The sequence below is a fragment of the Ralstonia flatus genome, assembly GCF_958439105.1.
GTDB lineage: Bacteria > Pseudomonadota > Gammaproteobacteria > Burkholderiales > Burkholderiaceae > Ralstonia > Ralstonia flatus.
Window position 1 is genome coordinate 114778 of sequence record NZ_CAUDLI010000010.1, and the last position, 115343, is coordinate 230120.

Annotated in this window: 100 protein-coding genes and 5 tRNA genes (2 of these 105 only partly in view); 71 read left to right on the forward strand and 34 right to left on the reverse strand. The window is 63.3% G+C overall.

What is annotated here, in order from left to right:
* The 5 genes in view from hpaE to hpaI are tightly spaced (at most 42 nt apart) and all read left to right on the forward strand, a layout consistent with a single transcriptional unit that may run on beyond the window.
* A protein-coding gene (gene hpaE, locus R2676_RS20770) for a 5-carboxymethyl-2-hydroxymuconate semialdehyde dehydrogenase (protein WP_206273738.1) crosses the window boundary here: on the forward strand, positions 1-60 show its 3' portion. 1422 nt of this gene lie to the left of the window's left edge; 60 of the gene's 1482 nt are visible here — the last part of the coding sequence; its start codon lies off the left edge, out of view; the stop codon is at positions 58-60.
* A gap of 42 nt (positions 61-102) precedes the next feature.
* Positions 103-972 (forward strand): 3,4-dihydroxyphenylacetate 2,3-dioxygenase, encoded by an 870-nt coding sequence (gene hpaD / locus R2676_RS20775; RefSeq protein ID WP_206273737.1) that lies wholly within the window; start codon positions 103-105, stop codon positions 970-972.
* Positions 973-982: 10 nt separating this feature from the next.
* The gene (locus tag R2676_RS20780; RefSeq protein ID WP_206273736.1) at positions 983-1372 is read left to right on the forward strand and encodes a 5-carboxymethyl-2-hydroxymuconate Delta-isomerase; all 390 of its coding nucleotides are present in this window, start codon (positions 983-985) and stop codon (positions 1370-1372) included.
* A 3-nt stretch (positions 1373-1375) separates the two neighbouring features.
* A complete protein-coding gene (hpaH, locus tag R2676_RS20785; RefSeq protein ID WP_206273735.1) occupies positions 1376-2179 on the forward strand; it encodes a 2-oxo-hept-4-ene-1,7-dioate hydratase in 804 nt (267 codons plus the stop codon).
* Positions 2180-2217: 38 nt separating this feature from the next.
* Positions 2218-3024, forward strand: a complete 807-nt coding sequence (gene hpaI / locus R2676_RS20790) for a 4-hydroxy-2-oxoheptanedioate aldolase (protein WP_206273734.1) — start codon at positions 2218-2220, stop codon at positions 3022-3024.
* Positions 3025-3030: 6 nt separating this feature from the next.
* Here hpaI and hpaR read toward each other — a convergent pair whose 3' ends face one another.
* The 6 genes from hpaR to R2676_RS20820 all read right to left on the reverse strand — a co-directional run bounded on the left by hpaR (position 3031) and on the right by R2676_RS20820 (position 10894).
* Positions 3031-3495 (reverse strand): homoprotocatechuate degradation operon regulator HpaR, encoded by a 465-nt coding sequence (gene hpaR, locus R2676_RS20795; RefSeq protein WP_027681265.1) that lies wholly within the window; start codon positions 3493-3495, stop codon positions 3031-3033.
* Between the two features lie 11 nt (positions 3496-3506).
* Positions 3507-4316, reverse strand: a complete 810-nt coding sequence (xth, locus tag R2676_RS20800) for an exodeoxyribonuclease III (RefSeq protein ID WP_027681266.1) — start codon at positions 4314-4316, stop codon at positions 3507-3509.
* Between the two features lie 151 nt (positions 4317-4467).
* On the reverse strand, positions 4468-6582 hold the full coding sequence (locus R2676_RS20805) for a M3 family metallopeptidase (protein ID WP_206273733.1): 2115 nt from the start codon (positions 6580-6582) through the stop codon (positions 4468-4470).
* 94 nt (positions 6583-6676) lie between these two features.
* Positions 6677-7546 carry a bifunctional methylenetetrahydrofolate dehydrogenase/methenyltetrahydrofolate cyclohydrolase FolD gene (gene folD, locus R2676_RS20810; protein ID WP_009240794.1) on the reverse strand — a complete coding sequence of 290 codons (870 nt, stop codon included), beginning with the start codon at positions 7544-7546 and terminating at the stop codon, positions 6677-6679.
* Positions 7547-7641: 95 nt separating this feature from the next.
* On the reverse strand, positions 7642-8277 hold the full coding sequence (locus tag R2676_RS20815; RefSeq protein ID WP_024975528.1) for a response regulator transcription factor: 636 nt from the start codon (positions 8275-8277) through the stop codon (positions 7642-7644).
* A 40-nt stretch (positions 8278-8317) separates the two neighbouring features.
* The gene (locus tag R2676_RS20820; RefSeq protein WP_410482523.1) at positions 8318-10894 is read right to left on the reverse strand and encodes a PAS domain S-box protein; all 2577 of its coding nucleotides are present in this window, start codon (positions 10892-10894) and stop codon (positions 8318-8320) included.
* A 312-nt stretch (positions 10895-11206) separates the two neighbouring features.
* Between R2676_RS20820 and aceE the strand changes: the two genes are divergently transcribed.
* From aceE to lpdA, 4 genes are all read left to right on the forward strand, one after another.
* Positions 11207-13897: a pyruvate dehydrogenase (acetyl-transferring), homodimeric type gene (gene aceE, locus R2676_RS20825; RefSeq protein ID WP_206273732.1), complete on the forward strand. Its 2691-nt coding sequence runs from the start codon at positions 11207-11209 to the stop codon at positions 13895-13897.
* 153 nt (positions 13898-14050) lie between these two features.
* Positions 14051-15724 carry a dihydrolipoyllysine-residue acetyltransferase gene (gene aceF / locus R2676_RS20830; protein ID WP_316857616.1) on the forward strand — a complete coding sequence of 558 codons (1674 nt, stop codon included), beginning with the start codon at positions 14051-14053 and terminating at the stop codon, positions 15722-15724.
* Between the two features lie 105 nt (positions 15725-15829).
* Complete coding sequence (locus R2676_RS20835; protein ID WP_206273730.1) at positions 15830-16402, forward strand: Ntn hydrolase family protein; 573 nt, start codon at positions 15830-15832, stop codon at positions 16400-16402.
* Positions 16403-16460: 58 nt separating this feature from the next.
* Entirely contained in the window at positions 16461-18242 is a 1782-nt protein-coding gene (lpdA, locus tag R2676_RS20840) for a dihydrolipoyl dehydrogenase (RefSeq protein WP_206273729.1), read from the forward strand.
* Between the two features lie 114 nt (positions 18243-18356).
* Here lpdA and R2676_RS20845 read toward each other — a convergent pair whose 3' ends face one another.
* Together R2676_RS20845 and R2676_RS20850 are read right to left on the reverse strand one after the other, a co-directional pair.
* Entirely contained in the window at positions 18357-18917 is a 561-nt protein-coding gene (locus R2676_RS20845; RefSeq protein WP_206273728.1) for a hypothetical protein, read from the reverse strand.
* Between the two features lie 340 nt (positions 18918-19257).
* Positions 19258-19839: a phasin family protein gene (locus R2676_RS20850; RefSeq protein ID WP_024975535.1), complete on the reverse strand. Its 582-nt coding sequence runs from the start codon at positions 19837-19839 to the stop codon at positions 19258-19260.
* Positions 19840-20195: 356 nt separating this feature from the next.
* Between R2676_RS20850 and R2676_RS20855 the strand changes: the two genes are divergently transcribed.
* From R2676_RS20855 to pbpG, 5 genes are all read left to right on the forward strand, one after another.
* Entirely contained in the window at positions 20196-21203 is a 1008-nt protein-coding gene (locus R2676_RS20855) for a histone deacetylase family protein (RefSeq protein ID WP_206273727.1), read from the forward strand.
* Entirely contained in the window at positions 21200-22117 is a 918-nt protein-coding gene (locus R2676_RS20860; protein ID WP_206273726.1) for a DMT family transporter, read from the forward strand. Before R2676_RS20855 ends, R2676_RS20860 begins: the two co-directional genes overlap by 4 nt.
* 58 nt (positions 22118-22175) lie before the next feature.
* Positions 22176-22619, forward strand: a complete 444-nt coding sequence (locus tag R2676_RS20865) for an acyl-CoA thioesterase (protein ID WP_206273725.1) — start codon at positions 22176-22178, stop codon at positions 22617-22619.
* A gap of 15 nt (positions 22620-22634) precedes the next feature.
* Entirely contained in the window at positions 22635-23342 is a 708-nt protein-coding gene (locus tag R2676_RS20870; protein WP_206273724.1) for a nitroreductase, read from the forward strand.
* 437 nt (positions 23343-23779) lie between these two features.
* Positions 23780-24970 carry a D-alanyl-D-alanine endopeptidase gene (pbpG, locus tag R2676_RS20875; protein ID WP_037027202.1) on the forward strand — a complete coding sequence of 397 codons (1191 nt, stop codon included), beginning with the start codon at positions 23780-23782 and terminating at the stop codon, positions 24968-24970.
* 67 nt (positions 24971-25037) lie between these two features.
* Here pbpG and R2676_RS20880 read toward each other — a convergent pair whose 3' ends face one another.
* Complete coding sequence (locus R2676_RS20880; protein ID WP_027681280.1) at positions 25038-25835, reverse strand: IclR family transcriptional regulator; 798 nt, start codon at positions 25833-25835, stop codon at positions 25038-25040.
* A gap of 240 nt (positions 25836-26075) precedes the next feature.
* Here R2676_RS20880 and R2676_RS20885 point away from each other — a divergent pair, with 240 nt between their 5' ends.
* From R2676_RS20885 to R2676_RS20905, 5 genes are all read left to right on the forward strand, one after another.
* Positions 26076-26801 carry a (Fe-S)-binding protein gene (locus tag R2676_RS20885; RefSeq protein ID WP_027681281.1) on the forward strand — a complete coding sequence of 242 codons (726 nt, stop codon included), beginning with the start codon at positions 26076-26078 and terminating at the stop codon, positions 26799-26801.
* Between the two features lie 35 nt (positions 26802-26836).
* Positions 26837-28246 carry a LutB/LldF family L-lactate oxidation iron-sulfur protein gene (locus tag R2676_RS20890; protein ID WP_206273723.1) on the forward strand — a complete coding sequence of 470 codons (1410 nt, stop codon included), beginning with the start codon at positions 26837-26839 and terminating at the stop codon, positions 28244-28246.
* On the forward strand, positions 28243-28524 hold the full coding sequence (locus tag R2676_RS20895; protein WP_102067335.1) for a hypothetical protein: 282 nt from the start codon (positions 28243-28245) through the stop codon (positions 28522-28524). The genes R2676_RS20890 and R2676_RS20895 overlap by 4 nt, the downstream gene beginning before the upstream one ends.
* Before the next feature lie 69 nt (positions 28525-28593).
* On the forward strand, positions 28594-28908 hold the full coding sequence (locus R2676_RS20900) for a TM2 domain-containing protein (RefSeq protein ID WP_027681284.1): 315 nt from the start codon (positions 28594-28596) through the stop codon (positions 28906-28908).
* Positions 28909-28922: 14 nt separating this feature from the next.
* A complete protein-coding gene (locus R2676_RS20905; RefSeq protein WP_206273722.1) occupies positions 28923-29090 on the forward strand; it encodes a hypothetical protein in 168 nt (55 codons plus the stop codon).
* Here the strand turns inward: R2676_RS20905 and R2676_RS20910 are convergent, their stop codons facing one another.
* From R2676_RS20910 to R2676_RS20930, 5 genes are all read right to left on the reverse strand, one after another.
* Positions 29091-29858: an arginyltransferase gene (locus R2676_RS20910; RefSeq protein ID WP_027681285.1), complete on the reverse strand. Its 768-nt coding sequence runs from the start codon at positions 29856-29858 to the stop codon at positions 29091-29093.
* Positions 29845-30591 (reverse strand): leucyl/phenylalanyl-tRNA--protein transferase, encoded by a 747-nt coding sequence (gene aat, locus R2676_RS20915; RefSeq protein ID WP_102067333.1) that lies wholly within the window; start codon positions 30589-30591, stop codon positions 29845-29847. The genes R2676_RS20910 and aat overlap by 14 nt, the downstream gene beginning before the upstream one ends.
* Positions 30592-30615: 24 nt before the next feature.
* Complete coding sequence (locus tag R2676_RS20920; RefSeq protein WP_206273721.1) at positions 30616-31203, reverse strand: NUDIX hydrolase; 588 nt, start codon at positions 31201-31203, stop codon at positions 30616-30618.
* A 203-nt stretch (positions 31204-31406) separates the two neighbouring features.
* Positions 31407-31483: transfer RNA gene (locus tag R2676_RS20925), tRNA-Met, on the reverse strand.
* Between the two features lie 28 nt (positions 31484-31511).
* Positions 31512-31588 (reverse strand) — tRNA-Met (locus tag R2676_RS20930).
* A 230-nt stretch (positions 31589-31818) separates the two neighbouring features.
* Here R2676_RS20930 and R2676_RS20935 point away from each other — a divergent pair.
* The gene (locus R2676_RS20935) at positions 31819-32853 is read left to right on the forward strand and encodes a quinone-dependent dihydroorotate dehydrogenase (protein WP_206273804.1); all 1035 of its coding nucleotides are present in this window, start codon (positions 31819-31821) and stop codon (positions 32851-32853) included.
* Positions 32854-32878: 25 nt separating this feature from the next.
* Here R2676_RS20935 and R2676_RS20940 read toward each other — a convergent pair whose 3' ends face one another.
* Positions 32879-33118, reverse strand: a complete 240-nt coding sequence (locus R2676_RS20940; protein ID WP_027681289.1) for a hypothetical protein — start codon at positions 33116-33118, stop codon at positions 32879-32881.
* 391 nt (positions 33119-33509) lie between these two features.
* Between R2676_RS20940 and R2676_RS20945 the strand changes: the two genes are divergently transcribed.
* Positions 33510-35411, forward strand: coding sequence for a potassium transporter Kup (locus tag R2676_RS20945; RefSeq protein ID WP_027681290.1), 1902 nt, complete (start codon positions 33510-33512; stop codon positions 35409-35411).
* Positions 35412-35490: 79 nt separating this feature from the next.
* Here the strand turns inward: R2676_RS20945 and R2676_RS20950 are convergent, their stop codons facing one another.
* Together R2676_RS20950 and R2676_RS20955 are read right to left on the reverse strand one after the other, a co-directional pair.
* Complete coding sequence (locus tag R2676_RS20950; RefSeq protein WP_027681291.1) at positions 35491-35931, reverse strand: hypothetical protein; 441 nt, start codon at positions 35929-35931, stop codon at positions 35491-35493.
* Between the two features lie 186 nt (positions 35932-36117).
* Positions 36118-38451, reverse strand: coding sequence for a Tex family protein (locus R2676_RS20955; protein WP_206273720.1), 2334 nt, complete (start codon positions 38449-38451; stop codon positions 36118-36120).
* A 110-nt stretch (positions 38452-38561) separates the two neighbouring features.
* On the opposite strand from R2676_RS20955, the gene R2676_RS20960 reads away from it, so the two are divergent.
* The 3 genes from R2676_RS20960 to R2676_RS20970 all read left to right on the forward strand — a co-directional run bounded on the left by R2676_RS20960 (position 38562) and on the right by R2676_RS20970 (position 41791).
* Positions 38562-39326: a hypothetical protein gene (locus R2676_RS20960; protein ID WP_316857669.1), complete on the forward strand. Its 765-nt coding sequence runs from the start codon at positions 38562-38564 to the stop codon at positions 39324-39326.
* A 35-nt stretch (positions 39327-39361) separates the two neighbouring features.
* Positions 39362-39565 carry a DUF465 domain-containing protein gene (locus R2676_RS20965; protein ID WP_027681294.1) on the forward strand — a complete coding sequence of 68 codons (204 nt, stop codon included), beginning with the start codon at positions 39362-39364 and terminating at the stop codon, positions 39563-39565.
* Positions 39566-39649: 84 nt separating this feature from the next.
* Positions 39650-41791, forward strand: coding sequence for an ATP-dependent DNA helicase (locus R2676_RS20970; RefSeq protein WP_206273718.1), 2142 nt, complete (start codon positions 39650-39652; stop codon positions 41789-41791).
* 66 nt (positions 41792-41857) lie between these two features.
* Here the strand turns inward: R2676_RS20970 and R2676_RS20975 are convergent, their stop codons facing one another.
* Positions 41858-42715, reverse strand: coding sequence for an outer membrane protein assembly factor BamD (locus R2676_RS20975; RefSeq protein ID WP_027681296.1), 858 nt, complete (start codon positions 42713-42715; stop codon positions 41858-41860).
* Positions 42716-42730: 15 nt separating this feature from the next.
* On the opposite strand from R2676_RS20975, the gene R2676_RS20980 reads away from it, so the two are divergent.
* A complete protein-coding gene (locus R2676_RS20980) occupies positions 42731-43843 on the forward strand; it encodes an RluA family pseudouridine synthase (protein WP_206273717.1) in 1113 nt (370 codons plus the stop codon).
* Entirely contained in the window at positions 43827-44636 is an 810-nt protein-coding gene (gene pgeF / locus R2676_RS20985) for a peptidoglycan editing factor PgeF (RefSeq protein ID WP_206273716.1), read from the forward strand. The genes R2676_RS20980 and pgeF overlap by 17 nt, the downstream gene beginning before the upstream one ends.
* A 4-nt stretch (positions 44637-44640) precedes the next feature.
* On the opposite strand, the gene R2676_RS20990 is transcribed toward pgeF, so the two are convergent.
* The gene (locus tag R2676_RS20990) at positions 44641-44877 is read right to left on the reverse strand and encodes a hypothetical protein (protein ID WP_206273803.1); all 237 of its coding nucleotides are present in this window, start codon (positions 44875-44877) and stop codon (positions 44641-44643) included.
* A gap of 271 nt (positions 44878-45148) precedes the next feature.
* Here R2676_RS20990 and phaC point away from each other — a divergent pair, with 271 nt between their 5' ends.
* The 9 genes from phaC (at position 45149) to R2676_RS21035 (ending at position 55885) form a co-directional block, all read left to right on the forward strand.
* Positions 45149-46942 (forward strand): class I poly(R)-hydroxyalkanoic acid synthase, encoded by a 1794-nt coding sequence (gene phaC, locus R2676_RS20995; protein ID WP_206273715.1) that lies wholly within the window; start codon positions 45149-45151, stop codon positions 46940-46942.
* Positions 46943-47031: 89 nt separating this feature from the next.
* Positions 47032-48213 carry an acetyl-CoA C-acetyltransferase gene (locus R2676_RS21000; protein ID WP_009240760.1) on the forward strand — a complete coding sequence of 394 codons (1182 nt, stop codon included), beginning with the start codon at positions 47032-47034 and terminating at the stop codon, positions 48211-48213.
* 122 nt (positions 48214-48335) lie between these two features.
* Complete coding sequence (locus tag R2676_RS21005; protein WP_004627097.1) at positions 48336-49076, forward strand: 3-ketoacyl-ACP reductase; 741 nt, start codon at positions 48336-48338, stop codon at positions 49074-49076.
* A 404-nt stretch (positions 49077-49480) separates the two neighbouring features.
* The gene (phaR, locus tag R2676_RS21010; protein ID WP_004627096.1) at positions 49481-50035 is read left to right on the forward strand and encodes a polyhydroxyalkanoate synthesis repressor PhaR; all 555 of its coding nucleotides are present in this window, start codon (positions 49481-49483) and stop codon (positions 50033-50035) included.
* A 198-nt stretch (positions 50036-50233) separates the two neighbouring features.
* Positions 50234-51214, forward strand: coding sequence for a tRNA dihydrouridine synthase (locus R2676_RS21015; RefSeq protein ID WP_065856360.1), 981 nt, complete (start codon positions 50234-50236; stop codon positions 51212-51214).
* A 66-nt stretch (positions 51215-51280) separates the two neighbouring features.
* Complete coding sequence (gene rimO, locus R2676_RS21020) at positions 51281-52642, forward strand: 30S ribosomal protein S12 methylthiotransferase RimO (protein ID WP_009240757.1); 1362 nt, start codon at positions 51281-51283, stop codon at positions 52640-52642.
* Between the two features lie 87 nt (positions 52643-52729).
* The gene (gene bktB, locus R2676_RS21025) at positions 52730-53914 is read left to right on the forward strand and encodes a beta-ketothiolase BktB (RefSeq protein WP_102067321.1); all 1185 of its coding nucleotides are present in this window, start codon (positions 52730-52732) and stop codon (positions 53912-53914) included.
* A complete protein-coding gene (locus tag R2676_RS21030; protein ID WP_206273713.1) occupies positions 53889-54632 on the forward strand; it encodes a hypothetical protein in 744 nt (247 codons plus the stop codon). The genes bktB and R2676_RS21030 overlap by 26 nt, the downstream gene beginning before the upstream one ends.
* Positions 54633-54673: 41 nt before the next feature.
* Positions 54674-55885, forward strand: a complete 1212-nt coding sequence (locus R2676_RS21035) for a cystathionine beta-lyase (RefSeq protein WP_206273712.1) — start codon at positions 54674-54676, stop codon at positions 55883-55885.
* Positions 55886-55959: 74 nt separating this feature from the next.
* Here the strand turns inward: R2676_RS21035 and R2676_RS21040 are convergent, their stop codons facing one another.
* The 4 genes from R2676_RS21040 to mfd all read right to left on the reverse strand — a co-directional run bounded on the left by R2676_RS21040 (position 55960) and on the right by mfd (position 62659).
* Positions 55960-57021 (reverse strand): PDDEXK nuclease domain-containing protein, encoded by a 1062-nt coding sequence (locus R2676_RS21040; protein WP_206273711.1) that lies wholly within the window; start codon positions 57019-57021, stop codon positions 55960-55962.
* Positions 57022-57027: 6 nt separating this feature from the next.
* Positions 57028-57885 carry a phosphoserine phosphatase SerB gene (serB, locus tag R2676_RS21045; protein WP_206273710.1) on the reverse strand — a complete coding sequence of 286 codons (858 nt, stop codon included), beginning with the start codon at positions 57883-57885 and terminating at the stop codon, positions 57028-57030.
* A gap of 111 nt (positions 57886-57996) precedes the next feature.
* The gene (gene argE / locus R2676_RS21050) at positions 57997-59190 is read right to left on the reverse strand and encodes an acetylornithine deacetylase (RefSeq protein WP_206273709.1); all 1194 of its coding nucleotides are present in this window, start codon (positions 59188-59190) and stop codon (positions 57997-57999) included.
* 37 nt (positions 59191-59227) lie between these two features.
* On the reverse strand, positions 59228-62659 hold the full coding sequence (gene mfd / locus R2676_RS21055; RefSeq protein ID WP_206273708.1) for a transcription-repair coupling factor: 3432 nt from the start codon (positions 62657-62659) through the stop codon (positions 59228-59230).
* Positions 62660-62831: 172 nt separating this feature from the next.
* Here mfd and ispD point away from each other — a divergent pair, with 172 nt between their 5' ends.
* The gene (ispD, locus tag R2676_RS21060) at positions 62832-63590 is read left to right on the forward strand and encodes a 2-C-methyl-D-erythritol 4-phosphate cytidylyltransferase (RefSeq protein WP_206273707.1); all 759 of its coding nucleotides are present in this window, start codon (positions 62832-62834) and stop codon (positions 63588-63590) included.
* Entirely contained in the window at positions 63587-64093 is a 507-nt protein-coding gene (gene ispF / locus R2676_RS21065; protein ID WP_206273706.1) for a 2-C-methyl-D-erythritol 2,4-cyclodiphosphate synthase, read from the forward strand. The genes ispD and ispF overlap by 4 nt, the downstream gene beginning before the upstream one ends.
* 80 nt (positions 64094-64173) lie before the next feature.
* Here the strand turns inward: ispF and R2676_RS21070 are convergent, their stop codons facing one another.
* The 4 genes from R2676_RS21070 to ompR form a co-directional block, all read right to left on the reverse strand.
* Positions 64174-64695, reverse strand: coding sequence for a carboxymuconolactone decarboxylase family protein (locus R2676_RS21070; protein WP_206273705.1), 522 nt, complete (start codon positions 64693-64695; stop codon positions 64174-64176).
* 80 nt (positions 64696-64775) lie between these two features.
* A complete protein-coding gene (locus R2676_RS21075) occupies positions 64776-65324 on the reverse strand; it encodes a peroxiredoxin (RefSeq protein ID WP_027681312.1) in 549 nt (182 codons plus the stop codon).
* A gap of 294 nt (positions 65325-65618) precedes the next feature.
* Entirely contained in the window at positions 65619-66980 is a 1362-nt protein-coding gene (locus R2676_RS21080; RefSeq protein WP_102067314.1) for an ATP-binding protein, read from the reverse strand.
* Between the two features lie 33 nt (positions 66981-67013).
* Positions 67014-67736, reverse strand: a complete 723-nt coding sequence (ompR, locus tag R2676_RS21085) for an osmolarity response regulator transcription factor OmpR (RefSeq protein ID WP_004627064.1) — start codon at positions 67734-67736, stop codon at positions 67014-67016.
* 222 nt (positions 67737-67958) lie between these two features.
* Here ompR and R2676_RS21090 point away from each other — a divergent pair, with 222 nt between their 5' ends.
* The 3 genes from R2676_RS21090 to R2676_RS21100 all read left to right on the forward strand — a co-directional run bounded on the left by R2676_RS21090 (position 67959) and on the right by R2676_RS21100 (position 71292).
* Positions 67959-68375, forward strand: coding sequence for a hypothetical protein (locus R2676_RS21090; RefSeq protein WP_316887443.1), 417 nt, complete (start codon positions 67959-67961; stop codon positions 68373-68375).
* Positions 68376-68444: 69 nt separating this feature from the next.
* Complete coding sequence (locus R2676_RS21095; RefSeq protein ID WP_206273704.1) at positions 68445-70082, forward strand: DUF1800 domain-containing protein; 1638 nt, start codon at positions 68445-68447, stop codon at positions 70080-70082.
* Positions 70083-70107: 25 nt separating this feature from the next.
* Entirely contained in the window at positions 70108-71292 is a 1185-nt protein-coding gene (locus R2676_RS21100; RefSeq protein ID WP_206273703.1) for a DUF1501 domain-containing protein, read from the forward strand.
* Here the strand turns inward: R2676_RS21100 and hpnD are convergent, their stop codons facing one another.
* Complete coding sequence (gene hpnD, locus R2676_RS21105; RefSeq protein WP_206273702.1) at positions 71293-72126, reverse strand: presqualene diphosphate synthase HpnD; 834 nt, start codon at positions 72124-72126, stop codon at positions 71293-71295.
* A 185-nt stretch (positions 72127-72311) separates the two neighbouring features.
* Here hpnD and R2676_RS21110 point away from each other — a divergent pair, with 185 nt between their 5' ends.
* The 3 genes from R2676_RS21110 (at position 72312) to R2676_RS21120 (ending at position 76922) form a co-directional block, all read left to right on the forward strand.
* Entirely contained in the window at positions 72312-73520 is a 1209-nt protein-coding gene (locus tag R2676_RS21110; protein ID WP_206273701.1) for an efflux RND transporter periplasmic adaptor subunit, read from the forward strand.
* A gap of 42 nt (positions 73521-73562) precedes the next feature.
* Entirely contained in the window at positions 73563-76682 is a 3120-nt protein-coding gene (locus tag R2676_RS21115) for an efflux RND transporter permease subunit (protein ID WP_206273700.1), read from the forward strand.
* Positions 76683-76835: 153 nt separating this feature from the next.
* Positions 76836-76922, forward strand: a tRNA-Leu gene (locus R2676_RS21120).
* Positions 76923-77541: 619 nt separating this feature from the next.
* On the opposite strand, the gene R2676_RS21125 is transcribed toward R2676_RS21120, so the two are convergent.
* Positions 77542-77817: a hypothetical protein gene (locus R2676_RS21125; protein ID WP_206273699.1), complete on the reverse strand. Its 276-nt coding sequence runs from the start codon at positions 77815-77817 to the stop codon at positions 77542-77544.
* A gap of 86 nt (positions 77818-77903) precedes the next feature.
* Here R2676_RS21125 and R2676_RS21130 point away from each other — a divergent pair, with 86 nt between their 5' ends.
* Both R2676_RS21130 and R2676_RS26220 read left to right on the forward strand, forming a co-directional pair.
* A complete protein-coding gene (locus tag R2676_RS21130; protein ID WP_206273698.1) occupies positions 77904-78269 on the forward strand; it encodes a hypothetical protein in 366 nt (121 codons plus the stop codon).
* A gap of 381 nt (positions 78270-78650) precedes the next feature.
* Complete coding sequence (locus tag R2676_RS26220; RefSeq protein ID WP_410482509.1) at positions 78651-79517, forward strand: BRCT domain-containing protein; 867 nt, start codon at positions 78651-78653, stop codon at positions 79515-79517.
* A 563-nt stretch (positions 79518-80080) separates the two neighbouring features.
* Here the strand turns inward: R2676_RS26220 and R2676_RS21135 are convergent.
* Both R2676_RS21135 and R2676_RS21140 read right to left on the reverse strand, forming a co-directional pair.
* A complete protein-coding gene (locus R2676_RS21135) occupies positions 80081-80269 on the reverse strand; it encodes a CsbD family protein (protein WP_027681365.1) in 189 nt (62 codons plus the stop codon).
* 137 nt (positions 80270-80406) lie between these two features.
* The gene (locus tag R2676_RS21140) at positions 80407-81726 is read right to left on the reverse strand and encodes an MFS transporter (RefSeq protein ID WP_206273696.1); all 1320 of its coding nucleotides are present in this window, start codon (positions 81724-81726) and stop codon (positions 80407-80409) included.
* A gap of 158 nt (positions 81727-81884) precedes the next feature.
* Between R2676_RS21140 and cyoA the strand changes: the two genes are divergently transcribed.
* From cyoA to R2676_RS21165, 5 genes are all read left to right on the forward strand, one after another.
* Complete coding sequence (cyoA, locus tag R2676_RS21145; protein ID WP_027681367.1) at positions 81885-82937, forward strand: ubiquinol oxidase subunit II; 1053 nt, start codon at positions 81885-81887, stop codon at positions 82935-82937.
* A gap of 103 nt (positions 82938-83040) precedes the next feature.
* A complete protein-coding gene (gene cyoB / locus R2676_RS21150) occupies positions 83041-85044 on the forward strand; it encodes a cytochrome o ubiquinol oxidase subunit I (RefSeq protein ID WP_206273695.1) in 2004 nt (667 codons plus the stop codon).
* Positions 85037-85702: a cytochrome o ubiquinol oxidase subunit III gene (gene cyoC, locus R2676_RS21155; protein ID WP_316887445.1), complete on the forward strand. Its 666-nt coding sequence runs from the start codon at positions 85037-85039 to the stop codon at positions 85700-85702. Before cyoB ends, cyoC begins: the two co-directional genes overlap by 8 nt.
* Complete coding sequence (cyoD, locus tag R2676_RS21160; RefSeq protein WP_102067292.1) at positions 85699-86124, forward strand: cytochrome o ubiquinol oxidase subunit IV; 426 nt, start codon at positions 85699-85701, stop codon at positions 86122-86124. Before cyoC ends, cyoD begins: the two co-directional genes overlap by 4 nt.
* Before the next feature lie 16 nt (positions 86125-86140).
* On the forward strand, positions 86141-86566 hold the full coding sequence (locus R2676_RS21165) for a GNAT family N-acetyltransferase (RefSeq protein ID WP_206273694.1): 426 nt from the start codon (positions 86141-86143) through the stop codon (positions 86564-86566).
* Positions 86567-86575: 9 nt separating this feature from the next.
* Here R2676_RS21165 and R2676_RS21170 read toward each other — a convergent pair whose 3' ends face one another.
* Complete coding sequence (locus tag R2676_RS21170) at positions 86576-87472, reverse strand: LysR family transcriptional regulator (protein ID WP_206273693.1); 897 nt, start codon at positions 87470-87472, stop codon at positions 86576-86578.
* A 117-nt stretch (positions 87473-87589) separates the two neighbouring features.
* Between R2676_RS21170 and R2676_RS21175 the strand changes: the two genes are divergently transcribed.
* The 21 genes from R2676_RS21175 to R2676_RS21275 all read left to right on the forward strand — a co-directional run bounded on the left by R2676_RS21175 (position 87590) and on the right by R2676_RS21275 (position 114035).
* Positions 87590-89353 carry an acyl-CoA dehydrogenase family protein gene (locus R2676_RS21175; RefSeq protein WP_206273692.1) on the forward strand — a complete coding sequence of 588 codons (1764 nt, stop codon included), beginning with the start codon at positions 87590-87592 and terminating at the stop codon, positions 89351-89353.
* Positions 89350-90537: a CaiB/BaiF CoA transferase family protein gene (locus R2676_RS21180; protein WP_206273691.1), complete on the forward strand. Its 1188-nt coding sequence runs from the start codon at positions 89350-89352 to the stop codon at positions 90535-90537. The genes R2676_RS21175 and R2676_RS21180 overlap by 4 nt, the downstream gene beginning before the upstream one ends.
* Positions 90538-90617: 80 nt before the next feature.
* Positions 90618-92024: an MFS transporter gene (locus R2676_RS21185; RefSeq protein ID WP_206273690.1), complete on the forward strand. Its 1407-nt coding sequence runs from the start codon at positions 90618-90620 to the stop codon at positions 92022-92024.
* Positions 92025-92125: 101 nt separating this feature from the next.
* The gene (locus R2676_RS21190; RefSeq protein WP_102067287.1) at positions 92126-92320 is read left to right on the forward strand and encodes a hypothetical protein; all 195 of its coding nucleotides are present in this window, start codon (positions 92126-92128) and stop codon (positions 92318-92320) included.
* A gap of 161 nt (positions 92321-92481) precedes the next feature.
* Positions 92482-93012: a sigma-70 family RNA polymerase sigma factor gene (locus R2676_RS21195; RefSeq protein WP_206273689.1), complete on the forward strand. Its 531-nt coding sequence runs from the start codon at positions 92482-92484 to the stop codon at positions 93010-93012.
* Between the two features lie 91 nt (positions 93013-93103).
* A complete protein-coding gene (locus R2676_RS21200) occupies positions 93104-95302 on the forward strand; it encodes a TonB-dependent siderophore receptor (protein ID WP_316857675.1) in 2199 nt (732 codons plus the stop codon).
* A gap of 233 nt (positions 95303-95535) precedes the next feature.
* Positions 95536-97008, forward strand: a complete 1473-nt coding sequence (locus R2676_RS21205) for a lysine N(6)-hydroxylase/L-ornithine N(5)-oxygenase family protein (RefSeq protein ID WP_316857676.1) — start codon at positions 95536-95538, stop codon at positions 97006-97008.
* On the forward strand, positions 97005-98243 hold the full coding sequence (locus R2676_RS21210; protein WP_206273686.1) for an MFS transporter: 1239 nt from the start codon (positions 97005-97007) through the stop codon (positions 98241-98243). The genes R2676_RS21205 and R2676_RS21210 overlap by 4 nt, the downstream gene beginning before the upstream one ends.
* The gene (locus R2676_RS21215) at positions 98233-98847 is read left to right on the forward strand and encodes a GNAT family N-acetyltransferase (RefSeq protein ID WP_206273685.1); all 615 of its coding nucleotides are present in this window, start codon (positions 98233-98235) and stop codon (positions 98845-98847) included. Before R2676_RS21210 ends, R2676_RS21215 begins: the two co-directional genes overlap by 11 nt.
* 18 nt (positions 98848-98865) lie before the next feature.
* Complete coding sequence (locus R2676_RS21220; protein WP_206273684.1) at positions 98866-100752, forward strand: IucA/IucC family protein; 1887 nt, start codon at positions 98866-98868, stop codon at positions 100750-100752.
* Positions 100749-101561 (forward strand): siderophore ferric iron reductase, encoded by an 813-nt coding sequence (locus R2676_RS21225; protein WP_206273683.1) that lies wholly within the window; start codon positions 100749-100751, stop codon positions 101559-101561. Before R2676_RS21220 ends, R2676_RS21225 begins: the two co-directional genes overlap by 4 nt.
* 97 nt (positions 101562-101658) lie before the next feature.
* Positions 101659-102819 (forward strand): aromatic ring-hydroxylating oxygenase subunit alpha, encoded by a 1161-nt coding sequence (locus R2676_RS21230; RefSeq protein WP_206273682.1) that lies wholly within the window; start codon positions 101659-101661, stop codon positions 102817-102819.
* A gap of 76 nt (positions 102820-102895) precedes the next feature.
* Entirely contained in the window at positions 102896-104914 is a 2019-nt protein-coding gene (mnmC, locus tag R2676_RS21235) for a bifunctional tRNA (5-methylaminomethyl-2-thiouridine)(34)-methyltransferase MnmD/FAD-dependent 5-carboxymethylaminomethyl-2-thiouridine(34) oxidoreductase MnmC (RefSeq protein ID WP_206273681.1), read from the forward strand.
* Between the two features lie 244 nt (positions 104915-105158).
* A complete protein-coding gene (tig, locus tag R2676_RS21240; protein ID WP_102067278.1) occupies positions 105159-106502 on the forward strand; it encodes a trigger factor in 1344 nt (447 codons plus the stop codon).
* A gap of 41 nt (positions 106503-106543) precedes the next feature.
* Positions 106544-107191 carry an ATP-dependent Clp endopeptidase proteolytic subunit ClpP gene (gene clpP, locus R2676_RS21245; RefSeq protein ID WP_024975598.1) on the forward strand — a complete coding sequence of 216 codons (648 nt, stop codon included), beginning with the start codon at positions 106544-106546 and terminating at the stop codon, positions 107189-107191.
* 192 nt (positions 107192-107383) lie between these two features.
* A complete protein-coding gene (clpX, locus tag R2676_RS21250) occupies positions 107384-108658 on the forward strand; it encodes an ATP-dependent Clp protease ATP-binding subunit ClpX (RefSeq protein WP_009238059.1) in 1275 nt (424 codons plus the stop codon).
* Positions 108659-108827: 169 nt separating this feature from the next.
* A complete protein-coding gene (lon, locus tag R2676_RS21255; RefSeq protein WP_027681384.1) occupies positions 108828-111242 on the forward strand; it encodes an endopeptidase La in 2415 nt (804 codons plus the stop codon).
* A 158-nt stretch (positions 111243-111400) separates the two neighbouring features.
* On the forward strand, positions 111401-111673 hold the full coding sequence (locus R2676_RS21260; protein ID WP_102067277.1) for an HU family DNA-binding protein: 273 nt from the start codon (positions 111401-111403) through the stop codon (positions 111671-111673).
* 67 nt (positions 111674-111740) lie between these two features.
* Positions 111741-111816 (forward strand) — tRNA-Val (locus R2676_RS21265).
* Positions 111817-111860: 44 nt separating this feature from the next.
* A tRNA-Asp gene (locus R2676_RS21270) sits at positions 111861-111937 on the forward strand.
* A 157-nt stretch (positions 111938-112094) separates the two neighbouring features.
* Positions 112095-114035 carry a SurA N-terminal domain-containing protein gene (locus tag R2676_RS21275; RefSeq protein ID WP_206273680.1) on the forward strand — a complete coding sequence of 647 codons (1941 nt, stop codon included), beginning with the start codon at positions 112095-112097 and terminating at the stop codon, positions 114033-114035.
* A gap of 80 nt (positions 114036-114115) precedes the next feature.
* Here R2676_RS21275 and lepB read toward each other — a convergent pair whose 3' ends face one another.
* Both lepB and R2676_RS21285 read right to left on the reverse strand, forming a co-directional pair.
* Positions 114116-114808, reverse strand: a complete 693-nt coding sequence (gene lepB / locus R2676_RS21280; protein ID WP_102067275.1) for a signal peptidase I — start codon at positions 114806-114808, stop codon at positions 114116-114118.
* A gap of 84 nt (positions 114809-114892) precedes the next feature.
* Positions 114893-115343, reverse strand: the 3' portion of a protein-coding gene (locus R2676_RS21285) for an arylesterase (RefSeq protein ID WP_206273802.1). It continues 158 nt past the right edge of the window; 451 of the gene's 609 nt are visible here — the last part of the coding sequence; the start codon falls outside the window, past its right edge; it ends in the stop codon at positions 114893-114895.

Consider the following 115343-nt stretch of genomic DNA (forward strand, 5'->3'; position numbering starts at 1 on the left):
GAAATCAAGAACATCTGCATCTCGATGGGCAGCCACCATATTCCGCGCTGGGGCGTTTGACGCGCGGCCGGACACACCACAACAAGGGCGGAAGGAGACACCATGGGCAAGCTGGCCTTGGCCGCGAAGATCACCCACGTGCCGTCGATGTACCTGTCGGAGCTGCCGGGCAAGCACCATGGCTGCCGGGCGGCGGCCATCGAGGGCCACCGTATCATTGGACAGCGTTGCCGCGATCTGGGCGTGGACACCATCGTCGTGTCCGACGTGCACTGGCTCGTCAACGCCGGTTACCACGTCAATTGCAACGCGCGCTTCGAAGGCGTCTATACGAGCAACGAGCTGCCGCATTTCATCAAGGACATGCGGTATGCCTATCCCGGCAATCCGGCGCTGGGCCGATCGATTGCCGAGACGGCAACGGCGCGCGGCGTGTTCACGCGTGCGCACGAAATCCATAGCCTCGAACTCGAATACGGCACGCTCGTGCCGATGCGGTACATGAACAGCGACCAGCACTTCAAGGTCGTGTCGATTGCCGGTTGGTGCGCGTGGCACACACTGGATGAAAGCCGCCGTTTCGGGGCCGCGCTGCTCGAAGCCATCGAGGCGAGCGACAGCACGGTCGCGTTCCTCGCCAGCGGATCGCTCTCGCACCGCTTCAACGACAACGGCAGCCCCGAAGAATCCATTCACCAGATCAGCCGCGAGTTTTTCAGGCAGGTCGACCTGCGCGTGGTCGAGCTATGGAAGCAGGGCGACTGGAAGACGTTCTGCGCGATGCTGCCCGAGTACGCATCGTTGTGCGAAGGCGAGGGCGGCATGCACGACACGGCCATGCTGCTCGGCCTGCTTGGCTGGGACGCCTATGACCGGGGCGTCGAGGTCATCACCGAATATTTCGCCAGCTCCGGCACGGGCCAGATCAACGCGGTCTTCCCCTTGCCCGAACGTGAACAAGTTGAAGCCTGAGGAGAGCGACATGCCGCATGTCATCGTCGAATACACCGACAACCTGGGCGACGACGCCCGCATTCCGGAATTGCTGCAGGCGATGAACGAGACGCTGATGGCGCAGAACGGCGTGTTTCCGACCGGCGGGATCCGATCGCGCGCCATGAAGCTGACCGACTACCGCGTGGCCGACGGCAAAGAAGACGACGCCTTCGTCCATGTCACGCTCAAGATCGCCGCGGGTCGTACACCGGAGGTCAAGAAGGCCGCCGGCGATGCGCTGTTCGAGGCAGTCAAGGCACATTTTGCCGAGGCCTTTGCGCGCCGCAATCTGGCGCTGTCGATGGAGCTGACCGAGTTTGACGAGGGCGGCAGCTACAAGCACAACAACATCCACGCGCGTTTTCGCAAGGCTTGACGCATGCTCGACACCACGATCATCCAGACCATCGCGCGCCGGCTGCACCAGGCCGAGATTGACCGCAGGCAGATCCGCCAGGTTTCGCTTGACCACCCCGACATCACCATCGAAGACGCCTACGCCATCCAGCGTGAGTGGGTTGCGATGAAGCTGGCGGCGGGGCGGCGCCTGAAGGGGCACAAGATCGGCCTGACGTCGCGTGCGATGCAGCAGTCTTCGCAGATTGACGAGCCGGACTACGGAGCACTGCTCGACGACATGTTCTTTGCCGAGGGGAGCGAGATTCCTGCCAGCCGCTTCATCGTGCCGCGTGTGGAAGTCGAACTCGCCTTCGTGCTCGGCAAGCGGCTGGAGGGGCCGGACGTGACGCTGTTCGATGTGTACGACGCGGTGGACCACGTGATCCCCGCGCTGGAGATTATCGACGCGCGTTCGCAATCGATCGATCCGGACAGCGGGCGCCCGCGCAAGGTGTTCGACACGATTGCGGACAACGCCGCGAACGCCGGCGTCGTGATGGGCGGCCGTCCCATCCGCATGCGCGATGTGGACCTGCGCTGGGTGAGCGCGATCTTTTCACGCAACGCCGTCATCGAAGAAACGGGCGTGGCCGCCGGCGTGCTGAACCACCCGGCCAACGGTGTCGTCTGGCTGGCCAACAAGCTGGCACCGCACGGCGTTGCGCTGGAACCGGGGCAGGTGATCCTTGGCGGATCGTTCACGCGGCCAGTGCCAGCCCGGCCCGGTGATACATTCCATTGCGACTACGGTCCGCTTGGCAGCATCGCGTGCCATTTCGTCTAACCCGTCTAACCGTCTAACGCTCAAAGGATGTCCTCGCCATGCAGCTTCCGGTGAACAACTTCAAGCGCGCGCTTGCCGAGCGCCGGCCGCAGATTGGCCTGTGGCTCGCAATGACGCATCCGTACCCGGCAGAGATTGTTGCCGGCGCCGGCTTCGACTGGCTGCTGATCGACAACGAGCACGCGCCGAATCAACTGCAATCGACGCTCGCGCAATTGCAGGCCGTTGCACCCTACGCGTCGCATCCCATCGTGCGGCCTGCCTGGAACGATCCGGTCGAGATCAAGCGCCTGCTGGATATCGGGGCGCAGACGCTGCTGGTGCCGATGGTCCAGAACGCCGACGAGGCGCGTGCCGCCGTTGAGGCGATGCGCTATCCCCCGAACGGTATCCGCGGCGTCGGGAGTGCGCTGGCTCGCGCATCGCGCTGGAACCGCGTGGACGATTACCTTCACCAGGCCGATGCGCAGATGTGCACGCTTGTCCAAGTCGAAACCGCGGAATCGCTTGAGCATCTCGATGCGATTCTCGCCGTGCAAGGCGTCGACGGCGTCTTCATTGGTCCTGGCGACCTGGCGGCGTCGATGGGGCATCTTGGAGCGCCGGGGCATCCGGAAGTCCGCAACGCGATCGACGGCGCCATTCAACGTATCGTTGCGTCCGGCAAGGCGGCGGGCATTCTGTCAGCCGATCAGGCGCAGGCGAAGCACTACCTGTCGCTGGGCGCGACGTTCGTTGCAGTCGGAACGGATGTCACGCTGCTGGCGCGCAGCGCAGAGCAACTGGCCAAGGCGTTCAAGGGAGACGACGCCGCTTATCCCCAGCCAGCCGGTAGCGTGTATTGACGGGCGTTACTCGTCGCCGACGAAACGGCCCATCGGGGTGTGCGTTTCCATGAGCTGGATCGACTCATCGATCGCAGCGTAGAGCGCGTCCAGTCGCGCGCGGCCGAGCTGCGCTTCGATGCGTGCGTATTCCGCATCGACCTGCGGTTCCACGTCGGCCAGGAACTGGCGGCTTTTGGGCGTGAGCGAGATCACCTGGCGGCGCTGATCCACCGGCGACTTCGTACGCACGATCATCTCGGATTGCTCCATCGCTGCCAGCATGCGCGTGAGGCTCGGGCTCAGGATCAGGCAGGCGTCGGCGAGCTGGTTTGGCTCCATGTCGCCGGTATCGTTGAGCGTACGCAGCACGCGCCATTGCTGCTCGGTGATGCCGCGCTCGCGCAGGATCGGCCGAAAGCGTGCCATGAACGTCTCGCGCGCGCGCAGCAGCAAATGCGGCAGATTGCGGTGCTTGAAGGCGGAAGCCATGCAGGCGCTCCTTATGCGCTGCGCAAGGCGGCGACCACAGGCGTGTGGTCCGACGGCTGGTCCCACGTGCGCGGTACCCGGTCGATATGGCACGACTCGCACAGCTTGGCGAGTTCGGGCGACAGCATGATGTGGTCGATTCGCAGGCCCGCGTTGCGCTTGAAGCCGAACATGCGGTAGTCCCACCACGAGAACAGCTTGTCTTCCTGCTCGAACATGCGGAAGGCATCGACGAGCCCGGCGCCTTGCATCGCCCGAAACGCCGCCCGCTCTTCCGGCGACACCAGGTTCTGACCCTCCCACTTTTTCGGATCGTGCACATCGCGGTCTTCGGGGGCGATGTTGAAATCGCCCAGCAGCATCAGGCGCGGGTTTGCTGCCAACTCGCTTGTCAGCCACGCCTGCAGCGCCTCCAGCCAGCGCAGCTTGTAGACGAACTTGTCGGAATCGAGCGCCTGCCCGTTCGGAATGTAGGCGGAGATCACGCGGACCGGGCCACCGTCCACGTCGTAGGTGGCGGCCACGATGCGCTGCTGCTCGTCGTCAAATCCCGGGATGTTCTTCACCACATCGCGGCCTTCAGGCACCGACGCCTTGCGCGCGAGGATGGCAACACCGTTGTATGTCTTCTGACCGGTGAACAACGAGCTGTAGCCCGCGGCGTCCAGCTCGGCAAGCGGATAGCGGTCATCGGGCAGCTTGAGTTCCTGCAGGCAGAGCAGGTCGATGGGCGTGGCGTCGGCTTCGCGCTGGGCCAGCCATTGCAGCACGTGCGGTAGGCGCACCTTCAAAGAGTTAACGTTCCAGGTTGCGACACGCATGAGGGCTCGGTCCTTGCAAATGGCGACGGCGCGCACTTTGGCGCCGTTCAGGGGTGCGATATTGTGCCATCAAGCGCTTGGGGCTCGAATGAAAACGCCGCTTCGGCACGGAGGCACGAAGCGGCGTTGTCACCCCTGGCCAAGCAGACCGTCAGGCGGTTTCCGCCACCATACCGCCATGGCGCAGCAGTGCATCGATGCTCGGCGCGCGGCCGCGGAATGCTGTGAAGGATTCGATGGCCGGGCGGCTGCCGCCAACTGCCAGCACCTCACGGCGATAGCGCGCGCCGGTTTCCGCATCCAGCACCGAGCCCCCCAGCTTGCTGGCTTCCTCGAAGGCGGCATAGGCATCCGCCGACAGCACTTCGGCCCACTTGTAGCTGTAGTAGCCCGCCGCATAGCCGCCGGCAAAGATGTGGCTGAACGTGTTCGGCCAGCGCGACAGCTCGGCCTGCGGCACCACGTGGAAGCGATTGTTGATCTGGCGCGACAGCTCCAGCACCGAGGTCGCGCCCTTCGGGTCAAAGTCCGTGTGCAGGTGCATGTCGAACGCCGAGAACACGATCTGGCGCAGCGTCGCCATGCCGTTCTGGAAGTTCTTCGCGGCCAGCATGCTGTCGTACAGCTTGCGCGGCAGCGGTTCACCGGAATTCACATGGCGCGTCATGCGCGAGAGCACTTCCCATTCCCAGCAGAAGTTTTCCATGAACTGCGACGGCAGCTCCACCGCGTCCCATTCCACGCCGTTGATGCCCGACACGCCCAACTCATCCACCTGCGTGAGCATGTGGTGCAGGCCGTGGCCGAACTCGTGGAAGAGGGTGATGACCTCGTCGTGGGTGAACAGCGCGGGCTTGTTGCCGACCGGGCCGGAGAAGTTGCACGTGAGGTAAGCCACGGGGGTTTGCACGCCCGCATCGCCCAGCAGCTTGCGGCCGCGCGCGTCGTCCATCCACGCACCGCCGCGCTTGCCTTCGCGCGCGTACAGGTCGATGTAGAACTGCGCGAGCAGCTCGCCCTGTGCCGATTCGACGCGGAAGAAGCGGACGTCCGGGTGCCACACCTCAGCCGCCTCCGGCTGGATCTTCACCGAGAACAGCGTCTGCACGACGTTGAACAGGCCGTCCAGCACGGCGGGTTCCGGGAAGTACTGCTTTACCTCCTGCTCGGAAAACGCGTAGCGCGCTTCGCGCAGCTTTTCCGACGCGTAGGCCATGTCCCACGGTTCGAGCTTGTCGATGCCGAGTGTGGTCTTGGCGAACGCCTGCAGTTCTTCCCAATCCTTCTCGGCGAACGGACGGGCGCGGTCGGCCAGTTCGCCCAGGAAGCGCAGCACATCTTCGGGCGAGTCGGCCATTTTCGGCACGAGCGACACTTCGCCGAAATTGCGATAGCCCAGCATGTGCGCTTCTTCGGCGCGCAGCGCGAGCTGTTCGGCCATGTTGGCGGTGTTGTCCCACTCGGCCTTGCCGCCGCCGTATTGCGCGCCCAGTTCGGAGGCACGCGTGACGTTCGCTTCGTACAGCGTGCGGCGCAGCGCACGGTCGTCCGCATATTGCAGCACCGGGAAATACGACGGGAAGTGCAGCGAGAACTTCCAGCCGGTCGCCTCGGGGTTGTCGCGGCGCGCGGCTTCCTGGGCGGCCTGCTTGGCGTCTTCGGGCAGGCCGGCCAGGCGCGCTTCGTCGTCGATGACCAGAGCGTAGGCGTTCGTCGCGTCCAAAACGTGGTCGCTGAAGGCCTTGGTCAACTGTGCCTGCTGTTCCTGAATCGCCGCAAAGCGCGGCTTCTGGTCTTCGGGCAGTTCTGCGCCGCCCAGGCGGAACCCGCGCAGTTCGTTCTCAAGCAGCTTCTTGCGCGCGGGCGACAGCGTGGCGTATTCGGCGCTGTCGGCAATCGCCTTGTACTTTTCGAACAGTTCCAGATCCTGACCCAGGCCCGACCAGAATTCGGTCACGCGCGGCAGATTGGCGGCATGCGCTTCGCGCAGCTCCGGCGTGTCGGCGACGGCGCTCAGGTGGCTGACGATGCCCCAGGCGCGGCCCAGCGGTTCGGTGGCGTCTTCGAGTGCGGTGACGACGGTGTTCCAGCTGACGGGCGTGGCCGGGTCTTTGACCTGCGCCACCGCCGATGCGGCGCGCTCGAGCAGCACGTCGACGGCCGGCGTGATGTGTTCGGGGCGGATGTCCGCAAAGCGCGGCAGACCAGAAAAATCGAGCAGCGGATTGTTGGCCGGGGTGGCAACCTTGGGCGAAATATCGGTCATGGCGGGCTCGGTAGAGAAATTCGGGGGACAAAAAAAGCGTCCGATCCAACAGGTGGGGACGCTTTTTCCGTTTCCAACTGGATCAGGGTGAAGCTTACGCCGCCAGGGCGGCTCCTTCAGCAGCGCGCTCGGCGGCTTCCAGGGTGTTGATCAGCAGCATGGTGATCGTCATCGGGCCGACGCCACCCGGCACCGGCGTGATATAGCCGGCGACTTCCTTGACGCCGGCAAAGTCGACGTCGCCGCACAGCTTGCCGGCATCGTCGCGGTTCATGCCGACGTCGATGACGACTGCGCCCGGCTTGACCATGTCGGCGGTGATGATGTTGCGGCGGCCCACGGCGGCCACGATGATGTCGGCCTCTCGCGTGTGCGCGGCCAGATCGCGCGTCTTGCTGTTGCAGATCGTGATGGTGGCGCCGGCTTGCAGCAGCAGCATCGCCATCGGCTTGCCGACGATGTTCGAGGCGCCGACCACCACCGCATTGGCGCCGCGCACCGGGTAGTTGATCGATTCCAGCATCTTCATGCAGCCGTACGGCGTGCACGGGCGGAACAGCGGGGCGCCGGTCATCAGCGCGCCGGCATTGGCCACGTGGAAACCGTCGACGTCCTTTTCAGGCGCGATGGCTTCGAGCACCTTGTGGCTGTCGATGTGCTTGGGCAGCGGCAATTGGACCAGGATGCCGTGGATGCGCGGGTCGCGGTTCAGTGCGTCGATGCGGCCGAGCAGGTCGGCTTCGGACAGGTCAGCGGGGTAGCGGTCGAAGCTGGACAGGAAGCCGTTGTCTTCGCACGCCTTGATCTTGTTGCGCACATAGACCTGGCTGGCCGGGTCTTCGCCGACGAGGATGACGGCGAGGCCGGGCTGGTGGCCGCGCGCGGTCAGGGCGGCGGCGCGTTGTGCGGCCTCGGCGCGGAGTTGTTTGGCAAGCGCGTTGCCGTCAATGAGTTGGGCGGTCATGGCTGGGCGGAGGAGGGAGAGGGCAAACCGCGATTATAAATCGCCGCCTCCCTTCCGGCCGCCCGGATGATCGCCTGGTTTTTCCTGCAGCCGAATCAGGCGTTGCGCGACAGGGCCAGGCGCAGCAGGTCTGCCACGGTGTTCACGTTGAGCTTTTCCATGATGTTGGCGCGGTGCGCTTCCACCGTCTTGATGGAAATGCCCAGATCGTCGGCGATCTGCTTGTTCAGGCGGCCGGCCACGATGCGCTCCAGGACTTGCTGCTCGCGTGTGGTCAGGCGGCCCAGCAGGTCCTTGGCGGCCTTTTGCTCGCGGGCGACCGAGTCTTCGCTGCGGGCCTTGCTGAGCATGCGTTCAACCAGCTCGCGCAGTTCGGATTCGTCGAAGGGCTTTTCGATGAAGTCGACCGCGCCTTTCTTCATGGTCGACACCGCCATCGGCACGTCGCCGTGGCCCGTGACGAAGACGATCGGCATGCGGCTGTTTTCGGCCAGCAGGCGGTCTTGCAGCTCGGGGCCGCTCATGCCTTGCATGCGCACGTCGAGGATCAGGCAGCCGACGCCTTCGCCGCGCTTGTCGTCGACCAGGAATTCTTCGGCGCTGCGGTACGTGCGGACGGTGTAGCCGTTACCTTCGAGCAGCCACGTCAACGAGTCACGCATGGCTTCATCGTCGTCGACGACGAACACGGTTTCGTTGCGCGGCGCAACTGCGGCGGGCGTTGTGCTCATGGAGGAGTCCTCGGTCTACGTTCTATGTTTTAAAAACGATTTACAGCGGATTCAGCGGCAGGATGATTTTAAACGTACAGCCGATGCCATCGGCGTTGTTTTCTACCCAGAGTCTGCCGAGGTGGGATTCTATGATGGAGCGGCAGATATTCAGCCCCATGCCCATGCCGTCGGATTTTGTACTGAAGAACGGCTCGAACAGCCGCTCCTTGGTGCTGTCGTCTACGCCCGGGCCCTGGTCGATCACCTCGATCAGCACGGAATTTTCCGGATCGTTGATCAGGTTGGCGTGCAGGCGCAGGACGCTGGCGGCGCGCAGGCGCGGGTGGGCGGCCATGGCTTCGGCGGCGTTCTTGAGCAGATTGACAAGCACCTGCTCGATCAGCACCGGATCGACATACAGATGCGGCAGGTCGCCCGGCAGGCGCGTCAGGATGGTGATGCCGCGCCGCGTGGCCTCCAACTCGGCCAGGCCGACGGCGTCGGCGACGATGTCGCGCAGGTCGGATTCGCGCCGCTGCGGCTGGCTGCGTTTAACGAAACCGCGAATGCGCTGGATGATGGTGCCGGCACGCACGGCCTGGGCGGAGGTCTTTTCCAGCACCGGGATCAGCTCTTCCGGCGTGCTCCGCCCCGACTTCAGGCGGCCGACCGCACCCATGCAGTAATTGTTGATGGCCGCCAGCGGCTGGTTCAGCTCGTGCGCCAGCGACGACGCCATCTCGCCCATTGTCGTCAGGCGGCTGGTGAACTGGAGGCGCTCTTCGTGCTGGCGCGTCATCTCTTCAGCGGCCTTGCGCACGGTGATGTCGGTGGCGATCTGCATCTGCGCGAGGTGGCCGTCGACCCACTGGATGTAGCGGCGCCGCACTTCAAACCATTTCTGCATCGACGGTACGTAGATTTCGCGTGCGTCCGCCGCGTGCGGCGTCAGTTCGGAGGCCGGCAGGCCGGCGTAGGCGTCGACCAGGTCGAGCGCATCGCTGGACACGTCTTCGGTGTTGACGTCGTTGCCGGAGAGCTGCAGGTGGCCGAACGCTTCCCAGCCGAAGAGCTGGCGGTAGTAGCGGTTGGCGAACAGCAGTTCGGCCTTGTCGGTCGAGAGCACTGACACGGCCGCGTCCAGGCTCTCGAGCACCGTGGTGAAGCGGTCGTGCGCGGCGGCCAGGTCTTCGCGGGCGCGCTTGGGCTCGGTGATGTCCGTGATGGAACTCATCCACCCCGTGTGCCGGCCGCGTGCGTCGATCAGCGGCGAGACGTACATCCGCGCATAGAAACTCGTGCCGTCACGGCGCATCATGCGCAATTCCATGCCGTTGGCGGGCGCCTTGCCGCGCAGGGTCAGCTCGATGTGCTTCTGCATCTCGCCGATCTCGTTGGGCGGCCAATACGGGAACGGCGGCATCCGGCCGACCAATTCGGCCTCCGTCCAGCCGATCATGCGGCAGAACGCCGGGTTCACGTAGGTGATGCGGCCGTTGAGGTCGAGCGAACGCATGCCGATCACCATGGAGTTTTCCATGGCGCGGCGGAACGAGGTCTCTGCCAGGAGCGCGCGTTGGGCTTCCGAGCGGCGGCTGGTGTGGCGCCACACGCTCCACAAGCTCCAGATCACGAAGCACGACAGGCCCGCCACCAGCCACATCAGCATGTTGTTGGGCAGGTTGGACGGGGCCGGATATGCCTCGGCACGCAACGACAGCGAATGGCCCGGCGGATCCAACAGCACTTCATACGACGCGGCGGCCTTGGGCACCGGTCGCAACGACGTGCTCGCGCGGACCACGTTGTTCTTGTCGACCAGCGAGAAGCGATAACGGTCGGTCAGCTCGCCCGGCAGCAGCTGCGTGAGGATGCCCGTGACCGAATACATGGCGCCCACCGTGCCGAGGAATTCGTTGTCGCGCACGATCGGGACTTCCATGAGCATGAAGCTCTCGCCGCGCTCGTTCTGGATGGGGCGGGAGTAGACGGCGCGCTGCGTTTCCCGGGCAGCGTCGTAGGCAGATTGGATTTCGGGTTCGAGCGGATGGTCGCGCGTTTCGCGCACGCGTGCGGTGAATTCGGAATTTGATGGGAACGCCCAGCGCGGGCGGCGCGTGGCATCCAGCCAATTGATGAAGACGAGTTCCGGGTTCTCACGCAGAAGCTGGCGGGCGGCATCGCGATAGGCGCTCGGGTCCAGCTGCGCGGCACCAATGTCGCGCGCGAGGGCGGCCACCTGGTCCTGGTTGCTCTGCAGGGACAGGCGGACCTTCTGCTCCGCCCAGGCGGCATCGCGGTAGAGGGCGTCGCGCTGCTGCTGCACCTCGGTGGCGTGCAACTGATACAGGATGAAAATCATCGCGCCGGCAAACAGGACGATCGCCACCAGCGGGATGAACATGAACCAGTTGGTCGTCCACAGGCGGCCCAGGCGCGTCAGCCACAGGCGGCGCGGCACGTTCGGGCGCACGGCTTCGTCGGAGGGCAGTTCCGGCGCGTTCACGGACATGGGCGAAGGCGCGGCAGGCGTTGACGGCTCGGAATTGGCGGCCGGGTCCTGCGAAGCGTGGGAGGGGGCAAGCATGATGGGCGGACGAACGCCGGAATTCTGCGGAGGTAAGGGAGTGGACATCTGTGCAACTGCGCAAAACTAAGTGTAACGGCAATCAACTTGCGGGTCGCTTGGGGAAACCGCTTGGTGAGGTGTTCTGAGCGCTCAATAAATGCTGCAGTGCAATGTCAAAAGTGATTTGTTTTGCATCGCCGCAATATTCCACATTATAAAAAACCATATCGCAATTTGAAAATTCCGCTTGTGCTGCATTTGCGGGTGCCCATAGAATCAGCGCAAAAGTCGGGGTGGTCCTTGCGCGCGTGCAAACGTGCGTGCGAAAGACGCCTCACAAGAGACGCAACTACCGTTACTGCTACCAAGGAGACCGCCATGTCGGCCGTACCAGAACAAGTCCTGGGTGCCACGAGCGCCAGCGACGCTGATCCCCAGGAAACCAAGGAATGGCTGGAGGCGCTGCAAGGCGTCATCGGCGCGGAAGGCCCGCAGCGCGCGGCATTCCTCCTTGATAAGCAGATCGAGTACGCACGCATCAACGGCGTGACGTCTCCGCTGCACGCAGAAACCCCCTACATCAATACGATCCCGGTCGAGAACCAGGACCGCATTCCTGGCAACCAGGAAATCGAGCACCGCATCCGTTCGTATACGCGCTGGAATGCCATGGCGATGGTGCTGCGCGCGAACAAGGACACGAACGTCGGCGGGCATATCTCGTCGTTCGCTTCGGCGGCCACGTTGTATGACGTCGGCTACAACCACTTCTGGCACGCCCCGTCGGACAAGCACGGCGGCGACATGGTCTTCGTGCAGGGCCACTCGGCGCCGGGCGTGTATTCGCGTGCCTTCCTGCTGGGCCGCCTGACTGAAGAGCAACTCGACAACTTCCGCCAGGAAGTGGACGGCAAGGGCATCTCGTCGTATCCGCACCCGTGGCTGATGCCGGATTTCTGGCAGTTCCCGACCGTGTCGATGGGCCTGGGCCCGATCATGGCGATCTACCAGGCGCGCTTCACCAAGTACCTGGCCAGCCGCGGTCTGATCCAGAACTGGGAAAACCGCAAGGTCTGGGCGTTCCTGGGCGACGGCGAAACCGACGAGCCGGAATCGCTGGGCGCGATCGGCATGGCCGGCCGTGAAAAGCTGGACAACCTCGTCTTCGTGATCAACTGCAACCTGCAGCGCCTGGACGGCCCGGTGCGCGGCAACGGCAAGATCATCCAGGAGCTGGAATCGGAATTCCGCGGCGCCGGCTGGAACGTCATCAAGGTCATCTGGGGCAGCCGTTGGGATCAGTTGCTTGCCCGCGACACCAAGGGCCTGCTGATGAGCCGCATGATGGAATGCGTCGACGGCGAGTACCAGACCTTCAAGTCGAAGAGCGGCGCCTATGTGCGCGAGCATTTCTTCAACACGCCGGAACTCAAGGCCATGGTGGCCGACTGGTCCGACGACGACATCTGGGCGCTGAACCGCGGCGGCCATGATCCGCACAAGATCTACGCGGCATTCCAGTCGGCGACCAACCACAAGGGCCAGCCGACCGTCATTCTCGCCAAGACCATCAAGGGCTATGGCATGGGCGAAGCCGGCGAGGCGATGAACATCGCCCACCAGCAGAAGAAGATGCCTGTGGATGCCATCCGCAAGCTGCGTGATCGCTTCAATATTCCGGTCGCCGACGACCAGCTCGAGCACGTTCCGTACGTCAAGTTCGAAGAAGGCTCGAAGGAACTCGAATACATGCGCAAGGCGCGCATGGACCTCGGCGGCTACCTGCCGGCCCGTCGCCAGAAGGCCGACCCGCTGCAAGTTCCGGCGCTATCTGCGTTCGACGCGTTGCTCAAGGCCACCGGTGAAGGCCGCGAAGTGTCCACGACGATGGCCTTCGTACGCATTCTGAACATCCTGCTGAAAGACAAGAACATCGGTAAGCACGTCGTGCCCATCGTGCCGGATGAGTCGCGTACGTTCGGCATGGAAGGTCTGTTCCGCCAGGTCGGCATCTGGAACCAGGAAGGCCAGAAGTACGTGCCGCAGGATCACGACCAGCTGATGTTCTACAAGGAGTCGCAGACGGGTCAGGTGCTGCAGGAAGGCATCAACGAAGCCGGCGCCATGTGCGACTGGATCGCCGCCGCGACGTCGTATTCGACGCATGGCGTGGCGATGATCCCGTTCTACATCTACTACTCGATGTTCGGCATCCAGCGTATCGGCGACCTTTGCTGGGCTGCCGGCGACATGCGCTCGCGCGGCTTCCTGCTGGGCGGCACCGCTGGCCGCACCACGCTGAACGGCGAAGGCCTGCAGCACGAAGACGGCCACTCGCACGTGTACCACGCCGCCATCCCGAACTGCATCTCGTATGACCCGACCTTCCAGTACGAACTGGCGGTGGTGATGCAAGACGGCCTGCGCCGCATGTATGTCGAGCAGGAAGACGTCTATTACTACCTGACGGTGATGAACGAGAACTACGAGCACCCGGAAATGCCGGCGGGTGTCGAGGCCGACATCATCAAGGGGATGTACCAGTTCAAGAAGGGCGTCGAAAACAGCAACGCGCCGCGCGTGCAACTGCTGGGCTCGGGCACGATCTTCCGTGAAGTGATTGCCGCGGCTGATCTGCTGAAGAAGGACTGGGGCGTGGAGTCGGACCTGTGGGGCTGCCCGAGCTTTACCGAGCTGGCCCGTGACGGTAACGCCATCGCACGCTGGAACCTGCTCAACCCGACCGAGCCGCAACGCGAGTCGCACGTTGAGAAGCTGCTCAAGAACGCACGCGGCCCGGTCATCGCATCGACTGATTACGTTCGTACGTTCGCCGAGCAGATCCGCGCCTTCGTGCCGCGTCGCTACGTGGTGCTGGGCACCGACGGCTTCGGCCGTTCGGATACCCGCGAGAAGCTGCGCCACTTCTTCGAGGTGGATCGCTACTGGGTGACGGTCGCGTCGCTCAAGGCACTCGCCGACGAAGGCGTGCTGCCGCGCGAAAAGGTGGCCGAGGCACTGAAGAAGTACAACCTCGATCCGAACAAGCCCAACCCGATGACCGTATAACGGAGCCGCCGGGCGCGTGGGTTGCGTCCCGGCCGGGCACCGCCCCGACAGACTTCCCGCAACGTGCATTTGCCTGCACGATGCGGTAGCCTGCGGGGCAACGCGTGTCCGCCGCCGGATGCTCTCGCCGCCAGACCCTCTGGAGACAGAAGAATGAGTCAAGTCGTAGAAATCAAGGTGCCGGACATCGGCGACTACAAAGACGTCCCGGTGATCGAAGTGCTGGTCAAGGCGGGCGATACCGTCAACGCCGAGGATTCGCTGGTTACGCTGGAATCGGACAAGGCGACCATGGACGTGCCCTCGCCAAAGAGCGGCATCGTCAAGGAAGTGAAGATCAAGGTGGGTGACACCGTGTCGGAAGGCTCGCTGGTGCTGCTGCTCGAAGAGCAGGGCGCTGCGGCCGCACCGGCCCCGGCACCTCGAGCTGCGCCCGCACCGGCTCCGGCCGCTGCTGCACCGGCACCCGCACCGGCCGTGCAAGCGCCGGCCCCGGCGCCGGCTGCCGCGGGTGGCGGCACGATCGAAGTGAAGGTGCCGGACATCGGCGACTACACCGACGTGCCGGTCATCGAGATCAGCGTGAAGGTGGGCGACAAGGTGGAAGCCGAGCAGTCGCTGATCACGCTCGAGTCGGACAAGGCCACGATGGATGTGCCGTCGCCGGCCGCCGGTACCGTCAAGGACATCCGTGTGAAGGTGGGCGATGCCGTGTCGCAAGGCACGCTGATCGTGGTGCTGGAAGGCGCAGGGGGCGCTGCTGCAGCGCCGGCACCTGCGCAAGCCCCTGCACCTGCACCGGCTGCCGCTGCACCGAGCCCGGCCCCTGCGGCCGCCCCCGCGGCTGCTCCGGCCGCAGCGCCTGCTACGTACACCGCTGACACCGTGGGTACGGTAGGCAAGGCTGCCCACGCCAGCCCCTCGGTGCGCAAATATGCGCGAGAGCTGGGCGTCAACGTGAATCTCGTTGGCGGCACGGGCCCGAAGAACCGCATCACGCAGGAAGACGTGCAGCGCTACGTCAAGGGCGTGATGAGCGGCCAAGCTGCTGCCCCTGGCAAGGCTGCGGCTGGCGCACCGGCTGGCGGCGGCGAACTGAATCTGCTGCCATGGCCGAAGGTCGACTTCACCAAGTTCGGCCCGGTCGATCCGAAGCCGCTGTCGCGGATCAAGAAGATTTCCGGTGCGAACCTGCACCGCAACTGGGTCATGATCCCGCACGTCACCAACAACGACGAAGCGGACATCACCGAGCTGGAAGCCTTCCGCGTGCAGATGAACAAGGACCACGAAAAGGCCGGCGTGAAGTTCACGATGCTGGCGTTCGTGATCAAGGCAGTCGTGGGCGCGCTGAAGAAATTCCCGACGTTCAACGCGAGCCTGGACGGCGACAACCTGGTCTTCAAGCAGTACTTCCACATCGGCTTTGCGGCCGATACGCCGAATGGGCTGGTGGTGCCGGTGATCCGCGATGCGGACAAGAAGGGCCTGATCGACATCGCGAAGGAAATGGCCGACCTGTCGAAGGCAGCCCGCGAAGGCAAACTCAAGCCGGACCAGATGCAAGGCGGCTGCTTCTCGATCTCGTCGCTGGGCGGCATTGGCGGCACGCACTTCACGCCGATCATCAACGCGCCGGAAGTGGCCATCCTGGGTCTGTCGCGCGGCTATCAAAAGCCTGTTTGGGACGGCAAGCAGTTCGTGCCGCGCCTGACGCTGCCGCTGTCGCTGTCGTACGATCACCGCGTGATCGACGGCGCCGAGGCTGCGCGCTTCAACGCGTATCTGGCCAGCGTGCTGGCGGACTTCCGCCGCGTCAGCCTGTAAGCCCACGCGGGCGCGGCACGCATCTGGCTTCGGGCCTGTGCGTGCCGGCCCGGTTGGGTTTGCAGCGGTCGGCGGACTGGTCAGTGGACTGATGGCGAGGACGACATGACGACGTGCGTGGTGGTCAAGAAAGACGGCGAAGTAGCCATTGCGGCCGATTCGCTGGTGACATTCGGTGATACGCGCCTGGCGCGCGGTTACGAGCAGAACCAGAAGATCTTCCAGGTGGGCGATTCGCTGATCGCTCTGGCGGGCACAACGGCCCACTTTCCGGTCATGCGCAGTCTGCTGGCCGGGCTGGCCGATGAGTGCCGCCTCGGTACGCGCGACGACGTCTTCCGGACCTTCCTCAAGGTGCATGAAAAGCTCAAGGACGAGTATTTCGTCAACACCAAGGAAGACGACGACGACCCTTACGAGTCGTCGCAGATCACCTGCCTGATCGCCAACGCCACCGGCATCTACGGCGTCTATTCGTACCGCGAGGTGTTTTCGTTCGACCGCTTCTGGGGCATCGGCTCGGGGCGCAATTTTGCGCTGGGGGCCATGTCGGCGGTGTACGACATGCAGGGCAAGTCGGCGGCGGACGTTGCCCAGGTGGGCGTATCCGCAGGCGTGGAGTTCGACAAGAGTTCGGGCGGCCCGATCGAAGTGCACACAGTCCGTCTGCAGGATTGAAAAGTGTCAGCGGGCCCGGGCGATGCCGGGTGCCGACGACAAGAACAAGGAGTCAGGAATGAGCGTGGTGGAAATCAAGGTGCCGGACATCGGCGACTACAAGGACGTGGACGTCATTGAAGTGATGGTGAAGGCGGGCGATGCCGTCACCGTCGATCAGGCGCTGATCACGCTGGAAACCGACAAGGCCACCATGGACGTGCCGTCGGATGTGGCCGGCAAGATTGTCGAAGTCAAGATCAAGGTGGGCGACAAGGTCAGCCAAGGCACGGTGATCGCCACGGCGGAAGCAGGTGCGGCGGCAGCTGCGGCGCCTGCTCAGGCACCGGCTCCGGCCGCCACGCCCGCTGCAGCACCGGCCGCATCGGCCCCCGCTCCGCAAGCGGCCAAGCATGCCGGCGGCGCCGACATCGAATGCGAAATGCTCGTTCTCGGCTCGGGCCCCGGCGGCTATTCGGCCGCCTTCCGCAGCGCCGATCTCGGCATGAACACTGTGCTGGTGGAGCGTTTCTCCACGCTGGGCGGCGTTTGCCTGAACGTGGGTTGTATCCCGTCGAAGGCGCTGCTGCACACGGTGGCCGTCATGGACGAAGTGAAGGCGATGGCCGCACACGGCATTGTCTACAGCGAGCCCACGGTTGATATCAACCAGCTGCGCAAGCACAAGGAATCCGTCATCGGCAAGCTGACCGGCGGGCTGGCCGGCATGGCCAAGGCACGCAAGGTGCAGGTCGTGCGCGGTGTCGGTGCGTTCCTGGACCCGAACCACCTCGAAGTGCAGCTGACGGACGGCGACGGCAAGGCGACGACGGGCGAGAAGAAAGTCATCCGTTTTGCCAAGGCGATCATCGCTGCAGGCAGCGAGGCCGTGAAGCTGCCGTTCATTCCGGAAGATCCGCGCATCGTCGATTCGACCGGCGCACTGGAGCTGCGCGAAGTGCCGGCCAAGATGCTGGTCATCGGCGGCGGCATCATCGGCCTGGAAATGGCGACGGTGTACAGCACGCTGGGCGCCCGCATCGACGTGGTGGAAATGCTCGACGGCCTGATGCAGGGCGCTGACCGCGACCTCGTCAAGGTGTGGGACAAGATGAACAAGAGCCGCTTCGACAAGGTCATGCTCAAGACCAAGACGGTCGGCGTCGAAGCCAAGCCGGACGGCATCTACGTCAAGTTCGAGGGCGAAGCCGCACCGGCCGAGCCGCAACGCTATGACATGGTGCTGGTGGCTGTGGGCCGCGCGCCGAACGGCAAGCGCATCGGCGCGGAAAAGGCCGGCGTGGCCGTGACGGACCGTGGCTTCATCGACGTGGACAAGCAGCAACGCACGAATGTGCCGCACATCTTCGCGATCGGCGACATCGTCGGGCAGCCGATGCTGGCACATAAGGCCGTGCATGAGGGCCACGTGGCAGCCGAAGCCGCACACGGCGAGAAGGCGTATTTCGATGCCAAGCAGATTCCGTCGGTGGCCTATACCGATCCGGAAGTGGCTTGGGCGGGGCTGACGGAAGAGCAGTGCAAGGCGCAGGGCATCAAGTACGGCAAGGGCGTGTTCCCTTGGGCCGCTTCGGGCCGGGCCATTGCCAACGGCCGCGACGAAGGTTTCACCAAGCTGATCTTCGACGAGGAAACCCACCGCATCATCGGTGGTGGCATCGTTGGCACGCATGCGGGTGACCTCATCGGCGAGGTTTGCCTAGCCATCGAGATGGGCGCGGACGCCGTGGATATCGGCAAGACCATCCACCCGCACCCCACGCTGGGTGAGTCGGTAGGGATGGCTGCGGAAATTTACGAAGGCGTTTGCACGGATGTGCCGCCGGCTCGTAAGCGCTGAATCGCAATTAACCGCCAGGATTTAGAGGCAACTCCGAAATCTGGCCGGCAAGAAGAAGGGCCGCTCGATTGGGCGGCCCTTTTCCTTTGTGGCGGCGCTGAGTGCCGAGGCACGTCATTGCCGAGGCCCGGCCGTGCGTCGATGTCGGCGGAGCAGGCGTAGCGCCGCAGTGAGACGGCGCCACATTTGCTGCATCAAGCCATGCCGCCGGGCGTGCCAGACGGAAATTCGTACCTGAAGGGCTTGCCAGGTCGGTGTTGCCTGCAGGGCGGCCACCATCCGCCGTTTCCAAGCGAGGAAGGCGAATTCCCAGCGGGCATACCAGCCGATCGTATGCAACTGCGGTCGTACGGCGGAATAGATGCGCACGCCCAGGCCGGTACTGATGATTTTCGCTGCGATGAGGACAAACGTCCCTGCAATGACATGGCCTCGCGCCAGCACATAGACGGCGGCCAGCTTGAACGGCAGCAACGCCAACATCGGTAGGGCAAACGCGCAGAGGGCTTCGATGGGCTCGAGCTGCGCCAACTTCCGCTCCGCGGCTTGGACCCACGGATGCGCTGCCAGGCGGGCAGTGGCCCGCTGCATGGCGTTCCAGATCCATTCTTCCAGCAGCAGGATGAGCGCCGCCGTGACGATCAGACTGCGCTTGACCAGCGATTCGCGAGACATTGGGAGTGAAGAAGGGGCGGGGGGCCGCAATACAGAATGGAGCGTCTGCTGCCTGCAAAAGTTCGCAATTTGAAGGCATGAGACGTTTCCCGCGCACACAAAAAACCCGGCCGAAGCCGGGCTAAAGGTACCCACTGATCACCACTGAGGACAGGTTTCGGTAGCGGGACCGAGGAGACAATCTAACGAACACGGTGGGATGGACCGGTGGGCGTGCGTTTCGGTTCCGCGCAAATGCGCGCAAACGACGTGTTTGGAGGATGGGTTCGACCGCCAAAACAAAACGGGCCTCCCGAAGGAGGCCCGCTTCAACAACCAGACGACTAAAGCGGCTTAGCGCTTAGGCAGCGGTCGTTGCCGACTTCTTGCCGGTGGCAGCGCGCGCTTGAGCCGAAGCCTGAGCGGTTGCCTTGCTGGCAGCGTTGGCCGCAGCGTGGAAGTTGCTTTCAGCCAGTTCCACAGCTTGCTTGGTGGCCTTCTGCACCGAGTCGTAGGCATTGTTGGCGGCCGACAGAGCCGACTTCACCAGGGCAACAGCCGATTCCGAACCAGCCGGAGCGTTCTTCGACACGTTGTCGACCAGCGCTTGCAGCTTGCGGCTGTTTTCAGCGATTTGCACTTCAGCAGCCTTGCTGAATTCGGTTTGCGTGTCCGAAGCGATTTCGTACAGGTGGCGGCTGTAAGCCAGAACCTTTTCAGCCAGCGGCTGGACAGCGGCGGTTTGCACCGACAGCAGCTCTTGGGCGTCCTTGGCGGTCAGTGCCTTCTTGGCGTGTTCGACGTTCTCGGCCAGGGTGGCCTTGACGACCTGCAGGTTCAGTTCGACCAGCTTTTCGACGCCTTCAAAAGCCTTGTTGGTCAGGCCGAAGAACGTTTCCAGGTTGGCCTTGTGCGCCGCAGCGATCTGTTCCTGAGTCAGCATGTTGTCTCTCCAAATACAAAGGTGGGTCGGGGAATCAAAATATAAATTTAGATCGCCCAGATGTACAAAGCATGACGGTCAGCGTCGGGCCTTCCAGGCGACATCGCGATGAATTCGGGATGGTGCATCGCAACAATTTCATTGTTGTTGAATGGCAAATCAGTGTCAAGCATTCTTTGTGCATCGCACAAAAATCAGAATTCGCCGATTTTTCGTGCACAGGAATTGCGCGACCAACCGTTTGGCGTGATTTTTTGTGGCAGAAAAATGCGCGCTCGTGGTGCACTGGGAGTGCCATTGACCACTTTCGGCTGTAATTCCGTCTCAAAAAACACACGAGTGCAGCCTAGGTTAGGATGCGCCCGAGTGCCATTTTTGTTGCGTTGCGATTTGTTATTCACATGCGGGCGTTCTACACCGACCACTTTGTATTGCCGTTGCCGCCGGGTCATCGGTTTCCGATGCGCAAGTACAGCGACCTGCGGGCGCGGGCCTTGGCCGACGTGCCGGGCCTGGCCATGACCGAGGCGCCGCGCGCCGACGACGACGCGTTGTTGCTGGCGCACACGCCCGAATATGTGGAGGCGGTGAGCGCCGGTCGGCTTGACCCGGCGCGCCAGCGCGAGATCGGCTTTCCGTGGTCGCCGGAAATGGTCGAGCGCAGTCGCCGGTCGGCGGGCGCCACGATCGCCGCGTGCGAGGCCGCGCTGGCCGACGGCATTGCCGTCAATCTGGCGGGCGGTACGCACCATGCCTATGCGGACAAGGGCGGCGGTTTCTGTGTATTCAACGACGCGGCCGTCGCCTCACGCTGGATTCAGCGCCAAGCGGGCAGGACGCCCGCAGATTTTCCGGTGGCCATCGTCGATCTCGATGTTCATCAAGGCAATGGCACGGCGTCGATCCTGCGCGATGACGCCACCGTTTTCACCTTGTCGCTGCACGGCGAGAAAAACTACCCGTTCCGCAAGGAGGCGTCGGACCTGGACGTCGGGCTGCACGATGGCTGCGGCGACGAAGACTACTTGCAAGCGCTCACCGGTGCACTCGACATCCTGGCCGGGCGCTTCAAGCCGCAGCTGATCATCTATCTGGCCGGCGCGGATCCGCACGAGGGCGATCGGCTCGGTCGGCTCAAACTGACGCTCCAGGGCCTGGCCCGGCGCGACCAGGAAGTCTTCGATTTTGCGTATCAGCGGCGCATACCGGTTGCCGTTACCATGGCGGGCGGCTACGGCAACAATATCGACGATACCGTGGCCGTCCACGCGCAGACCATCGCGCTGGCTGCCCGCCACGCACAACGCTGGGCAGCTCGCGACGAGGCCGCTGGCGCATCGACCTCTCTTCCGCTTTCCGCATGACCCAAGTGTCTTCCGTCGCGCCGAACTCCGCGCGCGATTCCCTGTTTGTCGTCGCCATGCCGTGGCTGTTCGTGCTGATCTGGAGCACGGGCTTTATCGTGGCCAAGTACGGGATGCCGTACGCGGAGCCGATGACCTTTCTGTTTTTCCGCTTCGTGGGCGTGCTGGTGTGCCTGCTGCCGCTGGTCTGGCTGGCGCGCGTGCCGCTGCCGCACCGCGCCGGCACGGGCGAGACCGACTGGGCGGCCGTCGGCCACATCGCGGGGGCCGGTTTGCTGATGCAGTGGGGCTACCTGGCGGGCGTCTGGGCCGCGGTCAAGCTCGGCATGCCGGCTGGGATGACAGCGCTCATCGTCGGCATGCAGCCGATTTTGACCGCCCTGTATGTATCCATGCGCGGCGAACGTGTGTCGAATCGCCAATGGCTCGGGTTGCTTTGCGGCATCGCTGGCGTGGGCCTGGTGGTGGCGAACAAGTTGCACCTGGCAGGCGTGGGCGTGACGACGCTTGCGCTGTGCGTGGGCGCCCTGCTGTCGATTACCGTCGGCACGCTGTATCAGAAGCGCCATTGCCCGGTGTTCGACCTGCGGATGGGCGCGTGCATCCAGTTCGGGGCCTCGGCGCTGCTGTGTTTGCCGTTCATGTTCCTGTTTGAGACGCACGAGGTGCATTGGACGCTGCCGATGATCGGCTCGCTGGTGTGGTCGGTGCTGGCGCTGTCGATTGGGGCGATCTCGCTGTTGTTTGTGCTGATCCGCAAGGGCGCGGCCACCAAGGTGACGTCGCTGTTGTACCTGACGCCGCCCACGACCGCCGTGATGGCCTGGGTGCTGTTCGGCGAGCGCTTTCCGCCGCTCGCCGCGCTGGGGATGGTCATCGCCGCGTGCGGTGTGGCGCTCGTCATCCGCAAGTGACCGTGGGCGAGGGGCTGGCGTATCCTGATCACTTTCCACTGCCACCCGCCTGCCGCCCATGAGCACGCCCCGCCAGACGCGCGACGATTACCGCCACTTCCACACCATCACCACGCGCTGGATGGACAACGACGTCTACGGCCACGTCAACAACGTCGTCTATTACAGCTATTTCGACACCGTGGTGAACGCCTACCTGATCGAGCAGGGCGTGCTGGACCCCGAGCACAGCGACACCATCGGCCTCGTCATCGAGACGCAATGCAACTACTTCGCGCCGCTGTCGTTTCCGGATCCGGTGGTAGCGGGGCTGCGTGTTGCGCGCCTGGGCAACACGAGCGTGCGCTATGAGGTGGGGCTGTTCCGCGGCGACGCGCAAGAAGCGGCCGCGCAGGGCCATTTCGTGCACGTCTACGTCGACCGTGAAACGCGTCGGCCTGTGCCGCTGCCCGATGCGCTGCGTGCCGTGCTCGAGCCGCTTGCGTCCAACATCATTGCCTGAGTTTTGCGCATCGCCATGACCGACCGACGCCCCACCTCCGCAGAAGTCGAACTCGTCGATCAGGCAATCACTTCGCGCCGCTCCGTGCGCGCGTTCCTGCCGACGCCCGTCGCACGCGAAGACATCGAAGCGATTCTGGATGTCGCGCGCCGTGCGCCGTCAGGCAGCAATACGCAGCCGTGGAAGGTCTATGTGCTGACGGGCGAATCGAAAGCGCGCTTGTCCGAATCGGTGTTGGCGGCGTACGACCACCCGGAGGCGGACTCGCTGCATCGCGAGGAGTATCCGTATTACCCGCGCACGTGGATCGATCCGTACCAGAGTCGGCGCCGCAAGGTCGGTTGGGATCTTTATGGCCTGCTCGGCATCGGTCGCGCCGACAAGGAGCGCATGCACGCACAGCATGCGCGCAACTTCCGATTCTTCGATGCGCCGGTCGGCATCATCTTCACAATCGACCGCGTAATGGAGCAGGGTAGCTGGCTCGATTACGGCATGTTCCTGGAGGCCGTGATGATCGGCGCGCGCGCTCGCGGCATCGATACCTGTCCGCAGGCGGCGTTCACGCAGTTCCATCGGGTCATCGCTGAGCACCTTGGACTCACCGATGACGAGATGGTCGTCTGCGGCATGTCGATGGGTTACGCCAATCCGGCCGCCATCGAAAATACGCTGGTCACCGAGCGGGCGCCTGTCTCCGGCTTCACTCGGTTCCTGGACTGACGTCGTTATCACGCCTCCGCTTGCACGCTACAGCGCACATCTTCGTGCAAAGCGAGAATTGGCGGTGAAAAGTCATCGAATTATGTCAACAGATACAGCCGATCCGTCGTTAGACTTCAATCTGCGACTCGACGTACGTCACGCGTGTGTTGTCAGGAAGTGTTGGGACTGGTTGTAAACCGTGATTGTTGTCATTGACGGCGAAATCCCGGGGTATTCTCCGCCCCAATTTCCGATGCCACACCGGGCGCAATGTGCGTCTTGGGCAACTTTCTTCGCAATTGGGTTCCTGCTTCAGCAGACAATTGCGTCGAAATGATGACCGAATGATAAGGCTCCAGAGGTCAAACTTTAAGGCCGTGAGCTAAGTCCTTCATCTTGCTAAGAATTTTGTTTTTGCCTACACTTGCGCCATCTCACGCGCGGGTGATCGAACCATGTCACGGTCTGTTTCCTCATTTTTTCGACGTCTCGGCTTTGTTTCGCTGATGACCGTCGCGCTCGCTGCCGTCTCTGTCGCTACCGTGGCCAACGCTGCCACGACCGACAAAAAACCCGCCGCCAGCAAGAAAGCCAAATCCAAAGGCAAGACCGTCGCCAATCGCAAGGCCAGCGCCAAAGTCGCGGCGGCGAGCAGCGATGAAGTCGCCTCCAGCAAAGTCCGCAAGGTTGTCACCGTCAAAGGCAAGCGCCGCGTGATCATGGTCGAGCGCGGTGCACGCCCCGTGCGCGCCGCGTTTGTGCCGGCATCGCCGACGCTTGGTGAAGCGATGGGCCTGCGTTCGACGCCCGATGCGTTGGCGCTGCGTTCCTCCGTCGCGCTGGTGATGGACCAGAACAACGGCGAAGTACTGTTCCAGAAGAACTCGTCGGCCGTGCTGCCGATTGCCTCGATCACCAAGCTGATGACTGCGCTGGTCGTGACCGATGCGCATCAGCCGATGGACGAGCTGCTTGAGATTACCGATGACGATCGTGACTACGAGCGCAATACGGGCTCGCGCTTGCGTTTCGGCACGATGCTCACGCGCGAAGACCTGCTGCTGCTGGCGCTGATGTCGTCGGAAAACCGTGCAGCCTCCGCGCTTGGCCGCAACTATCCGGGCGGTCGTCCGGCATTCGTTGCCGCGATGAATCGCAAAGCGCGCGAGCTTGGCATGAACGACACGCACTATGTCGATTCGAACGGCCTGTCGAGCAGCAACGTGTCGAGCGCGCAGGATCTTGCCAAGATCGTGATGGCCGCCTACAAGGTGCCGCTCATTCGTCAATTCACGACGACCCCTGAACATACGGTCAGCGCCAACGGCCGCACGCTGCACTACGTCAACACCAACCGTCTGGTGCGCGGCGGCGAATGGGATATCGGTCTGCAGAAGACCGGCTTCATCAACGAAGCAGGCCGCTGCCTCGTGATGCAGGCCAATGTGCATGGCCGCAATGTCGTGATGGTGTTCCTGGATTCGGCCGGCAACCTCACGCGTTTTGCAGACGCCACGCGCGTGCGCAATTGGCTGGAGCGCAATCCGCACATCGAGCCGGCCACGCAGGCTGCTGCCCCGCTGCGAAATGTGCCGGTGTCGACGCAGCCGGCAACCGTGCTGGCATCGGACCAGCACGGCGCTTGAGCCGCGGCATCGCCCAACAAAAAAGCGCGTTCGATGACGCGCTTTTTTGTTGGTCAACGCCGGCGGCTTACTCTGCACGCACCGTATCTTCCTCGTGCGTGTAGCCCATCCCTTTGGAGATTTGCAGCGCGGTGTCTTTGAGATTGTCGAGCCAGCTGTCCTGCAACCGGTCAGCCGGTGCGGACAGTGACAAGCCCGCCACGAGCCGGCGCGAATCATCATAGATGCCGGCGGCGATGCAGCGCACACCAAGTTCCAGCTCTTCGTTGTCACGCGCATAGCCATTGGTGCGCACCCAGTTGAGTTCACGTTCGAGCTTGGGCAAGTCCGTGATCGACGTGCGGGTGTGGCCTGACAAGCCGGTGCGTGTGGCATAGGCCCGCACACGGCCGAGTTCGTCGGCGGCCAGGAACAACTTGCCGACCGAAGTCAGGTGCAACGGCGCGCGGCCACCGATTGCGCGCACCACTTGCATGCCGGAGCGCTCGGAATAGGCGCGCTCGATGTAGACGATCTCGTCGCCCTGGCGTACCGAGAGGTTGACGGTCTGGCCGGTCAGGCGGTGCAGGGCGCGCATCGGCGCGAGCGCCGCTTCCCGCACCGAGAGCCGTGCCTTGACGAGGTTGCCGAGTTCCAGCAAGCGCATGCCGAGACGGTAGCTGCCCGGGTCGGAGCGGTCGACAAAGCGGCAGGCCACCATGTCGTTCAGGATGCGGTGCGCGGTGGACGGGTGCAGGCCGGTGCTGGCCGACAGCGCCTTCAGGCTGACCGGATCGGCGTGATCGGCAAGGGCGTCGAGCAGCATCATCATGCGTTCGATGACCTGGATGGACGTCTTGCCGGGGTCCTTGTCTGCTTCTGCCATGGGTGCAGTGGGTTGCGGATGCGATGCAAAATTCTATCCCACGATGTGAAAATGCGCACCCTCCCGACGCATGATTCCGGGTATTTTCGAGGGCTTTCTCGGTCGGCCAGCAACTGTGCTTGGCGCCACCTCGTGAAGCGCACTCACCACCGGCATGAAGAAGTTCTGTGCCCGCAGAGCCGCGCCACGCGCGGCGGCAGGCGCATAATGGCGGCTTCCCGCAGAACACACGAGACTCCCATGCGCGTAGGTTTGTTCGTCACTTGCCTGATTGATCTGATGCGGCCCGAGATCGGGTTTTCGGTGCTCAAGCTGCTGGAAAAGGCGGGTTACGACGTCGTGGTGCCGCCCGCGCAAACCTGCTGCGGTCAGCCCGCCTACAACTCCGGCGATCGCCCCTTGGCCCGTGACCTGGCCGAGAAAACGCTCAAGGAATTCGAGCAGTTCGACTACGTCGTCATCCCGTCCGGTTCGTGCGGCGGCATGATCCGCAAAGGCTACGCCGATCTCTTTCGCGATGATCCGGAGCTGGCGGGTCGATATGAGCGCCTGGCGCCGCGTGTGTACGAACTGACCGATTTTCTCGTCAACGTGGCGCGCATCGAATCGCTCGACTCCGAATTTCACGGCCACGTGACCTATCACGATTCGTGCTCCGGCCTGCGCGAGTTGGGCGTGAAGGCGCAGCCGCGAGCGCTGCTCGGCAAACTGCCGGGCGTGCAACTGACCGAGATGCCCGCCTGCGAAGCGTGCTGCGGTTTCGGCGGCACGTTCTCAATCAAATACGGCGATATCTCCACCGCGATTGCGGATGAGAAATGCGCCAACATCAAGGCCAGTGGCGCCGATGCCGTGGTGCTCGGCGATGTCGGCTGCATGCTCAACATTGAGGGCCGGCTGCGCCGTACTGGCGACACGCACACGCGCGTGCTGCACATCGCGCAAGTCCTCGCCGGCGACGCGTAACCGCGACGCCAAGAACACGACGGAGACGCAATCGCATGCAAGTCCGCAGCATGGAATTCAAGGCGCGCGCCGGGCAGAAGCTCGCCGACAAGCGCCTGCAGCAGAACCTCACCAAGCTCTCGACCAAGTTCGTGACCGCACGCGCGGCCGCCATCCAGGACATCGATTTTTCGGCCACGCGCGAAGCGTTGAAGGAGCGCCGCAACCGCGCGTTGGAAAATCTCGACGTCTGGCTCGCCACGTTCGAGGCAGAGGCGACGCGCCGTGGTGCCAAGGTGCTGTTTGCCGAAACCACGGCCGATGCCGCGCGCCTGGTCGCCGAGATCGCCCGCAAGCACGACGTCAAGAAGGTCATCAAGAGCAAGTCGATGGTGACCGAAGAAATGCGCCTGAATCAGGTGCTCGGCGAGATGGGCGTGCAGAGCATCGAGACCGATCTGGGCGAGTACATCCTGCAGATCAACGACAGCGAGCCGCCGTCGCACATCATTGCGCCGGTGGTGCACAAGGATAAGGAAGAGATCGCCGATCTCTTCGCCAGGACGCACAACAAGCCGCGGCTGACCGATATTCCCGAGATGACGCGCGAGGCCCGCGAGGTGCTGCGGCCCGAGTTTCTCTCCGCCGACATGGGCGTCACGGGCGGCAACTTCATCATTGCCGAGACGGGCTCCGTGGCGATCGTCACCAATGAGGGCAACGAGGGCATGTGCACGATCATGCCGCGTGTGCACGTTGCCGTGACGGGTATCGAGAAAGTGCTGCCGACGCTGGAGGATCTGGCGACCGTCATGCGCTTGCTGCCGCGCTCCGCCACGGGGCAGGCGATCTCGAATTATTTCTCGCTGCTGACAGGCCCGCGCGCGCCCGGCGAGAAGGACGGCCCCGAGCATATGTACTTCGTCATCGTCGACGGCGGTCGCAGCGGCCTGATCGGCGGCGAATTCCAGGAGATGCTGCGTTGCATCCGGTGCGGCGCGTGCATGAACCATTGCCCGGTCTATCAGAAGATCGGCGGCCACGCGTACGGCTGGGTGTATCCGGGCCCGATGGGCAGCGTGCTGACGCCGAGCTACGTTGGGCTGTCGAACGCGCTAGACCTGCCGCAAGCGGCGACGCTGTGCGGTGAATGCAATCGCGTGTGTCCTGCGTCGATTCCGTTGTCGGACCTGCTGCGTACGCTGCGCGAAAAACAGATGGAGCGCGAACTTCGCCCGCAGGCGGAACGCTTCGGTTTGCGCGTGTGGGGCTTCATGGCACGGCGACCGGCGCTGTATTCGGCCGGTACCTGGGTGGCAGCGCGCGTGCTGCGCTGGATGGGCGGGGACAAGAAGCTGATCCACTCGCTGCCCGTCGGCAAAGGTTGGACGGATACGCGCGACATGCCGGCCCCCGCAGGCAAAACATTCCGTGAGCTGTACCGTGAAAAGAAGGCCCGAGCATGACCACCGCTGAATCCCTCCAAACGCTGCGCGACGCGCTCGATCGACACGCAAAGTCGGCCGATTTGCCGCACCTGCTCAAACAGTGGCGCGACGATGCCGTGCTCGCGCCGTTGGCGATCTTGCCTCCTGCGTACGATCAGGTGCGGCGCTCCTTGCTGCAGCGGCTCGATATGGCGGTGTCGTTTGGCGAAGAGAGCTGCTCGTTCTCGCCGTCATCGCTCCTGGCCGAAATGCGGTTGTGGACGGATAAGGCCGAGGCCAAACTGGCGAGCATGTAATCGCTGGTCGACATGGAACGCGGGATGCGTGCTAGTGTCTGACCGCTTATTCCCGTGTCAGCCAATGCCATGAACCAGACCGCCCGCGAAATCATGCTGTACGACGCCCAGAAGAAAAGTTCGGGCGTGGCTTACCTCTGGTGGTTTCTGCTGGGCTTCCTGGGGGCGCATCGCTTCTACCTGAAGCGTCCGGGCAGCGGTATCGCGCAGGCCATCGCCAACATCGGCGGTACATGGCTGGCATTTCGTGACATGGGTAACACCGCGGGCTGGGTGCTGGCTGTCATCGGTGGGCTGTGGGTGCTGGTGGACATGTTCCTGATTCCGGGCATGGTCCGCACAAACAACACGGCGCTCGCCGAGCGGCTTTCGACCACGCCCTGAAAGGAATCGACCTCATGAACAAAACCACTTGGTGGAAGCGCGCTGCACTCTGGACGGCTGGTTTGGCTTGCGCAGCCGGCGCGTTGGCAGGCTGCACGACTTCGCGCGATCAATACCGCGAGAGTTCCAACATCAGCACTTACGGCGTGGTCGATGTCGGGGTCGAGCGGACGTCGCGCTGATCATCCTTCCGCGGCTTGCGGCGCCACGTCTTCAAACCGCCGCCACTCGCCATTGACAAGCAGTTCCAGCGGCTGAAACAAGGCCTTGTAAGCCATCTTGCGGCTCTGCTCGATCCAGTAGCCGAGATAGACGTAGGGCAGGTCCAGCGCCTGCGCCTGGGCGATCTGCCACAGGACGTTGTACGTTCCGTAACTCGCCCTCTGCTCGATCGGGTCGTAGAACGTGTAAACCGACGACAGCCCGTCTTCCAGCACGTCGATCATGCTCACCATGCGCAGCTTGCCCGCCGATGGCGATTCGGGCGGCTCGCGAAACTCCACCAAACGCGAATTCACGCGGCTCTGCAGCAGGAACTGCTCGTATTGATCGCGGCTGTCGTGATCCATGCCGCCGCCCGCATGGCGCACCGACTGGTACAGCAGGTAGAGCTGATAGTGCTCTTCGACATAGGTGAGCGGTGCAACCAGGGCCTCAAGGGCTTGATGCCGCTCGGCCGCGCGGCGCTGTGCCCGCGACGGTGCGTATTGATCGACGACGACGCGGCAGGGCGTGCATGCGTGGCAATCGTCGCAGTGCGGGCGATAGGTGAAGATGCCGCTGCGCCGAAAACCGGCGCGCACGAGCTTGGAGTAGACGTCTGCGTTGATGAGATGTGCCGGCGTGGCGACCTGCGAACGCGCCAAGCGGCCATCGAGATAGCTGCACGCGTACGGCGCGGTTGCATAGAACTGCAATGCCGAGAGGGGAAGTTCCTTAAGCTTGCTCATTGCGCACGGTCCACCGACGGAGCACCGATTTGTCGAAGTGCCACGGCACGATGGCCGGCGCGTTGGCCGCTTCGCGCACATGTGCGAGAAACGCCGCGCGCGGCACCGGGGCACCGCCCAGCGACGCCAGATGCTCGGTCTCCTGCTGGCAGTCTATCATCGCGACGCCCTGACCGCCGAGGAAGGCGCAGAGCGCCGCGAGCGCGATTTTGGAGGCATCGGTGCGATGGGCAAACATCGACTCACCGTAGAACATGCGGCCCAGCGCCACACCGTACAGGCCACCCACGCGCTGCCCGGCGTGCCATGTCTCGACGCTGTGCGCGTAGCCGCGGCGGTGCAGGGCGGTATAGGCCTGAATGACGTCTTCGGTGATCCACGTACCGTGTTGCCCAGGGCGGGCCGTGGTGGCGCAGGCGACCATCGTTTCACGGAAGCCGTGGTCGATGCGGATTTCCCATGCCGGATCGTCAAGCACGCGGCGCAGCGTCTTGCGAAACGTGGTCGACACGCGAAAGTCTTCGGGGCGAAGCACCATGCGCGGGTCGGTGCTCCACCACAGCACCGGCTGGCCCTGGGCGTACCACGGAAAAATGCCTTGCCGGTACGCAATCAGCAGCCGTTGCGGCGATAGTTCAGCGCTGGCGGCCAGCAGCCCGGGCGCTTCAGAGTCTGGCCCGAGCGCGCGATCGACCGGCGGGAAGGGATCGTGCGGATCCAGCCAGGCGATCATGATGCGGACAACGTTGGTGGAGTGTTAAGGCGTCGTGGCCGGCGTGTCGATCGCGGCGGTGCGCATCGGCTTGTAGATGTCGAGCGTATGGAGGCGGAAGCTGCCGTCGGCGAGCTTGCCGGCCGCGCGGTCTGCGAAGAAACAGCGCAGCGTGTGGATGACAGTCGGGAAGGCCAGATCATCCCAGGGGATGTCGGCTTCGTTGAAGAGTGCGACTTCGAGGCTTTCTTCGCCTGGCGCGAAATCCAGATCGTTCAGCTTGGCCAGGTAAAACAGGTGGACCTGGTGCACGTGCGGCACGTTGAGCACCGAATACAATTCGCCGATTTCGACGTTGGCGCCGGCTTCTTCCTGGGTTTCGCGGTTGGCGGCCTCGGCGGTGGTCTCCCCGATTTCCATGAAACCTGCGGGCAAGGTCCAGAAGCCGTAGCGCGGCTCGATCGCGCGCTTGCACAGGAGGATCTGATCGTTCCAAATCGGCACGGTGCCGACGACGTTGCGCGGATTCACATAGTGAATCGTATTGCAATGGTCGCAAACGTCGCGCAGTCGGTTGTCACCGGCGGGAATGCGCGAGACGACTGACTGGCCGCAGTTGGAACAGAATTTCATGGGGAATCGTCGCGGGTGGAATGTCTCAGTGTATCACCGCGGCGATGCGGTCCCGTGCGGCCGGGGTGGGGCGCGCGTATCGACTGAGTTGCATGGGAAACGCTGCGTAGAACCGTGCAAAACCATCCCGGAAAAGCAAAAAGCCCGCTGGGTGCGGGCTTGATGATTCGGCTCAGGTCTTGGAGCGAGCCGTTCTACTTAGCTGGTTGCGGGGGCAGGATTTGAACCTGCGACCTTCGGGTTATGAGCCCGACGAGCTGCCAGACTGCTCCACCCCGCGTCCGTAGAAACGCATTCGACTTTCTGGCTGGTTGCGGGGGCAGGATTTGAACCTGCGACCTTCGGGTTATGAGCCCGACGAGCTGCCAGACTGCTCCACCCCGCGTCCGTCGAATAAAAGAGTATAGCGAGACCTGTGCGGCGATGCAACACTTTTCTCGTGCGGCATGCATATTGATGGTGCGTGCTGCCCATGTAACGGGCTCGCGAACCCAGGCGCAGACGCATCATTGGACACATCGCGCGCCGCTACGTTCGAAAGCGGCGCGCGCGATGCATTGCGGCGTGCGGGCCGTTTACAATGCCGCCTTTCGCGTTCTTCTCTTGATTCCGACCGTGCTCAACGCCCTGTACCCGCTTGCCCGCCCGCTGCTGTTTTCGATGGACCCCGAAGACGCGCATCACTTCACGCTGAACCAGCTCAAGCGGGCGCACGCGATGGGCCTTTCGGGCTGTATCGGGGGCCGTGTCGCCGCGCAGCCGCGCACGGTGATGGGCGTAAAGTTTCCTAACCCGGTGGGGCTGGCTGCCGGCCTGGACAAGGACGGCGCGTATATCGATGCGCTGGGCGCGCTTGGCTTCGGCTTCATTGAAGTCGGTACGGTCACGCCACGTGCGCAGCCCGGCAATCCGCGCCCGCGCATGTTCCGCTTGCCGGCGGCCAATGCGCTCATCAACCGCATGGGGTTCAACAACGGCGGTGTCGATGCATTCATCAATAACGTGAAGGCATCGAAGTGGCGCGAGGACGGTGGTGTGCTCGGCCTGAACATCGGCAAGAACGCCGACACGCCTATCGAGCGCGCCGTCGACGATTACCTGCATTGCCTGGAGCGCGTGTATCCGCATGCAAGCTACGTCACGGTGAACATTTCGTCGCCTAACACGAAGAACCTGCGGCAACTGCAAGGCGCGAGCGAGCTGGACAGCCTGCTGGGTACGCTGCGCGACGCACAGCAGCGTCTGGCAGATCAGCACAAGCGCTACGTGCCGGTGGCGCTGAAGATCGCGCCGGACTTGGATGACGACCAGATTGCCAACGTTGCCGACGCGCTCCTGCGCCACAAGATGGACGGTGTGATTGCGACCAACACGACGATCAGTCGCGAAGCCGTGGCCGGCCTGGCGCATGCGGAAGAGGCGGGCGGCTTGTCGGGCCAGCCGGTGCGCCAAGGCTCGACGCGGGTGATTCGCGCCTTGCACGGTCTGCTGGGCGATGCGGTACCCATCATCGGTGTGGGCGGCATCCTCGCCGGCGAGCATGCGCGCGAGAAAATCGACGCGGGCGCGCAACTGGTGCAGCTTTATACGGGATTGATCTATCGTGGCCCCGCCTTGGTGGCCGAATGCGCGCGCGCGTTGGCGCGCTAAAACAGGTGAGGCAAACGCGCCGCCCTTAGCGGCGGAGCAGGAAGATGATGAGCGCGCTGGCAGCCACCACTGCGGCTGCCAGGTCGTATGGGCCGGCGTAATCGGCCCAAACCGCCGGGTCGAGGTTCTGCAGGAAGGCCGATTGCGCCCACGGCAGGATCATGCGCGGGATCGCAAACAATAGCGCGGCCACGACCAGCAACACGATCAGTGCAGTCAGTGAAGGCTTGGAGCGACCCAAGATGCGGATGGATGAATGGGGCAAAGCTGTCCCCGTTTCGGAAGCGTCGGGCGGGCTGGTTGCCAGTCGCTCAACAAAGTTTGCAATGAAGGTTTGTCAGGCATTTTCCTACAAAGTTCTGTCGGCCGCTGTCCTACTTTCGGCTATGTGCAGCACAGCATGCACGGCCTGTGGTGCTTGCGCCAACTGAGGCGATCGGTACCCGACAATGTGGTTTCAGCGGGTTTTCGATGCCAGGGCAATTTTCTTTCCGCCGCGTGGAACGCTTTGCCGGCAGGCCGGTGCATCGTGATGCACTGCGGCAACGAATGCCCGTTTGAGGGGTTGGCGGGACGAAGCCGGGGAGTACAATCCGCCCTCATTGTGCAATGCACGATTTTTTGAACGGCCAGCCGTCCGGCCGATTTCCAAGTTCATGAGTCAAGCTCTAACAGCAACCGGGTCGCCCCAGACCAACGTGAACCTGCGCGCCATGGTGATCGGCGCCGTCGGTGTGGTGTTCGGAGACATCGGCACCAGTCCGCTGTATTCGCTCAAGGAATGCTTCAGCCCCGATCACGGCATTCCGTTCTCCAGTGCCGCGGTGCTCGGCATCATCTCCATGCTGTTCTGGGCGATGGTGATCGTGGTATCGCTCAAATATGTGCTGTTCGTCATGCGCGCCGACAACAACGGCGAGGGCGGCATTCTCGCGCTGATGGCGCTGTCGCTGCGGACGGCCAATACCGATTCGAGGCGCATGTCGCTGCTGATGATGCTGGGCGTCTTCGGCGCGTGCATGTTCTACGGCGACGCGGTCATCACCCCAGCCATCTCGGTGCTCTCCGCGATGGAAGGCCTGGAGATCGCCGCGCCCGCGCTGTCGCCGTTTGTGCTGCCCATCACGATCGTGATCCTGGCGGCGCTGTTCCTGATTCAGCGCAGCGGCACATCGGTGGTCGGCAAGCTGTTCGGCCCGGTGATGCTGCTGTGGTTTGCCGCCCTGGCTGCGCTGGGCATGATGAATCTGGTGAAGGCGCCGCAGGTGCTCGTAGCCATCAACCCGATGTACGCGATTTCGTTCCTGCATGACCACGCGCTGCAGGCGTTCATCGTGCTCGGTTCGGTGTTCCTGGTGCTGACGGGCGCTGAAGCGCTGTACGCCGACATGGGCCATTTTGGCGCCCGCCCGATCCGCTGGGCATGGTTCTTTATCGTGGCGCCGAGCCTGCTGCTCAACTACTTCGGCCAGGGCGCGATGCTGCTGACCGACCCGAGCACCATTGAAAACCCGTTCTACCGTTCAGTGCCCGAAGCGTTGCAACTGCCGATGGTGGTGCTCGCCGCGGCAGCCACCGTCATTGCTTCGCAGGCCGTGATTTCGGGTGCGTTCTCGCTGACGAGCCAGGCGATCCAGCTTGGCTTTGTGCCGCGCATGCGCATTCGCTACACGTCGGAAGCCGAGATCGGCCAGATCTACGTGCCGATGGTCAACTGGATGCTGCTGATCCTGGTGGTGGGCGTGGTACTGGCGTTCAAGAAGTCCGACAACCTGGCCGCTGCTTACGGTATTGCCGTGACGACCACGATGGTCATCACCACGGTACTGGCCGCGGTGGTGATGCGTTCGGTCTGGCGTTGGCACCCTGCGCTGGTGACGCTGGTGAGCCTCTGCTTCCTGGTCGTCGACATGGCGTTTTTCTCGGCGAACCTGTTGAAGATCCGCGATGGCGGTTGGTTCCCGTTGACGCTGGGCGGTGCCGTGTTCTTCCTGTTGATGACCTGGTACAAGGGCAAGAAGCTGGTCCGCGCGCGCAGTCTGGAGGATGGCATTCCGCTGGAGCCGTTCCTGGCTGGCCTGCTGGCGCATCCGCCGCATCGCGTGGAGGGCACGGCCGTCTTCCTGACCGGCAACACTGAATTCGTGCCCGTGTCGCTGCTGCATAACTTGAAGCACAACCGCGTGCTGCACGAGCGCGTGATCTTCATCAGCTTCGTCACGCGCGATATTCCTTACGTGGACGACAAGCACCGCGTGTCTGTGCGGGATTTCGGCAGCGGCATCTACATCGTCAAGGCGGAATACGGCTTCAAGGAAACGCCGGACGTCTACCGCGTGCTCGAGCTTGGTCAACCGCAGATCGGCTCGCGCTGCGAATTGATGGATACGTCGTTCTTCATCGCGCGTGAGTCGGTGGTGCCGTCCAAGCTGCCGGGTATGTCGATGTGGCGCGAGCGCCTGTTTGCGTGGATGCATCAAAACGGCGCCAAGCCGTCGGACTTCTTCCACATTCCCGCCAACCGCGTGGTGGAGCTGGGCACGAAGGTCGAGATCTGATCAACTTACCGCTGCATAACAAAACGGCCCGTGCGAGAGAGACGCACGGGCCGTTTTGTTTGTTGGGGCGGCGCTGCAATTACATCTTTGCGGCGGCGTGATTGCGCTCGCGGACTTCGTCGTTGCGGGCGTGGACGTCGTGGTTGCGGTCCTTCACGTCGTGCCGCAGGTCTTTGCGATCGTGGTGCAGGTCGCGACGCTCGGCGTTGACTTCATGCTGCTCTTCGGCGCGCTTCTTGTTCCAGTATTCGGCGCCCCCGACGTTGCCATTGGCCAGGTCGCGGTTTTCGCGGCGTTGATCGGCGTTGCGGGCGGCGCGGTCGGCGTTCAATGCGGCCTTGTCGGCGCCGATGTCCGCGCGATCACGGCGAATATCGCGGTTGTCGTGGCGGATGTCGCGGTTGTCCTGGCGAATCTGCTGATTGTCTTGCTGGACTTGCTGGACGGGCGTGGTCTGCGCGAAAGCGGCGGTACCGGCAACAGCAAGCAGGGCGGCAATCAGGGTGTGGCTCGTCTTCATGGCGTTTCTCCTCGTGGGTTCCAGGCGGTGCGCCTGTGTCTCCTTAACGAGCCGAAAAGACGGGCCGACGACGCACGAGTGTTAGCAAAGATCCATGCGCGTAAGGACTTGTAACGGCCACACGCGGCCATGAAAAAACCCGCCGAGTCCGAAAAAAGGGGCGGGTTCCACTCAACAGAATGCGCGTTAGCGTTTGAGCTTGGCGAACGCTTCTGCCATAGCGCCGGACGGCTCCGGTGCACGGCGTTGCTGGCCGCCGTGGCGACTGCCGCCGCTGCTCGGGCGGTCGCCGCCGCCGGTGCGCGCGGCGGCCTGACCGGGCTCATCCGACAGGCGCATCGTCAGCCCGATGCGGTTGCGCTTCACGTCCACCTCCATCACCTTGACCTTGACGATCTGGCCGGGCTTGACCACCTCGTGCGGGTCACGCACGAACTTGGTCGACAGCGCCGACACGTGTACCAGGCCATCCTGATGCACGCCGATGTCGATGAAGGCGCCAAACGCCGCGACGTTCGTCACCACGCCTTCGAGCACCATGCCGGGCTGCAGGTCCTTGATGTCTTCCACGCCATCCTGGAACGTCGCCGTCTTGAACTCGGGGCGCGGGTCGCGGCCGGGCTTTTCCAGTTCAGACAGGATGTCGACCACGGTCGGCAGCCCGAACTTCTCGTCAGTGAAGTCACGAGCGGTCAGACCACGCAGCGCCTCGCGGTTGCCGAGCACGTCGCCGATGCCTTTCTTGATGCTGTCCAGGATGCGCTTGACGACCGGATACGCTTCCGGGTGCACCGAGGAGCGGTCGAGGGGATTGTCGCCGTCATTGATGCGCAGGAAACCGGCGGCCTGCTCGAACGTCTTGTCGCCCAGGCGCGGCACTTTCTTGAGCGCGTCGCGGTTGGAGAACGCGCCGTTGGCATCGCGGTATTCGACGATGTTCTTGGCGAGGATCGAGTTCAGCCCCGACACACGCGCCAGCAGCGGGGCAGAGGCCGTGTTCACATCCACGCCGACGGCGTTGACGCAATCCTCGACGATGGCGTCCAGTGCGCGGGCCAGCTCCCGCTGGTTCACGTCATGCTGATACTGGCCGACACCGATCGACTTCGGATCGATCTTCACGAGTTCGGCCAGCGGGTCTTGCAGGCGTCGTGCGATCGACACCGCGCCGCGCAGCGACACATCCAGCTCGGGGAATTCCTTGGCCGCCAGCTCCGACGCCGAATACACCGACGCGCCGGCCTCGCTCACCACGATCTTGGTCAGCTTCAGCTCCGGCGCGTTGCGCATGAGGTCTTGCACCAACTTGTCGGTCTCGCGGCTGGCTGTGCCGTTGCCGATGGAAACCAGTGCCACGCCGTGCTGCTTCGCCAGCCGGGCGAGCGTGGCCAGCGAGCCGTTCCAGTCACGACGCGGCTCGTGCGGATAAATGGTGGCCGTTTCCAGCAGCTTGCCGGTGTGGTCGACCACGGCCACCTTGCAACCGGTGCGGATGCCGGGGTCGATGCCCATCACGGCCTTCGGGCCAGCCGGCGCGGCCAGCAGCAGGTCGTGCAGATTGCGGCCGAAGATCTTGATGGCCTCGGCTTCTGCCGACTCGCGCAGTTGCGTGAGCAACTCGGTCTCGATATGCGGTTGCACCTTCACGCGCCAGCACCAGCGGCACACGTCCGACAGCCACTTGTCAGCCGCGCGCCCCTTATTTTCGATGCCGACATGGCGCGCGATCATGACTTCGCACGGGTGCGGGTTCAGCGCGTCCTGTTCTTCGCCCAACCCGAGTTTGACAAACAGCACGCCCGCATTGCGGCCGCGGAACAGCGCCAGCGCGCGGTGCGACGGCACGTTGCGGATGGGCTCGCTATACGCGTAGTAATCGCGGAATTTCTCTTCTTCGGCGGTTTCCTTGCCTTCCACCACGGTCGACGAAACCTGGCCTTGATTCCACAGGTGGTCGCGCACCTTGCCCAGCAGCTCGGCCGTCTCGCCAAATTGTTCGGAGAGGATGTCGCGCGCGCCGTCGAGCGCTGCCTTCACGTCCGGCACGCCGCCGTCCGCGGTCGGGTTGCCGTTGACGAACTTGGCAGCTTCGGTTTGCGGATCAAGCGTTGGATCGGCCAGCAGCGCCTGGGCCAGCGGCTCCAGGCCGCATTCGCGGGCAATCTGGGCGCGCGTGCGGCGCTTGGGCTTGTAGGGCAGGTAGAGGTCTTCCAGCACCTGCTTGGTCTCGGCCGCCTCGATGGCGGTGCGCAGGGCGTCTGTCAGCTTGCCTTGTTCTTCAATGGAGGCGAGGATGGCCGCGCGGCGGTCTTCCAGTTCGCGCAGGTACAGCAGGCGCTCTTCCAGGTTGCGCAGTTGCGTGTCGTCCAGGTTATCCGTCACTTCCTTGCGGTACCGCGCGATGAACGGCACGGTAGCGCCTTCGTCCAGCAGTTGGACGGCGGCGGCAACCTGCTGCGGACGGACCGCCAGTTCAGTGGCGATGCGGGAGACGATCTTCTGCAACACGGAATCAGTCATTGCTTCCAGAGAGTGCGATGGAAAGCCGCGCATTTTGCCACAACGCGAACCCTGTTCCTGAGCGTAAATCCGTGGCCGCGCGGCGTTTGCCGCACAGGCGCGGTGATAAAATGCGCGTTATGCCTACGCCCCTGTTTTCTGCCCGTCGCCGCGCTGCTGCGCGCCGCGCCTCCCAGCTGGTTTTGCCGGCGTCCGTGCTCAGTGTTGCGCTGCTTGCCACGCCTGCATGGAGCCAGTCCCAGCCCGCCGCTGCGCCGGCTGCCGCAGTGTCCGCCACCCCGCCCGACTTTGGCGCCGAGCACGATCGCATCAACAGCGCCAAGGCGTGGGCCGAATACCGGTACGCCGAGGCCGAACGCGCTTGCTACGACAAATTCCTCGTCACGCGCTGCATCGACAAGGCCAAGGATGTGCGCCGCACGGAACTGCACACCATCCGCGAGCGCGAGCTTGCGCTGGACGAGGCTGAGCGTGCCGACCGCGCTGCCCGCCGCGACCAGGAGCGCGCCATCCGCGATGCGCAGTACAACGCCGAACGCCCGCAGCGCGAAGCCGCCGAGCAAAAAAATCGCTCCGATTTTGACAACAAGCAGGAGCAGCAGCGCCTGAATGAAGCGCAGCGCCAGGCCGAAGCGCCGCAGCGTGCCGCCAATGCGCAAGCTGCGGCCAAGAAGCAGGCGGATTACGACGCCAAGCTGAAGGCCGCGCAGGAGCAGGGCGCCGCCAACGCCGCAAAGCGTGCGGAAAGCGCCAAGCAGTTCCAAGAAAAGCAGCAAGACGCCGTGAAGCGCCAGAAAGAACTGGAAGAGCGCCGCGAACAAACCAAGCGCCGCAACGAGCAAAACCAGAACAACACGAGTCCGCTGGGGTTCTAAACTTCAGCCAAGGCCGGGTTTCCGGGAGGAAAGCGATGGACAGCGATCTGAATACGATCTCGCGTCGCATCATTGAGTTGCAGATCGAGCACCGCGATCTCGATTTTCTGATCGACCGGCTGGCGGCTACAGCCGATCACGACGAGTTGCAGCTGCGCCGTCTCAAGAAACGTCGCCTGAAACTCAAGGACACCATCACCCTGCTACAGTTGCAGCTTGAGCCGGACGTGCCGGCCTAGCGCCTACCCAAAGTTGGTTCGATTTTCATCCTGAGAGGCCGCAATCACGTGCGGCCTCCGTCATTTGTTCCCACGGATTCCGCGTTGACTTCGCTTTCCCCGCTGGCCGAGCCGTCGGCTGACTCCGACGCCGATGCCGGCGACGCTTCGGCTCCCGCCGCTTCGGTACCTGCCGATGCCCATCATGCCGAACTGGCGACGCTGTTCGCCGACGACGGCACGCTGGCCAAAGGTATCGATGGTTACCGGCCCCGCAGTGCGCAGCTGACGATGGCGCAGGCCGTCGCCAACGCCATCGAAGCCGCCGATTCGATCATCGTCGAGGCCGGTACGGGCACGGGCAAAACGTACGCCTACCTTGTTCCTGCGATGCTGTGGGGCGGCAAGGTGATCGTCTCCACCGGGACGAAGAACCTGCAGGATCAGCTTTTTCTCCGCGACATCCCCACGGTGCGCAAGGCGCTGAATGCACCGGTGTCGGTGGCGCTGCTCAAGGGGCGCGCCAACTACGTCTGTCATTACCACGTCGAGCGCACGTCGCAGAACGGGCGTCTCTCTTCGCGGCAAGACGCCGCATGGCTGCGCCAGATCAACCTGTTTCTGAAGACGACGAAAACGGGCGACAAGGCGGAACTTGCCAGCGTCCCCGAGAACGCGCCGGTGTGGAATTTGGTTACGTCCACGCGCGATAACTGCCTCGGTTCGGACTGCGCGTACTACAAAGACTGCTTCGTGATGCGCGCCCGCAAGGAGGCGCAGCAGGCCGACGTGGTCGTGGTGAACCATCACCTGTTCTTCGCGGACGTGATGTTGAAGGACACCGGCATGGCGGAGTTGCTGCCCGCCGCCAACACGATCATCTTCGACGAAGCGCACCAGCTGCCGGAAACCGCCACGTTGTTCTTTGGCGAGACCATCTCGACGAACCAGATTCTCGAACTCGCGCGCGACAGCGTGGCAGAAGGCCTTTCGCACGCACGGGATGCGGTGGACTGGGTCGCGATTGCCGCGCCGCTGGAGCGTGCCGCGCGTGATTTGCGCCTCGTTTTCCGCCAGGACGGCTCCCGTCTGTCGATCAAGCAAATCGACAACGATGCGGCCCTTGCCACGCCGTTCTACGAGGTCCTGCCGAAGCTGGAACAGGCGCTTTCCGACTTTACCGGCGCGCTGGAAGCCCAGGCCGAACGCGCCGAGACCATCGAGCAATGCCATCGCCGGGCGGTGGCGCTGTGCGAGAAGCTTGAAGCGTGGGCCAATCCCAAACCGCCCAAGGCGCCAAAGAAGGAAGGGGATGACGCGGGCGCGGACAGCGAGAGTGCGGCTCCCATTGACGAGCGTGTGCGCTGGGTCGAGGTATTCGCCAATTCCGTGCAGTTGCACCTGACGCCGTTGTCGATTGCGCCGATCTTTTCGCGCCAGCGTGCCGGCCAGCCGCGCGCGTGGGTCTTCACCTCGGCCACGCTTTCGGTACGCGGCAACTTCACGCATTACGCCGCGCAACTGGGCCTGGATCGTGATCGCTCGATGACGCTCGACAGCCCGTTCGACTACGCATCACAAGGCTTGCTGTATGTGCCGCGTGATCTGCCCCAGCCGAGCGATCCGCGTTTTACCGATGCGGTGCTCGACGCCACCTTGCCGCTGATTGAAGCGGCGGGCGGCAAGACGTTCCTGCTGTGCACGACGCTGCGCGCCGTGAATCGCGCCGCCGAGCGGTTGGCCGATGAATTCGCCCAACGCGGTTGGGATTTCCCGCTGCTCGTGCAGGGACAGGCCAGCCGTACGGAATTGCTGGACCGCTTCCGGGCGCTGGGCAACGCCGTGCTGATCGGCAGCCAGAGTTTCTGGGAGGGCGTGGATGTACGCGGCGAAGCGCTCTCGCTGGTCGTGATCGACAAATTGCCGTTTGCCCCGCCTGATGATCCGGTGCTGAGCGCCCGCATGGAGGCGCTTGAAAAGAAGGGGCTGAGCCCGTTTGCCGTGCACCAATTGCCGCATGCAGTCATCACGCTCAAGCAGGGCGCAGGGCGGTTGATTCGCTCGGAGACCGATCGCGGCGTGCTGATGATCTGCGACCCGCGGCTCGTTGAGAAGAACTACGGTCGCCAGATTTGGCAGAGCCTGCCGCCGTTCAAGCGTACGCGCGAGGCCGAGACGGCTGCCGATTTTCTGCGTTCGCTGCGGCCAGATTCGGAAGAGGCGGCTGCCGGCGGGTCTGAAGACTGATCTGCGTGCACAAACAAAAAGCCCGGCCAATCGACCGGGCTTTTTGCTGTGCTGTTCAAGCCTTGCTTACCACCATTGGTACCAGGGCTTGTCTTTCTTGCGCTGGCCGTAGGCGAGGAAATCGCTCTTCGGGTAGTTCTGCTTGATGATGCGTTCGGTGTCGTCGCGCATGTCTTTCATGCCCAGCGCTTCATACGACTTCATCATGATGTACAGCGCTTCTTCCACTGCCGGGGCGCGGTCGTAATCCTTGATGGCGTCTTGCGCGCGGTTGACGGCAGCCAGGTAGGCGCCGCGGCGATAGTAGTAGCGCGCGGCACCCACTTCATGCTCGGCCATCGCGTTGACGATGTACTGCATGCGCTGGGTGGCGTCCGGCGTGTACTTGCTGTTGGGGAAACGCGTGATCAGCGTCTTGAACGCATCGTAGGCTGCGCGTGCCGCCTTCGGGTCCCGCTCGCTCAAGTCCTGGTTCGAGAAGCGGCCGAGCCAGCCCAGGTTGTCGTTGAAGTTGATCAGGCCCTTGAGGTAATAGGCGTAATCGACGCTGGGGTGATTCGGGTGCAATTGGATGAAGCGATCCACCGCGGCCAATGCGGCAGCCGTCTCGCCATCCTTGTAGTTGGCGTAGGCGGTTTCGATCTGGGCTTGTTGAGCGTACTGGCCGAACGGATAGCGGCTTTCGAGCTTTTCGTAGTACTTGACCGCCTTGGCGTAGTCGCCGCCGTCGAGCGAGTCCTTCGCTTCCGAATATAATTTGTTGGCTGACCAGCCAGCCGTTTCGTCTTGCTGTTCCGGCAGGATGCCGCAGGCCGAGATAGCCAGGCATGCAACGCCTGCCACCAACACTGCTCCGATTTGCGCGCGGATTCGATTGCCGACTCGACTAACAATACGCGCCTGCTTTACGCTCGTGACCGACATGGGCACCTTTTCTGAATGAAAAATCGCATCAAGCATTATAGCCCAAGCCCTGTGTCAGACGACGCACTGGCTGACGTTTCCCTCACTGCGCCGGAGACGGAAGACGCCCTCGACGATGAGGCGCTCGATTTGCCTGCCGCCGGTGCGGCTCCGGCTGCCGAACCGATCATCGTGGAGATCCCCGAAGCCATGCATGGCGAACGCCTGGACAAGGCGCTTGCCAAGCTGCTGCCCGACTATTCGCGCAGCCGCCTCCAGCAATGGATTGATGCCGGCGCGGTGCGCCTGCGCGGTGAGGCGGTGCGCCCGCGTGCGGCCATCTCCGGCGGTGACCGCATCGAAGTCGTGCCGCAACGCGCGGCCGACGAAAACGCCTTCGTCGCCGAGCCCATCGACCTGGATGTGGTGTACGAAGACGACACGCTGCTCGTCATCAACAAGCCTGCCGGGCTGGTGGTGCATCCCGCCGCGGGCAACTGGAGCGGCACGGTGCTCAACGGCCTGCTGCACCGCTATCCCGACGCCGTGGAGTTGCCGCGTGCCGGCATCGTCCACCGCCTCGATAAAGACACTTCCGGCCTGATGGTGGTCGCCCGTACGCTGCCTGCGCAAACCGACCTCGTGCGCCAATTGCAGGCACGTACCGTCAAGCGGACTTATCTCGCGCTGGTGTGGGGCGAAACGCCCGAAGAAGCCACGATCGATGCTCCGATCGGCCGGGACCCGCGCGACCGCACGCGCATGGCCATCATCGAGACGGCCAGCGGCAAGCCGGCGCGGACGCATTTCAAGACGCTGGACGTGGTCGACCTCGGGCGCGCCCAGGTGTCGCTAGTGCGCTGCCAGCTCGAGACCGGCCGGACACACCAGATCCGTGTGCACTTTGAATCGGAGGGGCATCCGTTGCTGGGCGATCCGGTCTATACGCGCAACTTCCGGCGTGGCCAGCCGCAGACGATCAAGGCGCCGCTGCCGGTGCCTTTTGCGCGGCAGGCGCTGCACGCGGTGCGCCTGGGATTGGTGCATCCGGCCACGGGCAAATCCGTGCATTGGGAAGCCAGCGTGCCCGACGACTTCGCCGATCTGCTGGAAGCCCTCGACATGGATCCCGATGCCGACATCAACTGATTGGATCGTCCCCGACTGGCCCGCGCATCCGCATGTCAAGGCGCTTGCCACGACGCGCCTGGGTGGCGTCAGCACCGGGCCTTACGGATTGGCTGGCGGCCTGCCCGGTGGCCTGAACCTCGGCCAGCACGTGGGTGACGCCCCCGACGCCGTCGATCAGAACCGCCGAATCCTTCGTGCGGCGCTACCCGCCGAGCCGACGTGGATGGAGCAGGTGCATGGCACCGGCGTGGCCGATCTTGATCAACTCGTCGGAGCGTCAGCGCCGGTGGTTGCAGACGCGGCGGTGGCGTCCTCGCGGGATCGCGTCTGCGTGGTCATGACGGCCGATTGCCTCCCGGTCTTGCTGAGCGACGCCCGAGGCGTCACCGTGGGTGCGGCGCATGCGGGTTGGCGCGGTCTATGCGGCGGGGTGATCGAACGCACGCTGGAAGCCATGATGCAGCGGTTGCGCGCCAGCGGCCAGGAAGCCGATCCGACGTGGCTTGCGTGGCTCGGGCCAGCCATCGGGCCATCGTGTTTTGAAGTGGGTGCGGAAGTGCGTCAGGCATTTATCGACGCTGCGCAACCCGACGAATTGCCCGCCACCGAGGCGGCGTTCGTGGAAGCCGCCTCCACCGGCAAGTTCTTCGCCGATCTGTATGCGCTGGCCCGACTGCGGCTGGCACGCGCGGGCTGTACAGACGTGTACGGCGGTGGCCTGTGCACGATGACGGACGCTGAACGCTTCTATTCGTACCGCCGCGAGCGCACCACGGGCCGCATGGCCACGTTGATCTGGCGCGCGGCGTGAGCGTTTAGGCGGTGCCGTCGCCTGTGTCGTTGCTCAGTGTGGGGTTGGTGTCTGCGTTGTGCTGGGCGGCTTCCCGGGCTTTCCGGCGCCGCCTGCGTGCCGGGGTGCCGACAATCCACAGGAAGAGTGATAGCGGCGCAACGCCGTAGAAGACAAATGTGCCGATGCCGGCAATCCAAGATTGCTCAGTCAACGACATCATCAGCACGACGTAGAGCCAGGCGATGGCGACGATATACATGGGAATAAAGCGGTGCCCGGCGTAGGCGCAATGGGGCAGTCTCGCACGAAATTGCGCAAATTGGACCATAGCCCTGGCGCCGCGCTTAGCCATTGGCTGGGCGCCGTTTTCGTTGGATGCCGCAAAACCCGCGCGGGGCCGCCGTTTCCAGGCGATCCTCAGGTAACTCCGATTGACAGCCTTGAAACGGCAAGGCAACAATGCCCCGCAATACTACGAGTTGCGCCGCCGTTCCAACCGGAGCGACGCATATCGTCGGATCGAGGGCACTATGGCATCGCGTCAATCGACATCATCCAAAGCATCTAGCGCCCACACCCAAGCTCCCTGGCAGGGCTTGTCGGACCCTACGCAGTGGGCCGAGCAGTTCAAGCAATGGCAAGCCTTTGCGGGTGGCTTCGCGCAACCCGGCACGGCGGCGCCGGGCCTTGGTCAATTCAACGGCGCGGCGACGGGCGATGGCACGGCGCCTTTCGCGCTGATTCCGCCCGACCGGCTGGCCGAAATCCAGCAGAAATATCTTGAGGAATGGCTCCAGATCTGGCGCCACATGAGCACCGGCGAAAGCGCCGAGGCCGTGGCGCCGTCTGATCGTCGTTTCTCGAACGATGCCTGGCGCAAAAGCCCCCTCTATGGGTATGCCGCCGCGTTCTACGTGCTGAACGCCCGCACGTTGATGGAAATGGCCGACGCCGTGCAGGCCGATGCCAAGACCCGCGAGCGCGTGCGTTTTGCTGTGTCGCAATGGACGGCCGCCATGTCGCCGTCCAACTTCCTGGCGACCAACCCGGAAGCGCAAAAGCAGCTGATTGAATCGCGCGGCGAATCCCTGCGCACCGGCATCCTGAACATGCTGCAGGACATGGAGCGCGGCAAGATCTCGCAGACGGACGAGACGGCGTTCGAGATCGGGCGCAATGTCGCCAACAGCGAGGGCGCCGTCGTCTTCGAGAACGACTATTTCCAGCTCATCCAATACAAGCCGCTGACGGCCAAGGTGCATGCGCGCCCGCTGCTGCTGGTGCCGCCTTGCATCAATAAGTACTACATCCTCGATCTGCAGCCGGCCAATTCGCTCGTGCGCTACGCGGTAGAGCAGGGCAATACCGTGTTCCTGGTGTCGTGGCGTAATCCAGATGCGAGCATGGCGTCCCGCACGTGGGACGACTACATCGAAGGCGGCGCGATCGAGGCCATTCGTGTCGCGCGCGAGATCTCCGCGCAGGATCAGATCAACGTGCTCGGCTTTTGCGTGGGCGGAACGATCCTCTCGACGGCGTTGGCCGTGCTGGCGGAGCGCGGCCAGCATCCGGCGGCAAGCCTGACGCTGCTGACCACGCTGCTCGACTTTACGGACACCGGCATTCTCGACGTCTTCGTCGATCAGGCCCAGGTGGAAATGCGTGAGCAGACCATCGGCCCGAATGCGCCGACCGGCCCGGGCCTGCTGCGTGGCGTGGAACTGGCAAACACGTTTTCGTTCCTGCGCCCGAACGATCTCGTCTGGAACTACGTTGTCGAGAACTATCTGAAGGGCAAGACGCCCGCGCCGTTCGATCTGCTGTACTGGAATGGCGATTCGACCAATCTGCCGGGCCCGTGGTACTGCTGGTACCTGCGCCATACGTATCTCCAGAACGACCTCAAGACGCCGGGCAAGCTGAAGGTGAACGGCACGCCGGTGGATCTCGGCAAGATCGATGCGCCGGTCTACATCTACGGTTCGCGTGAAGACCACATCGTCCCGTGGAAGTCGGCCTATGGTTCGGTGCCGCTGCTCAAGGGCAAGCGGCGCTTCGTGTTGGGCGCCTCCGGCCATATCGCAGGCGTGATCAACCCGCCTGCGGCCAACAAGCGTTCGCACTGGATCAATGCCAAGCTGCCCGAGTCCGCCGATGCGTGGTTCGAGGGCGCCAAGGAGCATCCGGGCAGCTGGTGGCCGGATTGGTCAACTTGGCTCGCATCCCACGCCGGTGCGCAGAAAGCTGCACCCAAGGGCTACGGCAATGCGGACTACCCGGCCATCGAGCCGGCACCCGGCCGCTACGTCAAACAGAAAGCGTAAGATCGCGCGCATGAACCCCCGTTACCGTCGCGGCTTCGGCCGCCGACGGTGTCCAACGACCCTCTCTTTCGACAGTGGAAGGTAAGCAAATGACCGATGTTGTGATCGTATCGGCGGTACGCACCGCCGTGGGCAAGTTTGGTGGCTCGTTGGCGAAGATCGCTGCGCCTGAGCTTGGCGCGGCCGTTATCCGCGAAGCACTGGCGCGCGCCAAGGTGGCGCCGGACCAGGTGAGCGAAGTCATCATGGGCCAGGTGCTGACGGCAGGCTCGGGTCAGAACCCGGCGCGCCAGGCCGTCATCAAGGCTGGGCTGCCGAACATGGTGCCGGGCTTGACCATCAACAAGGTGTGCGGCTCCGGCCTGAAGGCCGTGATGCTGGCCGCCAACGCCATCATCGCGGGCGATGCCGAGATCGTCGTGGCTGGCGGCCAGGAAAACATGTCCGCCGCGCCGCACGTCCTGCCGGGCTCGCGCGACGGTTTCCGTATGGGCGATGCCAAGCTGATCGATTCGATGATTGTGGATGGGCTGTGGGACGTCTACAACCAGTACCACATGGGCATCACGGCGGAAAACGTCGCCAAGGAATACGGCATCACGCGCGAAGCGCAGGACGAGTTTGCCGTTGCGTCGCAGAACAAGGCCGAAGCTGCGCAGAAGTCGGGCCGCTTCAACGATGAAATCGTTCCGATCCTGATCCCGCAGCGCAAGGGCGATCCGATTGCCTTCGCGCAGGACGAGTTCGTCCGCCATGGCGCCACGCTCGAATCGATGGCTGGCCTGAAGCCCGCTTTCGACAAGGCCGGCACCGTGACGGCGGCCAACGCCTCGGGCCTGAATGATGGTGCCGCCGCTGTCGTCGTGATGTCCGCCGCCAAGGCCAAGGAACTGGGCCTGACGCCGCTGGCCACGATCCGCGCTTATGCCAGCGCTGGCCTGGACCCGAAGGTCATGGGCATGGGGCCGGTGCCGGCGTCCAAGCGCTGCCTGTCGCGCGCCGGCTGGTCGGTGGGCGACCTGGACCTGATGGAGATCAACGAAGCGTTTGCGGCCCAGGCACTGGCGGTGCATCAGCAGATGGGCTGGGATACGTCGAAGATCAACGTCAACGGCGGGGCGATTGCGATCGGTCACCCGATCGGCGCGTCGGGCTGCCGCATCCTGGTCACGCTGCTGCACGAAATGCAGAAGCGCGATGCGAAGAAGGGCCTGGCTTCGCTGTGCATCGGCGGCGGCATGGGCGTGGCGCTGGCCGTTGAGCGTCCGTGAGTTTTTTGCAGTGAGATTGGCGTGAGGCGGAACGAATGCCGCACACGCCAATCGGAGACACCTGAGCATCTGCTGCCCGGCAAGAGGCCGGGCGGTTCTAACAACAAGGACTAGGAGTGGACATGACCAAACGCATCGCATACGTCACCGGTGGCATGGGCGGTATCGGAACGGCGATTTGCCAGCGCTTGGCGCGCGACGGCTTCACCGTTGTCGCAGGCTGCGGCCCGAACTCGCCGCGCAAGGCGAAATGGCTGGAACAACAGAAGGCGCTCGGTTTCGATTTCGTGCCGTCCGAAGGCAACGTCGGCGATTGGGAGTCGACCAAGGCCGCGTTCGACAAGGTCAAGGCCGAAGTGGGCGAGGTCGATGTTCTGATCAACAACGCCGGTATCACGCGCGACGTGGTGTTCCGCAAGATGACCCGCGCCGACTGGGATGCGGTGATCGATACCAACCTGACGTCGCTGTTCAACGTGACGAAGCAGGTCATCGACGGCATGGCCGATCGCGGCTGGGGCCGAATCATCAACATCTCGTCGGTGAACGGCCAGAAGGGGCAGTTTGGCCAGACCAACTACTCGACCGCCAAGGCTGGTTTGCATGGCTTCACGATGGCGCTGGCGCAGGAAGTCGCGACCAAGGGCGTGACGGTCAACACGGTGTCGCCGGGCTATATCGCGACCGACATGGTGAAAGCGATTCGTCAGGATGTGCTCGACAAGATCATCGGCACGATCCCGGTCAAGCGCCTGGGCGAACCGACCGAGATCGCCTCGATCTGCGCATGGCTTGCATCCGAGGAATCCGGCTTCTCCACCGGCGCGGACTTCTCCCTCAACGGCGGCCTGCACATGGGCTGACGCTCCACGCCCATGCTGCGGCAATGCTGCAGCATGGGCGCAGCATTTATTCCCCTGAGTCGCTTGCATGCTGCGATGCTCGATTGCATTGCAGCAGGCATCTCGCGTCCGCTCCGGTCGGCTGTTGGAGTGCGTGACCCGCATCAAAATGCTGCGGGTTTTTACCGGGGGAGGTCGCCTTTTCTTTGCAGGGCGATCCGCATAGAATCCAACCACGGAGGCGCTCCGCAGGGAGACACGGGGCGTCCGATCATAACCGGATGCATCTGCGCTGCTCTTGAATCCAGCAGTCGCGCGCAGATCGGAACAGCCGGGCAACCGCGTATTTTGCTGCATCGCTCGGTGCAGTCATTTCGCACTGCATCGACTGCACCGCAGCAGCATCGCCAACACGGAAAGGCACGATGGCCACCAGCAAGAAGGGCACCGAACGGCTGATCAAGAAATATCCCAACCGCCGACTCTACGATACCCAGACCAGCACGTACATCACGCTGGCAGACGTCAAGCAGCTCGTCATGGAAACCGAAGAATTTCGCGTCGTCGATGCGAAATCCGGTGAAGACCTGACCCGCAGCATCCTGCTGCAGATCATCCTGGAAGAGGAAACCGGCGGCGTGCCGATGTTCTCGGGTGCGATGCTCGCGCAGATCATCCGTTTCTACGGCAACGCCATGCAGGGCATGATGGGCACGTATCTGGAGAAGAACATCCAGGCGTTTGTCGACATCCAGAGCAAGCTGGCCGAGAACTCGAAGGATCTGTACAGCGGCAACACCTTCAACCCCGACATGTGGTCGCAGTTCATGAACATGCAGGGGCCGATGATGCAAGGCATGATGAGCAACTACATCGAGCAGAGCAAAAACCTGTTCGTGCAGATGCAGGAGCAGATGCAGAGCCAGGCCAAGAACATGTTCGGGACGTTCCCGTTCAACCAGCCGCCCGAGAAGAAGTAAGTTCGGCGTGCTGGGAAAACAAGGCGAATCGCTTGGCGGTTCGCCTTTTTTGTTGGGCGCACGCCGGAGAGGGCGGCAAGGTAAAATACCGGTCCTTCAGGTGAGGTGTACGCCTCTCCGACGATCACGATCCCGCCCCGGTTTCCCCATGTTCGATGTCCGTCCCCGGCCTGCGTGCCGGCTGTCTTCCGTTTCGCCATGAGTCGGCTTTTGCTTGCCCCGATGGAGGGCGTTGCCGATTACGTCATGCGAGACGTGCTGACGCAAGCGGGCGGCTACGACGGATGCGTCTCGGAGTTCGTCCGCGTGACTGGCTCGCTGCTTCCGGCGCGCACGTATGAACGTGAGACGCCTGAGATTCGCAACGGCGGCTATACGGCCAGCGGCACGCCGATGACCATCCAGCTCCTCGGCAGCGATCCGGAATGGCTGGCCCGCAATGCGGCATACGCGGCAACCCTCACGCCGCATGGCATCGACCTCAACTTCGGCTGCCCGGCGAAAGTCGTGAACCGTCACGGCGGCGGCGCCATGCTGCTCGCCACGCCGGAAGTGCTGTACGACATCGTCCATGCCGTGCGGGCCGCGGTGCCGGCCAATATCTCGGTGACGGCCAAGATGCGGCTGGGCGTTTCCGATACGTCCCGCGCGATTGACTGTGCGACGGCGCTGGCGGAAGGCGGTGCGGAATCGCTCGTCGTGCATGCCCGCACGCGTGACCACGGCTACCGTCCGCCCGCCCATTGGGACTGGATCGCACGCATTGCCGACGCCGTGAGCATTCCCGTCACCGCCAACGGCGAAGTCTGGACCGTGGCCGACTGGGAGCGCTGCCGCGCCGTCAGCGGCTGTAGTGACGTGATGATCGGCCGTGGCGCCGTGTCCGACCCGTTCCTGGCCCAGCGCATTCGCGGGCAGATGGACGAGGCACCGTCCGCGGCGGAATGGCCGATCGTGCTCGGCTATCTCGCCGATTACCTGAAGAAACTGCATGCGCGCATCTCGGCCAAGCACGAACATGGCCGCGTCAAACTGTGGCTGAGCTATCTGAAGCGGACGTGGCCGCAGGCCGCAGAGCTGCACGATGCCATTCGCAGGCTCCAGGACGCGCTGGAAATCGAGCGCGTGATTGAACAGATGCAGCTTCGGCTTGGCCGCCCAGGCGCGGCGAACGGTTAAAATACGCAACCGCGCGGCACACCCCACGTGCGCAGCGCAAATCCTCTCCCACATCAGGTTGTTCCCATGTCCGACGTCAGTACCCAGAGCCCCAAGGTGGGGTTCGTCAGTCTCGGTTGTCCCAAGGCCTTGGTCGATTCCGAGCAGATCATCACCCAACTACGCGCGGAGGGGTATGAGATTTCCGGCACGTACGGCGGGGCGGACCTGGTGGTTGTCAACACCTGCGGCTTCATCGACGAGGCTGTGCAGGAAAGCTTGGATGCGATTGGCGAGGCGCTAGCCGAGAACGGCAAGGTGATCGTGACCGGTTGCCTGGGCGCCAAGAAGGACGCCGCGGGCCAGGACATCATCACCAGCGTGCACCCGAAGGTGCTGGCCGTGACCGGGCCCCATGCGCTGGGCGAGGTGATGGAAGCGGTGCACACGCACCTGCCCAAGCCGCATGACCCGTTCATCGATCTGGTACCGCCGCAGGGCATCAAGCTCACGCCCAAGCACTACGCGTATCTGAAAATTTCGGAAGGCTGCAACCACCGCTGCAGCTTCTGCATCATCCCGTCGATGCGCGGTGACCTTGTCTCGCGCCCGGTGGCCGAAGTGATGCTGGAAGCGGAAAACCTGCTGAAGGCCGGCGTCAAGGAGCTGCTCGTCATCTCGCAGGACACCAGCGCCTACGGTGTCGACGTCAAATTCCGCATGGGCTTCTGGAACGGCCGCCCGCTGAAGACGCGCATGACCGAACTGGTCGGCGCGCTCGGCGAGTTGGCGTCGCAGTACGGCGCGTGGGTGCGCCTGCATTACGTCTACCCGTACCCGAGCGTGGATGAGGTGATGCCGCTGATGGCCGAGGGTAAGGTCTTACCGTATCTGGACGTGCCGCTGCAGCATGCCCACCCCGACGTGCTCAAGCGCATGAAGCGCCCAGCCAACGCCGAGAAGACGCTGGATCGCATCCGCGCCTGGCGCGAGGTGTGCCCGGAGCTGACCATCCGCAGCACATTCATCGCCGGCTTCCCCGGTGAAACGGAAGAAGAATTCCAAACGCTGCTCGACTTCATCGCCGAAGCCGAGCTGGACCGCGTGGGCTGCTTCGCCTATTCGCCGGTCGAGGGCGCCACCGCCAACGACCTGCCGGGCGCATTGCCCGACGAGGTGCGCGAGGAGCGCCGCGCGCGCTTCATGGAAGTCGCCGAGCGCGTGTCCGCCCGCCGTTTGCAGCGCAAGGTCGGCAAGTCGCTGCGCGTGCTGGTGGACGAGGTGAATCAGGACGGTGGCATTGGCCGTTCGTCAGCGGATGCCCCGGAGATTGACGGCCTGGTCTATATCGCGCCGCCGTCGAAGCCTTACAAGCGCTACAAGGCGGGCGATTTCGTGTCGGTCAAGATTACCGGCGCGGACGGCCACGACCTGTGGGGCGAGGTCTGACCCACTTAGGTAGTCGTACCTAAATTTTGCGAACGGTCGTGCGTTTATACTGGCCGCCATCCAATTTCGATGGCTCAGGAGACAGCAATGGCACGTGAAGTGGTGGTGGTCAGCGGCGTTCGTACCGCAATCGGGACGTTTGGCGGCAGCCTGAAGGATGTGGCGCCGTGCGAACTGGGCGCCCTCGTCGTGCGCGAGGCGCTGGCCCGCGCAGGCGTGAAGGGCGAGGAGGTCGGCCACGTGGTGTTTGGCCACGTGATCAACACCGAGCCGCGCGACATGTATCTCTCGCGCGTGGCCGCCGTGAACGGTGGTGTGTCGGCCGAAACGCCTGCATTCAACGTCAACCGCCTGTGCGGCTCGGGCCTGCAGGCCGTGGTGAGCGCCGCGCAAACCGTGCTGTTGGGCGACGCCGATGTCGCCATCGCCGGTGGCGCAGAGAGCATGAGCCGTGCGCCGTACCTGGCACCTGCCGCCCGCTGGGGTTCGCGCATGGGCGACGCCAAGATGGTCGACATGATGCTTGGCGCGTTGCACGACCCGTTCCACACGATCCACATGGGCGTCACCGCAGAAAACGTCGCCCGCGAATTCGGCATCAGCCGCGAGCAGCAAGACCAGACCGCGCTGGAATCGCATCAGCGCGCATCGCGCGCCATCCAGGCCGGCTACTTCAAGGATCAGATCGTTCCGGTGACGATCAAGTCGCGCAAGGGCGATATCCAGTTCGATACCGATGAGCATGTCCGCCACGATGCAACCATCGAGGACATGACCAAGCTCAAGCCGGTTTTTACAAAAGAAAACGGTACGGTCACGGCAGGCAACGCTTCAGGCCTCAACGATGCAGGCGCAGCGCTGGTGCTGATGGAACGTTCGGTGGCCGAAAAGCGCGGCCTCAAGCCGCTGGCCCGGCTGGTGTCGTACGGCCATGCGGGCGTGGATCCGAAGATCATGGGCATCGGCCCGGTGCCGGCGACGCGCAAGGCGCTGGAGCGCGCAGGCTTGTCGGTCAACGATCTGGATGTGATCGAAGCCAACGAGGCGTTTGCCGCCCAGGCCTGCGCCGTGACGAAGGAACTCGGTCTGGACCCGGCCAAGGTCAACCCGAACGGCTCGGGCATCTCGCTCGGCCACCCGATCGGCGCAACGGGTGCGCTTATCACGGTCAAGGCGCTGCACGAGCTGCAGCGCATCGGCGGTCGCTACGCGCTGGTGACCATGTGTATTGGTGGAGGACAGGGCATTGCGGCGGTGTTTGAACGCATCTGAACGCATTTTCTCGATTGAACGTCTGATTCGGCCAACCGGCGCGCTGTTTGCGCTGGTGCTGGCCGCAGGCGTGGCGCCGGTGTCTGCGCAGACGCCGGCTGCCGACAACGGCTACGACGTGTCGACCGGCAGCACGAACGTGCAGCCCGGCGACCTGGGCCTGAACCGCGCCATTGCCGATGGCGACAAGCGTCGCGCTCAGGCCAGGAAGGGCGACAACGGATTCTCGGCGCAGACCCCGCCGCTCCGTGTGCTGCAACCCCAGCCCGACTACGCAAAATATCCCGTCTATACCGGCGTGATCGGCGACGTGCCGATCCGCATGCGTCTTGGCCGCAAGGCCGGTGAAATTGACAGCGTCCACGGCGAATACGTCCCGGGCAATGCGGCGGGCGTGCGCCTGGTGACCGGCGAATATGAAAATGGCGGCTTTCTCATGGAAGAGTCCGATGACGGTACGCACGTCACCGGCACGTGGGAGGGCGCCATCGACGGTCACGGCGTCGTGCGCGGCACGTGGACGGACGTCGCCCACGACGGCCATACGCTGCCGTTTGTGCTGCGGCCTGTCGCGGTGGTGGTGATTCCGCCGTACGATGCCGCAGCCAACAGCAATGCGGCGACGCCAGCCACGCCAATGACGCCGCTGGTTCCGGCCGGGCCGGGTCAGATCGCGCCACCCCGCGGCAATCCGACACGATCAAGCGCGCATTGGTAAGCCGCCCCAAATCGCTCATACGCCATCAAACAGGAAACCACGTGACCGACGACACCAAGCTCCCGCCGATGTTTCCCGCGACCCAGGCTGTGCATCCGGAATTGCAGATCCCGCCGGGCTTCACGGCGTTCTCCCATGCGACGCATCGTGCGTCGACGGTGGTGTTCAAGAATCTCGCCGACATGCGCGCCTTCGGCAGCGGCAGCGTGGTGCACTGGCGCTATGGGCTGCATGCCACGCCCACTTCCGACACGCTGTGCCAGGCCCTGGCGCAGATCGAGGGCGGTTCCCATACGCTGCTGCTCCCTTCAGGGCTGGCGGCGATTTCGCTGGTGTATTTCACGCTCATCAAATCGGGCGACGACGTGCTGATTCCGGACAACGCCTACGGCCCGAACCGTGACCACGGCGAGTGGATGGCGCGCCAGTTTGGCATCACCGTGCGCTATTACGACCCGATGATCGGCGCCGGCATTGCCGACCTGATGCGCCACAACACCAAGCTCGTGTGGCTCGAAGCGCCCGGATCCGTCACGATGGAAGTGCCCGACTGCACGGCCATCGCCGAGGTGGCGCGCAAGGCCGGCGCCATCACCGCCATCGACAACACCTGGAGCGGCGGCGTGTATTACCAGCCGTTCGAGCACGGCATCGACATCTCCGTGCAGGCGCTGACCAAGTACCAATCAGGCGGCAGCGATGTGCTGATGGGTGCTGCCATCACGAACGACGAAGCGCTGCACCACAGGCTGCTGGCCACGCGGATGCGCATGGGCTGGGGCGTTTCGGCGGACGATTGCTATTTCGTGCTGCGTGGCCTGCCGAGCCTGCCGACGCGCCTGGCCGCCCATGACGCGCACGCCCGCGAAGTGGCCGAATGGTTGGCGGACCGCCCTGAAGTCGTGCGCGTGCTGCACCCGGCGCTGCCCGATTGTCCGGGCCATGAACACTGGAAGCGTGACTTTACCGGCGCGAGCGGGTTGTTCTCGATCGTGCTGCACGAGCGCTATTCGCAGGCGCAGATCGACGCCTTCATTGAAGGCCTGCGCTACTTTGCGATTGGTTTTTCGTGGGGCGGGGCGCACAGCCTGGCATTGCCGTACAACATCCCGTCGATGCGCACAGCGACCGCTTGGCCGCCGGCCGATTGGGAAAACGCAGGCGGTTTTGTACGGCTGTATATCGGGCTGGAAGATCCGCGTGATTTGATTGCGGATTTGAAGCAGGCGATGGAGACGCACCTGCTGGCTTGACCTTTCAAGCTTCAGAAGGCGGTGATGGCGGGGCGTGCGAGTTGATCGTGACGCCCCGTTTTCAATGATCGCGGCTACAGCGTTTCAAGCAGGCGCGCAATGGCTTCCGGCGATGGCAACTGGTCTTGTAGCTCCTTCGGCAAGCTCTTGGTGATGGCGTAAGTCGCGACGCCGATCGGTTTCCTTGCGTCGCGCAGCGCGTATTCGACGATGGTGCGCTTCTTTTCCTTGCACAGAATGATGCCGATGGACGGGTTCTCGTCGTCCTGGCGAACCTGATCGTCGAGGGCGGCCAGGTAGAACTGCATCTTGCCGACGAACTCGGGCTCGAATTTGCCGATTTTCAGTTCGATGGCGACGAGGGAGCGCAAACGGCGGTGGAATAGAAGCAGGTCGATGAAATACTCGTCGCCGTCGACTTCAAGCCGGTATTGGCTGCCCAGGAAGGCGAACATGCCGCCCATTGCGCGCAGGAAGTCTTCGATGCGGGTGATGAGTGCGCGCTCCAGCTCGCGCTCACTGTGCCGGTCGCCGAGTTCGAGAAAATCGAAGGCGTATTCATCTCTGACCGCCAACTTGGCTTGCGCGCGCAGGGCGGGCGTCAGCGCTTTGTCGAAATTGGTCTGGCCCAGGAGCGATTTTTCGTAGCTCTGGTTATCGATCTGATGTGCCAGAACGTTTTTCGACCAGCCGAATTTGCGCGTCATGCGCAAGTAGAACTCGCGTTCTTGGGCGTCTTTGCAACGCTCAAGAATGAGCAGGTTATGGCTCCAGCCAATTTCTCGCACCAGTGGTGCGAGTTTTGCCGCGTTGCAGTAGGTTTCGAAGAAACCCTTCATCCGCCACAGGTTGGATGCGGAAAAGCCGCCCGTGCCGGGAAAGCTCGCCTGCAGGTCTGTGGCGAGCTGCTGCACGACAGCTTTGCCCCAACCCTCGGTTTGCTGCCGCGCCACGATCAGTTGTCCGATGTCCCAATACAAGCCCACCAGTTCTTTGTTGACTGCTCGCAGGGCAGCGTATTGCGCAGCCTGAATGCGGGCCCTGATCTCGGCTAGCAGCGCAGCGTAGTCTTGCGCGTCTACCGTTTCTCGCACCATCGGTGCGAGTTTCCTGCTGGCAGGTTGGCGTGTCGCCATCGCGGCTTATTGCTGCGGAAACAGATTCAACAACCCATCCAGGCCGACAACGTTGAACGCCACGTCGGCCTGTGCCTGCACGATGGGCTTGGCGCGGAACGCAACCGACAAGCCCGCCACGCCCATCATCTTCAGATCGTTCGAGCCGTCGCCCATGGCGATGGCGTTGTGCGGCGACACGCCGAGATCCTGGCAGAACGCCTTGAGCGTCTGCGCCTTCACATCCGCGTTGACGATCTCGCCGAGCACGCGGCCGGTCAGCTTGCCGTCCACGATTTCCAGCGTGTTGGCGCGCGTGCGATCCAGCCCAAGGCGCTCCTGCAGGCGCGAGGTGAAGAATTCAAAGCCGCCCGACACCAGCAGCGTGCGGATGCCCAGTGCCTGCACGGCCTTGAGCATCTTTTCCGCGCCGAGGGAGAGCTGCAGGCGCTCGGCGTAGACCCGCTCCAGCACGCTTGCATCCAGCCCTTTGAGCAGTTCGACGCGGCGCGTGAGGCTCTCGTTGAAATCCTTGATTTCGCCGCGCATCGACGCTTCGGTGATGGCCGCCACTTGCGGCTTGAGCCCGCAGAAATCTGCGATTTCGTCGATGCACTCGATGGTGATCAGCGTCGAATCCATGTCCATCGCCAGCACACGGAAATCGCCGAACGTCCATTCGTCGGGAATCCACGCGTAGTCCAACTTCAGGTTGGCGCAGATGGCATCAAGCTGGACGCGCAATTCGCTGGGCAGTTCGTGCACCCATTCGATGGCCGCGACGTTGGGCGCGCGCATCTCATAGGCGGCGCTGCCGAACAGGCTGCGGATGGATTCAATGTTGCCGGTCGACAGCGGCGACAGGCTTTGCAGAATGACGGGCATGGAGTGACAGGAGCGGGGTGCGGCAGTTCGGCGCCGGGGAAGCCCGCTATTGTAGCGAACGCCCCAGGCGGCATGCGCCCCACCAAAAGGTGAGGCGTTGCTGTGTAAGCGTTAGGCGGATGCGGTCTCGACCATCAGGCTGCGTGCCACCTTGGCGAGGAAGCGGTCGCAGGCGTCGAGCTGGGCCAGTTCGACGTATTCGTTGGCCTTGTGCGCCTGTTCGATGTTGCCCGGACCGCACAGCACGGCCGGAATGCCGGCGCGCTGGAAGAGGCCGGCTTCGGTGCCGTAGGCGACCTTGCGCTTGTCGTTGTCTTCGGTCAGCACACGCACAAGCTGCGTGATGGCGGCTTGCTCCGAGGCGTCCAGCGACGGCGCGGCGGCAATCTCGTCGAGTTCGATGCGGGCATCCGGATGCTCGCGCTGCATGGCGGGCTCGATGGTTTCGCGCACATAGCGCTCGACGCGCGCGCGGATGGCCGGCGCATCCACGCCCGGCAGGTTGCGGAATTCGAATACCAGCTCGCACAGCGCGGGGATCGTGTTCAGCGCAATCCCGCCGTTGATGAGACCCGTCGAAGCCGTGGTGAAGGGCACGTCAAACGCGTCGTCGAACGGGCCCTTGGCGCGGAATTCATCGGCCAGGTCACGCACGAAGCAGATGATGCGCGCCGCGTATTCGATGGCGTTCACACCCTGCGGCGTGAGCGACGAATGCGCGGTGCGGCCGTGCACGCGGCAGCGGTAGGCGTTGATGCCCTTGTGGGCAACGATCGGGCGCATGGAGGTGGGCTCGCCGACGATGCAGCCGGCGGGCTTGATACCGCGGGCGATCAGGTCTTCGATCATGCGCGGGGCGCCTACGCAGCCGACTTCCTCGTCATACGACAGCGCGAAATGCACCGGCTCGCGCAGCTGGGCCTGCAGCAACGACGGCACCAGCGCCAGCGAGGAAGCGATGAAGCCCTTCATGTCGCAGGTGCCGCGCCCGTAGAGCTTGCCGTCGCGCACTTCCGGCGCAAACGGGTTGCTGTCCCATTTCTGGCCGTCCACCGGCACCACATCGGTATGGCCCGACAGCACGATGCCGCCTTGCACGCTGCCGTCCGCCGCCGGAATCGTGGCGAACAGGTTGGCCTTGTTGCCATCGTCGTTATGCGACAGATGCGATTCGACGCCGACGCCGCGCAGGTAGTCGCGCACGGTTTCGATCAGCGCCAGGTTCGAGCCGCGGCTCGTGGTGTCGAAACTAACGAGCTTGGTTGTCCAGTCGAGGGTGGAGAACGGGGTGACGGCGGTGCTCATGGTGGTTTCCTTGTTCTGATCGGCGGATGCTACCGGATCACGCCAATTGCCGCATGGCATGGCGAATCGTCTGCGTCAGCGCGGCGAATTCGGCCGGAATGTTTTCGATGCGCAAGCGATCCTGCCCCGCCAGCTTGATCTGCCGGTTCTTCTGTACGAGATCGATGATCTTGATGGCGTCAACGGGCGGGTTCGGGATGAACTGCAGCGTGACGGCATTCGCGCCCGTGTCGATCTTGCGGATACCCAGCGGCGCGGCGGCAATGCGCAGCCGGTGCGTTTCGATGAGCGATTGCGCCTGCGGCGGCAGCTTGCCGAAACGGTCGATCAGTTCTTCCTGGATGTTGTCAATGGTCTCGCTGCTTTCGCAGTTGGCCAGGCGCTTGTACAGCGACAGGCGTTCCTGGACATCGCCGCAATAGTCTTGCGGCAGCAGGGCGGGCGTGCCGAGGTTGATCTCGGTCGTGGCCGCGAGCGGCGCCATCAGGTCGGGCTCCTTGCCGGCCTTGAGCGACTTCACCGCCTGGTTGAGCATGTCGGTGTAGAGCTGGAAGCCGATCTCGGAAATCTCGCCCGATTGCTTGTCGCCCAGCACTTCGCCGGCGCCGCGGATTTCCAGATCGTGCATCGCGAGGTAGAAGCCCGCCCCCAATTCTTCCATCTGCTGAATGGCTTCAAGGCGGCGCTGCGCCTGCTTGGTGAGGCCATCGACGTCGTGCACCAGCAAATACGCATAGGCCTGGTGGTGCGAGCGCCCGACGCGACCGCGCAACTGGTGCAACTGCGCCAGGCCAAACTTGTCGGCGCGGTGGATCAGGATCGTGTTGGCGGTCGGCACGTCGATACCGGTTTCGATGATCGTCGTGCACAGCAGGATGTTGGCGCGCTGCGCCACGAAATCGCGCATTACGCGTTCGAGTTCGCGCTCGTGCATCTGGCCGTGCGCCACGACCACGCGCGCTTCCGGAATCAGCTCTTCGAGCTTGGCGCGCTTGTTCTCGATGGTTTCGACCTCGTTGTGCAGGAAGTAGACCTGGCCGCCGCGTTTCAACTCGCGGAGGATGGCCTCGCGCAGCACGCCGTCTTCCTCGCGGCGCAGGAACGTCTTGATGGCCAGGCGCTTTTGCGGCGCCGTGGCGATCACCGAGAAATCGCGCAGGCCTTCCAGCGCCATGCCCAGCGTGCGCGGGATCGGCGTGGCGGTGAGCGTGAGCACATCCACCTCGGCGCGCAGCGTTTTGAGCGCTTCCTTCTGGCGCACGCCAAAGCGATGCTCTTCGTCGATGATGACGAGCCCCAGGCGGTCGAACTTCACGTCCGGCGAGAGCAGCTTGTGCGTGCCGATCACGATGTCGATCGTGCCGGCGTTGATGGCTTCGATCGCGGCGTCGATCTCTTTCTTGTTCTTGAAACGCGAAATCTCGGCAATGCGCACCGGCCAGTCGGCAAAGCGGTCGACCAGCGTCTGGTAATGCTGTTCGGCCAGCAGCGTGGTCGGCGCGAGGATGGCCACCTGCTTGCCGCCCATCACCGCAACAAATGCGGCACGCAGCGCGACTTCCGTCTTGCCGAAACCGACGTCGCCGCAGACGAGGCGGTCCATCGGCTTGCCCGACGTCATGTCGCCGATCACCGCTGCGATGGCGGCGGCTTGATCGGGTGTTTCGTCAAAGCCGAAGCTCTCGGCAAACGTGGCGTAGTCCTCCGGCGTGAGCGGGAACGCGAAGCCTTGGCGCAGCGCACGTCGCGCGTACAGGTTCAGCAGTTCGGCGGCCGTATCGCGAATCTGCTGCGCCGCCTTGCGCTTGGCCTTTTCCCACTGGCCGGAGCCGAGGGAATGCAGCGGCGCGGTTTCGGGATCGGCGCCCGAGTAGCGCGAGATTACGTGCAACTGATGCACCGGCACGTAGAGCTTGCTGCCCTTGTCGTAGTCGAGGTGCAGGAATTCTTCCTCGCCGTTGCCCATGTCGATGGACACCAGCCCCTGGTAGCGCCCGATGCCGTGTTCGCTGTGCACCACGGGGTCGCCGATCTTCAGCTCGGCCAGATCGCGCACCATCGAATCCACGGCGGTGGCCTGTTCCTGCTTGCGGCGACCGGCGCGGCGCACGGTTTGCGCGTACAGCTCGGTTTCGGTAATGAGTGCGATGCGTTCGTCGCCGAGGATGAAACCCTGGTACAGCGGCGCCACGCCCAGCACGAACTTGGCATCGCCGCTCATCAGGTCGGCGAAGTCCGCGACGCCTTCAGGATGCAGACCGCTGGCGGCCAGCATTTGCGCAAGCGTCTCGCGGCGGCCCGCCGATTCGGCGCAGATCATCACGCGGCAATTGCTGCGCATCAGGAACGATTCGAGATTGACCAGCGGGTCTTCCGCGCGGCGGTTGACGGCCACGTTCGGCAACGGCAGCGAAAGCGGTGCATCGCCGGGCTCCGCGCGCAACACCAGACGTGCGTGCGGCTTGGCGGCGACGAAGAACGCCTCTTCGTCCAGATACAGCGCCGACGGCTGCAGCAGCGGCCGCTCGCGGTCGTGGCGCATGAAGTTGTAGCGCTGCGTGGTGTCGGCCCAGAAGCGGCGCACGGCGCCTTCGATGTCGCCCACGAAGGCAAGATGCGTTGCGCCCGGCAGGTAGTCGAACAGCGTCGCGGTCTCTTCAAAGAACAGCGGCACGTAATACTCGATGCCGGCGCTCGGCACGCCGTTGCCGATGTCCTTGTAGATGGGCGAGCGCGTCGGATCGCCCTCGAACACCTCGCGCCAGCGACCGCGGAAGGCCGTGCGCGAGGCCTCGTCCATCGGAAATTCGCGGCCCGGCAGCAGGCGGACTTCGTTGACCGGGTAGAGGCTGCGCTGCGTGTCGGGGTCGAACGAGCGGATGGTCTCGATTTCGTCGCCAAACAGGTCAAGCCGATATGGCAGCGGCGAGCCCATCGGGAACAAGTCGATCAGGCCGCCGCGCACGGAGTATTCGCCTGGGCGCATCACGGCGCTGACATGCTCGTAGCCGGCCAGCGTGAACTGCGCTTTCAGTGCCGCCTCGTCCAGCTTTTCGCCCTTTTTGAAGAAGAACGTGTAGGCGGCCAGGAATGATGGCGGCGCCACCCGTTGCAGCGCCGTGGAGGCCGGCACGAGCAGGATGTCGCACGCACCGTTCTGCAGGTCATGCAGCGTCGCCAGCCGCTCGGAGATCAAATCCTGGTGCGGCGAGAAATTGTCGTACGGCAGCGTTTCCCAGTCCGGCAGCAGCTTCACGCGCGCCTGCGGGGCAAACCAGCGTAGCTCCTCCGCCAGTCGCTGGGCATCGACGGCATTGGCGCAGACCACCGCCAGCATCGGCACGGCGGCGCGATGCTGCTCGAGGTAGCGCGCCAGCAGCAGGGCATCTGCCGCCCCCTGCAGGCCGCTGAAGACAAAGCGCGAGCCCGGTTTGACGGCGGGCAGGGCGGAGAGCGAAAAATCGGACATGAGGCGTGAGGTTGTATGGGGCACGACTGCAAGACAAAGCACGACACCCCGCCGGCATGTGCAGGCGGGGTGTCGTGACGCAGACCGCTATTATAAAATCCGCGCCAGCCGCGCGCTTGGCGAGGGCAAAACCCACGCAAATGCTGCGCCCACGTTCACTTTCCCGCCTGTCATGTCGATTTCCCACCCTGGCCGACGCCGTTTTGCGCTGATTCCCTCGGCCGGCACCGGCTCGCGCGCCGGCGGCGATCTGCCCAAGCAATATCAGGTGATTGCCGGGCGGCCGATGCTCTGGCATACCGCGCAGGCGTTCCTGGCCAGCCCCGAAATCGACACCGTGCTGGTGGTGACGACGCCCGGCGCACAGCCGCTGGCGCAGCGCTTTCCCGACGGTGGTTTCGATGCGCCCAGGCTGGTGGAGGTCGATTGCGGTGGCGATTCACGCCACGCATCCGTCACGCACGGGCTGGCGGCATTGCGCGGCCTGGGTGCACACGATGACGACTGGGTGCTCGTGCATGATGCGGCTCGGCCGGGTCTGACGCCGGCTCTGATCGCGCGTTTGGTCGCGGCGGTGGAGGCCGAAGGCACGCAAGCTGCGGGGGGCATCCTTGCGCTGCCCGTGGCCGACACGCTCAAACGCGCCGACGCAGCCCAGCACATCGACGCGACCGTGCCGCGCGACGGCCTGTGGCAAGCGCAGACGCCGCAGATGTTTCCACTCGGGCTGCTGGAGCGCGCCTTGCGCGAAGCGCTGCTGCAACATCGCATCGTCACCGATGAAGCCAGCGCGATTGAAGCTGCCGGTCACCCGCCGCTGCTTGTGCCGGGGGCGCTGCGCAACTTCAAGGTGACGTATCCCGACGATTTCGCGCTCGCCGAGGCCATCCTCGCGCAGGGCGCACAACCGAACGAGGCATCGCAAGCATGAACTGGATGGACATCCGCATTGGCCAGGGCTACGACGTGCACGCGCTGGTGGAGGGCCGCAAGCTGATCCTGGGCGGCGTGGAGATTCCGCACACGCGCGGGCTGCTCGGCCACTCCGACGCCGATGCGCTGCTGCATGCGATTACCGATGCGCTGTTCGGCGCCGCCGGCCTGGGCGACATTGGCCGGCACTTTCCCGACACCGATCCGGCCTTTGCCGGCGCCGACAGCCGCGTGCTGCTGCGCGAAGCCGTGCGCCGCGTGCACAAGGCCGGTTATACGGTCGGCAATGTCGACGCCACCGTCATCGCGCAGAAACCGAAACTCGCGCCGCATGTGCCCGGCATGGTGGCGAACCTTGCGGAAGACTTGGGCATTGCGCCCGAGCGTTGCAACGTCAAGGCCAAGACGAACGAGAAGCTCGGCTTCGAAGGCAAGGAGGAAGGCATCGTCGCGCAGGCGGTGGTGTTGATCTATCGCGCAGAAGCCGCCGAGCAGGACTGAGTCCCCGCCGCATCGCGCAACGCAAACGGCAGCACCGGAGCGAACCGGGCTGCCGTTTTTTCGTTTGTGCAATGGGCGCGTTACTCGGCGGCGATGACCTGCGCTGCCGCGTTGATGACAGCCGCAATGCGCCCGACATCGCGCAATTGCTGCGCGCTCATGCCCTGGTGATTCTTCAGCAAGTCGTAGTGCGATTTGATGCAGAAATGGCATTTGCCGATGATGGACGCGGCGAGGGCGTACATCTCGAACCTGCGCTTGTCGACGCCTCCGTTGCTGGCGTAGGCGTTCATCCGCAACTCCGCTTTCTGCTGCGCCAGGTCGGAATCGTCGGCCATCTCGACGTACGGATACCAGACGTTGTTCATGCCCATCAGGGCAGCCGCGGTCAGCGCGCCATTCACCTCCTCGGGCGACAGCACCCCGGCATTGCGGATGGCGTCGGTCAGCACCTTGCTCTTCGCGGCAAACGCGGCCGCCAATGCGACGCCGACCGCGTCATTGCCCTCCAGCGAAGAGCGCGCGATCGTGCCGTCCAGATTCAGGCGGATGTCCTTGGCGTAGTCCGGAATCCGGCTTTTGAGCGTCTGCAAAAATTCCATGAATGCCTCCCGTCAGCAGCACCGAAAAGGAAAGCCCGCGGCAAGAGCGGGCTTCGGCTGGGTAGGGCGCCGCGCGGCCGTTACAGCGTCGAGCCGCCGACTGCGCGGTTGCACGGGCACAGTTCGTCTGTCTGCAGGCCGTCGAGAATGCGCAGCACTTCGTCCGGGTTGCGACCCACGTTCAGGTTGTTGACCGACACGTGCTGGATGACGTTGTCCGGGTCGACGATGAACGTGGCGCGCAATGCAACGCCGGCTTCGTGCTCGCGTACGCCAAGCTGGTCGACCAGGGCACCCGTGGAATCCGCAAACGACCACTGGTTGAGCTTGTTCAGGTCTTTGTGCTCGCGGCGCCATGCGAGCTTGACGAATTCATTGTCGGTGGAGCCGCCCAGCACGATCGTGTCGCGGTCGGCAAAGTCGTCATTCAGTTTGGCGAAGGCGACGATTTCGGTCGGGCAGACAAAGGTGAAGTCCTTCGGATAGAAGAAGATGACTTTCCATTTGCCGGGGAACGAGGTTTCGGTGATGTCTTCGAACGCCGACTCGCCGTTCTCCTCGTGATTGTTGAACCCGGGCTTGACGCCGACGACCTTGAACGGTTCGAGCTTGTCACCAATGGTCTTCATGAGCTTCTCCTGGGGTTGTGTGGCAATGGGTACGGAACCCAAACGGGGATTTGCAAACACACGCTCACCGGCCGTCCGGTCCGGCTTAGGCGTTCGGACGGAGACGAAGAACGCGCAGGCGCGCAGCCTGGCGGCTGGAGTATTGGCGATGATTTCAAAACCGGCCAATTGATATTCTCAACGCCAGCCATAGTGCTGCCTGCCGCCGCACCTTATCGGCGACGCATGACAGTGGTGGGAAGCAGGGGGTGTGCCCGGATGTGCCCGGAAGCGCCAGCCAGGCGGAGTGCCGGATCAGGCGCGCGCGTAGCAGGCGCTGACGAGCAGTCCGGTTTCGGGCGGTGTGCGGTTCTCGAGCGCAAGCCGGCCGCCGCTGCGCTGCAAGATGCGATTGACGATCGACATGCCAAGCCCAGCGCCCTTGGCTTCGCTGCGTGCCGATTCAAGGCGGTAGAACGGTCGGGTGAGCAACGCAAGCTGATCCGTCGGCACACCCGCACCGCGATCGGCCACGCACAATACAACCTCGTTGCCTTGCAGGAAGGTGCTGACGGTAATTTCGGCGCGGTTCGTGCCAGGCGTCTTGCCGTAGCGCCGTGCGTTTTCGATCAGGTTGTCGAGAATGCGCTGCGTTTCCATGCGGTTGCAGCGGGCGATGGCCTCGGGCGCGAGCTTGAGCGTGAGGTCGATGTCGTCGTGTGCCGAGTAGACGGGCGCCGTGTCGCGCACGAGTTCGGTCAGGTCGACGTCTTCGAGCATCTCGCCGCTGGGGCGCGCGTAGTCGAGGAACTGGCCGATGATCGCGTCCATCTGCTCGATGTCGGCCACCATCAATTCGCGCGTCTGCTCGTCGACCGGGCTCATCTCGGTTTCCAGGCGCAGGCGTGTGAGCGGCGTGCGCAGGTCGTGCGAGATGCCGGCCAGCATGACGGCGCGGTCGGCCTCAAGCTGCTTCAGGTCGCGCACCATCTGGTTGAAGCTGTGATTCGCCTGCGCCACTTCGGTGCCGCCGCCTTCGGGCAATGCCTTCGGGTCCTCCCCGGCACTGATTGCGCGCGCCGTATCGGCCAGACGCTTGAGTGGCTGGTTCACGCGTGACGTAATGAACGCCGCGCCCAGCACCGACAACACCAGCGCCGCCATCGACCACCACAGCCATTGCAGCCCAGGCACGTGCTCGAAGCGGTCCGGGCTGATGGCGACCCAATAGTCGTCGCCCTCGATCTGGAAGCTCACCCACACGCCCGGGATGTCGTTGACGGCCGTGGCGATCACCGCGTCGGCACCGAGCCGGTTGCGGATTTCCTGCTGGACAAGCTGCGTCAGATACGGGTTGGTGTGCGGCTCGCGGTATTCGTCTTCCTTCTCGCGCGGGTAGACCTTGATGCCCTCGTTCTGCACCAGATCGAGCAAGAGGAAGCGGCGTCGCGACGGATCCGAATACAGCAGCGCCGCCCGCGTGAGCTTGACCACGCTGACCACCTGCATGGCGATCTGCTGCGCGCGCGGCTCACGCTCGAAAATACGGAAGCTCTGGAACCACACGCCCAGAGAGATCGCGATCAGCAATGCGATCAGCATGAAGGTTCGCCAGAACAGCGAACCAAACACACTGATCAGCAGATGCCGCAACGCGGCCGGACGCGGGATGCGCAAGTCGGATGCGGAAAAGAAGGGTTGCCCGGACGCTTACTTGGCGCCGTCGGGAATGAACACGTAGCCCAGGCCCCACACGGTCTGGATGAAGCGCGGGTTGCTGGCGTCGGGTTCGATCAGCTTGCGCAGGCGCGAAATCTGCACGTCCAGGCTGCGGTCGAACACTTCGTATTCGCGGCCGCGCGCCATTTCCATCAGCTTCTCGCGCGATAGGGGTTGGCGGGGATGGCGTGCAAACACCTTGAGCACCGAGAATTCGCCCGTCGTGAGCGTGATCTCTTCGTCGTTTTTCTTGAGCGTGCGCGTGGCCAGGTTGAGCACGAAATCGCCAAAGGCGAACGTTTCCGGCGTCTCCGACGGCGCACCCGGGATTTCGGCCGGGCCGCGGCGGCGCAGCACGGCGTGGATGCGCGCAATCAGTTCGCGGGGGTTGAACGGCTTGGGGAGGTAATCGTCCGCGCCCATTTCAAGGCCGACAATGCGGTCGACGTCTTCGCCCTTGGCGGTGAGCATGATGATGGGCGTCTGATCGTTCGCGCCGCGCAGGCGACGGCAGATCGACAAGCCGTCTTCACCGGGCATCATCAGGTCGAGCACCAGCAGGTCGAAGCGCTCGCGCAGCCAGAGTTTGTTCATGGCCGTGGCGTTTTCCGCCACCAGCACGGTGAAGCCCTGTTCCCCCAGGTAGCGGCGCAGCAGGTCGCGCAGGCGGGGGTCGTCGTCGACGACGAGAATCTTTTGACCGGAATTTTCCATGGCGCTTATGGTAACGACAAAAACATGGGCCCAATCGACAACAGGAGGCAGTAAAAGCCCAATTGAAACAGACGGTTACATTATTTACCGAGTCACGCGAACAGTCTGTAGGACGCGCAGCTACACTGCCTTGGCAGTTCCTCGCAACGGTTTGGGGACTTTTTTCCCCCCTGCGGAGGGGACTGGCGTGCAATGCGGTTGCCTGTTATCGATTGTCGCGCAATGATGCATGGCGCATCGGTTTCCAGCAACAAAGACGTGGCTTCTCAACTCCCTTTTTCGAATCGCTTAGTGATGTTTCGGCGGCGCGCGGCGCTGTTGACCTGTGTTCTTGCCCTCTGTGCGGCCGGCTCGCAGGCGCACGCGCGCGGCGATCGCGGTGGCTTTGGCGGATTCGGTGGCTTTTTCGGCGGCGGGCATGCGATGCAGGCCGGCGCACAGGAAAAAAGGGGCGGGCAGGGTCCGGCGCGCGGCCATGGCGGCGATGAACGTAGCCGCCGCGCCGCTGCGATGGAAAACCGCCGTGGTGAGAATGCCGATCGTGGGTCTGGGCAACGCAAGCTGTCTCCCGAGGAACGCAAGCAATTGCGTCAGAACATCTATGACGTCACGCGGGATATCTACCACCGTGGCGGCTAGATAGGGGCCGAGGAACGGCGCACGAGTCGCTGCCCCGGCAAAGCGGTAGGGTCGTTTCGGGGGACCGACATGCGAATCCGTAGCACCACGATCTTCTTGGCGCTGGCAGCGGCCGGCGCATTCTCGCTGCAGACCGCGCATGCGGTCACGCAGGGCAAACAGCATCGCCACACCGCGCAGGCCAAGGCACCCGCTGCCGACGAGCAGCGCCTGGACCGCGACGATGCGCGCTATTTCCTCACCCGCGTCGGCTTTGCCCCTTCCGAGAGCGAACTCGATGCCTACGCCGGGCTCACGCACCGCGAGGCCGTCGACCGCGTCCTTGCCCAGACGGGCACCGTCGCCACGCAAGCGCCCCCGGCGTGGGTGAACGAGCCGATCGTCCCCTACAACAAGCTGCCCGACGAAGACGCCCGCAAGGCGGCGCGCCAGAAGAATGCCGCGCACGAGCTGGAATTGCGTGCCTGGTGGATGGGCGAGATGATCAAGACGCCGTCGCCGCTGACAGAGCGCATGACGCTGTTCTGGCACAACCATTTTGTTTCCAGTTCGCAGAAGGTGCCGTTCGCGCAGTTGATGTATCGGCAGAACGTGCTGCTGCGGCAGAACGCGGTCGGCAACTTCGGCACGATGCTGCACGCCATCGGCAAAGACCCGGCGATGCTGATTTATCTGGACGGTGCCGAGAGCCGCAAAGGGAAGCCGAACGAGAACTTCGCGCGGGAAGTGATGGAGCTGTTCACGCTCGGCGAGGGGCATTACACCGAGCAGGACATCAAGGAAGCCGCGCGCACCTACACGGGCTGGAGCATCGATCGCGAGCACGATTTCGCCTACATCTGGCGGCCGCAGATTCACGACACGGGCGTGAAGACGGTGTTCGGCCAGAGCGGCGATTACGACGGCGACCAGATGCTCGACATCCTGCTGTCTCGCCCGGAGACGGCCACTTTCATCGTCTCCAAGCTTTGGCGCGAGTTTATTTCGCCGGATGTCGACGCAGCACAGGCGCAGCGCGTGGCCGATGCGTTTCGCGCGAGCGGCTATGACATCAAGGTGGCGCTGCGCGGGCTGTTCTTGACGCCGGCGTTCTGGGCGCCGCAATCGCATGCGACGCTGGTGAAGTCGCCGGTGGAGATGATTGTCGGCACGCTCAAGCAGTTCAACGTGCAGTACACCGACCCGACGCCGTTTGCCATCAAGTCCGCGCAGCTCGGGCAGAACCTGCTGGCCCCGCCCAACGTGAAGGGCTGGCCCGGCGGCGATGCGTGGATCAACGCGACGACGTTGCTGGGGCGCAAGCAGTTTCTCGATCAACTCTTCCGCTCCACGGAGATGAAGGCGCCGTCAGCCCAGCAGCAGGCACAGCAGCAAGCCCCGCAACAGAAACCCGGCGTGATGATGGCCGCCATGCGCGAAGACCTGAAGCAGGGCGGCGCCGTGCAGGGTCTGGGCCAGGCGCTCAAGGGCATGGGGCAGGAGGGCCGCTTCAAGCTGGCGCAGTCGCAGACGATGGTGTCGTTCAACTCGGCCAAGTGGCTCGCACAGTTTGGCGCGGACGGCGATGATCCGCCGCAGCTGGCGCCGCGCATTTCGATCCAGCGCGCCGTGTTGCCCATCGAGCCGACCGCGCCGATTCCCGTCAAGCTGGCCGGTACGGCGTACCTGCGCACGCTGATGATGGACCCGGCTTACCAGTTGAAGTAACGCCACCGCCCCAGGAGCACACATCATGGAACGTCGCGATTTTCTGAAGGCAGGCGCCATGCTCGGCATGGGTGGCGCAGTACCGGGGATTGTCTTCGCGCAAGGGCAGGACAAACGCAAGGGCTACGGCAACCTGCTCATCCTCATCGAACTGAAGGGCGGCAACGACGGGCTGAACACCGTGGTGCCGTACACGAGCGCGCAGTATTACGCACTGCGCCCGCGCATCGCCATCAAGCGGGAGCAGGTGCTGCAGCTGGATGACCGCTACGGGCTGCATCCGTCTTTGCAGGCGATGATGCCGCTGTGGCAGGCGGGGGAATTGTCGGTGGTGCAGGGGTTGTCGTATCCGCAGCCGAATCTCTCGCATTTCCGCTCGATCGAAATCTGGGACACGGCGTCGCGCTCCGACCAATACCTGCGCGAAGGCTGGCTGACGCGTGCGTTTGCCGCGCAGCCGGTGCCGGCATCGTTCGGCGCCGATGGCGTGATCATCGGCAGCGCTGATCTTGGCCCGCTCGATGGCGGCGCACGCGCGGTCGCACTCGCCAATCCCGATGCGTTCCTCAACGAAGCGAAGCTCGCGATGCCTTCGCACGCAATGGGCAACGCCACGCTCGCGCACGTGCTGAAGGTGGAGGCGGATATCGTCAAGGCGGCCGACGGACTGCGCCCGAAATCCGGCAAGTTCGCGTTCCAGACGCGCTTTCCTGACGGCGGGTTCGGCAACTCGATCAAGGCGGCGATGCAGGTGGTGGCAGCGCCGGGCCATGGCGGCGCGGACGTCGCCGTGGTGTGCCTGTCGCTGGGCAGCTTTGATACCCATACCAATCAGCAAGGCACGCAGGCGAACCTGCTGCGGCAGTTGGGCGAAGGCATCGCTTCGCTCAAGAGCGCGTTGACCGAGTTGGGCCGCTGGAACGACACGCTGATCGTTACGTACTCGGAGTTTGGTCGCCGCCCGCGCGAAAACCTGAACAGCGGTACGGATCACGGGACGGCGGCCGCGCATTTCGTGGCCGGCGGCCGCGTGAAAGGCGGGCTGGCGGGACAGGGGCCGGTGCTGGAACGGCTGGACGGCGGCGGCAATCTTGACCCGTCGGTCGATTTCCGCTCGCTTTATGCCACGGTGTTGGAGCGCTGGTGGGGAATGGATTCGCAGCCGGTGCTGGCGGGGCGATTTGCGCCGCTGGATCTCATCAAGGCCTGATCAACCGCGGATCTGCGTCTTCCAGGCCAGCCACAGCTTGCGCAGCGGCGTCAGGTCCGTGCGCTGCGTGAGCACCTGGAAACCGTCCGCCTCTACCTCGTCGAGCAGGCGCATGGCGAGCACCCCGCGAATCAGCGCCGAGCGCTGGGCGCGGCGGTCTTCGGCCGGCAGCGCGGCGAGTGCTTCCTTGTACGTCGCCCGGGCGCGCTCGGCCTGAAAGCTCATCAACGGCTTGAAGCCTTCTGCATACCGGCGGTTGAACAGATCGGCGGCCGGCACGTTGAAACGCTGCAGCTCATCCACGGGGATGTAGACGCGGTTGTGGCGCACGTCTTCACCGAGGTTGCGGATGAAGTGGACGAGCTGTTCGGTCAGCGCCATCAGCCGCGCGAATTCCAGCGTGCGTGCATGCGTCTGTCCGGCAATGCGAGCCGTCAGCCGGCCTGCCACGCCTGCCACCTGATCGCCGTGGCGGCGCAGGTTGGGCCAATCCAGATAGCGGTTCTGCATGGCGTCGGCCTCGACGCCGGCCAGCAACTCACCCAGATGCACCGCGCCGATGTCGTAGCGGGCCAGATGCGGCTGCAAGGCTTTTGCGGCCGGATGCTCGGGGCGGCCCTCGAACAGCCGTGCAAGCTCCTGTCGCCACCACTGCAGTTTCGATTGCACGACCGCCGGGTCGCTGGCGTCGCGCACGGCGTCTTCCAGCTCACGGCGCACGGCTTCCAGGGCGATCGTCGCGAGGCGGCGTTCGGGCGCCAGAAACAATACGCTGTAGTACACGTCGCTGCCGGGCGGTGCAGCCTTGTCGGCGCAGTAATCGTCGGGGGTCACGGAAGGGCCGTCGTGGTTAGGTTTGAAGCAGGGCGGCCATTCTACAGCGCGTTGCGGTGCAGCATGCCGTAAAGCCTTGCCTGAGCACTTGCCAAGAAAAGTCAATCAGACGCGGCCGTGTCGTTGACCCTGCGCATTGCCGTGGGTATATTACTGACCGGTCAGTTATTTACTGAGAGCGTGTCATGCCAGCGTTGCGTTTGCCGTACCCGCATTCCGACTTCACCGGTTTCTCCGACACGCGGTCTCGGCCGCGCCGGCTTTCATTGCCGACAGCGGCATCGGTGGCTCTGCTGACCGGCGCGGCGCTGCTGGCCGGCTGCAGCAAGGAGGCGCCCAAGGCGCCCGACGTGCGCCCCGTGCGGACCATGACGGTGACCAGCGAGCAGGGCGCCGGCACCGCGGAATTCTCCGGTGACGTCCGCCCGCGCATCGAATCGCGCCTGGGCTTTCGCGTGCCGGGCAAGATCGTCGCCCGGCTCGTGGACGTTGGTGCCACCGTCAAGAAGGGCCAGGTGCTCGCGCGGTTGGACCCGACCGACCTGGCACTCGCCCAGCAATCGGCCCAAGCGCAGTTGTCGGCGGCCAAGACCGACCGCGATCTGGCGGCTGCCGATCTCAAGCGCTATTCCGAACTGTTTGCCAAGGGCTTCATCAGCGCGGCGGAACAGCAGCGCCATCAAGCCAACTATGACGCCGCGCAGGCCCGCTACGAGCAAGCCGGGGCCGGCTATCGCAACCAGGTGAATCAAGCGGGCTATGCCACGCTCGAAGCCGACGCGGATGGCGTGGTGACAGGCGTCGACGCCGAAGTCGGGCAGGTGGTGTCCGCGGGTCAACCAGTCGTGCGTGTGGCCCAGACGGCCGAGAAGGAAGTCGTGGTCGGCATTCCCGAGGATCAGGTCGATACGCTGCGCAAGTCGCCCGAGGTGAGCGTGAAGCTGTGGGCGGATCAGTCGCGCAGCATTCCGGCCAAGGTGCGTGAGATTGCGCCAGCGGCTGACCCGGTCACCCGCACCTACACCGTGAAGATTTCGGTACCGAACCCGCCGCCTGAACTGAAGCTCGGCATGACGGCGGTGGCCACGTTCGTCCGGCCCGGCGGGGGTGGCGATAGCGGCGGCATGGGCGTGCGCGTGCCGATCAGCGCGCTGCTGCAGGACCAAGGCAAGAACGTCGTGTGGTTGTATGACGCCGCATCGCAGACGGTAAAGCCGGTCCCGGTGACGGTGGGCGCGCCGCGCGACAACGTGCTGCTGGTAACGAGCGGCCTGCAGCCCGGCCAGACCATCGTGACTGCTGGCGTGCACCTGCTCAAGGCTGGCCAGAAGGTGATGCCGATGGCGCCGGCCGATCAGCCGTCGGCGCAGTCCGCCATCACGCCGCGCCGGTAAGACACACCCGGCTCCCGCCCCAACACGCCAACCTTCGCGCGTATGGAACATTCCCGTTTCAACCTGTCACGCTGGGCGCTTGAACATCAGCCGCTCACGCGCTTCTTGCTGGTGGCGCTGTTGCTCGGCGGCATCTTTGCGTATTCCAAGCTGGGGCAGGATGAAGATCCGCCCTTCACCTTCCGCGCGATGGTCGTGCAGGCCTTCTGGCCCGGCGCCACGGCCGAGCAGATGTCGCGCCAGGTGACCGACAAGATCGAGAAGGCGCTGCAGGAAGTACCGTACGCCTGGAAGATCCGCAGCTACTCCAAGCCCGGCGAAACGCTCGTCACCTTCCAGCTGGCCGACACGTCGCCCGCCAAGGAAACGCAGCAGCTTTGGTACACGGTGCGCAAGAAAGTGGGCGATATCGCGCCGACCTTGCCGCAAGGCGTGCGCGGGCCGTACTTCAACGATGATTTCGGCGACGTGTATGGATCGATCTATGCGCTGTCCGCCGATGGCTTTACGTACCGCCAGCTCAACGACTACGCCGATGCGATTCGCCAGCAGCTGCTGCGCGTGCCGAACGTCGCCAAGGTGGAACTGCTGGGCGACCAGGACGAAAAGATCTACATCGAGTTCCAGCAGGCGAAGCTGTCGCAGATGGGGCTCGACATCAACAGCATCGCCACGCAGATCAGCCAGCAGAACAACATCGGCCCCAGCGGCGTGCTGGTCACGCCGACCGACAACGTGCAGATTCGCCTGTCGGGCCAGTTTTCGGACATCCGCGATCTGGAAAACCTGACGCTGCGCGGCCCCGGCGGCACGACGAACATCCGCCTGGGCGACATCGCCACGGTCAAGCACGGTTACGTAGACCCGCCGCACGCCAAGATGCGCTTCAACGGCAAGGAGGTGATCGGCCTGGGCATCTCGATGACCAAGGGCGGCGACATCATCCAGCTCGGCAAGGACTTGCGCGCCACGGTCGACAAGATCCGCGCAAAGCTGCCGATGGGCATCGAGATGCAGCAGGTGCAGAACCAGCCGAAATCGGTGCAGAGTTCGGTGGGCGAGTTCGTGCACGTGCTGATCGAGGCGGTGGTGATCGTGCTGGGCGTGAGTTTTCTGTCGCTCGGGCTGCATACCAAGCCGAAGCTGCGCATCGACGTGTGGCCGGGCCTGGTGGTGGGCCTGACGATCCCGCTGGTGCTGGCGGTGACGTTCTTGTTCATGAACATCTTTGATATCGGCCTGCACAAGATTTCGCTCGGTGCGCTGATCATCGCCCTGGGCCTGCTGGTAGACGACGCGATCATCGCGGTCGAAATGATGGTGCGCAAGCTGGAAGAAGGCTTCTCCAAGATGGAGGCGGCCACCTTCGCGTACACGTCGACCGCCATGCCGATGCTGACCGGCACGCTGATCACCGCCACGGGTTTCCTGCCGGTGGGGCTGGCGCGCTCGACGGTGGGCGAATACACCTTCGGCATTTTCGCGGTGACGGCGCTGGCGCTGGTGCTTTCGTGGTTTGCGGCGGTGGTGTTCGTGCCGTATCTGGGTTTCCTGCTGCTGCGGACGAAATCGCATGTGCAGGGCGGCGGGCATCACGAGCTGTTCGACACGCCGTTCTACAACCGCTTCCGCGGCTGGGTGAACTGGTGCGTGGAGTACCGCAAGACGGTGATCGTCATCACGCTGGTGGCGTTCGGGCTGGGCGTGTTTGGCTTCAAGTATGTCGAGAAGCAGTTCTTCCCCGACTCGAGCCGTCCGGAACTGATGGTCGAGCTGTGGTTGCCGGAGGGCTCCAGCTTCAACCAGACCGAAGCCGAAGCCAAACGCTTTGAAGCGCTGATGCGCAAGGAGCAGAACGTTGACAGCGTGACGCTGTTCATCGGCTCCGGCGCGCCGCGCTTCTACCTGCCGCTGGACCAGATTCTTCCGCAGACGAACGTGGCGCAGGCCATCGTGATGCCCACGTCGCTGGAGGCGCGCGAGGGTGTGCGGCAACACGTCATCGGGCTGCTCAAGTCGCAATTCCCGCATCTGCGCGGCCGCGTCAAGCTGCTGCCGAATGGTCCGCCGGTGCCGTATCCGGTGCAGTTCCGCGTGATGGGCCCGGACATTGGCGGGGTGCGCAAGATTGCCGATCAGGTCAAGGCCATCATGAGCGCCAATCCGAACACCGTCGGCGTGAACGACAACTGGAACGAGAACGTCAAGGTGCTGCGCCTGGACATCGACCAGGACAAGGCGCGCGCGCTCGGCGTGTCGACCGGTTCCATCTCGCAGGTCACGCAGACGGTGATGTCCGGCGCGCCCATCGCCCAGTACCGCGACGGCGACAAGCTGCTCGACATCGTGATGCGTCCGCAGGAAGACGAGCGCAACACGCTCGACGCACTGCAGCGCGTGCAAGTCCCGACCAGCAGTGGCCGCACCGTGCCGCTGACCCAGGTAGCACGAGTTGGTTTTGCGTGGGAACCCGGCGTGATCTGGCGCGAGAACCGCGACTACGGCATCACCGTGCAATCCGACGTGGTGGACGGCGTGCAGGGCCCGACCGTAACAGCGCAGATCAACCCCTTGCTGGATAAGATCCGCGCCGACTTGCCGCCGGATTACCAGATCAAGATTGCTGGCGCAGAAGAGGAAAGCGCCAACGCGGGTGCGTCCATCGCTGCGCAGATGCCGCTCTGCATCTTCATCATCTTCACGCTGCTGATGCTGCAGTTGCACAGCTTCTCGCGCTCGGTGATGGTGTTCCTGACGGGGCCGCTGGGGCTGATTGGCGCGGCAGCCACGTTGCTGCTGCTGCGCGCGCCGATGGGCTTTGTCGCCCAGCTCGGCATTACCGCGCTGATCGGGATGATCATCCGCAACTCGGTCATTCTGGTGGACCAGATCGAGCAGGACGTGGCGGCCGGCGTGCCGACGTGGAACGCCATCGTCGAGGCGGCCGTGCGTCGGTTCCGGCCGATCATCCTGACCGCGGCGGCGGCGGTGCTGGCAATGATTCCGCTGTCGCGCAGCGTGTTCTGGGGCCCGATGGCCGCCGCCATCATGGGTGGCCTGATCATCGCCACGGTCTTGACGCTATTGTTCCTGCCGGCGCTGTATGCGGCGTGGTTCCGCGTCAAGCGGCCCGAGGCGCAAGCGGCGGCCCCGACGGTCTGACTGACGGTCGGGCCCGGCAGCCGGTGCGAGGGAAGGGACTCGAACCCCTACACCACGCCAAATAGCGCAGGGGATGGAAACCCCCGAACGACTGCGATATAATCGCGGGCTTCCTTTCCGGCGCCCCGGCTCAGGGGCGCCGCGATCCATCCGGCGAGGGTGGCGAAATTGGTAGACGCACCAGGTTTAGGTCCTGACGCCAGCAATGGTGTAGGGGTTCGAGTCCCCTCCCTCGCACCACCGACCTCAATTCGAGGTTTCCCCAATCTGTCTCATTTGCCCGCAAAGCCATATCTCGCAAGGGATCACAGCGGAGGTGCCGTTTTGTGCGTTTCCGCTTTTTCTGGCTAAAACGCACCTTGAAATCCGCCGCTTTCCCCGAGAATTACCGGGGACTTCCCTATCTGATGGCGTCAACGCAAAAGACGGTGACAGGCTGACGGGCGCAGGTGGCCGTGAAGTTTGATGCCAAGAGCGCAGGGGCATGAATGGTTGGCACGCAGGGAGCGCGAGCTGCGTTCGATTCGGAACGGCCTGGGAAGCAAGACGCACAAGGTCGGCGACGTCCTTGACCGGTATGAGCTGAGGTCCGTGATTCACCCGTGGGGCACGGTGGCAAAATCTCAGATAGGCCCCTGGGCTGAAAGCGGATATCCGGAAGGCTGGAGTGCTTCGCGAACATTGAGGGGGAGCGGTGAAAACGGTGAAAAAAGAGATCGGACGGCGTCACCACAACATGGTCGCAGTGCTCTGCCTTTTCCTTCTCGCCAGCGTCTGCGCTGAGGCAGCGCAGGGTGCCCCGCGAGCTTGCACTCCGGAGGAGGCGCTGGCGGCAGAAGCGTCTTCTGCAGTAGCGACGTCATGGAAAACGTTGCATCGCCAATTTCGGCTGTATCGCAATTGCGACGACGGAGCCATCGCGGAAGGGTTCAGTGAAGCGGTTACTCGGCTGCTTGCCGACCGGTGGGTGACCGTGCGGGACCTTGCACCAATGATCACGTCTGATCAGGCCTTCGGCCGATTCATTGTTAGGCATGTTGATGAGACTGTACCGCCAGCTCGCCTGCAGAAGATCGCGCGGAATGCGAGCGAACGATGCCCGCGAAGTTTGAAAGGCTTCTGTGCGGATGTTCATGCAGCGACCGGGAATTGAGCATGACCAAGGGCGATCGCCTCTGGGTTGTTGAGGCCCGCAGATGGAGACATCAATTGGAACACGCCATGGAAGAGCTGATTGAAAGGTGGCATGCCTTCGCAGGCCAAACCAAGGAAGCGATTGCAGGCCAATTCAACGACGCGAGCCAAGCGCTGCTGCGGGAGGTGGTCGCCACATGCTTAGCAGATACAAGCCTAGACGGCGAGGTCTTTGCCTCTGCCGATGAGTTTGCCCAATGCGTGCTCGATCTCCGAAAAAACGAAGCGGCATGGTCGCGGGCGCTTGGTGAACTGCTGCTGAAAACTTACGAGCAGTTTGACGCCGGCCTGGCCGACGAAGCGAAGGACAGCTTGCGTCAATTCCGCGGTGATTGCCCTTGGCGGCTCTTTGCTGACATCGCTGATACGCAGGTACACAACTTCGGCGGCTAGGCCATCTAGAGCCCGGACGGATACCTGCCGGCGGTCATCATACGTTTTGAGCCGGGTGGCAAATGTGTCAATTCCAATAGGGCGGTAGCGGCGCGGGGGCGCGGGGGCGCGGCATACTGCCTTCTTATCAACCTAGACACGGGATGATTCAGTGGAGTACATGTGCAGGACGCGTTTGCCGGCTTAGGCATTTTGGTCGGTTATGTTTGGCTGACCGCTTGGGGATGGATTGAATTGGTTCGTGGTCACACTGTCCGAGGTGGGCCACTGTGGCGCGGACACTTGATCGCAGTTTTTGGCGCACATGTTCCGGCCTTCATGTTTGTCTGCGCGGCAGTAGTGTCAAGCGCTGATGAATTGGGCGACGGTGGTAAGTTGTTGATGTGGCTATGCACCTTCGGAACTTGCTGGGCATATCACCGATATGGCCGGGGAGCGACGAAGGCGCCAACACTGGTGGTTGAACCAATTTTGCGGCCCGTTTCAGGGTCATTGCGCGACCGGCTCCGTGCGTGGTGGCGGGAACTCAATTACGTGCCCGGCGACGTGCGCCAGCGGGCGCCGTCCAGCCTTCCGACGAGCGAAAGTGCAGCCGGCTCGAAAGCGAGTGGGGGCGCGACCATTCAGTCTCATTCGGTTCAGCCGCCGAGACCAGCTACGTCGGCAGCAAAGTCAGAGTGCAAGGCAGAGATCTACCTGTCAGCAGCTGTTGAACCGATCCAACTCCCCGACACAATTTCATTCCGGTATCGCAAGGCCGATGGAACGCAGCGGAGGCGCACCGTGACAGCGTTTCAGGTGGTGGACATAGGAGGCAGGGCGTACATGGACGCGCACGACCATGATCGAAAGGCGACGCGCTCTTTTCTGATCAGTCGCATTGTTGGCGAAGTTACCCGCTCAGAGTCGGGGGAGGTCATGAGCGCAGCCTCTTGGCTTTCTGCTGTAGCAATGTCGCCGGATTCGACCAGGCGGAAGGGAAGGGGCCGGCGCAAATCGGCGACATGTGATTGGCAGACAGCGGTGGTCTTCGCTGGCCTGCACCCAGCGCGGAGCGATGCCTTGGAGGCGCGCGCGTTGGAAGCCGGCTGGGACGTGCGCGAGAGAATCACGCGTTCCGTAAGACACGTGGTGGCCGGGCCATTAATGGGGTACAAGCAGCGCGAACGAGCAGAGGCACTTCGCATCCCTATGATCGACGAAGACACGGCTATCGCGCTCATGAGCCAGCGAACCGAAGGGCAATGAGCCCCTTGCGCGTTTACAGTCCATGGACAATCTCAGCATCGTTCGTACGTCGCTGGTATCCAGGCGCTGGCGAGCATCTTGTTGGGTCAGTATTTGGTCCAGGCGCTTTCGGCGGGAAGCTTTGCTGGGCTGCGGCGAGGGCCGAGAATTTCTAGCCAATTCCTGTGATGACTTCACGAGGCCGGAGGCACATGCAGGAGACCCCCGGCTGTGACACCAGAAGCGCACGCGTATTACAACTTTGTTTCTGAGATCAACGACTTGAATTTTCAAATCATTGAAAATTCAGCCGTTTTCTTGCATGTGGTTTTTTGCTCGGCCTGACTGCGTTTGGTCGTTGAGGACGGCGGCGGCCTAGCGAGCGCCAACCGTTCTCCAGGCGCCCACACCCCCATCGGGGCCCCACCTTGCTGGAGGCTCCGAGGTCATCCGAAACCGAGGCCCGCTCGGCAGCCGATCTGCCAGCTTTTGAGCAAACAAAAAAAGGCGACCACTCGGTCGCCTTTTTTGTCGGCTGTCGACATGGGATGGGCTCTAGCGCGCCGCGCCCATGCGCACGCCCGTCAGCGGGACTTCTTCGCAATGTCCTTCGCTGCTTCCTTGACGTCTCCCGCATCCTTGCGAGCTTGGCCGCCGGCCTGCTGGAGGTCGCCCTTCAGCTCACGCGCAGGGTTGTTCGTTGCTTTGCCTACGGCCTCGTTGACCTTGCCCTTCATTTTCTCGACAGTACCCTTCACTTGATCCTTGTTCATGGTCTGCTCCTTTGAAAATGCGCTCTTGCGCACTGCGAGTGGTAGCAGGCCGCGTGCCTACGTCGGCGTCGCCAATGCGCGTCGAGTGCGGCGACGCAGCATGAGGCCGCCGTATTCGGCGGTGCTGAGCAGTTGCGCTACGCGTCTGGCGTTCCGAGCGCTTTATTGATCCGCAGCGCCACCAGCGTCCCGACCACACCGGACAGCAGATACAGGCTCACCGCGCCGAGCCCGAACAACGATGACAAACCTAGCGCCACGAGCGGCGCAAATGCTGCACCGAACAACCAGCCGAAATCGGTTGTCAGGGCTGCACCCGTATAGCGGAATCGGCTCTCGAAGTTGGAGGTCACCACGCCGGCCGCCTGACCGTAGGACAACCCCAGCAGCCCGAAGCCGACCAGGATGAAGGTGTCCTGGCCAGCAACCCCGCCATCAAGCAGCCACGGCGCCGCCAGGCTGAAGAGGCCGATCAACACGGCCATTGCCGCCAACGTGGTGCGTCGACCAACACGGTCTGCAATCACGCCGGAAACGAGCGTACCCACAAACGCGATAGCTGCGCCGATGATCTGGACGGTCAGCACGGCGGGCACGCTTTGCGTCTTGCGCAGCGACACCCACGACAGCGGAAACACGGTGACCAGGTGGAACAGCGCATAGCTGGCCAGCGCGGCAAAGGCGCCGAGGAAGATGTTGAACCCTTGCGCGTTCACCATCTGCAGGGTGCTGATCGGCTCGAGCTGTTCTTCCTCGAGCAACTGCGTGTATTCATGTGTAACCACCAACCGCAGCCGCGCAAAGAGCGCCACCACGTTGATGGCGAAGGCGACGTAGAACGGATAACGCCAGCCCCACTCGATGAATTCCTGAAACGTCAGGCTGGTATAGAGGAACAGGAACAGCGCCCCGGCGATGATGAAACCGGTGGGGGCGCCCAACTGCCCGACCATGGCGTACCAGCCGCGCTTGTTTTCCGGCGAGTTCAGCGCCAGCAAGGAGGGCAGGCCATCCCAAGAGCCGCCAAACGCGATGCCTTGCATGAAGCGGAAGAGCGCCAGCAAATAGATGGCCGAATGGCCGATCGATGCGTACGACGGCAAGAACGCAATGCCTACCGTGGCCGTGCCAAGCAGGAACAAGGAGGCCGTCAGTTTGGTACTGCGCCCCCATCGGCGCTGGATGCGCATGAACAGCGCCGTGCCGAACGGTCGGCCGATAAACGCGAAGGAGAAGACCGTGAAACTGAACAGCAGCCCGGCCAGTTCACTGGCAAACGGAAAGTAGACCGCAGGGAAAACCAGCACCGAGGCGATGCCGTAGACGAAAAAGTCGAAATACTCCGACGCTCGCCCGATCACCACGCCTATGGCGATCTCAGCCGGGGCAACTTCATGGTGTCCTGGGGCGGGCGGTGCAGTGGGCGACGCGCGATGCTGGTGGGTCAGACTTGCCATCGTGGAGTCTCCATCGGGATTCGGGGGAGGGGGATGTCGTACGGCAATCAAAAAGTCCGTCATCACAAGACCAGAATAGCGCCTAAACTGCAACGACAAGTCGAAAGATCGTTGGGCCATCCCAGCGCGACGTTAACCAAACGCCACTTCCGAGACCCATGCCACGCTTCAATGCAGTAGTGACACCCCTTGGAATTACGGGAAGGTCGCTTTGGCGAGGTGCAGCAATTGCCTTGTTGGTGACCCTTACAGGTTGTAGCCACGCCGTGCTGTTGTCGCCGGCTGGCGACATGGCGGTGCGACAGCGGGACTTGATCATCATCGCGACATGTCTGATGTTGCTGATCATCGTCCCGGTGATCGTGCTCACGCTGTTGTTTGCGTGGCGGTATCGGGAAAGCGCTGAAAACGCGCACTACAACCCCGATTGGGATCATTCCACCGTGCTGGAGCTGGCCATCTGGGCCGCGCCGCTCCTGATCATCATCACGCTGGGTGCCATCACCTGGGTCAGCACCCATCAGCTCGATCCGTACCGGCCGCTGACGCGGCTGGATCAGGACCGGCCGGTGCCCGCCGAGACCAAGCCGCTCACCGTCGAAGTCGTGGCAATGGACTGGAAGTGGCTGTTCGTCTATCCCGAGCAGGGCATTGCCACCGTCAACGAGCTGGCCGCCCCGGTCGACCGCCCCATTGCGTTCCGGATCACGGCCACCACGGTCATGAACGCGTTCTTCGTGCCGTCGCTGGCGGGCATGGTCTATGCGATGCCGGGCATGGAAACGAAGCTTCATGCGGTGATCAACCGGCCCGGCGTCTATGACGGGCTCTCTTCCAACTACAGCGGCGCGGGCTTCTCGCACATGCGGTTCAAATTCCACGGACTGTCGAACGACGAGTTCGACCGGTGGGTCCAGCAGGTCAAGTCGTCGGGCACGTCGCTGTCGAAGGACACCTACCTGAAGCTCGCCAAGCCGAGCGAGAGCGAACCCGTGCAGCGCTACGCCAGCGTGGCGCCAGACCTTTACGACCGCATCCTGAACCGCTGTGTGGATGGGCAGGCTTGCCTGGCCGACACCATGGCGAGCAACCGCAACGTGAAGCGCTTCGACCCGTCGGCGGAAATCTGTACCGCCAGCAATACGGTCGATGTCATGCCCATGTTTGCGCCGGATGCGGCCATCAACGATGGTCGAAGGTTGTTGCGGTAAGCCGGGACTCGCCCGTTCGACTTTCTAGCGCTTTCCGCCCCGTTGATGTTTTTCGCCAACATTGATCGGCCAGAATTGGTCAATACAGGCCCAGGTGACATCCATGCCCGAGCGTTCTGAACTCGCCAACATCATTTTTGGCCGCCTGACGTGGGAGGCCATTCCGTATCACGAGCCGATCCTGCTCGCCACGTTCGCGGTCGTCGCGCTGGGTGGTCTGGTGCTGGTCGGCGCGCTGACGTACTTCCGCGTCTGGGGTTACCTCTGGCGTGAATGGTTCACCAGCATCGACCACAAGAAGATCGGCATCATGTACGTCGTGCTGGGCATCGTGATGCTGCTGCGCGGTTTTGCCGACGCCGTGATGATGCGGATACAGCAGGCGGTGGCCTTTGGCGACAACCTGGGTTACCTGCCACCGCACCACTACGACCAGATCTTCACCGCGCACGGCGTGATCATGATCTTCTTCGTCGCCATGCCGCTGGTGACGGGGCTCATGAACTTTGTGATGCCGCTGCAGATTGGCGCCCGCGACGTGGCGTTCCCCTTCCTCAACAACTTCAGCTTCTGGATGACCACGGGCGGCGCCATCCTGGTGATGATGTCGCTGTTTGTGGGCGAATTCGCGCGCACCGGCTGGCTGGCCTATCCGCCGCTGTCGGGCATCTTGGCCAGCCCCGATGTGGGCGTCGATTACTACATATGGGCGTTACAGATCGCGGGCGTCGGGACTGTGCTATCGGGCATCAACCTGCTGGTCACCATCGTCAAGATGCGCGCGCCCGGCATGACGTTGATGCGCATGCCGATCTTCACCTGGACGGCGCTGTGCACCAACACGCTGATCGTTGCCGCCTTTCCGGTGTTGACGGCCGCCGTGACGCTGCTCGCCCTGGACCGTTACCTTGGCACCCATTTCTTTACGGTCGAGCAGGGCGGCAGCGCGATGATGTATGTGAACCTGATCTGGATCTGGGGGCACCCCGAGGTCTACATCCTGGTGCTGCCCGCGTTCGGCATCTTCTCGGAAGTGGTGGCCACGTTCTCCCGCAAGCGCCTGTTCGGCTACGCGTCGATGGTGTACGCCACGGTCGTGATCACCGTGCTGTCTTACCTCGTCTGGCTCCATCACTTCTTCACCATGGGCTCCGGCGCCAGCGTCAACTCGTTCTTCGGGATCACGACGATGATCATCTCGATCCCGACAGGCGCCAAGATCTTCAACTGGCTGTTCACGATGTACCACGGCAAGATCCGCTTCGAGCCGCCCATGCTGTGGACGATCGGGTTCATGGTGACGTTCGTCATTGGCGGCATGACCGGCGTGCTGCTTGCGGTGCCACCGGCGGACTTCTCGCTGCACAACAGCCTCTTCCTGATCGCGCACTTCCACAACGTGATCATCGGCGGCGTGCTGTTTGGCCTCATGGCCGGCATTACGTACTGGTTTCCCAAGGCCTTTGGGTACCGCCTTGTTTCGTCGTGGGGCAAGGCGTCGTTCTGGTTCTGGTTTGTCGGCTTCTACGTCGCGTTCATGCCGTTGTACTGGCTGGGCATGCTGGGTGTCACACGCCGCATGAACCATTTCGACGATCCGTCCTTGCAGATCTGGTTCCAGATTGCCGCATTGGGTGCCTTGCTGATCGCCATCGGCATTGCCTGCTTCCTGGTCCAACTGGTGGTCAGCTTCCTGCGTCGAGAAGAACTGCGCGACACGACCGGCGACCCGTGGAATGGCCGCACGTTGGAATGGTCGACATCGTCGCCGCCGCCGCAGTACAACTTCGCCATGACGCCGCTCGTACATGACGCCGACGCCTGGTGGCAGATGAAGCAGTACGGCTACCGGCGCCCGCAGGAAGGTTTCAAGCCGATTCACATGCCCAAGGGCACCGCTGCCGGCATCGTCCTGGCGGGGCTCTCGACGCTGTGCGGCTTTGCACTGATCTGGCACATCTGGTGGCTGGCCATCGCGTCGTTTGCGGCCACGATCATCGCGGCGATCATTCACACCTTCAACTACAAGCGCGACTACTACATTCCGGCGGAAGAGGTGATCCGGACCGAAACATTGCGCACCCAACTGATGGCAGGCCATGGCTGAAACGACCGCATCCCTGCATGTGACCGGCCCCAGCGGCACCACCACGGTGGACGACATACCGCCGGGCGGCTACCAGTTCCACGTCACCGAAGAGCCGCACGTGCCGAACGGCACGCTGCTCGGGTTCTGGCTGTACCTGATGAGCGACTGCCTGATCTTCGCGTGCCTGTTTGCCGCCTATGGCGTGCTGGGCCGCGAATACGCGGGCGGCCCTACCGGGGCGGAACTGTTCGAGCTGCCGCTGGTGGCATTGAACACGTCCTTCCTGCTGCTGTCGTCCATTACGTACGGCTTTGCGATGCTGCAGCTGCAGCAGAACAAGGTCTCGGCCATGCAGATCTGGCTGGCCATCACGTGGGTTTTCGGTGCCGCGTTCCTTGCGGTGGAACTTTATGAATTCGCGCACCTGATCCACGAAGGTGCCGGGCCGACGCGCAGTGCATTCCTGACTTCGTTCTTCTCACTGGTCGGCACGCACGGGCTGCACGTGACGTTTGGCCTGATGTGGCTGATCGTGCTGATGGTGCAAGTGTCGAAGCACGGTCTGATTACGGCCAACAAGCGTCGCCTGATGTGCCTGTCGATGTTCTGGCACTTTCTGGACGTTGTCTGGATCGGCGTCTTTACCTTCGTCTACCTGATGGGAACGCTGCCATGAGCGCGCAAGATCAAACGATGAACGGCCACGGTCATGGCCACGAAGGTCACCATCACGAAGAAGAGATCGGGCCGCATGCCACGCTGGGCGGTTACCTGACGGGCTTCGTGCTGTCCGTTTTCCTGACGGCGATTCCGTTCTGGCTGGTGATGGCGAACGTCTTCGACAGATCATCGACCACCGCGGTGACGATCTTGCTCATCGGCGCGGTACAGATCGTGGTGCACATGATTTTTTTCCTGCACATGAACGCCAAGTCCGAAGGCGGCTGGAACATGCTGTCGCTGATGTTCACCTTGGTGCTGGTCGTCATCACGCTCAGCGGTTCGCTTTGGGTGATGTACCACCTGAATACCAACATGATGCCGCACATGCGGCCGGCGCAGACGACGCCTGCCGTGCTGCCGGCCCGCACGCAATAGAGGCAAGACGCTCTGCATGCGGGCTCCAGAAATCATCGTGACCGACGCCGCCGATAACGAATCGATTCAGATCATCGGCAACGGGCTGAACCACTTCAACGATACGCACGTCGGCTATGGTGACCGCCGACCGCTAGCAGTGCTCGTCCGCGACCCCGACAGTGGCGACGTCGTTGGCGGTGCGAGCGGCCGTACATCGCTCGGGCTGCTGTTTCTTGATCTCTTCCATCTGCCCGAAACGTTGCGCGGGATGGGCATTGGCACCGAGGTGTTGCGCAGGTTTGAAGACGAAGGGCGCCGACGCGGTTGTCGCTCGGCCGTGGTCTATACGATCAGCTTTCAGGCCCCGCAGTTTTACGAACGCAACGGCTGGGTACGGTTCGGAGAGGTGCCGTGCGACCCGCCCGGAACGAGCCGGGTCTTCCTCAGCAAGACTTTGTGAGTGAAGCCTTCAAGGTTTCACGTTTTCCTGCGCCGCGGCTTCGAGGTATTCCAGAAAGCGGCTGGCGACCGGCTCCGCATCGCCCGCGCGTCGCAATGACAGCACGGGCGATTCTTTTTTGTCGCCGGCCAGCGGCACAAAGCTGACGCGTGCGTCGCCGGCGTGTTGCAGTGTCTTGGGCACGAGCGCCACGCCCATGCCGAACCCCACCATCGTCACCACCGTTTGCCACAGCCGCGCCTCGTGACGGATCACTGGGCTGAAGCCGGCGTCCACGCACAGCGCGATGATGAGGTCGTGATAGTGCGGCGATACCGTGCGCGGGAAGAGGATGAACGGCTCGTGTGCGAGCGCATCGAGTTTCAGACTCTTGCGACGGGCCAGCGGGTGCGCCGTAGGCAGGCAGGCGACAAAAGGCTCCGAGAAGATCGGCGTGGAAACGACTTCCGGCGGGAACGTGCCCCAGTAGGCGCAGCCCAAGTCAATCTGTTGGCGCTGGATGGCCTGGACCTGCTCGCCGGTGTTCATTTCGCGCAGGATGATTTCCACGGCCGGATGGTCGGCCTCGAAGCGCTCCACCGCGCGCGGCAGGCCGCGATACAGCATCGAGTTGACGAAGCCGACGCGCAGCCGGCCCGCCAACCCGTGGGCCGAGCGCTGCGTAATGCGCTCGACCTCCGCCGCTTGCTGCAACAGCTTGCGTGCCTCGTCCAATAACACCTGGCCGGCGTTGGTGAGCGCCACGCTTTTGTTGGTGCGCGCGAGCAGTTGCACGCCGAGTTGATCCTCGAACTTGCGGATATCAAAACTGAGCGCCGGCTGCGAGATGAACAGCCGTTGCGCCGCACGCCCGAAGTGCAGCTCTTCCGCCACGGCAACGAAATAGCGCAGCTGTTTCAGGTCCATGGCAATCTCGGCAAACGATAAAGACAAATTATCGTACAGGACAAAACGTGTATTGGACGATTATCGATCCCGTTTCTATGCTGGCCGGACAAAACAGGAGACAGCGAGGCCACCCGCATGAACGACATCGCCCGCGAGCCGCTTACGACCCAGCCTGGCGGCCATCAGAACATCCCCGACAGCCGGGGCATCAATTTCTTCCATGTCGATCCTGACCTCGGGCGCCTGTTGCGGCTGCACCTTGGCGAGGCTCGATACCGCGAGCTGGAGCCTCAGCTCAAGTCGCTCGGGCAACGCGCCTCGGACGAACTTGACGCCTGGGCCATCAGCGCGGACCACAACCCGCCGCAGCTACGCCACCGCACTCGCCGTGGCGAAGCCCTGCAGACCATCGACAAGCACCCCGATTACGTTGCGCTGGAGCGCGTGGCCTACGCTGAGCTGGGCCTCGCGTCGATGAGCCATGTGGGCAACGCACCGCCTCCGCTCGTCAAATACGCGCTCACGTATCTGTTCGTGCAGGCCGAGTTCGGTTTGTGCTGCCCGGTCAGCATGACGGATTCGCTCACGCGCACGCTTCGCAAGTTCGGTGACCCGGCACTCGTGGCGCGCTATCTGCCGATGCTGGCGTCGCGAGACTTTGATGTGCTGTACCAGGGTGCGATGTTCATGACCGAGCAGGCTGCCGGTTCGGACGTCGCCCGGATTGCCACGCGCGCCGCGCTGGAAACCGCGCCCGACGGTACGCAGACATGGCGCTTGTACGGCGACAAGTGGTTCTGCTCGAACGCCGATGCCGATCTCGCCATGGTGCTCGCCCGCCCGGACGGCGCGCCATCGGGCATCAACGGCCTCGCGCTGTTCCTGTTGCCCAAGACGCTGCGCGATGGGTCGCGCAATCACTACCGTATCGTCCGCCTGAAAGACAAGCTGGGCAGCCGTTCGATGGCCAGCGGCGAGATCGTGCTTGAGGGCGCCGCCGCCTACCTGATTGGCGAGATCGGCCGCGGCTTCCATCAGATGGCCGACATGATCAACATGTCGCGGCTGTCGAACGGCGTGCGCGCTGCAGGCCTGATGCGTCGCGCCGTCACCGAAGCGTTGCACATCGCGCGCAACCGGGAAGCCTTTGGCCGCAAGCTGATCGACATGCCGTTGATGCAGCGCCAGCTTCTGAAGATGCTGCTGCCGGCGGAGCAGGCGCGGTCGATGTTCATGCAGATCGCGCAACTGCTGCCGCTGGCGGATGCGGGCGACGCGCAAGCCGGCAAATGCGTGCGCATCCTGACGCCGCTCATCAAGTTCCGCGCTTGCCGCGATGCGCGCCGCGTGACGGGAGACGCGATGGAGGTGCGGGGCGGCACCGGCTACATCGAAGAGTGGAGCGATGCGCGCCTTGTGCGCGACGCCCATCTGGGCTCCATCTGGGAGGGCACGAGCAACATCGTCGCGCTCGACATCGCGCGCGCCGTGAAGCGCGAAGCCGCGTTGGAGCCGCTGCGCGCATATCTCATCGGCCTGCTCGACGGCGTCAGCCTGCCACCTCAAAGCGATGTGTTGTTGCGCAGCACGCTCGAGCGCGTATGCCGGGCAATCGCCAAAGTGGCGGAAGACGGCAGCGATGAACTGGTGCGTCAGGCCGGCTCAGCGCTGTATCACATCACCACGGCCATCTTCATGGCAGTGGAGGGCATGCGCTTGGCGCCGGATCATCGGCGTTTGGCATTCGCGCATCTGGTGCTGCGTCACAAGCTACTGCCGGTGGATCCGCTGGCCTTGCCCACAAACGATGACGCATCGCTGTTTGATGCGCTCGTCAAACAGCGTGAGGTGCCGCTTGCGCTGGCCATGCAAGCCTTGCCAACTGGAGCCGCGCAATGAGTGGACCCAACGGGGCATTGCACGGCCTGAAGGTCATCGACCTGAGCCGGGTGCTCGGCGGCCCGTATTGCACGCAGGCGCTTGCCGATCACGGTGCGCAGGTCATCAAGCTCGAACCGCCTGTCGGCGACGAGACGCGCACCTGGGGCCCGCCCTTCGACGAAAGCGATACCGCCTGGTACTTCAACGGCGTCAATCGCAACAAGCTGGGTATCTCCGTCGATTTGACCTGTGATGAGGGCCGCGCCGTACTCTGGCAATTGCTGGAAGACGCCGATGTGCTGGTCGAGAATTTCAAGCCCGGCACGCTCGCCCGCTGGGGCATGGATTTCGAGCGCCACCTGCAACCGCGCTTCCCGCGCTTGATCCACTGCGCCGTCTCGGGTTTCGGCCCGGATGGCCCGCTCGGCGGGCTGCCCGGCTACGATGCCGCCATCCAGGCGATGGCCGGCCTGATGAGCGTCAACGGCGAGCGCGACGGCGGCCCAATGCGCGTCGGTCTGCCGATCGTCGACATGGTGACCGGGCTCAACGCGCTGGCCGGCATCCTGCTCGCGTTGGCGGAGCGCGAAAAGAGCGGGCATGGCCAGTCCATCGACATTGCGTTGTATGACTGCGGCGTATCGCTGCTGCATCCGCATCTGCCCAATTACTTCGGCTCCGGCAAGGTGCCGCAGCGCAGTGGCAATGCGCATCCGAACATCGCCCCATACGACAGCTACCAGACTGGCACCGCACCGATCTTTCTGGCGGTGGGGAACGACCGCCAGTTCGCCAAGCTTTGCACGCATATCGGCGCAGCAGAATTGACCCAAGACACGCGCTTTGCCGACAACCGCAGCCGCTGCGCACATCGCGCGGAGTTGAAGCACGCGCTGGAAGCGCAACTGGCACGCTTCGATTGCGAGACGCTTGCCCAAGACCTGATCCACGGCGGCGTACCGTGCGGGCCGGTGTTGACCGTCGATGTGGTGGCGCGCCATCCGCATACGTTGCACCGGCAGATGGTGGTCGAGCTGGGGGCGTACCGTGGGACCGGATCACCCATCAAGCTATCGCGCACGCCGGCCACGTATCGCAACGCACCGCCTGCGCTCGGCGCCGATACCGATGCCGTGCTCGCGTCGCTCGGCATTGACGCAGACACCCGGCAACGCTTGTTTGAAGCCGGCGTCCTGAAATGACGTAAGCCAGGTTCACCACCACAAGGCAGACAGCCCAGCAGAGGCTGCGCCAAACCGGCAGTACCACCAAGGAGACCAACATGCCTCATCAGCCTGCGCCCCGCGCCATCGCAGCTTCCAACCTGCAGCCGCGGCGCGCTGCGGTTGCCGCGTTCATCGGCACCACCATCGAGTGGTACGACTTCTACATCTACGGTCTTGCTGCCGCGCTTGTCTTCGGCAAGGTGTTCTTCTCCAAGACGCTGGACCCGGGCGTCGCCACGCTGCTCTCGTTCGTCACGCTGTGGGCCGGCTTTGCGGCGCGTCCGATCGGCGGGATCATCTTCGGACATTTGGGCGACAAGATCGGTCGTAAAACCACGCTCATCATCACGCTCATCCTGATGGGCGTAGCGACCATGGGCATTGGTCTGCTGCCGGGCTATGCGCAGATCGGCATGTGGGCGCCAGTGGGATTGGTCGTGCTGCGCGTGGTCCAGGGTGTGGCCGTGGGCGGCGAGTGGGGCGGCGCGGTGCTGATTGCCAGCGAGAGCGCCCCCAAGCGCAAGAGCATCCTGTACTCGGCGTTTGCGCAGCAGGGTTCGCCGACGGGCAACCTGCTGGCGACGCTGGTGTTCTTTGCGCTGAGCGCGTTGCCGACACCGCAGTTCATGCTGTGGGGCTGGCGCGTGCCGTTCCTGCTGTCGGCGCTGCTGGTCGTGGTCGGCATGATCATCCGCCTGAAGCTGGAAGAGTCGGACGATATGAAACGCGTGCTGGCGCAGAAAAAGACGGTCAAACTGCCGCTCAAAGACGTGGTGCGTGACCACTGGGGCCTCGTGCTGCTGGGTGCCGGTACGCTGCCGCTCATTCACGTGACGTACCTGAAGAGCAACTTCGCGCTCGCCTGGGCCACGAAGGAACTCGGCTACGCGCAGGACACCTTCCTGGGCATCATCGCGATCGCGCTGGTAGTGCAGTTCATCACACAGCCACTCGGCGCCTGGCTGGTCTCGCGCATGGACATGCGCCGCGCCATCTGCCTGATGGTGCTGCCCGAGTTCCTGCTCATGCCGGTGATGTTCTTTGCCATCGAGACCAAGGTGTATTGGATTGCACTGTTGGGCATGTGCCTGGCAACCGTTCCGCACTCGATGTTCTATGGCGCCATCGGCGGCATTCTGGCGCGCGTGTTCCCGACACGCATTCGCTATACCGGCTTGTCACTGGCGTATCAGCTGTGTTCGCTCGTGGTGGGCGGGGGCACGCCGGTGTTCGCCCAGTGGATGCTCAACGGTACCGGCAACATCGTTGGCGTGGCGGTGTCGTCGGCGCTGTATGCGCTGGTGTCGCTGGCGTGCACGCTGATACTGCTCAATCGCACGGGCTATCGTGCCGACGAGCTGTCCACCGCCGAACGCGCCGATGCCATGGACCTGGGGCAGGGTGATGCCGATGCCTCCCCGACGCACACCGGTCCAATGGGTAAGCCGGCGGCGGCCGTCTGAATTGATGGGGCCACCGTCTCCTACGCGAAACGCGTGGTGGCACACCTGGCGCACGTTCCCTACGATGACAAGGCAAGTCACGCACAACGGGGAGGCGCGCCATGTCCATCTTTGACGAGAACGAACACCGCGAGGCCTTCTGGGAAACCGTGCGCCAGGCCATTGAGGCGCGCGAGCAAGCCGACGAGGCGCGTCGCGCAGGGCGGTTGACCGGCCTGGCGATCGGCTTGTCAGTGGCCGCGCTGGCGGTTGCACTGATGGCTTGGCGGCGCCGCTCTCCAGACGATGAGGCTTGATGCCTTCGTGCTGGTCCCGGCGCAATCCTTAGCGCTTCCTTTTGAATCCACGTTTGCAAACGTGGTTTTTTGTTGCCTAAAATGAGAATGATTCTCATTTGTATGGGCGCGATGTGTGCGTTTCTTTGCGCGGGCGCCCGCTTGTTTCCCCGGAGCACTGCATGCCAGCCGTTGAGTCCGAGCCGCGGCACGAGATCGACGCAGCGATTGCCGCGCTTTATGCGCAGTACAGCGACTGGCTGCTCGCCTGGCTGGGCAAAAAGCTGGCATGTGCGGAGGAAGCGGCGGACGTGTTGCACGACACGTTCATGCGCGTGATGGCCGCGCCGGACAGGCTGGGGGACTTGCGCGAGCCGCGCGCCTATCTGACCACGACCGCCAAGCATTTGATGATCGATCGGGCGCGCCGTCGACGTGTTGAATGCGCATGCCTGGATGAACTGACGTTGCGGTCCGCGCAGTATGGGCATGCGCCATCGCCCGAGCAGCGCCTGGCGCAGGCGCAGTCGTTGCAGCACACGAGCGCGATGCTCGAAACCCTCTCGCCCAGCGCGCGCGAAGCGGTGCGGCTGCGCTACATCGAAGGGCAATCCCACGCGTGCATTGCCGAGCAGCTTGGCAAGTCGACGCGCATGGTGCGCAAGTATCTCGTGCAGGCGATTGAGCGTTGCGCGACATGCGCGATGCGCTGATCGAAAAAAAGATTCCGCAGCAGTTCCGCTTTCGCGGTGTGGTTCGTCGATGGGTGCGGAAACCACACGCATCTTCCAACACACCATGCCAATGCAAACGAACACAGCAACGGTTTTTTCATCCGATACGTTCTGCCGTACAACGCTGCGCCCGATGGCGCTTGCCGCGCGGCTGACCTGCGCAGTGCTGCTGGGGGCCGCGCTGCCAACGCAAGCGATGGCGCAAAGTACCACCGGCGAGGTCAGCGCCACGCTGCCCGCAACCACGGCGGTCGGCCGAGGCGAGACGGCGCAAAGCCCGGGCAAAGGCTTCGTTGCCAAGCAGAGCGCGGCCGGTACCAAGACCGATACGCCCATTATCGAAACGCCGCAGTCGATCTCGGTGGTGACGCAGCAGCAGCTGGACGACCAGAAGCCGCGCGGCATTTCGGAGGCGCTCAACTACACGTCGGGCGCATTTACCGCACTGGTGGGCGCGTCCAACCGCTACGACTACGTTGCGCTACGTGGCTTCAATGACAGCAGCGTCGACAACACGTTGCTTGACGGGCTGCGCCTGATGAGCGACCAGGGCAGCTACAGCTCGTTCCAGGTCGATCCGTATTTCCTGCAGCGCATCGATGTGCTCAAAGGGCCGGGTTCGATCCTGTACGGCCGTGCGTCGCCGGGTGGTGTGGTGGCGCTGACGAGCAAGAAGCCGCTCTTCCAGCCGTACCACGAGGTGGAAGTCACAGTGGGTAATCGCAACCGCCTTGAGGGCGCGTTCGATATCTCCGGGCCGATCGACCAGAACGGTGTGATGGCCTTCCGGGTGACCGGTCTGGCGCGCGGCATGGACACGCAATTCGAGCACGTGCGCGAGCAGCGGTTTGCGATTGCGCCGTCGCTGGCCATCAACTTCACGCCCGATACGCATCTGCTGTTGCAGGCCTATTTGCAGCACGATCCGGAAGGCGGCTATCACAGCGGCGTGCCGGCGGAAGGCAGCATCTTCCCGCGCAATGGCCGCTACATTTCCCGCTACTTTTTCGATGGCGACCCCACGGTTGAAAAATACCGCCGCACCGAGCGCATGGTGGGCTATCAGTTCGAGCATGCGTTCAACGATCGGCTGACCGTACGCCAGAACTTCCGCTACGTGTTCGGCGATACGCGTTTGCGCCAGATTTACGGCTTCGGCTGGGCCAGCGCCGATGAACTGACGCGGTACTACTCCGGCGCCAAGGAGGCCACGCACGCTTACACGGTCGATAACCAGCTGGAAGGCAAGTTCACCACGGGCGCGGTCAAACATACGATGCTGTTTGGCCTCGATTATCAGAAGCGCCACGTCGATGGCTTCTGGGAATCCGGCAGCGCTGACCCGATCAACGCGTTCAATCCTGTATATGGCAGCCCGGGGCTCACGGGCGTCACGGCGTCACCGATCGATCGGTGGCTCGAGCAGACCGGCCTGTATCTGCAGGATCAGATTGCTATCGACCGGTGGCGCTTGACGCTGGGCGTGCGCGAAGACCATGCGAAGGCGTCCAATCTGTACGGTACCGGCACGCCGTCGGAGTGGAGCGGCTCGAAGTTCACCAAACGTGCGGGCGTGGTCTATCTGTTCGACAACGGTATCGCGCCGTATTTCAGCTACTCGGATGGCTTCAACCCGAGCCTGCGCGCAGACCAGCGGGGCAATCTCCTGCAACCGGCCACAGCCAAGCAGTTCGAGGCGGGTGTGCGTTATCAGCCGAAGGGCTCCAGCACGATGCTGTCGGCGGCGGTGTTCAACCTCGATCAGGAAAACGTGGCGACCAAGCCGGTGGGGCAGATCTACTACGTGCCGAGCGGCAAGATCCGCACGCGCGGCGCAGAGCTGGAAGCGCGCACGCAGGTGACGGACACCGTGTCGGTGCTTGCCAACTACACCTTCACCAACATGAAGTTCATCGAGTCGGCAGAAGGCCTCGTCGGCAACACGCCGTATCAGGTGCCGCGCCATATGGCGTCGGCCTGGGTGGACTGGACCTTCATGCCCGGCTACACCGCCGGCATGGGCTTGCGCTACGTCGGCACAAGCTGGGGCGACAACGCCAACAGCTTCAAGGTGCCGCCGTATACGCTGGTGGATCTGATGTTGCGCATTGACCTTGCACGTTGGGATCCGTCGCTCAAGGGTGCCAAGCTGCAATTGTCAGCCAAGAATCTCTTTAATAAGAATTACGTGGCATCCTGCTTGAGCAACGCCTATTGTTATTGGGGTGATGCGCGCAATGTGATGGCTACCATTTCTTATCAATGGTAATTACATTTTCTTCACACAAGCATTCCATTTTCTGTGTAGTATTGTGACTTAGATTGTTGCTCGGCGATTGGCTTGCATGGCATCGCCGGGCATTTCGAATCTGTTCCCGATATCGCGCTTGCGATATTCATGATCATTCAGCAGCCGGCACGCATCGGCTGTGATCAAAACCCCACCTGAATTCACCCAGCCTAGGCGCGGCCCCAAGCCGCCGGCCGACGGAGAGCGCGCGCATGCGCTGCGCTTGCCCGGTCGCGTTCCTGGTGCTGTCGTTTGGTAAATGCAGTCTTTGCAAATCAGGAGGTTCAAGCGTGATGAGGTCCGATGTTTATGATTTTATTGCAATTGGTTTAGGGCCATTCAATTTAAGTCTGGCCTGTCTGGCAGAACCGATTGAAAGTCTGAACGGCCTATTTCTGGAGCGCGCCGAAGAATTCAATTGGCACCCCGGTATGCTGATTGATAACACCACATTGCAGAATCCATTCCTTGCCGATCTGGTGAGCCTGGCCGACCCGCAAAGCCGCTTCAGCTTCCTGAATTACTGCAAGCAGGAAGGCAAGATCTATTCGTATTACATCCGCGAGAACTTCTATTTGAGCCGCGCGGAATACAACCGCTACTGCAAATGGGTCATCGCGCAACTGAGCAGCGTGCATTTCCACCATGACGTGGACGCGCTGGCCTATGACGCCCAACGCGGCTGCTATGTCGTCACGGGCTTTCGTGGCGCGGAGCGGGAACCGTTCGTGCTGCGTGCACGCAAGCTGGTGCTGGGCGTTGGGTCATCACCGTCGTTTCCCGCATGCGTGCCACGCGATGGGCATCGCTACCTGCACACTGCCGACTACATCGACGTGCGGGACGCGCTGCGCGAAAAACGCTCCATCACCATTGTCGGCAGCGGGCAAAGCGCGGCGGAGGTCTATTACGACCTGCTCAAGGAGAGCGACAAGCACGATTACAGCCTCGTCTGGATCACGCGTTCGCCGCGCTTCTTCCAGATGGAGAACACCAAGCTGACGCTGGAGATGATTTCTCCGGACTACATCGATTACTTCTTCAGCCTGCCGGATGGCCGCAAGGAAAGCATCCTCCGCAAGCAGGACAGCCTCTACAAAGGCGTCAACGCGAGCCTGATCAATCAGATCTACGATCTGCTCGACGACAAGCGCAAGACGGGCGCCCTGCGCACGCACCTCATCACCAACTGCGAGCTGCAGGCCTGCCGGCACGATGCCGCTACCGGCACCTACGAGATCGAATTTCAGCAGCTCGACAGCGGCGCGCGCTATGCGCATCGCACAGATGGGCTCGTGCTTGCCACGGGCTATGAGCAGAACATCCCTGCGTTTATCGATGGCATCCGCCACCGCCTGCGCTGGGACGCCAAGGGCCGCTATCAGCTTTCGCGCAACTACGCGGCCGATTTCAATGGCAACGAGGTCTACGTGCAGAACGCCGGCCTGCACACGCACGGCCTGACCAATCCTGACCTCGGGATGAGCTGCTACCGCAACTCCTGCATCATCCGCGAGCTGACCGGAGTGGAGCACTACAAGATCGAGCGGCGCATTGCGATCCAGGATTTTGCGATTCCGTCCACGCCCGATTTCATTCCGCTGGCGACCAGGGAGTCAGCCAAGGAAGCAACCAGGGACCGCGTGCCGGAAATGGCGGAAGAGACCGCCGGGGTGGCCGCATGACGTTGCGTGTGTACATCATCCTGATGACGACCTTTGCCGTCATCAGCGATGCCATCCTGATTCCGTTCTATCCGCAGTTCTTTGCTGCGCGTTATGGGCTCGACAGCCCCGTCCACGTGGGCGCATACGTCGCGGCGATCTCCATCGCGGTGATGTGCACGCTGCCGGTCTGGGCGCGCGTAGCCAAACGCGTGGAACCGCTGCACTTGCTGGTCTACACGCAGTGTGCGGCGGGGACATTCAGCCTGCTGAGCGACTGGGCGCCCGACGTGGTGACGTACTGGGTGCTGTCGATGCTGATGTTCATGTGCAAGAGCAGCTACCTGCTGATGTATCCGTACATGATGCGGCTCACGCCTAAAGAGCAGCACGCCGCCACGGTGGGCATTCTGTCTGTGGTGGTGCACTTTGGCGCCATCTTCGGTGCCGTGGTGGGCGGCTTCGTGCTGCAGACGTGGGGGCCGCGTGCGAGCATCGTCGCCATGGCAGCGGGCGATTTCTTCCAGATGGTTGTGTGCCTGTATCTGATCCGCAGCGGCAAGATCGTGCGCGTCAATTCGGGCGAGCACGCAGAAGCCGCGGCCGCGGAGGCGCCGCGCACGCGCTGGCGTGATCGTCTGCCGATCCTGCGACTCGCACTGGTGATGCTGGTGTTCGATTTCAGCGCATACCTGATTCGCTCGTTTTTTGCCGTGTACTGGCAGCAGGTGTCGGGCCGCGACAGCGAGTTCGTTTCAGGCATGGTCTTCGCGATACCGGGTGCCATGGCAATCCTTGCGCTGCGCTTGCATGCCCGTATCCGCGCGCGCGGTGGCAAGTTGCCGGACCACACGCTGGGCAATCTCCTGCTGGGCGCGGCCGGGCTGCTGCTGCAGGCTGCACCCAACCCTGTGCTGATCGTCATCGGGCGCGTGCTCTATGGCTGGGCGTTGTTCCAGATCATCGTGAAGCTCGATGTCAACCTGTTCCGGCTCTCCACACCGCAGCGGTATGCACACGACTACAGCATCACCAATTTCTTCCAGAACCTGGGTGTGCTGCTGTCTTCGTTTGCGGCCGGGGCGATCGTCAATCGCTACGGATTGCACGTGCCGTTCCTGCTGGCTGCGTGCGGCTTTGCGCTGACGGCGCTGCTCGACCGGCTGATCCTGAACGTGCCGAGCGCCACGCACGCAGGCGAAGCGGGCAGGGCAGGCGAACCCATCAACGTGGAGGCGCCCGCTCATGCCAATTGACCTGCATGCCATTCATCGGCGCGCCGACGCCAGCCGTGCACCGCACACGGATGCCGACGGCTACACCTTCCGTCTGCTGCGCATTCCGGAAGACATCCCGACGCTGCACCGCTGGTTCCAGCCGGAGCGTGCATCGTTCTGGTTGATGCGCGACAAGACCGAAGCCGAGATCGGCCAGATCTATCAAGAGCTGATGGACTCCGGGCATGCCACTGCCTATCTCGTCTGGAAAGCAGGGCGCCCGGTTTTCCTGGCCGAGTGCTACGACCCCGCGCACGACCGCATCCGCGCGTTCTACGACGTGCAGCCCGGCGACTTGGGCATGCACATCTTCATCGGGCCATCGGATGTGCGCGTGCCCGGCTACACGCGCGAGGTGTTCTTCGCGTTGATGCGGTTCATGTTCGAACACCTCGGGGCGGCCCGCATCGTGGTCGAGCCCGACGCCAACAACGAACGCATTCACGCCATCAACCGCGCCGCAGGTTTCGTCTACGACCGCAACGTCGCCTTTACCGAAAAGATCGCCAGCCTCGCCTTTTGCACTCGGCGGGATTTTGAGCGGGCTATCGCCGCCACCGCCGCTACCACCGCCACCGCTTAATCAACGACAGGATTCGCCATGAACGTGATGCTTCAGAATCAGCTCTCCCAACACCCGGCACAGGCCGCCGCCCACCTCACGCCCGAAGTGTGGGCACAGGCCAATCGGCTGCTGCTGCGCAAGGCCATTGCCGAATATGCGCACGAGATCATCCTGGAACCCGAACACGTGAAAGATGCGGCCAACGGCTTCGCGCTGTATCAGGTGTATTCCGACGACGGCAAGGTTTGCTACCAGTTCGAAGCGCGGCGGTTGGCGCTGCGCCATTGGTTTATCCGGCCGGAGCCGATTCGCCGCCTGGTCGATGGCGCTGAGCAACCGTTGGATGCGCTGCAGTTCATCATCGAATGCCGCCAGCGCCTTGGCATCCGCGACGAGCTTCTGCCCATCTACCTTGACGAAATCAGCAGCACGCTCTTCGGCAGCGCCTACAAGCGCATGAAGGCCGACGCGCCAAGCAGCGCACAACTGGCCGATGCCGCCGACTTCCAGACCATCGAGGTCGCAATGATGGAAGGGCACCCGGGCTTTGTCGCCAACAACGGACGCCTCGGCTTCAACGCCGTCGACTACCAGGCCTATGCGCCGGAGGCCGGCTCCGACATCCGCGTGGTCTGGCTAGCCGTGCACAAGGACCACGCCACGCCGTCGACGCTGTCCACGCTCGACTACGCGCAGCTGCTGGCCGAAGAGCTGGGGCAGGGCACGGTGGACGAGTTCACCCGCCAGGTGGCCGCCAAAGGCGTCGACCCGGCTGACTATCACTTCATGCCGGCGCACCCGTGGCAGTGGTTCAACAAGCTGTCCATCGCGTTCGCGGGCTACGTGGCGCAACGCAAGATCATCTGCCTCGACTACAGCGCGGATCACTACATCGCGCAGCAATCCATCCGCACGTTCTTCAACACGAGCGATCGCACCAAGCGCTATGTGAAGACCTCGCTGTCGATCCTGAACATGGGGTTCATGCGCGGGCTGTCGCCTTACTACATGTCGGGCACGCCCGCCATCAACGAGTTCATCAAGGAGCTGGTGTCGGGCGATGCCTTCCTGCGCGAGAACGGCTTCACGATCCTGCAGGAAGTGGCGGCCATCGGCTTCCGTAACTTCTATTACGAGGCGGCGATTCCGGTGGATACGCCGTACAAGAAGATGTTCTCGGCGCTGTGGCGCGAGAACCCGCTGCAACTGCTGCAACCGGGTGAGCGCCTGATGACGATGGCCGCATTGCTGCATGTCGACAAGGACGGCGTTGCGCTGATGCCGGAACTGATCCGGCGCTCCGGCCTGCCGGCGCTGGCCTGGGTGCGCCGATACCTGCAGGCGTATCTCACGCCGCTGCTGCATTGCTTCTACGCACACGACTTGAGCTTCATGCCGCATGGCGAAAACCTCATCCTCGTGATGGACGAGCACGTGCCCGTGCGCGCCATCATGAAAGACATTGCCGAGGAATCTGCCATCCTGGAAATCAAGGCACGTGAATGGCTGCCTGAGCGTGTGCAACGCCTGGCCGTGGAGGTGCCGGATAACTTCAAACTGCTCGGCATCTTCATCGACGTGTTCGATGGTGTGTTGCGCCACATCAATCACGTGCTGGTGGAAAACGGCTGCTGCACAGAAGACGAGTTCTGGGGTGCGGTCGCGGATTGCGTGTACGACTACCAGGACGCGCATCCCGAACGCGCCGCCAAGTATGCCCACTACGACATGTTCGTCCCCGAGTTCCTGCATTCGTGTCTGAACCGCCTGCAGCTGGGCAACAACGTGCAGATGGTGAACCTGGCCGACCCGGCATCGAGCCTGAAGATGGCCGGCAACTTGGTCAACCCGATCGCCAAGTTCCGCCGTGCAGCGCAAGGCCGTTCGGTCGCGGCGGCCGAAGCAGCGGAAGCGGCTGCATGACGGACGGCATGCGCGCCTTCGTTGAAGACGCCAGCGGGCCGGGCTTCGCCACGGCGGTAGCCTGGCGGCCATCGCCTGCGCCGGATCTCGCACGCGTATGGGCGGCGGCGCAGCGCGTCCTGCCGAGCCTGCGCGGCGAGCACGGCGGTGCGGCACCGGCGGGCGCGCTGCGTCTCGGAGACGACGATGCATTGCGCGCCCTGTGCGATCACTGGGCGCGCGCCTATCCGGAAGCCGGCGCCCATTACCTCGCCCTGCGGTGCTGGGGCCTGGCGATCTGGCAGCCAATCTATCTCTGCGTGATTGCAGTCCATCTGGATGCGCCTGTGCCTAGGCTGTCAGGTCTTGCGCAGCCGGTGAAGAACGGTTTTCCGAGCGGCCTGCACTTGCCTGCACAGGTGCCGGTCGAGGGGACGTTCGCTGCGCGAAGGGAAGTCGCCGCCACTGAGCTGCGCACGTTCTGCGCGGCGATGCGTCGTGCGCTGAAACCGATGGTCTCGTTACACGATCGCGCTGCCGATCGCCTGCAAGCCGAGTGCGTGCTTGGCGCCCTCATGGCCGCGCGTCCGCATGTGCCGTTGTCCGATGCGGCCCTGGTAGCAGCCGGGGAAGACTGGCTCGCGCATCTTGGCATCTCCAGCGGATGCGGCTTCTTTGCCTACCGCGCCCGAGACGGCACGCCCTCACTCGCCCTCGACCGCAAGGTCTGCTGTCACCATTTCCGCCGTTACGACGGAGAGAAGTGCAGCACGTGTCCGAAGCTCTCGCTGGACGCCCGCATCGCCCGCCTGGTGGCGGAAGCGGGCTGAACGTCCCCGCGCGAGCCCATTCCCCCGATACCTGATGGGGCGGATGTGGTTTGGTCCCGCGTCAAACCGCTCGCCACGCCGTGTTGGAGATTCTCCGATGACCGATGTCGGACGCCTGGCGCACGTGATGCCAGCGCATACCCAATTGCCCGTCGCCGCGTACTTTGATGACGCCTTGTTCGCGTGCGAACTCGAAACGATCTTCAAGCATTCTGCCTGCTACGTGGGCAGCGAAAAAGCCGTACCCGAATCCGGCGATTGGCGCCGCCTCCCACAGGAAGGCGGCGGCCGCGTGCTCGTTCGCAACGCCGGCGGCGTGGAGTTGATGTCGAACGTCTGCCGGCATCGGCAGGCGCTGATTCTTGGCGGTGAAACGGGCAATGTGCGCGGCCCCGCCAATGCCACCGGCAACTTGCGCACCGCCGGCGGTAATATCGTCTGCCCCTTGCACCGCTGGACGTACACAGACCACGGCGAACTGATCGGCGCGCCGCAGTTTCCCAGCACGCCATGCAAGAACCTGCAGCGCTTCACGCTGCGCAACTGCCATGGGTTGCTGTTCGAAGGCCCGCGCGATCCGGCACGCGATATGGCGCCGCTGTTCGCGCGTCCGGAATTCGACTTCGGTGACTACGTGCTCGATCACGTAGAAGTTCACCAGTGCAACTACAACTGGAAGACGTTCATCGAGGTCTATCTGGAGGATTACCACGTCGCGCCGTTCCACCCCGGCCTCGGCCACTTTGTCACTTGCGACAACCTTGAATGGGAGTTCGCCGACTGGTACAGCATGCAGCGCGTGGGCATCAACGAGGCGCTCAGCCAGCCGGGCTCCGATGTCTACGGCGCGTGGCACGATCGACTGCTGGACTACCGCCGCGGCGCACCGCCCGACTTTGGCGCGATCTGGGTGACGTATTTCCCGTCCCACATGATCGAGCTGTATCCGCACGTGCTGGTGCTTTCCACGCTGTATCCGAAAGGGCCGCAAGACACCGTCAACGTCGTCGAGTTCTACTACCCGGAAGAGATCGCCGCGTTCGAGCGTGAATTCGTCGAAGCACAGCGCGCTGCGTATATGGAAACCTGCATCGAGGACGACGAGATTGGCGAACGCATGGATGCCGGTCGCCGTGCGCTGATGGAGCGCGGTGTGTCGGAAACCGGGCCGTACCAGTCGCCGCTCGAAGACGGCATGCAGCACTTCCACGCGTGGTACCGGCGCGTGATGGGCACGCTGCCCGTCGCCGACGTGTAACGCAGAGCCGCTGCTCTAGATCAAGGCGCAGGGAAGGGGCGGCGTTACAATTCGCCGCTTCTTCCCAGGGTGCTTCATGCCACGCGGCCTTGTTCTCGCCACGCCTCAGCTCACGTCGGACGGCACGCCGTTCTCCGCGCAGTACGACGACGTCTATCACAGCTCCGAAGGTGGTCTGGCGCAGGCGCATCATGTTTTTTTGGGCGGCAACGGCTTGCCAGGTGCATGGCAGGGCAAGCGCGCCTTCACCATCGTCGAAACCGGCTTCGGCCAGGGCCTGAATTTCCTCGCCACGTGGGCCGCATGGCGCGACGATCCGCAACGTTGTGCGCGGCTCGATTTTGTCTCGATCGAGAAGCATCCATTCGATCGCGCGGGCTTGTCGATCGTGCATCCAGCCAGCGGCGCGCTGGCTCCGCTCGCCGAGATGCTGCGTCAATCATGGCCTGTGCCGGTGCCCGGCGTGCATCGCCTGAGTTTCGACGACGGCCGCGTCACGCTCACGCTGCTGCTCGGTGACGCGATGGAGACGCTGCCGCAACTCTCGTGCGCCGCCGACGCGTTTTATCTCGACGGTTTCTCTCCCGCAAAAAACCCGGATCTGTGGCAGCCGCGCGTGTTCAAGCAGCTTGCACGGGTGGCACGTGCCGGCGCGACATTGGCGACGTACACCGCTGCAGGATTCGTGCGACGCGGCTTGCAGGAAGCCGGCTTCGAGGTACGCAAGGCGCCCGGTTTCGGCAGCAAGCGCGACATGACCGTCGCGCAATTCCCGACCCATTGGCGCACACGTCGCGGGCCGGCTGAAGCGCCCGCCTGGAGCGAGCGCCACGCCATCATTCTCGGCGCCGGGCTGGCGGGCTGTTCCGTTGCGGAGCGGCTCGCGTCGCGCGGCTGGCGCATCACCCTGATCGACGAAAACCACGGCCCCGCACGCGGCACGTCGGCGCATCGTGCAGCGGCCATGCATCCGCATGTATCCATCGACGACAGCGTGCTGTCGCGGCTATCGCGCGCAGGCAACCTCCTTGCGCGCCGCCACTGGGACGCGCTCGATCGCGCCGGCTTCGCCACAGGTTTCCAGCGCACCGGCGTGCTGCAGCTGGCTGAAGACGCCGACGACGCCACCGAGCAGCAACGCATCGTGCAAACGCTCGGCTATCCGACCGATTACATCGACTGGCTCACCGGGGAGCAGGCCGCCGAGCGCGTCGGCGCCAGCGTGCCGCAGGGCGGCTGGTGGTTTGCGCAAGCGGGCTGGGTCGCTCCGCCGGATATTTGCCGCGCCAATCTGGCCGCTGCCGGCGCAGCAGTCGACGCACGCTGGAACACGCACGTTGAATCGCTGCGCCAAGACGGCGAGCAATGGCAGGCGCTGGATGCGCAGGGTGCTGTGATTGCGAGTGCGCCGGTCATCGTTCTGGCCAATAGTCTCGGGGCCGCACGTCTGGCACCACTGAATTCCGCGTCGCTCAGGCCGGTGCGCGGTCAACTCACGGATGTGCCCGCCGCCGGGTTGGGGGCGGGCCTCGCATGGCCGAAAGCCGTTGTTTGCGGCGATGGCTATCTGCTGCCTGCCGAGCCGGGCGCGCGGTCGGTTCGCATAGGCTCCTCATTCCAGCCGGGTGAATCCGATCTGACAGAGCGTGCCGCCGATCATGCCGCCAACCTCCGGCGGCTGGCCGGATTGCAGCCTCAGCAATCGGGCGCGCTGGCGAAGTTCGACCCGGCGCAACTGCAGGGCTATGTTGGTGTACGGTGCGTCTCGGCCAATCGGTTGCCGCTGATCGGCCCGCTGGTGGATGAGGCGGCGGCCACGGCGCCCGGCTTCCGTTTGCGTGGTCCGCATGCGCAACTGCCTCGCCTTGCCGGGCTGTATGCAGCACTTGCGTATGGCTCCCGGGGCCTCACATGGTCGGTACTGGGCGCGGAGTTGCTGGCGGCGCAGATCGACGGTGGCCCGCTCCCGCTGGAATCCGACTTGGCCGCGGCGCTTGACCCCGGCCGGTTCGTTCTGCGTGCGCTGCAGCATGGGCACCATCAAGGGCAGGGCGCGACACCCCCGGAAAACGAAGCCGCGGAACCGCTGGATTAACACGCGGTTTGAAGGGTTTTCCTAGCGTTCCGACCCAAAAAATCAGGGCCGCCGAACGTTCCATGCCATAATATGCGTTTTGCGTTTGCCAGCCTGAACGCGCCCGTTGTGCCGTGCATTGTGCAGTCAAGCGGCCCTCGCGCCGCATTCCTGCAAGCCCGGCAACACCAAGAACTTTGAACCACGGCTGCTGCTGGCGCTGCGCCGTTCGACGCAACCATCTTCTGAATCTGGAATTACGACCATGTCGACTATCGAAAACCTCGGCAAGCTTGATCGCAAAGTGACCCTGGCTGTCCCGAAGGCCGAAGTGGAGCAAGAGAAGCAAAGCCGTCTGGCGCGTCTGTCCAAGACCGTCAAGATGTCCGGCTTCCGCCCGGGCAAGGTCCCGATGAAGATGGTCGAGAAGCAATACGGCCAACAAGTCGAATTCGAAGTGCGCTACGACAAGGCTGCCCGCCAGTTCTTCGACATCACGAACGAGCAGGGCGTGAAGGTTGCCGGCCAACCGCGCTTCGAACTGAAGACCGAAGGCGTGGCTGACGATCAAGTCGCCTTCGACGCGACGTTCGAGGTGTATCCGGAAGTGAAGCTCGGCGATCTGGCCGGCGCGGAACTGACCCGCACCAAGACCGAAATCACCGACGCCGAGATCGACAAGACCCTCGACATCCTGCGCAAGCAGCGCGTGCACTACCATCCGCGCGGCGAAGCCGGCGAGCACGGCGACGGCGGTGCAGCCGTTGCACAGAACGGCGACCGCGTGACGGTCGACTTCGTCGGCACGATCGACGGCGTGGAATTCGCCGGCGGCAAGGCTGAAGGCTTCAGCTTCGTGCTGGGTGAAGGCCGCATGCTGCCGGAGTTCGAGCAAGCCACTCTCGGCCTGAAGCAAGGCGAGTCGAAGAAATTCCCGTTGGCGTTCCCCGAGGACTACCACGGCAAGGACGTCGCCGGTAAGACTGCTGAATTCACGGTCACGCTCAAGCAAGTCGAGTGGGCGCACCTGCCGGAAGTCAACGAAGCCTTCGCACAATCGCTGGGCATCGCCGACGGCAACCTCGACAAGATGCGCGCCGACATCCGCGAAAACCTCGAGCGTGAAGTCAAGCGCCGCACGCACGCGCTGCTCAAGGACCAGGTCATGGAAGCGCTGCTGAAGGTGGCAGAGCTTGACGTGCCGAAGTCGCTGGTCGAGCAAGACCAGGAGCGTCTGGTGGAAATGGCCCGCCGCGATCTCGAATCGCGCGGCATGCCGAACGCCAAGAACATGCCGATCCCGGCCGAGATGTTCACGCAGCAAGCTGAGCGCCGCGTGAAGCTGGGTCTGGTGCTGGCCGAAGTCGTGAAGGCCAATGGCCTGGAAGCCAAGCCGGAGCAGATCAAGGCTGAAATCGAAGAGTTCGCGAAGAGCTACGAAGATCCGAAGGAAGTCATCCGCTGGTACTACGGCGACCAACAGCGCCTGGCCGAGATGGAAGCCTACGTGCTCGAAAACAACGTGGTAAATTTTGTGTGCGACAAGGCCAAGGTCACTGACAAGGTCGTGTCGTTCGAAGAGCTGACCGCCACCCCGGCGCAAGGCTGATTCGATCGATAGAGTTTCCGAAATAAGCACCGGAGAACCGCATGATCCGCAATGAACTGATCGACCAACTTGCCCGTACCCAGGCTTCCGCGCTCGAAACGCAGGGGCTCGGTCTGGTGCCGATGGTGGTCGAGCAGTCGGGCCGCGGCGAGCGCGCCTACGATATCTACTCGCGCCTGCTCAAGGAGCGAGTGATCTTCATGGTGGGCGAGGTCAACGACCAGACTGCCAACCTCGTGGTGGCACAGTTGCTGTTTTTGGAAAGCGAGAATCCGGACAAGGACATCTCGCTGTACATCAATTCGCCGGGTGGCTCGGTTTCGTCCGGCCTGGCGATGTACGACACGATGCAGTTCATCAAGCCTGACGTGTCGACGCTGTGCATGGGCATGGCAGCCAGCATGGGCGCGTTCCTGCTCGCGGCCGGTGCCAAGGGCAAGCGTCTGGCGCTGCCGAACTCGCGCATCATGATTCACCAGCCGCTGGGCGGTGCGCGCGGCCAAGCCTCCGACATCGAGATCCAGGCACGCGAGATTCTGTATCTACGCGAGCGTTTGAACACGGTGCTCTCGGAGGCGACCGGTCAGCCGGTCGATAAGATCGCGCGCGACACGGATCGTGATAACTTCATGAGCAGCGAACAGGCCAAGGAATACGGTCTGATCGATCAGGTTATCGCGAAGCGCTGAAGTGTCGATGTAATGCGTCGATGTGTGTAGATGGTGGCTGGTGCGTTTTACGGCACACCGGCTAACCGCACGAAACATGTCAAGCGGTGTCAAAAACGAGGCTTCGCGCCTCGTTTTTGCTTAGAACAACACCTGCGGATCGTCGCCAGATAATTTGGCGTATGATGCTGCCAAGAACTACTGGTAATCGTTATGGCGGACAAGAAAGGCTCGACTGGCGAAAAGCTGCTGTACTGCTCGTTTTGCGGCAAGAGCCAGCATGAGGTCAAGAAACTGATTGCCGGCCCCTCGGTCTTCATCTGCGATGAATGTATCGACCTGTGCAACGAAATCATCCGGGACGAAGCCGCCATCTCCGAAAAGGAAGGTGGTCTGGCGGTCAAGTCCGATCTGCCCACACCGCATGAAATCCGCCAAAGCCTGGACCAATATGTGATTGGTCAGGAGCAGGCCAAGAAGATCCTGGCGGTCGCGGTCTACAACCATTACAAGCGTTTGAAGCACCTCGGCAAGAAGGACGATGTCGAGTTGTCGAAGAGCAACATCCTGCTCATCGGGCCGACTGGCTCGGGCAAGACACTGCTTGCTCAGACGCTGGCGCGTCTGTTGAACGTGCCATTCGTCATCGCGGATGCCACCACGCTGACCGAAGCCGGCTACGTGGGCGAGGACGTCGAAAACATCATCCAGAAGCTGCTGCAGAACTGCAATTACGAGGTGGACAAGGCCCAGCGCGGCATCGTCTACATCGACGAGATCGACAAGATTTCGCGCAAGTCTGACAACCCTTCCATTACCCGGGACGTTTCCGGGGAAGGTGTGCAGCAGGCACTGCTCAAGCTGGTGGAAGGAACAATGGCTTCGGTGCCGCCACAAGGCGGCCGCAAGCATCCGAATCAGGACTTCCTGCAGGTTGATACGACGAACATCCTGTTCATCTGCGGTGGCGCGTTCGACGGCCTGGAAAAGATCATCATGCAGCGCTCTGACAAGACCGGTATCGGTTTCGGTGCAGAAGTGCAGAGCAAGGAAGAGCGCGACGTCAGCGAAGTGCTGCCGCAAGTGGAGCCGGAAGACCTCATCAAGTTCGGCCTGATTCCCGAGTTGATCGGCCGTCTGCCCGTGGTAGCGACGCTAGCCAAGCTCGATGAAGCTGCCTTGATGGAAATTCTGGTCGAGCCCAAGAACGCAATCGTCAAGCAGTACCAGAAGCTGCTGGCAATGGAAGGGGTGGAGCTGGAAATTCGTCCGAGCGCGCTGACGGCAATCGCCCGCAAGGCGATCAAGCGCAAGACGGGGGCGCGTGGTTTGCGTTCCATCGTCGAGCACGCTTTGATGGATGTGATGTATGACCTCCCCAACCACAAGGGTGTGCAAAAGGTGGTGATCGATGAAAGTACGATCTCCGACGAAGGCAAGCCCTTGCTGATTTACGAAGAGCAACCCAAGGTTGCAGGTTCCAACTGACGCGAATGCCCGGCCGGGATGCGCCGTATGCGTCCCATGCAGGAAGCCGTTCGCTCGCGAGCGGCTTTTTTGCTTCGGGAAACCGGGTCGGCATGCGACTTGCAGCAGCGGTCTTGTAAAACCGTCGCTGTGCCCAATTTAGCCCTTACATGACTTTCTGGGGAAAATAATGTCCGGAACCCAACTTTTACCCGCTGAGCAGATTCGCCTGCCGCTGTTGCCGCTGCGTGACGTGGTGGTGTTTCCGCACATGGTGATTCCGCTGTTCGTGGGGCGCCCCAAATCCATCAAGGCGCTGGAAGCTGCGATGGAGGCGGGCAAGAGCATCATGCTCGTGGCGCAAAAGACCGCCGCCAAGGACGAGCCGACCGATAAGGATCTGTACGAAGTCGGCTGTATCGCCAACATTCTGCAGATGCTGAAGCTGCCGGACGGCACCGTGAAGGTGCTGGTCGAGGGCACGCAGCGCGCCAACATCCTCTCCGTCACCGACGACGAATCGCACTTCTTCTGCGAAGCGGTGCCCGTCGGCCCGGAACCCACTGAATCGGCTGAGACCGAGGCGCTGCGTCGCGCCATCGTCTCGCAGTTCGATCAGTACGTGAAGCTGAACAAGAAGATCCCGCCCGAGATCCTGACCTCGTTGTCGGGCATCGACGAGCCGGGTCGTCTGGCTGACACCATCGCTGCGCATCTGCCGATCAAGCTCGAGCAGAAGCAGAAGATTCTCGAGATGTTCAACGTGACCGAACGTCTGGAGAGCCTGCTGTCGCAGCTTGAAGGCGAGATCGACATCCTGCAGGTGGAAAAGCGCATCCGTGGCCGCGTCAAGCGCCAGATGGAGAAGAGCCAGCGCGAGTACTACCTGAACGAGCAGGTCAAGGCCATCCAGAAGGAACTGGGCGAAGGCGAGGAAGGCGCTGATCTCGAAGAGCTGGACAAGAAGATCAAGGCCGCCCGCATGCCGAAGGAGGCCAAGAAGAAGGCCGAGTCCGAGTTCAAGAAGCTCAAGCTGATGTCGCCGATGTCGGCCGAGGCAACGGTCGTGCGCAACTACATCGACACGTTGGTCGGTCTGCCGTGGCGCAAGAAGAGCAAGGTCAACAACGACCTGTCGAATGCCGAGCAGGTTTTGGATCAGGACCACTACGGCCTGGAGAAGGTCAAGGAACGCATCCTTGAGTACCTCGCAGTGCAACAGCGCGTGGACAAGCTGAAGGCGCCGATCCTGTGCCTCGTGGGGCCGCCGGGTGTTGGCAAGACCTCGCTCGGGCAGTCGGTGGCGCGTGCAACGAACCGCAAGTTCGTGCGCATGGCGCTGGGCGGCGTACGTGACGAGGCCGAGATTCGCGGTCACCGCCGTACGTACATCGGGTCGATGCCCGGCAAGATCCTGCAGAGCCTGACCAAGGTCGGCGTGCGCAATCCGCTGTTCCTGCTCGACGAAATCGACAAGATGGGTGCGGATTTCCGCGGCGATCCGTCGTCGGCCCTGCTTGAAGTGCTGGACCCGGAACAGAACCACACGTTCCAGGACCACTACATCGAAGTGGACTTCGACCTGTCGGATGTGATGTTCGTGGCGACGTCGAACTCGCTGAACATCCCGGCGCCGCTGCTGGACCGGATGGAAGTGATTCGCCTGTCGGGTTACACGGAAGACGAAAAGGTCAACATCGCCCGTCGCTACTTGCTGCCCAAGCAGATCAAGAATAATGGTCTGAAGGAAGGCGAGATCGAGGTGACCGAAGCCGCGCTGCGCGACATCATCCGCTATTACACGCGGGAAGCTGGTGTGCGTTCGCTGGAGCGCGAGGTCTCGAAGATCTGCCGCAAGGTGGTCAAGCAGTTGCTGCTGAAGAAGGAAGCCGGCACGTCCGTGAAGGTGGATTCGGACAATCTGGACAAATTCCTCGGCGTGCGTCGCTTCGACTTTGGTCTGGCCGGCAAGGAAGATCAGGTCGGCCAGGTGACCGGTTTGGCATGGACGGAAGTGGGCGGCGATCTGCTGACCATCGAAGCCGCACTGATGCCGGGCAAGGGCAACATCACCCGCACCGGTTCGTTGGGCGACGTGATGAAGGAGTCGGTCGAGGCTGCGCGCTCGGTGGTGCGTTCGCGTTCGGCGCGCCTGGGTATCAAGGATGAGATGTTCGAGAAGCGCGACATCCACATCCACGTGCCCGAAGGTGCGACGCCCAAGGATGGCCCGTCGGCAGGTATTGCGATGACGACGGCGCTGGTGTCGGTGCTGACCGGGATTCCGGTGCGCGCTGATGTGGCAATGACCGGCGAAATCACGCTGCGCGGCGAGGTGTTGCCGATCGGCGGCTTGAAGGAAAAGCTGCTGGCTGCACACCGTGGCGGCATCAAGCTGGCACTGATTCCGGAAGAGAACGTCAAGGACTTGGCGGACATTCCGGACAACGTGAAGAACAGCATCGAGATTCAGCCGGTGCGCTGGATCGATAAGGTGCTGGAGCTGGCGCTGGTGCGTAAGCCGGAGCCGCTGCCGGAAGAGGAAGCCAAGCCCGCGCCCGCCAAGGGCGACGACGGCAAGTCGCAGGAAATGGTGCATCACTGACACCGTAGCCTGCGAAGGTTGAAGAAGGGCCCGACATGTTCGGGCCCTTTTTCTTTGCACAGGCTGCGACGTGCGGCACGCAGTTCTTCGCCTTGACACGTCGATTGACGGCCACTTTAATGAATCCACACTGAGCGGGTGTTCGGGGAGGTGGCACGATGAATAAAACAGATCTCATCGACCATGTGGCGACGCAGACAGATATGTCCAAAGCCGCGGCGGGGCGCGCCATCGACGCGCTGATCGACGGCATCAAGGATGCGTTGTGCGACGGTGGGTCGGTTACGCTGGTCGGCTTCGGTACGTTCCTGGTCGGCAAGCGATCTTCGCGTAATGGGCGCAATCCACGCACGGGAGCGGCCATCACGATCGAAGGCGGTAAAGTTGCGAAATTCAAACCTGGCAAAGCGCTGAAAGATGCGCTAAACTAGCGGGCTTTGGTGCTCGTGGGTGACAACACGGGCGCCGGACAGTCCGGCTCACGCCGGCAGTACGAACGGGTGCTTAGCTCAGTTGGTAGAGCAGCGCCCTTACAAGGCGCGGGTCGGGAGTTCGAGCCTCTCAGCACCCACCATCGTTCGTATTGCCGCTCACGCGTCGGGTAGTCCAACCCAATCTGGAGCGGTAGTTCAGTCGGTTAGAATACCGGCCTGTCACGCCGGGGGTCGCGGGTTCGAGTCCCGTCCGCTCCGCCAGATTCCTGTACAAAGGCCCGATTCGTTCGGGCCTTTGTCTTTTCGGCGGCGAATGCTTGCAGGTCGTGCCTGTGCGCTGTGCCGCGATTGTCCGGAATGTCGGCGGCACCTGATAGAATCGCCGGATTTTCCATCTTCCATTCACCTCCGGTCCAGCATGCTTGATTTCGTACGTACGCATCGGCGCTTGATGTTTCTGGTGCTGCTGATTCTGGTGTTCCCGTCGTTCGTGTTCTTCGGCGTGCAGAGTTATTCGAGCTTCATGGACAGCTCGCATGACGCAGCCAAGGTCGACGGCAAGGTCATCTCCACCAACGAAGTCGACGCGCGCGTGCGCGAGCAGACGGAGCGTCTGCGCCAGATGCTTGGCGCGCAATATGATCCGCGCCAGTTCGAAGGTCCGCAGATGCGCCGCGACGTGCTCGACGGCATCATCCAGCAACGCGTGCTGGCCAATGAGGTTACGCGGGCGAACCTGACCATCTCGAACGACAAGATTCGCGACACCATCCTGCAGATTCCCGCTGTGGCAGCGCTGCGCAAGCCGGATGGCTCGTTCGACCAGGAAGCCTACGTGCGGCTGCTCGCTGCGCAGAACATGACGCCCGAACAGTTGGAAGGCAACCTGCGCTTCGAGCTGTCGCAGCAACAGATTCCGCAATCGATCGTGTCGTCGGCGTTTGTGCCGAAGTCGCTGGTGGAGCGCCTGATCCAGGTACGCGATCAGCAACGCGAAGTCCAGACGCTGCTGTTCAAGCCGGCCGACTACGCTGCAAAAGTCAATGCGGACGACAAGGCCATCCAGGCTTACTACGATGCGCACCAGCAGGAATTCTCTGTGCCGGAGCAAGTCAAGGCCGAGTATGTCGTGTTCTCGGGCGAAGACATGATGAAGCAGATTCCGGTCACGCCCGAACAGATCAAGGAGTACTACGATCAGAACGCTGCGCGCTTCAAGACACAAGAAGAACGCCGCGCCGCTCACATCCTGATCAAGCTGCCGGACAACGCCAAGCCTGCCGACAAGGACGCCGCCAAGAAGAAGGCCGAAGAAGTCCTGGCCGAGGTACGCAAGAACCCCGCGAGCTTCGCCGAGCTGGCCAAGAAGTACTCGGGCGATCCGGGTTCGGCCGCGCAGGGTGGCGAGCTGGGCTTCCTCGGCAAGGGCGCGACCGTGCCGCCGTTTGAGAACGCGCTGTTTGCGCTCAAGCAGCCGGGCGACATCAGTGACGTGGTCCAAAGCGACTTCGGTTTCCACATCATCAAGCTGGAAGAAGTGAAGGGCGGCGGCGTGCAGCCGTTGGAAGCCGTCAAGCCCGAGCTTGAGCGTGAAGTGCGTACGCAGCTCGCCAACAAGAAGTATTCGGAGCTGGCCGACGCGTTCTCCAACACGGTGGAAGACCAGTCCGACAGCCTGAAGCCGGTGGCCGACAAGCTCAAGCTGCAGATCCAGACGGCCGACAACGTGACGCGCACCCCGAGCCCGGCGCAGTCCGGCAGCCCCATCGGCAACGACAAGGTGCTCAAGGCGCTGTTCGCTGACGACGTGATCAAGAACCACCGCAACACGGCCGCTATCCAAGTGGGCCCGACCACGCTGGTTGCAGCGCGTGCGGCGGAGTATCGCCCGGCCACGGTGAAGAAGCTGGCCGACGTGCGTGAACAGGTCAAGGCCAAGGTGATTGCCGAGCAAGCCGCTGCGCTGGCAAAGAAGGCCGGCGAAGAAAAGCTGGCCGCCGTGAAGCAGAGCAACAGCGCCGATGGCTTCAACGCTGCACAGACCCTCTCGCGCCAGCAGGCGCAGGGCACGCCGCCGGCAGCATTGACGGCCATCCTGCGTGCGGATGCGACCAAGCTGCCGGTCACCATCGGGGTCGACCTCGGTGCCCAGGGCTATGCGCTGTATCGCATCAACAAGGTGCTGCCGCCGGCCAATGTAGACGAAGCGCGCCGTACTGCCGATGCACAGCAACTGGCGCAGGCGGCAGGCCAGACGGAGTTCAACGCCTACTACGAAGCGCTGAAGGCGCGTTCGAAGGTGAAGATCAACAGCAGCGCGGTCGACACCAGCAAACCTGCCAATACGGCAGAGGACTGATACTGCGTCCTGCGACTAGCCAGACAAAAAAGCCCCCTCTACAACGAGGGGGCTTTTTCTTTGCCGTATTTTTTTGCCGACTAGTCCAGCGGTTTGCCGATGCGCGCCACGCGCGGCATGTACCAGTGATCTGGATCGAACGACAGGGCTACGTGGGAAGCGCGCGCGATCAGGTTCTTGCGAGGGACCAGGCCAAAGTAACGTGAGTCTCGGCTGTTGTCGCGGTTGTCGCCCAGCATGAGGTAATGGTCTTGCGGGACGGTGATGGGTCCGAAACTGCGCAGCGCACGCACCTCCGGCAAGACCATCACGGTGTGCTCGCGGCCGGGTAGCGCTTCCGACCAGAGTTCATGCGGCAGTGTCGCCGTTGCCTGCGGCAACGTGCCGGGTGCGACGTCCGGCAGCGGCGCATAGGCAATCCGCTCACGATTGATGTAGAGCGCTTCGTCACGCATTTCAACCACGTCGCCGGGCAGCCCGATGAGTCGCTTCACCAGCTTCGTGCCGTCTTCGGGGGAGGAGAAGACGACGACATCACCACGTCGCGGGTCGCTGCCGCGCTTGAGCCAGACGGTCGTGGCCGGCACGCGCACCCCGTAGGCCAACCGGTTCATCAAAATGTAGTCACCTTCGATGAGCGTGGGGTTCATTGAGCCGCTCGGCACGACTGCCCAGTCTGCAATGCAGGCGCGGAAGGCAAAGAGCAACGACATGCCGACCAGGAACCGCTTGTTGTCGCGCGCTGCGCGTAGCCCGCTTGCCAGAAGCTTCATGGTGTTCGCCCGAGTGAGAGGTAGCCGCCGTGTCGCAGTAGGAAATCCGATGCGCCGTATGACGCAATCGGTGCGGCAGAGGGGTCATCTTCCGACCCGGGCTTTAAGGAGAGGTTCCAGTTTGGGCCACACGTTATCGAGCATCGTTGGCTGCGCCGCGGCAATGGGATGGATGCGGTCTTCCTGAAACCAGTCTGGGCGTTGCGCAACGCCTTCGAGCAGGAACGGCACCAGCGGCAGCTTGTACTGCTGCGCCAGCTTGCCGAACATGGCGAAGAAGCGCTCGCTGTAATCCGGGCCGTAGTTGGGCGGGATGCGCATGCCGACCAGCAACACCTTCGCGCCTGCGGCTTGCGATGCTTCGATCATCGCCTTCATGTTGGCCTCGCTGGAGGCGAGCGAGAGGCCGCGTAGCGCGTCGTTACCGCCCAGCTCCAGAATCACGACGGAGGGTTTTTCGCGTGCCAGCACGGCGGGCAGGCGTGAGCGGCCGCCGGCCGTGGTGTCGCCGCTGATGCTGGCATTGGCGACGCTA

Bases quoted from the DNA above. Each gene is read 5' to 3' on its own strand.
- R2676_RS21230 (WP_206273682.1), top strand. From the start codon at position 101,659: ATGACCGATGTCGGACGCCTGGCGCACGTGATGCCAGCGCATACCCAA.
- R2676_RS21205 (WP_316857676.1), top strand. From the start codon at position 95,536: ATGCGCTGCGCTTGCCCGGTCGCGTTCCTGGTGCTGTCGTTTGGTAAA.
- folD (WP_009240794.1), bottom strand. From the start codon at position 7,546: ATGACCGCCCAACTCATTGACGGCAACGCGCTTGCCAAACAACTCCGC.
- cyoD (WP_102067292.1), top strand. From the start codon at position 85,699: ATGAGCGCGCAAGATCAAACGATGAACGGCCACGGTCATGGCCACGAA.
- R2676_RS21180 (WP_206273691.1), top strand. From the start codon at position 89,350: ATGAGTGGACCCAACGGGGCATTGCACGGCCTGAAGGTCATCGACCTG.
- R2676_RS20780 (WP_206273736.1), top strand. From the start codon at position 983: ATGCCGCATGTCATCGTCGAATACACCGACAACCTGGGCGACGACGCC.
- R2676_RS21220 (WP_206273684.1), top strand. From the start codon at position 98,866: ATGAACGTGATGCTTCAGAATCAGCTCTCCCAACACCCGGCACAGGCC.
- R2676_RS20905 (WP_206273722.1), top strand. From the start codon at position 28,923: ATGAACAAAACCACTTGGTGGAAGCGCGCTGCACTCTGGACGGCTGGT.
- R2676_RS21190 (WP_102067287.1), top strand. From the start codon at position 92,126: ATGTCCATCTTTGACGAGAACGAACACCGCGAGGCCTTCTGGGAAACC.
- ispF (WP_206273706.1), top strand. From the start codon at position 63,587: ATGAACTGGATGGACATCCGCATTGGCCAGGGCTACGACGTGCACGCG.
- R2676_RS20850 (WP_024975535.1), bottom strand. From the start codon at position 19,839: ATGCTGACTCAGGAACAGATCGCTGCGGCGCACAAGGCCAACCTGGAA.
- R2676_RS20910 (WP_027681285.1), bottom strand. From the start codon at position 29,858: ATGAGCAAGCTTAAGGAACTTCCCCTCTCGGCATTGCAGTTCTATGCA.
- phaC (WP_206273715.1), top strand. From the start codon at position 45,149: ATGGCATCGCGTCAATCGACATCATCCAAAGCATCTAGCGCCCACACC.
- R2676_RS20845 (WP_206273728.1), bottom strand. From the start codon at position 18,917: ATGTCTCGCGAATCGCTGGTCAAGCGCAGTCTGATCGTCACGGCGGCG.
- R2676_RS21135 (WP_027681365.1), bottom strand. From the start codon at position 80,269: ATGAACAAGGATCAAGTGAAGGGTACTGTCGAGAAAATGAAGGGCAAG.
- R2676_RS21070 (WP_206273705.1), bottom strand. From the start codon at position 64,695: ATGGAATTTTTGCAGACGCTCAAAAGCCGGATTCCGGACTACGCCAAG.
- R2676_RS21130 (WP_206273698.1), top strand. From the start codon at position 77,904: ATGGAAGAGCTGATTGAAAGGTGGCATGCCTTCGCAGGCCAAACCAAG.
- lon (WP_027681384.1), top strand. From the start codon at position 108,828: ATGTCCGGAACCCAACTTTTACCCGCTGAGCAGATTCGCCTGCCGCTG.
- ompR (WP_004627064.1), bottom strand. From the start codon at position 67,736: ATGGAAAATTCCGGTCAAAAGATTCTCGTCGTCGACGACGACCCCCGC.
- pbpG (WP_037027202.1), top strand. From the start codon at position 23,780: ATGTCACGGTCTGTTTCCTCATTTTTTCGACGTCTCGGCTTTGTTTCG.
- aceF (WP_316857616.1), top strand. From the start codon at position 14,051: ATGAGTCAAGTCGTAGAAATCAAGGTGCCGGACATCGGCGACTACAAA.
- R2676_RS20950 (WP_027681291.1), bottom strand. From the start codon at position 35,931: ATGAAGACGAGCCACACCCTGATTGCCGCCCTGCTTGCTGTTGCCGGT.
- R2676_RS20960 (WP_316857669.1), top strand. From the start codon at position 38,562: ATGCGCGTTATGCCTACGCCCCTGTTTTCTGCCCGTCGCCGCGCTGCT.
- R2676_RS21040 (WP_206273711.1), bottom strand. From the start codon at position 57,021: ATGGCGACACGCCAACCTGCCAGCAGGAAACTCGCACCGATGGTGCGA.
- bktB (WP_102067321.1), top strand. From the start codon at position 52,730: ATGGCACGTGAAGTGGTGGTGGTCAGCGGCGTTCGTACCGCAATCGGG.
- ispD (WP_206273707.1), top strand. From the start codon at position 62,832: ATGTCGATTTCCCACCCTGGCCGACGCCGTTTTGCGCTGATTCCCTCG.
- tig (WP_102067278.1), top strand. From the start codon at position 105,159: ATGTCGACTATCGAAAACCTCGGCAAGCTTGATCGCAAAGTGACCCTG.
- R2676_RS21090 (WP_316887443.1), top strand. From the start codon at position 67,959: ATGATGCATGGCGCATCGGTTTCCAGCAACAAAGACGTGGCTTCTCAA.
- R2676_RS20815 (WP_024975528.1), bottom strand. From the start codon at position 8,277: ATGAGCACAACGCCCGCCGCAGTTGCGCCGCGCAACGAAACCGTGTTC.
- R2676_RS21115 (WP_206273700.1), top strand. From the start codon at position 73,563: ATGGAACATTCCCGTTTCAACCTGTCACGCTGGGCGCTTGAACATCAG.
- R2676_RS20880 (WP_027681280.1), bottom strand. From the start codon at position 25,835: ATGGCAGAAGCAGACAAGGACCCCGGCAAGACGTCCATCCAGGTCATC.
- R2676_RS21170 (WP_206273693.1), bottom strand. From the start codon at position 87,472: ATGGACCTGAAACAGCTGCGCTATTTCGTTGCCGTGGCGGAAGAGCTG.
- R2676_RS21215 (WP_206273685.1), top strand. From the start codon at position 98,233: ATGCCAATTGACCTGCATGCCATTCATCGGCGCGCCGACGCCAGCCGT.
- R2676_RS20805 (WP_206273733.1), bottom strand. From the start codon at position 6,582: ATGACCGATATTTCGCCCAAGGTTGCCACCCCGGCCAACAATCCGCTG.
- xth (WP_027681266.1), bottom strand. From the start codon at position 4,316: ATGCGTGTCGCAACCTGGAACGTTAACTCTTTGAAGGTGCGCCTACCG.
- hpaD (WP_206273737.1), top strand. From the start codon at position 103: ATGGGCAAGCTGGCCTTGGCCGCGAAGATCACCCACGTGCCGTCGATG.
- R2676_RS20965 (WP_027681294.1), top strand. From the start codon at position 39,362: ATGGACAGCGATCTGAATACGATCTCGCGTCGCATCATTGAGTTGCAG.
- clpX (WP_009238059.1), top strand. From the start codon at position 107,384: ATGGCGGACAAGAAAGGCTCGACTGGCGAAAAGCTGCTGTACTGCTCG.
- R2676_RS21125 (WP_206273699.1), bottom strand. From the start codon at position 77,817: ATGAACATCCGCACAGAAGCCTTTCAAACTTCGCGGGCATCGTTCGCT.
- aceE (WP_206273732.1), top strand. From the start codon at position 11,207: ATGTCGGCCGTACCAGAACAAGTCCTGGGTGCCACGAGCGCCAGCGAC.
- aat (WP_102067333.1), bottom strand. From the start codon at position 30,591: ATGATCGCCTGGCTGGATCCGCACGATCCCTTCCCGCCGGTCGATCGC.
- R2676_RS20870 (WP_206273724.1), top strand. From the start codon at position 22,635: ATGACCGACCGACGCCCCACCTCCGCAGAAGTCGAACTCGTCGATCAG.
- mfd (WP_206273708.1), bottom strand. From the start codon at position 62,659: ATGTCCGATTTTTCGCTCTCCGCCCTGCCCGCCGTCAAACCGGGCTCG.
- lpdA (WP_206273729.1), top strand. From the start codon at position 16,461: ATGAGCGTGGTGGAAATCAAGGTGCCGGACATCGGCGACTACAAGGAC.
- mnmC (WP_206273681.1), top strand. From the start codon at position 102,896: ATGCCACGCGGCCTTGTTCTCGCCACGCCTCAGCTCACGTCGGACGGC.
- R2676_RS20955 (WP_206273720.1), bottom strand. From the start codon at position 38,451: ATGACTGATTCCGTGTTGCAGAAGATCGTCTCCCGCATCGCCACTGAA.
- rimO (WP_009240757.1), top strand. From the start codon at position 51,281: ATGTCCGACGTCAGTACCCAGAGCCCCAAGGTGGGGTTCGTCAGTCTC.
- cyoC (WP_316887445.1), top strand. From the start codon at position 85,037: ATGGCTGAAACGACCGCATCCCTGCATGTGACCGGCCCCAGCGGCACC.
- R2676_RS20855 (WP_206273727.1), top strand. From the start codon at position 20,196: ATGCGCCCGAGTGCCATTTTTGTTGCGTTGCGATTTGTTATTCACATG.
- R2676_RS20820 (WP_410482523.1), bottom strand. From the start codon at position 10,894: ATGTCCACTCCCTTACCTCCGCAGAATTCCGGCGTTCGTCCGCCCATC.
- argE (WP_206273709.1), bottom strand. From the start codon at position 59,190: ATGAGCACCGCCGTCACCCCGTTCTCCACCCTCGACTGGACAACCAAG.
- R2676_RS21175 (WP_206273692.1), top strand. From the start codon at position 87,590: ATGAACGACATCGCCCGCGAGCCGCTTACGACCCAGCCTGGCGGCCAT.
- hpaI (WP_206273734.1), top strand. From the start codon at position 2,218: ATGCAGCTTCCGGTGAACAACTTCAAGCGCGCGCTTGCCGAGCGCCGG.
- lepB (WP_102067275.1), bottom strand. From the start codon at position 114,808: ATGAAGCTTCTGGCAAGCGGGCTACGCGCAGCGCGCGACAACAAGCGG.
- R2676_RS20920 (WP_206273721.1), bottom strand. From the start codon at position 31,203: ATGAAATTCTGTTCCAACTGCGGCCAGTCAGTCGTCTCGCGCATTCCC.
- hpaR (WP_027681265.1), bottom strand. From the start codon at position 3,495: ATGGCTTCCGCCTTCAAGCACCGCAATCTGCCGCATTTGCTGCTGCGC.
- R2676_RS20990 (WP_206273803.1), bottom strand. From the start codon at position 44,877: ATGTATATCGTCGCCATCGCCTGGCTCTACGTCGTGCTGATGATGTCG.
- R2676_RS21275 (WP_206273680.1), top strand. From the start codon at position 112,095: ATGCTTGATTTCGTACGTACGCATCGGCGCTTGATGTTTCTGGTGCTG.
- R2676_RS21225 (WP_206273683.1), top strand. From the start codon at position 100,749: ATGACGGACGGCATGCGCGCCTTCGTTGAAGACGCCAGCGGGCCGGGC.
- R2676_RS20895 (WP_102067335.1), top strand. From the start codon at position 28,243: ATGACCACCGCTGAATCCCTCCAAACGCTGCGCGACGCGCTCGATCGA.
- R2676_RS21195 (WP_206273689.1), top strand. From the start codon at position 92,482: ATGCCAGCCGTTGAGTCCGAGCCGCGGCACGAGATCGACGCAGCGATT.
- R2676_RS20865 (WP_206273725.1), top strand. From the start codon at position 22,176: ATGAGCACGCCCCGCCAGACGCGCGACGATTACCGCCACTTCCACACC.
- R2676_RS21100 (WP_206273703.1), top strand. From the start codon at position 70,108: ATGGAACGTCGCGATTTTCTGAAGGCAGGCGCCATGCTCGGCATGGGT.
- phaR (WP_004627096.1), top strand. From the start codon at position 49,481: ATGGCCACCAGCAAGAAGGGCACCGAACGGCTGATCAAGAAATATCCC.
- pgeF (WP_206273716.1), top strand. From the start codon at position 43,827: ATGCCGACATCAACTGATTGGATCGTCCCCGACTGGCCCGCGCATCCG.
- R2676_RS20980 (WP_206273717.1), top strand. From the start codon at position 42,731: ATGAAAAATCGCATCAAGCATTATAGCCCAAGCCCTGTGTCAGACGAC.
- R2676_RS20835 (WP_206273730.1), top strand. From the start codon at position 15,830: ATGACGACGTGCGTGGTGGTCAAGAAAGACGGCGAAGTAGCCATTGCG.
- R2676_RS21165 (WP_206273694.1), top strand. From the start codon at position 86,141: ATGCGGGCTCCAGAAATCATCGTGACCGACGCCGCCGATAACGAATCG.
- R2676_RS21200 (WP_316857675.1), top strand. From the start codon at position 93,104: ATGCAAACGAACACAGCAACGGTTTTTTCATCCGATACGTTCTGCCGT.
- R2676_RS20945 (WP_027681290.1), top strand. From the start codon at position 33,510: ATGAGTCAAGCTCTAACAGCAACCGGGTCGCCCCAGACCAACGTGAAC.
- R2676_RS21110 (WP_206273701.1), top strand. From the start codon at position 72,312: ATGCCAGCGTTGCGTTTGCCGTACCCGCATTCCGACTTCACCGGTTTC.
- R2676_RS21015 (WP_065856360.1), top strand. From the start codon at position 50,234: ATGAGTCGGCTTTTGCTTGCCCCGATGGAGGGCGTTGCCGATTACGTC.
- cyoB (WP_206273695.1), top strand. From the start codon at position 83,041: ATGCCCGAGCGTTCTGAACTCGCCAACATCATTTTTGGCCGCCTGACG.
- R2676_RS21260 (WP_102067277.1), top strand. From the start codon at position 111,401: ATGAATAAAACAGATCTCATCGACCATGTGGCGACGCAGACAGATATG.
- R2676_RS21185 (WP_206273690.1), top strand. From the start codon at position 90,618: ATGCCTCATCAGCCTGCGCCCCGCGCCATCGCAGCTTCCAACCTGCAG.
- R2676_RS21210 (WP_206273686.1), top strand. From the start codon at position 97,005: ATGACGTTGCGTGTGTACATCATCCTGATGACGACCTTTGCCGTCATC.
- clpP (WP_024975598.1), top strand. From the start codon at position 106,544: ATGATCCGCAATGAACTGATCGACCAACTTGCCCGTACCCAGGCTTCC.
- R2676_RS20890 (WP_206273723.1), top strand. From the start codon at position 26,837: ATGCAAGTCCGCAGCATGGAATTCAAGGCGCGCGCCGGGCAGAAGCTC.
- R2676_RS21140 (WP_206273696.1), bottom strand. From the start codon at position 81,726: ATGGCAAGTCTGACCCACCAGCATCGCGCGTCGCCCACTGCACCGCCC.
- cyoA (WP_027681367.1), top strand. From the start codon at position 81,885: ATGCCACGCTTCAATGCAGTAGTGACACCCCTTGGAATTACGGGAAGG.
- R2676_RS21075 (WP_027681312.1), bottom strand. From the start codon at position 65,324: ATGAAGACCATTGGTGACAAGCTCGAACCGTTCAAGGTCGTCGGCGTC.
- R2676_RS20975 (WP_027681296.1), bottom strand. From the start codon at position 42,715: ATGTCGGTCACGAGCGTAAAGCAGGCGCGTATTGTTAGTCGAGTCGGC.
- R2676_RS21095 (WP_206273704.1), top strand. From the start codon at position 68,445: ATGCGAATCCGTAGCACCACGATCTTCTTGGCGCTGGCAGCGGCCGGC.
- R2676_RS21005 (WP_004627097.1), top strand. From the start codon at position 48,336: ATGACCAAACGCATCGCATACGTCACCGGTGGCATGGGCGGTATCGGA.
- hpaH (WP_206273735.1), top strand. From the start codon at position 1,376: ATGCTCGACACCACGATCATCCAGACCATCGCGCGCCGGCTGCACCAG.
- serB (WP_206273710.1), bottom strand. From the start codon at position 57,885: ATGCCCGTCATTCTGCAAAGCCTGTCGCCGCTGTCGACCGGCAACATT.
- R2676_RS20900 (WP_027681284.1), top strand. From the start codon at position 28,594: ATGAACCAGACCGCCCGCGAAATCATGCTGTACGACGCCCAGAAGAAA.
- R2676_RS26220 (WP_410482509.1), top strand. From the start codon at position 78,651: ATGTGGCTATGCACCTTCGGAACTTGCTGGGCATATCACCGATATGGC.
- R2676_RS20860 (WP_206273726.1), top strand. From the start codon at position 21,200: ATGACCCAAGTGTCTTCCGTCGCGCCGAACTCCGCGCGCGATTCCCTG.
- R2676_RS21000 (WP_009240760.1), top strand. From the start codon at position 47,032: ATGACCGATGTTGTGATCGTATCGGCGGTACGCACCGCCGTGGGCAAG.
- R2676_RS20885 (WP_027681281.1), top strand. From the start codon at position 26,076: ATGCGCGTAGGTTTGTTCGTCACTTGCCTGATTGATCTGATGCGGCCC.